The sequence below is a fragment of the Luteimonas sp. TWI662 genome (assembly GCF_039673825.1).
Taxonomy (GTDB): domain Bacteria; phylum Pseudomonadota; class Gammaproteobacteria; order Xanthomonadales; family Xanthomonadaceae; genus Luteimonas.
The window spans coordinates 1-111,364 of the sequence record NZ_JBDJMI010000009.1 but is presented as its reverse complement, the minus strand read 5'-3'; the positions used below and the strand labels follow the sequence as shown (position 1 = coordinate 111,364).

Annotated in this window: 98 protein-coding genes, 2 tRNA genes and 2 pseudogenes (1 of these 102 cut by a window edge); 59 read left to right on the top strand and 43 right to left on the bottom strand. The window is 69.7% G+C overall.

Going from position 1 to position 111,364, the window contains the following annotated elements:
- A protein-coding gene (locus ABE488_RS08580) for an OsmC family protein (protein WP_346443387.1) crosses the window boundary here: on the top strand, positions 1 to 95 show its final stretch. 340 nt of this gene lie to the left of the window's left edge; only the last 95 of its 435 coding nucleotides appear in the window; its start codon lies beyond the left edge, outside the window; its stop codon occupies positions 93 to 95.
- 78 nt (positions 96 to 173) lie between these two features.
- On the opposite strand, the gene ABE488_RS08575 is transcribed toward ABE488_RS08580, so the two are convergent.
- Positions 174 to 1,055 carry a PhzF family phenazine biosynthesis protein gene (locus ABE488_RS08575; RefSeq protein WP_346447853.1) on the bottom strand — a complete coding sequence of 294 codons (882 nt, stop codon included), beginning with the start codon at positions 1,053 to 1,055 and terminating at the stop codon, positions 174 to 176.
- A gap of 188 nt (positions 1,056 to 1,243) precedes the next feature.
- Here ABE488_RS08575 and ABE488_RS08570 point away from each other — a divergent pair, with 188 nt between their 5' ends.
- The 4 genes from ABE488_RS08570 to ABE488_RS08555 all read left to right on the top strand — a co-directional run bounded on the left by ABE488_RS08570 (position 1,244) and on the right by ABE488_RS08555 (position 7,502).
- Entirely contained in the window at positions 1,244 to 3,832 is a 2,589-nt protein-coding gene (locus tag ABE488_RS08570; RefSeq protein ID WP_346447851.1) for a bifunctional aspartate kinase/diaminopimelate decarboxylase, read from the top strand.
- Positions 3,829 to 5,205, top strand: coding sequence for a UDP-N-acetyl-alpha-D-muramoyl-L-alanyl-L-glutamate epimerase (gene murL / locus ABE488_RS08565; RefSeq protein ID WP_346447850.1), 1,377 nt, complete (start codon positions 3,829 to 3,831; stop codon positions 5,203 to 5,205). Before ABE488_RS08570 ends, murL begins: the two co-directional genes overlap by 4 nt.
- On the top strand, positions 5,186 to 6,652 hold the full coding sequence (gene murD, locus ABE488_RS08560) for a UDP-N-acetylmuramoyl-L-alanine--D-glutamate ligase (RefSeq protein WP_346447848.1): 1,467 nt from the start codon (positions 5,186 to 5,188) through the stop codon (positions 6,650 to 6,652). Before murL ends, murD begins: the two co-directional genes overlap by 20 nt.
- Positions 6,653 to 6,719: 67 nt before the next feature.
- Positions 6,720 to 7,502 carry a dienelactone hydrolase family protein gene (locus ABE488_RS08555; protein ID WP_346447846.1) on the top strand — a complete coding sequence of 261 codons (783 nt, stop codon included), beginning with the start codon at positions 6,720 to 6,722 and terminating at the stop codon, positions 7,500 to 7,502.
- Between the two features lie 42 nt (positions 7,503 to 7,544).
- On the opposite strand, the gene ABE488_RS08550 is transcribed toward ABE488_RS08555, so the two are convergent.
- Positions 7,545 to 8,543: a polyprenyl synthetase family protein gene (locus ABE488_RS08550; RefSeq protein WP_346447844.1), complete on the bottom strand. Its 999-nt coding sequence runs from the start codon at positions 8,541 to 8,543 to the stop codon at positions 7,545 to 7,547.
- Between the two features lie 178 nt (positions 8,544 to 8,721).
- On the opposite strand from ABE488_RS08550, the gene ssb reads away from it, so the two are divergent.
- A complete protein-coding gene (gene ssb / locus ABE488_RS08545) occupies positions 8,722 to 9,228 on the top strand; it encodes a single-stranded DNA-binding protein (RefSeq protein ID WP_346443399.1) in 507 nt (168 codons plus the stop codon).
- A 178-nt stretch (positions 9,229 to 9,406) separates the two neighbouring features.
- Here ssb and ABE488_RS08540 read toward each other — a convergent pair whose 3' ends face one another.
- Genes ABE488_RS08540 through ABE488_RS08530 form a run of 3 tightly spaced genes read right to left on the bottom strand, consistent with a single transcriptional unit; the run spans position 9,407 to position 11,871 of the window.
- Positions 9,407 to 9,799 carry a diacylglycerol kinase gene (locus ABE488_RS08540; RefSeq protein WP_346443401.1) on the bottom strand — a complete coding sequence of 131 codons (393 nt, stop codon included), beginning with the start codon at positions 9,797 to 9,799 and terminating at the stop codon, positions 9,407 to 9,409.
- 22 nt (positions 9,800 to 9,821) lie between these two features.
- Positions 9,822 to 11,156, bottom strand: a complete 1,335-nt coding sequence (locus tag ABE488_RS08535; RefSeq protein ID WP_346443530.1) for a HAMP domain-containing sensor histidine kinase — start codon at positions 11,154 to 11,156, stop codon at positions 9,822 to 9,824.
- A gap of 19 nt (positions 11,157 to 11,175) precedes the next feature.
- Positions 11,176 to 11,871: a response regulator transcription factor gene (locus ABE488_RS08530; RefSeq protein ID WP_346447843.1), complete on the bottom strand. Its 696-nt coding sequence runs from the start codon at positions 11,869 to 11,871 to the stop codon at positions 11,176 to 11,178.
- A 75-nt stretch (positions 11,872 to 11,946) separates the two neighbouring features.
- Here ABE488_RS08530 and ABE488_RS08525 point away from each other — a divergent pair, with 75 nt between their 5' ends.
- Positions 11,947 to 13,614, top strand: a complete 1,668-nt coding sequence (locus tag ABE488_RS08525) for a phosphoethanolamine--lipid A transferase (protein WP_346447841.1) — start codon at positions 11,947 to 11,949, stop codon at positions 13,612 to 13,614.
- A gap of 85 nt (positions 13,615 to 13,699) precedes the next feature.
- Here the strand turns inward: ABE488_RS08525 and ABE488_RS08520 are convergent, their stop codons facing one another.
- The 3 genes from ABE488_RS08520 to ABE488_RS08510 form a co-directional block, all read right to left on the bottom strand.
- Positions 13,700 to 13,990, bottom strand: coding sequence for a DUF6522 family protein (locus ABE488_RS08520; protein WP_346443406.1), 291 nt, complete (start codon positions 13,988 to 13,990; stop codon positions 13,700 to 13,702).
- A complete protein-coding gene (locus ABE488_RS08515; RefSeq protein WP_346443408.1) occupies positions 13,987 to 14,139 on the bottom strand; it encodes a hypothetical protein in 153 nt (50 codons plus the stop codon). The genes ABE488_RS08520 and ABE488_RS08515 overlap by 4 nt, the downstream gene beginning before the upstream one ends.
- Positions 14,140 to 14,290: 151 nt before the next feature.
- Positions 14,291 to 16,018: an oligopeptide:H+ symporter gene (locus ABE488_RS08510; protein WP_346443410.1), complete on the bottom strand. Its 1,728-nt coding sequence runs from the start codon at positions 16,016 to 16,018 to the stop codon at positions 14,291 to 14,293.
- 146 nt (positions 16,019 to 16,164) lie between these two features.
- Between ABE488_RS08510 and ABE488_RS08505 the strand changes: the two genes are divergently transcribed.
- From ABE488_RS08505 to ABE488_RS08495, 3 genes and pseudogenes are all read left to right on the top strand, one after another.
- Positions 16,165 to 18,129, top strand: a complete 1,965-nt coding sequence (locus ABE488_RS08505; RefSeq protein ID WP_346447840.1) for a S9 family peptidase — start codon at positions 16,165 to 16,167, stop codon at positions 18,127 to 18,129.
- A 125-nt stretch (positions 18,130 to 18,254) separates the two neighbouring features.
- Positions 18,255 to 20,327: pseudogene (locus ABE488_RS08500) on the top strand (S9 family peptidase); the annotation flags it as partial.
- Positions 20,328 to 20,458: 131 nt separating this feature from the next.
- Positions 20,459 to 21,718, top strand: a complete 1,260-nt coding sequence (locus tag ABE488_RS08495) for a DUF819 family protein (protein WP_346447839.1) — start codon at positions 20,459 to 20,461, stop codon at positions 21,716 to 21,718.
- Between the two features lie 73 nt (positions 21,719 to 21,791).
- On the opposite strand, the gene ABE488_RS08490 is transcribed toward ABE488_RS08495, so the two are convergent.
- Both ABE488_RS08490 and ABE488_RS08485 read right to left on the bottom strand, forming a co-directional pair.
- Positions 21,792 to 22,016: a CstA-like transporter-associated (seleno)protein gene (locus ABE488_RS08490; protein WP_346443417.1), complete on the bottom strand. Its 225-nt coding sequence runs from the start codon at positions 22,014 to 22,016 to the stop codon at positions 21,792 to 21,794.
- A gap of 28 nt (positions 22,017 to 22,044) precedes the next feature.
- Positions 22,045 to 24,138: a carbon starvation CstA family protein gene (locus ABE488_RS08485; RefSeq protein ID WP_346443419.1), complete on the bottom strand. Its 2,094-nt coding sequence runs from the start codon at positions 24,136 to 24,138 to the stop codon at positions 22,045 to 22,047.
- Positions 24,139 to 24,381: 243 nt separating this feature from the next.
- Here ABE488_RS08485 and ABE488_RS08480 point away from each other — a divergent pair, with 243 nt between their 5' ends.
- Entirely contained in the window at positions 24,382 to 25,017 is a 636-nt protein-coding gene (locus ABE488_RS08480; protein WP_346447837.1) for an exopolysaccharide biosynthesis protein, read from the top strand.
- Positions 25,018 to 25,059: 42 nt separating this feature from the next.
- Here the strand turns inward: ABE488_RS08480 and ABE488_RS08475 are convergent, their stop codons facing one another.
- The 4 genes from ABE488_RS08475 to ABE488_RS08460 all read right to left on the bottom strand — a co-directional run bounded on the left by ABE488_RS08475 (position 25,060) and on the right by ABE488_RS08460 (position 30,416).
- Positions 25,060 to 26,055: a magnesium and cobalt transport protein CorA gene (locus tag ABE488_RS08475; RefSeq protein WP_346447836.1), complete on the bottom strand. Its 996-nt coding sequence runs from the start codon at positions 26,053 to 26,055 to the stop codon at positions 25,060 to 25,062.
- Between the two features lie 81 nt (positions 26,056 to 26,136).
- Positions 26,137 to 28,170, bottom strand: a complete 2,034-nt coding sequence (locus ABE488_RS08470) for a glycoside hydrolase family 97 protein (protein WP_346447834.1) — start codon at positions 28,168 to 28,170, stop codon at positions 26,137 to 26,139.
- A 166-nt stretch (positions 28,171 to 28,336) separates the two neighbouring features.
- A complete protein-coding gene (locus ABE488_RS08465) occupies positions 28,337 to 29,563 on the bottom strand; it encodes a DUF4105 domain-containing protein (RefSeq protein WP_346447832.1) in 1,227 nt (408 codons plus the stop codon).
- A complete protein-coding gene (locus ABE488_RS08460) occupies positions 29,550 to 30,416 on the bottom strand; it encodes a transporter associated domain-containing protein (protein WP_346443429.1) in 867 nt (288 codons plus the stop codon). Before ABE488_RS08460 ends, ABE488_RS08465 begins: the two co-directional genes overlap by 14 nt.
- 214 nt (positions 30,417 to 30,630) lie before the next feature.
- Between ABE488_RS08460 and ABE488_RS08455 the strand changes: the two genes are divergently transcribed.
- A complete protein-coding gene (locus ABE488_RS08455) occupies positions 30,631 to 31,131 on the top strand; it encodes a hypothetical protein (protein WP_346443431.1) in 501 nt (166 codons plus the stop codon).
- A gap of 22 nt (positions 31,132 to 31,153) precedes the next feature.
- On the opposite strand, the gene ybeY is transcribed toward ABE488_RS08455, so the two are convergent.
- The 3 genes from ybeY to ABE488_RS08440 all read right to left on the bottom strand — a co-directional run bounded on the left by ybeY (position 31,154) and on the right by ABE488_RS08440 (position 33,248).
- Positions 31,154 to 31,639 (bottom strand): rRNA maturation RNase YbeY, encoded by a 486-nt coding sequence (ybeY, locus tag ABE488_RS08450; protein ID WP_346447830.1) that lies wholly within the window; start codon positions 31,637 to 31,639, stop codon positions 31,154 to 31,156.
- 40 nt (positions 31,640 to 31,679) lie between these two features.
- A complete protein-coding gene (locus ABE488_RS08445; protein ID WP_346447828.1) occupies positions 31,680 to 32,183 on the bottom strand; it encodes a hypothetical protein in 504 nt (167 codons plus the stop codon).
- Between the two features lie 84 nt (positions 32,184 to 32,267).
- Positions 32,268 to 33,248, bottom strand: a complete 981-nt coding sequence (locus ABE488_RS08440; RefSeq protein WP_346447827.1) for a PhoH family protein — start codon at positions 33,246 to 33,248, stop codon at positions 32,268 to 32,270.
- A gap of 100 nt (positions 33,249 to 33,348) precedes the next feature.
- Here ABE488_RS08440 and ABE488_RS08435 point away from each other — a divergent pair, with 100 nt between their 5' ends.
- From ABE488_RS08435 to ABE488_RS08420, 4 genes are read left to right on the top strand one after another with little or no spacing between them, the layout of a single operon-like run.
- On the top strand, positions 33,349 to 34,008 hold the full coding sequence (locus tag ABE488_RS08435; protein WP_346447825.1) for a TetR/AcrR family transcriptional regulator: 660 nt from the start codon (positions 33,349 to 33,351) through the stop codon (positions 34,006 to 34,008).
- Complete coding sequence (locus tag ABE488_RS08430; protein WP_346447823.1) at positions 34,005 to 34,952, top strand: HlyD family efflux transporter periplasmic adaptor subunit; 948 nt, start codon at positions 34,005 to 34,007, stop codon at positions 34,950 to 34,952. The genes ABE488_RS08435 and ABE488_RS08430 overlap by 4 nt, the downstream gene beginning before the upstream one ends.
- A 29-nt stretch (positions 34,953 to 34,981) precedes the next feature.
- Entirely contained in the window at positions 34,982 to 35,935 is a 954-nt protein-coding gene (locus tag ABE488_RS08425) for an ABC transporter ATP-binding protein (protein WP_346446175.1), read from the top strand.
- Positions 35,932 to 37,029 (top strand): ABC transporter permease, encoded by a 1,098-nt coding sequence (locus ABE488_RS08420; protein WP_346443443.1) that lies wholly within the window; start codon positions 35,932 to 35,934, stop codon positions 37,027 to 37,029. Before ABE488_RS08425 ends, ABE488_RS08420 begins: the two co-directional genes overlap by 4 nt.
- Positions 37,030 to 37,056: 27 nt before the next feature.
- Here the strand turns inward: ABE488_RS08420 and miaB are convergent, their stop codons facing one another.
- Positions 37,057 to 38,499, bottom strand: coding sequence for a tRNA (N6-isopentenyl adenosine(37)-C2)-methylthiotransferase MiaB (gene miaB, locus ABE488_RS08415; protein WP_346447821.1), 1,443 nt, complete (start codon positions 38,497 to 38,499; stop codon positions 37,057 to 37,059).
- Positions 38,500 to 38,666: 167 nt separating this feature from the next.
- On the opposite strand from miaB, the gene ABE488_RS08410 reads away from it, so the two are divergent.
- The 6 genes from ABE488_RS08410 to ABE488_RS08385 all read left to right on the top strand — a co-directional run bounded on the left by ABE488_RS08410 (position 38,667) and on the right by ABE488_RS08385 (position 43,714).
- A complete protein-coding gene (locus tag ABE488_RS08410) occupies positions 38,667 to 39,551 on the top strand; it encodes a lytic transglycosylase domain-containing protein (protein ID WP_346447820.1) in 885 nt (294 codons plus the stop codon).
- Between the two features lie 145 nt (positions 39,552 to 39,696).
- On the top strand, positions 39,697 to 40,335 hold the full coding sequence (petA, locus tag ABE488_RS08405; protein WP_346443449.1) for a ubiquinol-cytochrome c reductase iron-sulfur subunit: 639 nt from the start codon (positions 39,697 to 39,699) through the stop codon (positions 40,333 to 40,335).
- A complete protein-coding gene (locus ABE488_RS08400; protein ID WP_346443451.1) occupies positions 40,335 to 41,594 on the top strand; it encodes a cytochrome bc complex cytochrome b subunit in 1,260 nt (419 codons plus the stop codon). The genes petA and ABE488_RS08400 overlap by 1 nt, the downstream gene beginning before the upstream one ends.
- Positions 41,587 to 42,330: a cytochrome c1 gene (locus ABE488_RS08395; protein WP_346443453.1), complete on the top strand. Its 744-nt coding sequence runs from the start codon at positions 41,587 to 41,589 to the stop codon at positions 42,328 to 42,330. Before ABE488_RS08400 ends, ABE488_RS08395 begins: the two co-directional genes overlap by 8 nt.
- 177 nt (positions 42,331 to 42,507) lie before the next feature.
- Positions 42,508 to 43,128, top strand: a complete 621-nt coding sequence (locus ABE488_RS08390) for a glutathione S-transferase N-terminal domain-containing protein (RefSeq protein WP_241943943.1) — start codon at positions 42,508 to 42,510, stop codon at positions 43,126 to 43,128.
- Positions 43,129 to 43,204: 76 nt separating this feature from the next.
- Positions 43,205 to 43,714 (top strand): ClpXP protease specificity-enhancing factor, encoded by a 510-nt coding sequence (locus ABE488_RS08385; RefSeq protein ID WP_346447819.1) that lies wholly within the window; start codon positions 43,205 to 43,207, stop codon positions 43,712 to 43,714.
- A 45-nt stretch (positions 43,715 to 43,759) separates the two neighbouring features.
- Here ABE488_RS08385 and ABE488_RS08380 read toward each other — a convergent pair whose 3' ends face one another.
- The 3 genes from ABE488_RS08380 to ABE488_RS08370 all read right to left on the bottom strand — a co-directional run bounded on the left by ABE488_RS08380 (position 43,760) and on the right by ABE488_RS08370 (position 45,470).
- Entirely contained in the window at positions 43,760 to 44,092 is a 333-nt protein-coding gene (locus ABE488_RS08380) for a DUF3301 domain-containing protein (protein ID WP_346447817.1), read from the bottom strand.
- A gap of 112 nt (positions 44,093 to 44,204) precedes the next feature.
- On the bottom strand, positions 44,205 to 45,083 hold the full coding sequence (nadC, locus tag ABE488_RS08375; protein ID WP_346447815.1) for a carboxylating nicotinate-nucleotide diphosphorylase: 879 nt from the start codon (positions 45,081 to 45,083) through the stop codon (positions 44,205 to 44,207).
- Positions 45,084 to 45,188: 105 nt separating this feature from the next.
- Positions 45,189 to 45,470, bottom strand: coding sequence for a Trm112 family protein (locus ABE488_RS08370; RefSeq protein WP_346443461.1), 282 nt, complete (start codon positions 45,468 to 45,470; stop codon positions 45,189 to 45,191).
- A gap of 356 nt (positions 45,471 to 45,826) precedes the next feature.
- On the opposite strand from ABE488_RS08370, the gene purE reads away from it, so the two are divergent.
- A complete protein-coding gene (gene purE, locus ABE488_RS08365; RefSeq protein ID WP_346447889.1) occupies positions 45,827 to 46,291 on the top strand; it encodes a 5-(carboxyamino)imidazole ribonucleotide mutase in 465 nt (154 codons plus the stop codon).
- A gap of 31 nt (positions 46,292 to 46,322) precedes the next feature.
- A complete protein-coding gene (locus tag ABE488_RS08360) occupies positions 46,323 to 47,483 on the top strand; it encodes a 5-(carboxyamino)imidazole ribonucleotide synthase (protein ID WP_346447814.1) in 1,161 nt (386 codons plus the stop codon).
- 174 nt (positions 47,484 to 47,657) lie between these two features.
- Here the strand turns inward: ABE488_RS08360 and ABE488_RS08355 are convergent, their stop codons facing one another.
- The 7 genes from ABE488_RS08355 to ABE488_RS08325 form a co-directional block, all read right to left on the bottom strand.
- Entirely contained in the window at positions 47,658 to 48,446 is a 789-nt protein-coding gene (locus tag ABE488_RS08355; RefSeq protein WP_346447812.1) for a heme ABC transporter ATP-binding protein, read from the bottom strand.
- Positions 48,443 to 49,435 (bottom strand): iron ABC transporter permease, encoded by a 993-nt coding sequence (locus ABE488_RS08350; RefSeq protein ID WP_346443533.1) that lies wholly within the window; start codon positions 49,433 to 49,435, stop codon positions 48,443 to 48,445. Before ABE488_RS08350 ends, ABE488_RS08355 begins: the two co-directional genes overlap by 4 nt.
- 74 nt (positions 49,436 to 49,509) lie before the next feature.
- Positions 49,510 to 50,568, bottom strand: a complete 1,059-nt coding sequence (locus ABE488_RS08345) for an ABC transporter substrate-binding protein (protein ID WP_346447810.1) — start codon at positions 50,566 to 50,568, stop codon at positions 49,510 to 49,512.
- A 171-nt stretch (positions 50,569 to 50,739) separates the two neighbouring features.
- Entirely contained in the window at positions 50,740 to 52,113 is a 1,374-nt protein-coding gene (locus ABE488_RS08340; protein WP_346447808.1) for a YncE family protein, read from the bottom strand.
- A gap of 151 nt (positions 52,114 to 52,264) precedes the next feature.
- Positions 52,265 to 53,302, bottom strand: a complete 1,038-nt coding sequence (locus ABE488_RS08335) for an alpha/beta hydrolase-fold protein (RefSeq protein ID WP_346443470.1) — start codon at positions 53,300 to 53,302, stop codon at positions 52,265 to 52,267.
- Positions 53,303 to 53,321: 19 nt separating this feature from the next.
- Positions 53,322 to 55,553: a FepA family TonB-dependent siderophore receptor gene (locus ABE488_RS08330; RefSeq protein WP_346447807.1), complete on the bottom strand. Its 2,232-nt coding sequence runs from the start codon at positions 55,551 to 55,553 to the stop codon at positions 53,322 to 53,324.
- Between the two features lie 130 nt (positions 55,554 to 55,683).
- Positions 55,684 to 57,744 (bottom strand): TonB-dependent receptor, encoded by a 2,061-nt coding sequence (locus ABE488_RS08325; RefSeq protein ID WP_346443474.1) that lies wholly within the window; start codon positions 57,742 to 57,744, stop codon positions 55,684 to 55,686.
- A 258-nt stretch (positions 57,745 to 58,002) separates the two neighbouring features.
- On the opposite strand from ABE488_RS08325, the gene ABE488_RS08320 reads away from it, so the two are divergent.
- From ABE488_RS08320 to ABE488_RS08290, 7 genes are all read left to right on the top strand, one after another.
- On the top strand, positions 58,003 to 59,214 hold the full coding sequence (locus tag ABE488_RS08320) for an MFS transporter (protein WP_346443476.1): 1,212 nt from the start codon (positions 58,003 to 58,005) through the stop codon (positions 59,212 to 59,214).
- A complete protein-coding gene (locus tag ABE488_RS08315; RefSeq protein WP_346443478.1) occupies positions 59,211 to 60,395 on the top strand; it encodes an isochorismate synthase in 1,185 nt (394 codons plus the stop codon). The genes ABE488_RS08320 and ABE488_RS08315 overlap by 4 nt, the downstream gene beginning before the upstream one ends.
- Positions 60,396 to 60,411: 16 nt before the next feature.
- Positions 60,412 to 62,058, top strand: coding sequence for an AMP-binding protein (locus tag ABE488_RS08310; protein ID WP_346447806.1), 1,647 nt, complete (start codon positions 60,412 to 60,414; stop codon positions 62,056 to 62,058).
- Positions 62,059 to 62,881: 823 nt separating this feature from the next.
- Positions 62,882 to 63,517: an isochorismatase family protein gene (locus ABE488_RS08305; RefSeq protein WP_346443482.1), complete on the top strand. Its 636-nt coding sequence runs from the start codon at positions 62,882 to 62,884 to the stop codon at positions 63,515 to 63,517.
- The gene (locus ABE488_RS08300) at positions 63,514 to 63,759 is read left to right on the top strand and encodes a phosphopantetheine-binding protein (RefSeq protein ID WP_346443484.1); all 246 of its coding nucleotides are present in this window, start codon (positions 63,514 to 63,516) and stop codon (positions 63,757 to 63,759) included. The genes ABE488_RS08305 and ABE488_RS08300 overlap by 4 nt, the downstream gene beginning before the upstream one ends.
- Positions 63,759 to 67,940, top strand: coding sequence for an amino acid adenylation domain-containing protein (locus tag ABE488_RS08295; protein WP_346447804.1), 4,182 nt, complete (start codon positions 63,759 to 63,761; stop codon positions 67,938 to 67,940). The genes ABE488_RS08300 and ABE488_RS08295 overlap by 1 nt, the downstream gene beginning before the upstream one ends.
- A 90-nt stretch (positions 67,941 to 68,030) precedes the next feature.
- Positions 68,031 to 68,801: a 2,3-dihydro-2,3-dihydroxybenzoate dehydrogenase gene (locus tag ABE488_RS08290; protein WP_346443487.1), complete on the top strand. Its 771-nt coding sequence runs from the start codon at positions 68,031 to 68,033 to the stop codon at positions 68,799 to 68,801.
- A gap of 24 nt (positions 68,802 to 68,825) precedes the next feature.
- Here the strand turns inward: ABE488_RS08290 and ABE488_RS08285 are convergent, their stop codons facing one another.
- A complete protein-coding gene (locus ABE488_RS08285) occupies positions 68,826 to 71,564 on the bottom strand; it encodes an alpha-1,6-glucosidase domain-containing protein (protein WP_346443488.1) in 2,739 nt (912 codons plus the stop codon).
- A gap of 4 nt (positions 71,565 to 71,568) precedes the next feature.
- Entirely contained in the window at positions 71,569 to 73,188 is a 1,620-nt protein-coding gene (locus ABE488_RS08280) for an alpha-glucosidase (RefSeq protein WP_346447802.1), read from the bottom strand.
- 195 nt (positions 73,189 to 73,383) lie between these two features.
- Between ABE488_RS08280 and ABE488_RS08275 the strand changes: the two genes are divergently transcribed.
- From ABE488_RS08275 to ABE488_RS08250, 6 genes are all read left to right on the top strand, one after another.
- Positions 73,384 to 74,862: an MFS transporter gene (locus ABE488_RS08275; RefSeq protein ID WP_346443492.1), complete on the top strand. Its 1,479-nt coding sequence runs from the start codon at positions 73,384 to 73,386 to the stop codon at positions 74,860 to 74,862.
- Between the two features lie 56 nt (positions 74,863 to 74,918).
- Positions 74,919 to 76,643 carry an alpha-amylase family glycosyl hydrolase gene (locus ABE488_RS08270; RefSeq protein WP_346443493.1) on the top strand — a complete coding sequence of 575 codons (1,725 nt, stop codon included), beginning with the start codon at positions 74,919 to 74,921 and terminating at the stop codon, positions 76,641 to 76,643.
- Between the two features lie 176 nt (positions 76,644 to 76,819).
- On the top strand, positions 76,820 to 78,232 hold the full coding sequence (gene hemN / locus ABE488_RS08265; protein ID WP_346443495.1) for an oxygen-independent coproporphyrinogen III oxidase: 1,413 nt from the start codon (positions 76,820 to 76,822) through the stop codon (positions 78,230 to 78,232).
- A gap of 23 nt (positions 78,233 to 78,255) precedes the next feature.
- Positions 78,256 to 79,005 (top strand): helix-turn-helix domain-containing protein, encoded by a 750-nt coding sequence (locus tag ABE488_RS08260; RefSeq protein WP_346443496.1) that lies wholly within the window; start codon positions 78,256 to 78,258, stop codon positions 79,003 to 79,005.
- A gap of 305 nt (positions 79,006 to 79,310) precedes the next feature.
- Positions 79,311 to 80,534, top strand: coding sequence for an NnrS family protein (locus ABE488_RS08255; protein WP_346447801.1), 1,224 nt, complete (start codon positions 79,311 to 79,313; stop codon positions 80,532 to 80,534).
- 94 nt (positions 80,535 to 80,628) lie between these two features.
- Positions 80,629 to 81,024, top strand: coding sequence for a SirB2 family protein (locus tag ABE488_RS08250; RefSeq protein ID WP_346447800.1), 396 nt, complete (start codon positions 80,629 to 80,631; stop codon positions 81,022 to 81,024).
- A 461-nt stretch (positions 81,025 to 81,485) separates the two neighbouring features.
- Here the strand turns inward: ABE488_RS08250 and nirK are convergent, their stop codons facing one another.
- Together nirK and azu are read right to left on the bottom strand one after the other, a co-directional pair.
- A complete protein-coding gene (gene nirK, locus ABE488_RS08245) occupies positions 81,486 to 82,655 on the bottom strand; it encodes a copper-containing nitrite reductase (protein WP_346443501.1) in 1,170 nt (389 codons plus the stop codon).
- A 472-nt stretch (positions 82,656 to 83,127) separates the two neighbouring features.
- A complete protein-coding gene (azu, locus tag ABE488_RS08240) occupies positions 83,128 to 83,583 on the bottom strand; it encodes an azurin (protein WP_346443503.1) in 456 nt (151 codons plus the stop codon).
- Positions 83,584 to 83,745: 162 nt separating this feature from the next.
- On the opposite strand from azu, the gene ABE488_RS08235 reads away from it, so the two are divergent.
- The gene (locus tag ABE488_RS08235; protein ID WP_346443505.1) at positions 83,746 to 84,138 is read left to right on the top strand and encodes a group III truncated hemoglobin; all 393 of its coding nucleotides are present in this window, start codon (positions 83,746 to 83,748) and stop codon (positions 84,136 to 84,138) included.
- Here the strand turns inward: ABE488_RS08235 and ABE488_RS08230 are convergent.
- Positions 84,117 to 85,169, bottom strand: a complete 1,053-nt coding sequence (locus tag ABE488_RS08230) for a LacI family DNA-binding transcriptional regulator (RefSeq protein ID WP_346443507.1) — start codon at positions 85,167 to 85,169, stop codon at positions 84,117 to 84,119. The genes ABE488_RS08235 and ABE488_RS08230 overlap by 22 nt on opposite strands.
- Positions 85,170 to 85,476: 307 nt before the next feature.
- Here ABE488_RS08230 and thrS point away from each other — a divergent pair, with 307 nt between their 5' ends.
- The 10 genes from thrS (at position 85,477) to ABE488_RS08180 (ending at position 94,608) form a co-directional block, all read left to right on the top strand.
- On the top strand, positions 85,477 to 87,384 hold the full coding sequence (gene thrS, locus ABE488_RS08225) for a threonine--tRNA ligase (protein WP_346447798.1): 1,908 nt from the start codon (positions 85,477 to 85,479) through the stop codon (positions 87,382 to 87,384).
- Between the two features lie 66 nt (positions 87,385 to 87,450).
- Entirely contained in the window at positions 87,451 to 87,996 is a 546-nt protein-coding gene (infC, locus tag ABE488_RS08220) for a translation initiation factor IF-3 (protein ID WP_241943914.1), read from the top strand.
- A 379-nt stretch (positions 87,997 to 88,375) separates the two neighbouring features.
- Positions 88,376 to 88,573 carry a 50S ribosomal protein L35 gene (gene rpmI, locus ABE488_RS08215; RefSeq protein WP_047136497.1) on the top strand — a complete coding sequence of 66 codons (198 nt, stop codon included), beginning with the start codon at positions 88,376 to 88,378 and terminating at the stop codon, positions 88,571 to 88,573.
- Between the two features lie 13 nt (positions 88,574 to 88,586).
- Positions 88,587 to 88,946: a 50S ribosomal protein L20 gene (gene rplT / locus ABE488_RS08210; protein WP_047136498.1), complete on the top strand. Its 360-nt coding sequence runs from the start codon at positions 88,587 to 88,589 to the stop codon at positions 88,944 to 88,946.
- Between the two features lie 166 nt (positions 88,947 to 89,112).
- Positions 89,113 to 90,123: a phenylalanine--tRNA ligase subunit alpha gene (gene pheS / locus ABE488_RS08205; protein ID WP_346443511.1), complete on the top strand. Its 1,011-nt coding sequence runs from the start codon at positions 89,113 to 89,115 to the stop codon at positions 90,121 to 90,123.
- A 120-nt stretch (positions 90,124 to 90,243) separates the two neighbouring features.
- Positions 90,244 to 92,631, top strand: coding sequence for a phenylalanine--tRNA ligase subunit beta (gene pheT, locus ABE488_RS08200; RefSeq protein WP_346447796.1), 2,388 nt, complete (start codon positions 90,244 to 90,246; stop codon positions 92,629 to 92,631).
- A 21-nt stretch (positions 92,632 to 92,652) separates the two neighbouring features.
- Positions 92,653 to 92,970: an integration host factor subunit alpha gene (locus ABE488_RS08195; RefSeq protein ID WP_047136501.1), complete on the top strand. Its 318-nt coding sequence runs from the start codon at positions 92,653 to 92,655 to the stop codon at positions 92,968 to 92,970.
- Positions 92,963 to 93,319 (top strand): MerR family transcriptional regulator, encoded by a 357-nt coding sequence (locus ABE488_RS08190; protein ID WP_047136502.1) that lies wholly within the window; start codon positions 92,963 to 92,965, stop codon positions 93,317 to 93,319. Before ABE488_RS08195 ends, ABE488_RS08190 begins: the two co-directional genes overlap by 8 nt.
- 48 nt (positions 93,320 to 93,367) lie before the next feature.
- Positions 93,368 to 93,444 (top strand) — tRNA-Pro (locus tag ABE488_RS08185).
- 168 nt (positions 93,445 to 93,612) lie between these two features.
- Positions 93,613 to 94,608 (top strand): TraB/GumN family protein, encoded by a 996-nt coding sequence (locus tag ABE488_RS08180; RefSeq protein ID WP_346447794.1) that lies wholly within the window; start codon positions 93,613 to 93,615, stop codon positions 94,606 to 94,608.
- Positions 94,609 to 94,664: 56 nt separating this feature from the next.
- Here ABE488_RS08180 and ABE488_RS08175 read toward each other — a convergent pair whose 3' ends face one another.
- Both ABE488_RS08175 and ABE488_RS08170 read right to left on the bottom strand, forming a co-directional pair.
- Entirely contained in the window at positions 94,665 to 95,039 is a 375-nt protein-coding gene (locus tag ABE488_RS08175; RefSeq protein ID WP_346447888.1) for a DUF1428 domain-containing protein, read from the bottom strand.
- Positions 95,025 to 95,375, bottom strand: a pseudogene (locus ABE488_RS08170) (DUF1428 domain-containing protein); the annotation flags it as partial. The pseudogene ABE488_RS08170 and the gene ABE488_RS08175, both read right to left, overlap by 15 nt.
- Positions 95,376 to 95,492: 117 nt before the next feature.
- On the opposite strand from ABE488_RS08170, the gene ABE488_RS08165 reads away from it, so the two are divergent.
- Positions 95,493 to 96,161, top strand: a complete 669-nt coding sequence (locus tag ABE488_RS08165; RefSeq protein ID WP_346443519.1) for a winged helix-turn-helix transcriptional regulator — start codon at positions 95,493 to 95,495, stop codon at positions 96,159 to 96,161.
- 88 nt (positions 96,162 to 96,249) lie between these two features.
- Here ABE488_RS08165 and dxs read toward each other — a convergent pair whose 3' ends face one another.
- The 4 genes from dxs to ABE488_RS08145 all read right to left on the bottom strand — a co-directional run bounded on the left by dxs (position 96,250) and on the right by ABE488_RS08145 (position 101,442).
- Complete coding sequence (dxs, locus tag ABE488_RS08160) at positions 96,250 to 98,163, bottom strand: 1-deoxy-D-xylulose-5-phosphate synthase (protein WP_346447792.1); 1,914 nt, start codon at positions 98,161 to 98,163, stop codon at positions 96,250 to 96,252.
- Positions 98,164 to 98,312: 149 nt separating this feature from the next.
- Positions 98,313 to 98,981: an HNH endonuclease gene (locus ABE488_RS08155; protein WP_346447790.1), complete on the bottom strand. Its 669-nt coding sequence runs from the start codon at positions 98,979 to 98,981 to the stop codon at positions 98,313 to 98,315.
- 132 nt (positions 98,982 to 99,113) lie between these two features.
- Positions 99,114 to 100,904: an acyl-CoA dehydrogenase C-terminal domain-containing protein gene (locus ABE488_RS08150; RefSeq protein ID WP_346447788.1), complete on the bottom strand. Its 1,791-nt coding sequence runs from the start codon at positions 100,902 to 100,904 to the stop codon at positions 99,114 to 99,116.
- A 64-nt stretch (positions 100,905 to 100,968) separates the two neighbouring features.
- Positions 100,969 to 101,442: an LEA type 2 family protein gene (locus ABE488_RS08145; protein ID WP_346447786.1), complete on the bottom strand. Its 474-nt coding sequence runs from the start codon at positions 101,440 to 101,442 to the stop codon at positions 100,969 to 100,971.
- A 143-nt stretch (positions 101,443 to 101,585) separates the two neighbouring features.
- On the opposite strand from ABE488_RS08145, the gene ABE488_RS08140 reads away from it, so the two are divergent.
- The 5 genes from ABE488_RS08140 to ABE488_RS08120 all read left to right on the top strand — a co-directional run bounded on the left by ABE488_RS08140 (position 101,586) and on the right by ABE488_RS08120 (position 104,644).
- Positions 101,586 to 101,661 (top strand) — tRNA-Phe (locus tag ABE488_RS08140).
- A 488-nt stretch (positions 101,662 to 102,149) separates the two neighbouring features.
- The gene (locus ABE488_RS08135; protein ID WP_346443825.1) at positions 102,150 to 102,419 is read left to right on the top strand and encodes a type II toxin-antitoxin system ParD family antitoxin; all 270 of its coding nucleotides are present in this window, start codon (positions 102,150 to 102,152) and stop codon (positions 102,417 to 102,419) included.
- The gene (locus ABE488_RS08130) at positions 102,416 to 102,730 is read left to right on the top strand and encodes a type II toxin-antitoxin system RelE/ParE family toxin (protein WP_346447784.1); all 315 of its coding nucleotides are present in this window, start codon (positions 102,416 to 102,418) and stop codon (positions 102,728 to 102,730) included. Before ABE488_RS08135 ends, ABE488_RS08130 begins: the two co-directional genes overlap by 4 nt.
- 101 nt (positions 102,731 to 102,831) lie before the next feature.
- Positions 102,832 to 104,028 carry a cation:proton antiporter gene (locus ABE488_RS08125; RefSeq protein WP_346447782.1) on the top strand — a complete coding sequence of 399 codons (1,197 nt, stop codon included), beginning with the start codon at positions 102,832 to 102,834 and terminating at the stop codon, positions 104,026 to 104,028.
- A gap of 124 nt (positions 104,029 to 104,152) precedes the next feature.
- Positions 104,153 to 104,644 carry a DUF6491 family protein gene (locus ABE488_RS08120; RefSeq protein ID WP_346443821.1) on the top strand — a complete coding sequence of 164 codons (492 nt, stop codon included), beginning with the start codon at positions 104,153 to 104,155 and terminating at the stop codon, positions 104,642 to 104,644.
- Here the strand turns inward: ABE488_RS08120 and ABE488_RS08115 are convergent.
- From ABE488_RS08115 to ftsY, 4 genes are read right to left on the bottom strand one after another with little or no spacing between them, the layout of a single operon-like run.
- On the bottom strand, positions 104,620 to 104,895 hold the full coding sequence (locus ABE488_RS08115; RefSeq protein ID WP_346443819.1) for an oxidative damage protection protein: 276 nt from the start codon (positions 104,893 to 104,895) through the stop codon (positions 104,620 to 104,622). The two genes, ABE488_RS08120 and ABE488_RS08115, sit on opposite strands and share 25 nt — an antisense overlap.
- A gap of 1 nt (position 104,896) precedes the next feature.
- Positions 104,897 to 105,970 carry an A/G-specific adenine glycosylase gene (gene mutY / locus ABE488_RS08110; RefSeq protein ID WP_346447780.1) on the bottom strand — a complete coding sequence of 358 codons (1,074 nt, stop codon included), beginning with the start codon at positions 105,968 to 105,970 and terminating at the stop codon, positions 104,897 to 104,899.
- Positions 105,967 to 107,250 carry a hypothetical protein gene (locus tag ABE488_RS08105; RefSeq protein ID WP_346447779.1) on the bottom strand — a complete coding sequence of 428 codons (1,284 nt, stop codon included), beginning with the start codon at positions 107,248 to 107,250 and terminating at the stop codon, positions 105,967 to 105,969. The genes mutY and ABE488_RS08105 overlap by 4 nt, the downstream gene beginning before the upstream one ends.
- A complete protein-coding gene (ftsY, locus tag ABE488_RS08100) occupies positions 107,247 to 108,572 on the bottom strand; it encodes a signal recognition particle-docking protein FtsY (RefSeq protein ID WP_346447886.1) in 1,326 nt (441 codons plus the stop codon). Before ftsY ends, ABE488_RS08105 begins: the two co-directional genes overlap by 4 nt.
- Positions 108,573 to 108,653: 81 nt before the next feature.
- Here ftsY and rsmD point away from each other — a divergent pair, with 81 nt between their 5' ends.
- The 5 genes from rsmD to ABE488_RS08075 form a co-directional block, all read left to right on the top strand.
- On the top strand, positions 108,654 to 109,214 hold the full coding sequence (gene rsmD, locus ABE488_RS08095; RefSeq protein ID WP_346447777.1) for a 16S rRNA (guanine(966)-N(2))-methyltransferase RsmD: 561 nt from the start codon (positions 108,654 to 108,656) through the stop codon (positions 109,212 to 109,214).
- A 73-nt stretch (positions 109,215 to 109,287) separates the two neighbouring features.
- Positions 109,288 to 109,782, top strand: a complete 495-nt coding sequence (coaD, locus tag ABE488_RS08090; RefSeq protein ID WP_346443814.1) for a pantetheine-phosphate adenylyltransferase — start codon at positions 109,288 to 109,290, stop codon at positions 109,780 to 109,782.
- A 40-nt stretch (positions 109,783 to 109,822) separates the two neighbouring features.
- Positions 109,823 to 110,380: a hypothetical protein gene (locus ABE488_RS08085; protein WP_346447775.1), complete on the top strand. Its 558-nt coding sequence runs from the start codon at positions 109,823 to 109,825 to the stop codon at positions 110,378 to 110,380.
- Between the two features lie 169 nt (positions 110,381 to 110,549).
- A complete protein-coding gene (locus ABE488_RS08080) occupies positions 110,550 to 110,804 on the top strand; it encodes a YfhL family 4Fe-4S dicluster ferredoxin (RefSeq protein WP_183425916.1) in 255 nt (84 codons plus the stop codon).
- Positions 110,801 to 111,364: gamma-glutamyltransferase (locus ABE488_RS08075; protein WP_346447774.1), on the top strand; the 564-nt coding region annotated here is incomplete at its 3' end. The genes ABE488_RS08080 and ABE488_RS08075, both read left to right, overlap by 4 nt.

The window sequence follows — 111,364 nt, the reverse complement described above, 5'->3', positions numbered from 1 at the left end:
TCCGCGAGATCGCCGACGACGCCAAGCAGAACTGCCCGGTCTCCAAGGCCCTGTCGGCGGTGCCGCTGTCGCTGGAGGCCGAACTCGACGGCTGATGGACCATGCCCTGCCGTGCCGCAATGGCGGTGCGGCAGGGGCCTAGCGGCGTGGAATGGCGGCGGGCCGCGCTCAGCTCAGCGCCAGTCGATCGTGCCGCGCACCACGCTCTGGACGCGCCCGCCCGACCAGACCTCGCCCTCGGCGTCCACGCGCAGGTCGAGGATCGCATCGTGGCCGACCTCGCGGCCCTGGCTGACGCGGTAGCGACCTTCTGTCCCAGGCAGTGCGTCGCGCGCCGCCAGCCAGGCGGCCAGCGTCGCATTGGCCGCGCCCGAGGCGGCGTCCTCGAAACACGCGGTGGCGCCGACGAACGCGCGCACCGCCAGGTCGTAGTCGCGACTGCCCGCGCTGCGCGCAAAAGCGCAGACGCCCATGCTGCCGGTGGCCTCGGCCAGGGCGGCGATCGCCTCCCACTGCGGGGCGGCGGCGCGCAGCGCCGCCTCGTCGGCCACCTCGGCCAACCACCAGCGACGCCCGCCGTCCATCAGCACCGGCGGTAGCGCCCCCGGCGGTAGCGACCCCAGCGCTGCGCGCAGTCGCGGGTCCTCGTTGCGCGCGACGTCGACGATCCGTGCGCGCGGCGTGCGTACGGCGATCGTCCGGTCCGCCCCTGCGCCGACCACCGCCAGCGGCAGGCTGCCGGCGATGCCCTCCTGCACCAGCACGCCGTCGCGCGGGCGCGCCAGGCCGGCGTCGAGCACGACATGCGCGGTACCGACGCTCGGGTGTCCGGCGAACGGCACTTCGCGGCGGGGCGAGAACATACGGATGCGGTAGCTGGCCGCGTCGCTGGCGGGCGGGAACACGAATGTGGTCTCGGGCAGCCGGGTCCAGCGGGCGATGGCCTGCATCGTCTCGTCGGTCAGCCCGTCGGCATCGAGCACCACCGCCAGCGGATTGCCGGCACCGGGCCGGTCGGCGAACACGTCCACCTGGACGAAACGTCGGGAAGTCATGCGCGGGCGGGCGTCGTGCGGCGCGACAGCTTACCCAAACTGTCGCCCGAATCGAGCGGTTCGATTCCCTCCGCCTCCGCCAGCGCTAGAATCGGCGGTCCGCCGCGCTTGGCCTTGTGTCGGCGACGTGTCCGCTGCAGCGCCTGCGCGGTGCTGTTCTCTTTCTTCCGTCCGAGACCCCACCTCCGATGTCCTCACCCTCCGACGATCGCTGGATCGTGCTCAAGTTCGGCGGCACTTCGGTGTCGCGCCGCCACCGCTGGGACACCATCGGCCAGCTGGCGAAACGCCGGGCCCAGGAGCACGACGCGCGCGTACTGGTGGTGGTGTCGGCGCTGTCGGGGGTGACCAACGCACTGACCGCGATTGCCGATGGCGATGCGGCCGACGGGATCGTCGATGCGCTGGTCGAGCGCCATCGCGCGTTCGTCGCCGAGTTGGGACTCGACGCCGACACGGTGCTCGGCGCCCGGCTCGCCGCGCTGCAGGCCCTGGTGCGCGATGCGCGTGCGCCCACGCGGGCGCTGGACTGGCAGGCCGAGGTGCTGGGGCAGGGCGAACTGCTGTCCTCGACGATCGGCGCGGCGTACCTGGCTGCGCAGGGCCTGGATTTTGGTTGGTGCGATGCGCGTGACTGGCTCGACGCGGTGGCGTTGCCCAACCAGAGCGGCTGGGCGTCGCGGCTGTCGGTGAACTGCCGGCGCGAGTCCGACGGCGATTGGCGTGCGCGTTTCTGCGCGCAGCCGGCACGCATGCTGCTGACCCAGGGCTTCATCGCCCGGCATGGCGACGGCGGCACTGCGATCCTCGGCCGCGGCGGCTCGGACACCTCGGCGGCGTATTTCGGGGCGTTGCTGGGCGCGCGCCGCGTGGAAATCTGGACCGACGTGCCGGGCATGTTCAGCGCCAACCCGCGCGACGTGCCCGATGCGCGCCTGCTTGCGCGGCTCGACTACGCCGAGGCGCAGGAGATCGCGACCACCGGTGCGAAGGTGCTGCACCCGCGCTCGATCAAGCCCTGCCGCGACGGCGGCGTGCCGATGGCGATCCTCGACACCGAGCGTCCGGACCTGCCGGGCACGGCGATCGACGGCAGCGCCGAGCCGGTGCCGGGGGTCAAGGCGATCAGTCGGCGCAACGGCATCGTGCTGGTGTCGATGGAAGGCATCGGCATGTGGCAGCAGGTAGGCTTCTTAGCCGACGTGTTCGAGCGCTTCAAGCGCCACGGCCTGTCGGTCGACCTGATCGGCTCGTCGGAAACCAACGTCACCGTGTCGCTCGACCCGAGCGAGAACCTGGTCAGCACCGATGTGCTGGCGCGATTGAGCGACGACCTGGCCGAGGTGTGCCGGGTCAAGGTCATCGCGCCGTGCGCGGCGATCACCCTGGTCGGGCGCGGCATGCGCTCGCTGCTGCACAAGCTCTCCGACGTCTGGGCGACGATGGGGCGCGAGCGCGTGCATCTGATCTCGCAGTCGTCCAACGACCTCAACCTGACCTTCGTCATCGACGAGGCCGACGCCGACGGCCTGCTGCCGGTGCTGCATGCCGAGCTGATCGGCAGCGGCGCGATGCCGGTCCACGACAGCGCGGTGTTCGGCCCGAGCTGGCGCGAAATCGCCCACGGCCGCCGCGAACGCCCGACGCCGTGGTGGCAGCGCGCGCGCGCGCGCCTGCTCGCACTGGCGACGCCTGGGACGCCGCGCTACGTCTACCACCTGGCCACGGTGCGCGAGCGGGCGCAGTCGCTGTCGGACGTCGCCGCGGTCGACCGGCGGTTCTACGCGATCAAGGCCAATTCGCATCCGGCCGTGCTGCGCACATTGGTCGAGGCCGGGTTCGGCCTGGAATGCGTCTCGCGGGGCGAGCTCGAGCACGTGTTCGCGACGTTGCCGGACCTCGACCCGGCACGCGTGCTGTTCACGCCGAGCTTCGCACCGCGCGACGAGTACGCCGCCGCCTTCGCGCTCGGCGTCACGGTGACCCTCGACAACGTCGAGGCGCTGCAGCGCTGGCCCGAGGTGTTCCGCGGCCGCGACCTGTGGCTGCGGCTCGATCTGGGCCGCGGCGACGGCCACCATGCCAAGGTCGTCACCGGCGGCGCGGCCTCGAAGTTCGGGTTGGCGCTGCCGGCCTTCGACGCCTTCGTCCATGCCGCCACTGATCTCGACGTACGCATCACCGGGCTCCACGCCCATCTGGGCAGCGGCATCGAAACCGTCGCCCACTGGCGCGAGGTCTACGCCGAGCTGGCAGCGTTTGCCGATGCGGTGGGCACCATCGACACCATCGACATCGGCGGCGGACTGCCGATTCCCTACCGCCCCGACGACGCCCCGTTCGACCTTGCGGCCTGGGGCGTGGGCCTGGCCAGCATCAAGGCCGAGTACCCACGCTATCGCCTGGCGATCGAGCCCGGGCGCTTCCTCGTCGCCGAGGCCGGCGTGTTGCTGGCGACGGTGACCCAGGTCGTCGACAAGCTCGGCACGCGCCGCGTCGGCCTCGATGCCGGCATGCACAGCCTGATGCGACCGGCGATGTACGACGCCTGGCACGGCATCCACAACCTGTCGCGGATCGACGACGAGCGCCAAGTCGTCTGCGATGTGGTCGGCCCGATCTGCGAATCGAGCGACGTCTTCGGCACCCGGCGCCTGCTGCCCGCGGCGACCGCCGAGGGCGACACCGTGCTGCTTGCCGACGCCGGCGCCTACGGTTTCGCGATGGCCAACACCTACAACCTGCGGTCGCTGCCGCAGCAGGATGTGATCGAATGACTTCCGGATTCGACCGCAGCGCCATCCGCTGCTTCCGCTTCGTCGACTGCGACCTCGACGCCGCGACCGGCGTGGCGCGGTTGCGCTACGCGTTCGACGATGGCCCGGAGCTGGTCGAGACCGTGACCGTGCCGGGCGCCCCGTTCGAACTCGACGGCGCGCGCGCGCAGGCCGCGACCCATGCGCTGCGCCTGCTGCACCTGCTCGCCGGCGTGAGTTACTACAAGGCCGCCGTGCCGCCGCAGATCCGCATCGACGGCTATACGATCGACGCTGCCACGGCGGCCCTGCTCGAGGATGCCTATGTGCATGGGCTGGGCGAATTCGCCTACCGCAACGGGCTCGACCTGCACGGCAAGATCCGCTTCCCGGCCGACGCCGCGGCCGATGAGGTCACGGCACCGGCGCTGGATCTGCGTGCCCATGCGCTGGTCGCGATCGGCGGCGGCAAGGATTCGCTGGTCTCGATCGAGGCGCTGCGCGCGCTGGACGTGGCGCAGACCGTGGCATGGATCGGCGGCTCGCAGCTGATCCGGGTCTGCGCCGAGCGCACCGGGCTGCCGACGCTCAACATCGGCCGCCAACTGGCGCCGCAGTTGTTCGAGTACAACCGCCATGGCGCACTCAACGGTCACATCCCGGTCACCGCGATCAACTCGGCGATCCTGGTGCTGGCCGCGGTGCTGCATGGTGTCGACCAGGTGGTGTTCTCCAACGAACGCTCGGCCAGCTACGGCAGCCTGATCCAGGCCGCCGATGGCAGCACCACCAACGAGGTCAATCACCAGTGGTCGAAGGGCTGGGCGTTCGAGCGCGCGTTCGGTGAGCACGTGCAGCGCCACGTCGCCGCCGATCTGCACTACTACTCGCTGCTGCGGCCGCTGTCGGAGCTGGCGGTCGCGCGCCAGTTCGCCAGGACCGACCGCTATGACGCGCATTTCTCCAGCTGCAACCGCAACTTCCACCTGCTCGGCGAGCGGCCGGTCAACCGCTGGTGCGGCATCTGCCCCAAATGCCATTTCGTGTTTCTCGCGCTGGCCCCGTTCATGCCCAAGCCGCGGCTGGTAGCGATCTTCGGCCGCAATCTGCTCGACGACGCGGCCCAGGTGGCCGGCTTCGACGCGCTGCTCGAGTACCGCGACCACAAGCCGTTCGAATGCGTCGGCGAGGGCCGCGAATCGCGTGCGGCGATGGCAGCGCTGGCGCAGCGCCCGGAATGGCGCGAGGACGCGGTGGCCGCCCGCTTTGCGCGCGAGATTGCGCCGCGGCTCGACGCGGGCGAGCTGGACATCGCGCCGCTGCTGGTGGTCGACGAGGAACATCGCGTGCCCCCGGCCTTGTGGGAACGCCTGCGTGCGCATCTCGCCGCTTGACGCGCTCGCCGCCGACGGCGGTCGCATCGCGCTGTGGGGCTGGGGACGCGAAGGCCGGGCTGCGTATGCCGCGCTGCGCACCGCGCATCGGGCAGGCTCCGCTCTGTCCGCGCTGTCGTCCGGCCAGCGCTTGGCGTCGACGGCGGCGCTGCCGCTGACCGTGTTCTGCACGCCCGCCGAGGCCGACGCGGTGGGCGGGTTGGGCGATCCGGCGCTGTTGGTCGAGACCGAGGCGAGCGCCGAACGCCTGGCGCGCTTTGCCGTGGTGATCAAGTCGCCGGGCATCAGCCCGTATCGGCCCGAGGCCTTGGCCGCGGCGGCGCAGGGCACGCGCTTCATCGGCGGCACCGCGCTGTGGTTCGCGCAGCGCGCGGCGCCGGGCGAGATCGCGGTCGGCACGGTCTGCGTCACCGGCACCAAGGGCAAGAGCACCACGACGGCCCTGCTCGCCCATCTGCTGCGCAGCGCCGGCCGGCGCACCGCGCTTGCCGGCAACATCGGCCTGCCGTTGCTGGAACTGCCCGATGCGCAGGCCGACGCCTGGGCGATCGAACTGTCGAGCTACCAGACCGGTGATGTCGCCGCGAGCGGCGTGCGGCCGGACGTGGCGGTGGTCACCAATATTTTTCCCGAACATCTGGACTGGCACGGCAGCGAGCAGCGCTATATCGAGGACAAGCTCGCGCTGGTGACCCGGGCCCGGCCACGGATCGCGGTGCTCAACGCCGCCGATCCGCGTCTGGCCGCGCTGACGCTGCCAGACAGCGAGGTGCGCTGGTTCGCGCGCGCCGATGGCTGGCACCTGCGCGGCGACGTGCTGTATCGCGGTGATGCCAGTGTGCTCGACACCGCCGGCCTGCCGCTGCCCGGGCGCCACAACCGCGGCAACCTGTGTGCGGTGCTGACCGCGATCGAGGCGCTCGGTATCGACGCCGCGCCACTGGCCGCTGCGGCCGCCGGGTTTGTGCCGCTGCCGCACCGGTTGCAGTCGCTGGGCACCCGCGACAGTGTGACCTGGGTCAACGATTCGATCAGCACCACGCCGCACGCCACGCTGGCCGCGCTCGACGTGTTTGCCGGCCGCCGGGTCGCGCTGCTGGTCGGCGGCCATGACCGCGGCCTCGACTGGCAGGCCTTCGCCGATGCGATGCAGGTGCGCGCGCCGCACGCGATCGTGACCATGGGCGCCAACGGCCCGCGGATCCATGCGCTGCTTGCGCCGGTCGCGCGCACGCGGGGCTTCGCGCTGGCCGAGGCGGCGGATCTCGCCTCGGCGGTGCGGCAGGCGCGCGCTGCACTCGGCGGCGATGGGGTGCTGCTGCTCTCGCCCGGCGCCCCGAGCTTCGGTGCCTATCGCGACTACACCGCGCGCGGCCGCCATTTCGCCGAACTCGGCGGGTTCGATCCCGATGCGATCACCGCGATCCCGGGCCTGGGGATCGCCTGACGGCGCACGCCCGGCCGCGCGTCGGGCGGAGTAGGCTGGACCGGTCCCCGTCGCCCGGAGCCGTCCGATGAAACGCCTGTCGCTGTTCGTGTTGTCGCTGGCCTGCGCCACGTCCGCGCTCGCCGCCCCGAAGGCCGACCCGGTCGAATGGACGCTCGATGGCGAGACCTTCGCCGGTGTGCTGGTCTACGACGATGCCGTCCCGGGTCCCCGGCCAGGCCTGGTGATGGTGCCCAACTGGAAGGGCGTCAACGACGCGGCGATCGAAAAGGCGCGGCAGGCCGCCGGCGACCGCTACGTGGTGCTGGTCGCCGACGTCTACGGCAAGCAGGTCCGGCCCACGACCGATGCCGAGGCCGGCCCGGTCGCCAAGGCGCTGCGCGACGACCGGCCGACGCTGCGCGCACGCGCACGCAAGGCGGTGGAGGTGCTCAAAGCGCAGCCCCAGGTCGATGCGGGCCGGATCGCCGCATTCGGTTTTTGTTTCGGTGGGACCACCGTGCTCGAACTGGTCCGCGCCGGCGAGGCGCTCGCTGGCGTCGTGAGCCTGCACGGCGGCCTGACGACGCCGTTGCCGGCGGCGGCCGATGCGGTGAAGGCGTCGGTGCTGGTGCTCAACGGCGCCGCCGATCGCAGCGTGAGCGCCGAGGACATCGCCGGTTTCGAGCGTGAGATGGACGCGGCCGGCGCCGACTGGCAGTTCGTCAACTACAGCGGCGCGGTGCATTGCTTTGCCGAGGTCGATGCCGCGAGTCCGCCGGGTTGCATCTACGACGAACGCGCCGCCAGGCGTGCGTGGCGGCAGATGGGCGACTTCTTCGCCGAGGTGCTGGCGTCGCCGAGTCGCTGAGACGGGCTTGTGGCGTGATCCCGGCGTGCGTCCGGCCGCGGGTCAGTGCCCGCGTTCGACCGCGTAGCGGGCCAAGCCGCGCAGTGCGGCCACTGCCTCGTTGTCCGGCAGGCCGTCGAGCACGCGTTCGGCGGCGTCGGCGTACTCCACGGCGCGGGCGCGGCTGTAGGCGAGGCTGCCGGCATCGGCGATCGCGGCGAGCACCTCGGGCAGCGCCGTGGTGTCGCCTTGCTCGACGATCGTGCGCAGCCGCGCGCGGCGCTCGGGCGTGGCCTGGGCCATCGCGTGGATCAGCGGCAGCGTCGCCTTGCCCTCGGCCAGATCGTCGCCGAGGTTCTTGCCCAGCGCCGTGGCGTCGCCCGAGTAGTCGAGCACGTCGTCGGCGATCTGGAATGCGTAGCCCAACTGCATGCCGTAGTCGTAGAGCGCCTGCTGGACGGTCTCGTCGGCGTTGGACGCCATCGCGCCCAGGCGGGTGCCGGCGGCGAACAGCACCGCGGTCTTGCGTTCGATCACGCGCAGGTAGGCGGCCTCGTCGGTGTCGGGGTTGCGCACGTGCAGCAGCTGCAACACCTCGCCTTCGGCAATGCGGTTGGTGGTGTCGGCGAGCAGGCGCATGACTGCCATGCTGTCGAGCTCGACCATCAGCTGGAAGCTGCGCGAATACAGGAAATCGCCGACCAGCACGCTGGCGGCGTTGCCCCAGATTGCGTTGGCCGTGCTGCGGCCGCGGCGCAGGTCGGACTCGTCGACGACATCGTCGTGGAGCAGGGTCGAGGTGTGGATGAACTCGACGATCGCCGCAAGCTGGTGGTGGTCGCCGCGCACCTGCCCGGTGGCCTGGCCGGCCAGCATCACCAGCATCGGCCGCAGCCGCTTGCCGCCCGCCGAGACGATATGCTCGGCCACCTGGTTGATCAGCAGCACATCCGACGCCAGCCGGCGCCGGATCAGCGCATCGACCTGGGCCATGTCCGCGGCGGCGAGCGACTGGATCGCCGGCAGGTCGAGCCTGGCGGCCGGGGCGGCGGCGTTGTTCATGCGGGATCCGGGACGGGCAGACCCGGAATTATAGGAGAGCCCCGACGGCGGCGGGGGCGCTTTCCCGGCCCCACGCCAGGGGGTTGCCGGATCGCACCCCGGCGACCGGTATAATTCACTGTCCGCGCCCCCTCTTCATTCCCGGACACCCGCGCCGGCGCAATTCCAAGGACTCCTCATGGCCCGTGGCATCAACAAAGTGATCCTGGTCGGCAACCTCGGCAACGATCCCGACACCAAGTACACCCAGGGCGGCATGGCCGTGACCCGCATCAGCCTGGCCACCACCAGCGTGCGCAACGACCGCGACGGCAACAAGCAGGAGCGCACCGAATGGCACCGCGTGGTGTTCTTCGGCAAGCTCGGCGAGATTGCCGGCGAGTACCTGCGCAAGGGCAGCCAGGTCTATGTCGAAGGCGAGATCCGCTACGACAAGTACACCGGCCAGGATGGCGTGGAAAAGTACTCGACCGATATCGTCGCCAACGAGATGCAGATGCTCGGTGGCCGCGGCGAGGGCGGTGGCGGCGGTGGCGGCGGCGGTTACGAGCGCGCCAGCCGTCCGCAGCGCGGCCCGGGCAACGACGGCCCGCCGCAGCGCAGCGCCCCCGCGCAGCGCCAGGCCCCCCAGCAGCAGCGTCCGGCCCCGATGGACGACTTCTCCGACGACGACATCCCGTTCTGATCGCGGGCAACACCGCGTCGACGACGAACCCCAGCGGGCCCATGCACGCTGGGGTTTTTGTTTGGTCGGATGCCTGGGGCCTTGCGGCACCGCGATCGCGCTGCCGACCACCCGGGGCCGCGAGCGGCCGCCTGGTGCCGTGGCCGGACCTGCAGGACCGCGGCACTTGCGATGGCGGCTATCCCAGCAGGATCGAGGCCCAGACTGTGCCGACCATCAGCAGCGCAATGCTCTGGGCGGCGCTGCCCATGTCCTTGGCGCGCTTGGACAGCGGATGGCGTTCGAGCGAGATGCGATCGACCACTGCTTCGATCGCCGAGTTGAGCAGTTCGGTCAGCAGGCTGATGAAGCAGACCGCCAGCATCAGGGCGCGTGCGAGCGGCCCCACGTCCAGCACGCAGGCTGCGACGATGAGCACGCCGTGCAGGCCCAGCAGTTGGCGGAACGCGGCCTCGCTGCGAACGGCGGCGAGGAAGCCGTCGCGCGAGTAGAGCAAGGTGTGCGCGATCCGGCTCAGGCCGGTCTTGCCGTGTGGGTACTTGCCGGTCTCGGCGGGGCCTGGCGATGGCATCTGCATATCCTGCGACGTTGGATCAGCACGAGCGTGGCGCGGGGCCCGTCAGATCTTCGTCAGCCGCGGCGCCTTGGGATCCGGGCGGGCGGTCGACGCGGAGCGACCGGCCATTGGGTCGGGCATCGTCCCGCATGTCGAGCGTGAACCGGCATCCGTCCTCCGAGCTGTCGACCGTCATGCGCCAGTTCAGGTGCTCCACGATGCGCTGCACGATCGACAGGCCCAAGCCTTCACCGCTCTGCCGTGCGCTGGGCTGGAAGCGCTGGAACTGCTGTGGGTCGATGCTGGGCGGCAGGCCGGGGCCGGTGTCGGCGATCACCAGGGTCGTGCCATGCAGGGCGATGCGCACCTCGCCTTCGTCGGTGTACTGGCAGGCGTTGCGCAGCAGGTTCCAGATCACGCTGCGGGCTAGCTCCGGGTTGGTGTGCAGGTGGGCATCCTGCGGCGCGTCCAGGAGCAGGGCCACAGGCTTGCCTGCAAGCCATGGCCGGCAGCGCACCATGCTCTCCTCGATCAGCGGCTGCAGTGCGACGTCGGTGCGGGTCAGGCTCTGCGGGTCGCGCGAGAGCAGCAGCATGCACGCGAGCTGCCGCTGCATCTCCTGGGTGGTGCGCACGATCCGTTCGGCACTGCCGATCAGGCGGCTGTCGGCAGGCAGCTGGTGCGCGATCGTCTCCGCAGCGCCGGCGATGATGGCCAGCGGCGTGCGCAGTTCGTGGCTGGCGTCGCCGACGAAGCAGCGCTCGCGCTGCAGGAACTGTTCCGCTTCGTCGCTGTGCTGGGCGAATGCGCGGGCCAGGATGCCGATCTCGTCGCGCGCCTCCTGAAACGGAAAGGGTTTTTGCTTGCGCTCCACCGCCTCGGCCAGGCGGGTGATCGGCGCGATGACCCGGGTCGCGGTGGCGCGCCCGATCCAGAATGCGCACAGGATGCACAACAGGATGATGAACAGCGCGTAGATGTTGATCGCAAGCTCGAGATACGCGAAGTGCGCATCGGCCTGCTGCAGGTAGTAGCGTTCGCCATCGCGCTCGAAGACCAACAGGTGCCAGTCGCCCGGCCGCTCGGCGCCGTGGTAACCGAGCGGATACCAGTGCAGTGTCTCGGGCACGCTCTGCGCGTCGTAGAGCCGGGTGTCCTGGGCAAGCGTGGGTGCGACGCCTTGCGCGAGGTCGGCCTCCAGACGCTGCGCCGTGCGGATCAGGCTGTGGGAGATCACATTCTCCCGGAGTTCGTCGTAATCGAGCTGCTCGGCCAGCACCACGAGCGTCATCGCCGCCACCATCGCAAGCACGAACGACACCGTGATGCGGGTCTTGAGCGTCATCTGGCGGAGGGTGGTGCGCAGGATCATCACGTCGGAGCGTCCTCGATCAGTCCGGCATCGTGGATGCGGGCGCCAGCAGGCGCCAGCCCACGCCGTGCACCGTCTCGATCAACGCCGGCTCGAAGCCCTTGTCGATCTGCTGCCGCAGTTCGTGGATATGGGTGCGCAAGGCGCCGCTGTCGGGTGGGTCGTCGCCCCAGAGCAGGTACTCCATTTCCTGCTTCCGGACCACGGCGGGGGCGGCGCGCATCAGACACAGCAGGAGCTTGTGGGTGCTGGGCGTCAGTCCGATGGGCTGGTGTTGCCGCCAGGCCTGCGGGGCGCGGGTGTCCACCTGCAAATCCTCCCAGCGCAGCATGCCCTGCACCTGACGGCCCTGTGCGCGGCGCACCAGGGCCTTGATGCGTGCGTCCAGTTCCTTGAGCGAGAACGGCTTGACCAGGTAGTCGTCCGCGCCCAGCGCGAAGCCCTGCACGCGATCGTCGACCGGATCGCGTGCGGTCAGCATCAATATCGGCACCGGGTTCTGGAACTCCTCGCGCAACTTGCGGCACAGCGTCATGCCGTCGAGTCGCGGCAGCATCAGATCCAACAGGATGGCGTCGTAATCGTTCTGGGTGGCCATGTACAGGCCGGTGACGCCATCGCGGGCGTCGTCGAGAACGTAGCCCAACGGCTCGAAATAGCCGTACAGGTTGGCCACCAGTTCCGGGTTGTCCTCGATGATGAGCAGTCGGGTCATGGGGCGTGTGCTCTAACAACTTCCTGACGATAGGTTTCAAAGACTGCGCGCACTTTCCCCGGCTGGATCCTGCGCATGTCACCGCCTTCGACGCCCCTGCGGCTCAATCCCGTGCAGCTGACCTGGGTGGCGGCGTTGTTCTTCGCCACCATCGGCAACGTGGTGCTCTGGCGGACGTTGTGGCTGGAGGTGGAGATCGACGGCCTGCGCAGCCTGTCGTTCTTCCTCAGCCTGCCGGTCTTTCTGTTCTGCATCATCAACCTGCTGCTCACGCCGGTCGTGGCGCTGCCGTACATCAGAAAACCCCTGCTGGCCACCCTGGTGGTGATCAGCGCCGGATGCAGTTACTTCATGTTGCATTATAACGTGCTGATCGACCGCAGCATGGTGCAGAACTTTTTCGAGACCAATCAGGCCGAAATGGCCTCCTATTTCTCCCTTCCGCTGTTGCTCACCATTCTCGGGCTCGGGATCGTGCCGGCAGTGGCCACGCTGCTCCTGCAGACCAAATCGGTCGGCACGCCGATGCGGACGCTGGCCTGGTGGCTGGGCAATGTGGTGGTCACTTCGATCGTACTGATCGCGGTCACGATGGGGTTCTACAAGGACTATGCGTCGTTGCTGCGCAACAACGGGCATATTCGCGATCAGCTGCTGCCGTTCAATTTCGTGCGCAATACCAATGGGTATCTCAAGCGCAAGTACAGCGCGACTTCGCAGCCGCTGCGGACCGTTGCCGAAGACGCCACGCGCCCAGCGCCGGTTGCGGGTGCGCGGCCGAAACTGGTGATCGCAGTCGTGGGGGAAACCGCGCGTGCGCAGAATTTCCAGCTCAATGGTTATCCGCGTCCGACCAACCCGGTGTTGTCCAAGCGCGCGGACATCATCAGTTTCTCGGATGTGTCGTCCTGCGGCACCGCCACTGCGATCTCGTTGCCGTGCATGTTTTCGCGCATGACCCGCCCGCAGTACGACGAGGTGCGGGCGGCGACGGAAGAAAATCTGCTCGACATTCTGCAGCGCGCCGGAATCGAGATCCTCTGGCGCAACAACAACAATGGCGGTTGCAAGGGCGTGTGCGCGCGCGTGCCTACCGACGACATGCCCAAGCTGCGGGTTGCTGAGCACTGCGTCAACAAGGACGGCACCTGTTACGACGATGTGCTGCTGCACCAGCTTGAGGCGCGGATCGACACGATGCACGGTGACGCATTGATCGTTCTGCATCAGCTGGGCAGCCATGGGCCGACTTACTTCGAGCGCTATCCGCCCCAGGCGCGCGCCTTCACCCCCACCTGCGACAGCAATCAGATCCAGAAGTGCAGCAGCGAGGCGCTGACCAACACTTACGACAACACGCTGGTCTACACCGACCGGATGCTCGCCAACACCCTCGATTTGCTGCAGCGCTACGCCGACCGGCGCGATGTGGCCATGATCTACCTGTCCGATCACGGCGAATCGTTGGGCGAGCGCGGCATGTACCTGCACGGCACGCCCTACATGATCGCGCCCGACGAGCAGAAGAAGGTGCCGATGCTGATGTGGTTCTCGCCGGGGTTCGCGCAGCATGCTCGGCTCGACCTCGCCTGCCTGCGCGGCGCTGCCGCACGCCGGGCATACAGCCACGACAACTTCTATCACGCCATGCTCGGCCTGTTCGATGTGCGCAGTAGCGTGTATGCGCCGGGCCTGGATCTGTTCGCCGCCTGCCGTACGCCGCCGCCGCGATCCGCCAACTGAGCGTCGATGCGGCACCTGCGTGCCGGGCTTCGATCGGCTGATCTCAGGGGCACGGGTTGGGATGAGTGGGCAGGGGACGCGTCGGTCAGGACGCCGCGGGCCCGGGGCGCGCGAGCGCTTCGCCGGTGGCCTCGAGCAGGCGTCCGGACGCGTCGAGCAGCAGCCGCGCGCGACGGCCGGCGTAGTAGAACGTCGCGCGGTAACGGCCGGCATCCTCGCCGATGCCGCGTTCGCACAGCACGCTGACCTTGCCGTCGGTCATCAGCTGGCGGAACGCGTCGCCAGCCAGGCCCAGGCGGGCGGCGACCAGTGCGCCGTCGACTTCCAGCGCCGGCTGCCGCCTGCGCGGCGCGGCGATCGTCAACGCCTCGCTCATAGCGAGAGGCCGGCCAGCGACTCCGCATCCAGCGCACCGAAGTCGCTGGCGGTCGCGGCGAAGCGCTCGATCAACGCGCCGCGTGCGGTGTCGTGGTCCGGCGGGGACACCGGCAGCTGGTCGCCCGCAAGATCCTGATATCCGTGCATGAGAGGCCTCCTGGTTCACGGGTATCCTCGCCCGCTCGCGCACGCCACGCCTTGATCTGGATCAGAGCAACCGTTCGACCGGCCGTGGGGCGTGCCGTGGCTGTGACCGGTGCGCGGGCCGCCGCGACCGAAAGGCAGCGCGCACCGCCGTTCAGCGCAGGCCGTGCATCCAGCGCCGCACCAGTGGCGAGAGTACGAAGTAGGCCAGGCCCGAGCCGACCCCGATCCACAGCATGATCTGGAACAGTTCGGCGTACTTGGCTGCGGCCACGGCCATGTCGATCGCCTCGCCCTCGGCAACCTCGAGCGCGGTGAGCTTGCCGAACTGTGCGGCCAGGACTTCCGAGTACGCGGTCGCCAGCCAGAAGGCGCCCATCATCAGGCCGACCACGCGTGCGACCGACAACTGGGTGACCGCCGACAGCCCGATCGGCGACAGGCACATCTCGCCGATTTCCAGCAGGAAGTACGCCAGCACCAGCCACCACACACTGGCCAGCACGCCGTTGCCCGCCGCCTGCGCGGCCAGCAGCAGCGGCACGAACGCCAGCCCCGCGAACACCAGGCCGATCGCCATCTTCGTCGGCTTGCCGGGGTTGAGCCCGCGGCGGTCGAGCCAGGGCCACAGCCAGGAGAACACCGGGGCGAGCACGACGATGAAGAACGCGCCGAGGAAGGTCAGTGAGCCGGCCGTCTGGGGGACCAGCACGACGTCGTGCACCAGTGCGATCGCCAGCGCCACGACCATCGCGATCGCCGCCGCGCGCGCGGTGCCGGTGCGGCCGCGATCGCTGGCGCGCAGCGCAAGCACCATCAGCAGCGGGCTCGCGCCCAGTGCGAAGATCGCCCACGGCACGCCCGGCGTGTAGCCGCCCGGGGTCAGACCGAACAGGTCCTTGGTCAGCATCCGGTCGGTGAAGGTGACCCAGGAGCCGTAGGTCTGCTCGTAGAGCGTGAAGAAGATCAGCACGCCGAAGATCAGCAGCACCAGCGCCAGCATCTGCTCGCGCTCGACCCGGCTGCAGTGCCGGATCAGGAACCAGACGAACCAGACCACCAGCGCGGCGGCGATCAGGTGCATCGCGCCGTGCACGGTCCACGTGCGCTGGATCAGCTGCCACACCACCAGCGCGCCGCCGAAGCTGCCGGCGTAGATCCACCACTCGCGGCTCAACGGCCCGAGCTTCTCGGTCAACTTCGCCGGATCGTTCGGCTCGGCGTGGCCGCCGAGGTATTTCTGTCCCCATAAAAACACGATCAGGCCGGCGACCATGCCGATGCCCGCGGCGCCGAAGCCGTACTTCCAGCCATAGGTCTCGCCGAGGAACGCGCAGACCAGGCTGGCGAACAAGGCACCGACGTTGATGCCGGCATAGAACAGCGTGAAGCCCGAATCGCGACGCGGATCCTCGGGGGCGTAGAGCTTGCCGACGATCGTCGAGATGTTCGGCTTGAGAAAGCCCACGCCCATGATGATCAGTGCAAGCGACAGGTAGAACACCTGCAGCGCGGTGTCGTCGCGCACGACCGTACCGTCGACGATGCGCGCCTGTTCGCCTTCGAAAGCCATGCCCAGATGGCCGAGCACCAGCAGCACGCCGCCCAGCACCACTGCCTTGCGCATGCCCAGGTAGCGGTCGGCGAGCAGGCCGCCGAGCACCGGCATGGCGTAGACCAGGCCGCCATAGGCGCCGAGCAGATCGAAGCCGGCGTCGTCGCCGAACAGGTGGTACTTGAGGATGTACAGCAGCAACAGCGCTTTCATGCCGTAGAAGGAGAAGCGCTCCCACATCTCGGTGAAGAAGCAGACGAAAACCCCCTTGGGGTGGCCGAGGAAGTCGTCGGTGCCGCTCCGGGCGGTGATGGGGGCTGCGGCCATGGGCGCGTCGTCGTGAAATGGCGGAAGGCGCGAGTATAGGCGGCATCCGCGGGCGCCTGCCGCGCGCTACACTAAGCGGCACGCGCGGGGAGCGCGTCATCGGCCGGCCCTCTGGCGGCGGCCGCCCATCAAAAGGAGTCGGAAGGATGGTCCGCAAGGGACTGCAATGGATGCTTGCGTTCGTCGTGGCGGCCGCGTGCGCGGGCGCGTATGCGCAGGTCGACCTGGCGCCGTTCGTCGAGGACGACGGTTTCCGTGACATCAAGATCTCGCCGACCGGCGAGTACTTCGCCGCGACGATGCCGTACGGCGACAGCACCGCAATCGGCGTGGTCCGCTGGGCCGACCGCAGCATCGTCGGCAGCTACCGGCTGCCGCGCAACACCCACATCGCCGAGTTCTGGTGGGCCAAGGACGACCGCCTGGTCTTCGCATTGGCCGAGCGCTTCGGCGCGCGCGACTATCCCAACCCGACCGGCGAGCTGTACGCGATGAATGCCGACGGCTCGCGCGCGCAGTTGCTCGTGGGCTGGCGCGTGCGCGGCACGCCGACCGGCACCCGGATCCCCGCCGGTGGCAAGGCCGAACTGGTCCAGGCGTGGCCGATCGACCTGCTGGCCGGCGATGCGCGCAATATCCTGGTATCGGTGGCGCCCTTGACCCGCGATCCGCTGACCCGGGTCGATCGGTTGGACGTCTATACCGGTCGGCGTACCACCGAGGCCACGGTGCCGGTCGGGCGCGCAACGTTCACCACCGACCATGCCGGCGAGGTGCGCTTCGCAGTCGGCGCGCGGTCCGACAACCTCAGCCAGCTCTACTACCGCGTCGGCCGCGGAGAAGGCTGGCGGCTGATCAACGACGAACGCCAGAGTGGACGCCAGGAGTTCCCGATCGGATTTTCCGATGACGACCGCATCGCCTATCTGCGCGTTTCCCAGCCCACCGGGCCCGACGCGATCGTCGCCTGGGACATCGCCGCGGACACGCGGCGCGAGGTGCTGCGCGACGCCGTCGTCGATCCCGAGATCATCTATCGGCCGGGCACGGAGACGCCGGTCGGCGCGCGGTTCCTGGGCGCGACGCCGCGGCAGGCGTTCTTCGACGACACCTCGGCCGACGCCAGGCTCGGGCGCATGTTCGAACAGGCGTTCCCTGGCCAGGTCGTGCGGATCGCTTCGGCCACGCGCGATGCCTCGACCAAGCTGTTGCTGGCGACCAGCGACGTCGACCCGGGCACGTTCTACACCTATGACGCGGCCACCAAGCAGGCGGATTTCGCGCTCGCGCGGCGCGCCGGCGTCGACCCGACGCGCATGGCCCCGATGCGCGCAGTCTCGTTGCCGGCCCGCGACGGGCTGGTGCTCCATGGCTATCTCACGCGGCCGGCCGGGCACGAAGACGGCCCGCTGCCGCTTGTGGTGCTGCCGCACGGTGGGCCTTTCGGCATCTTTGACGATTGGGCATTCGATCCCGACGTGCAGGTGCTGGCGCAGGCCGGCTACGCGGTGCTGCAGATCAACTATCGCGGCTCGGGCAACCAGGGGCGCAGCTTCCGCCAGGCCGGTGCACGCGGCTGGGGCACGACGATGCAGGACGACCTGACCGATGCGACCCGCTGGGCGGTCGCGCAGGGCATCGCCGACGCCGAGCGTATCTGCCTCTACGGCGGTAGTTATGGCGGTTACGCGTCGTTGATGGGGGTGGCGCGCGAGCCGGATCTGTATCGCTGCGCGGTGGGCTATGTCGGCGTCTACGACTTGCCGTTGATGCGGGCGGAAAACCGGCGATCCGCGGCCTGGGCGGGAACCTGGACCGACGAATGGGTCGGTGACGATACCGCGCAACTGGCGGCGCGTTCGCCCACGCGTCTGGCGACGCAGATCCGCGTGCCGGTGCTGTTGGTGGCTGGCGGCGAGGACGAGGTCGCGCCGGTCGAACACACGCGCCGGATGGAGCGTGCGCTGCGGGCAGCCAAGGTGCCGGTCGAGACCTTGTATGTCGCCAAAGAGGGACACGGCTTCTACAAGCCCGAGAACAAACGCGCGTTCTACACCCAATTGCTCGCGTTCCTGTCCACCCATTTAGGCGGCGCCACCGCGAAGGAATGAATACGGGCCGGCGCCGGCAGGACGCCCGGTCATGCAGCGCCCTGCACATGCGGGGCGCCGTCCGGCGCTTTGCCAGCCCGGCGGCACCGGCCTACCATGCGGACTCTTTGCCCGGAGCCCGTCCCATGCCATTGCGTCCCGCCCTGCTGTCGTTGTGTCTGCTCGCCGTATTGCCGGCTGCCGCCCAGGAGCGCGGGCTCGACGTCCGTGATCTGGTCAAGCTCGACCGTGTGTCCTCGCCGTTGCTGACCACCGATGGCCGCCAACTGGTCTTTGCCCAGCGCACGCTGGATTTCGATTCGGGCAAGGCGACCACGGCGCTTTACGCGCGCAACCTGGTGACTCGTGACCTGGCGCCGCCGAAGCGGATCACGCCAGATGGCTGGAACGTCAACTCGCCTGCGTTGTCGGCCGATGGTCAGACGGTCTACTTCCTCAGCGGTAAGCACGGCAGCTCACAGGTCTACGCGATGCCGCTGGGCGGCGGCGCCCCGCGCCAGTTGACCGACGTCGCAGTGGACATCGGCAGCTTCCAGGTGTCGCCCGATGGCCGTCGCGTGGCCTTCAGCGCCGACACCTTCGGTGATTGCGCGGCCGATCTGGCGTGCACCCAGCGCAAGCTCGGCGAGCAGAAGGACGCCAAGGCCAGCGGCGTGGTCTACGACCAACTGTTCGTGCGCCACTGGGACACCTGGAAGGACGGCACGATGAGCCGCCTGTTCGTCGCCGATCTGCCGGCCGCAGGTGCGCGCCCGGTCGCCACCGTGCGTGCGCTGGGGCATGCACTGCAAGGCGATATCCCGTCCAAGCCCTTCGGCGGCGCGGAGGATTACACTTGGGCCCCGGACGGCCGCTCGGTCGTGGCCAGCGTCAAGGTCGCGGGTCGTGAGGCGCCGTGGTCGACTAACTTCGATCTCTACCGCATCGACGCTGCCGGCGATGCCGCGCCGGTCAATCTGACCGCATCGAACCCGGCCTGGGATGCCGGCCCGGTGTTCAGCGCCGATGGCCGCACGCTGTTCTACCGCGCGATGAAGCGACCGGGCTTCGAGGCCGACCGCTACGCGCTGATGGCGCTGGATGTCGCCAGCGGCCAGGCGCGCGAGATCGCGCCGCAGTGGGACCGCTCGCCGAGCAGCCTGCAGCCGTCGGCCGATGGCCGCACGCTGTATGTCGCTGCGCAGGACACCGGCGAATACCCGCTGTTCCGCGTCGATGTCGCCACCGGCGAGGTCACCAAGCTCATCGCCGATGGTTCGATCTCCGCGTTCGCGATTGCGGGCGACACCATCGCGCTGAGCCGCAATTCGATCCGCAGTGGCGATACCCTCTACACCGGTTCGCTGCAGTCGCTGGGCGCCGATACGCAACTGCGCCAGATCACCCCCACCGCCGCCGAGCGCCTGCCCGATGTTGCCTTCGGCGACTACGAGCAGTTCTCGTTCAAGGGCGCAGGCAACGAGACCGTCTATGGCTATGTGGTCAAGCCCTGGAACTATCAGGAGGGGAAGACCTATCCGGTCGCGTTCCTGATCCACGGCGGCCCGCAGGGCAGCTTCGGCAACGGCTGGAGCTACCGCTGGAACCCGCAGACCTATGCGGGGCAGGGCTATGCGGTGGTGATGATCGACTTCCACGGCTCCACCGGCTACGGCCAGGCGTTCACCGACGCGATCAGCGGCGACTGGGGCGGCAAGCCGCTCGAGGATCTGCAAAAAGGCTGGGCGGCGGCGCAGCACAAGTACGCCTTCCTCGACGGGGACCGCGCCTGCGCGCTGGGTGCCAGCTATGGCGGCTACATGATCAACTGGATCGCCGGCAACTGGTTCGACCGCAGCGGCAATTCGCCTTGGAAGTGCCTGGTCAACCACGACGGCGTGTTCGACACCCGCTCGATGGGTTACGTGACCGAGGAGCTGTGGTTCACCGAATGGGAGAACCAGGGCACGCCGTTCGACCAGCCCAAGAACTACGAGCGCTTCAACCCGGTCAACCACGTCGCCAACTGGAAGGTGCCGATGCTGGTGGTGCAGGGCGAAAAGGACTATCGCGTGCCGGTGGACCAGGGCCTGTCGACGTTCACCGCGCTGCAGCGCAAGGGCATCGAATCGAAGCTGCTGTACTTCCCCGACGAGAACCACTGGGTGCTCAAGCCGCACAACAGCGTGCTGTGGCACGACACCGTCACCGCCTGGCTCACGCTCCCCCGCGCCCGTGCGCCCTGGGCGTCCCCCTTTGCGCTACCGCCCGCCCGCCTCGCACCGCGCCGGGCCCGCCGCGGGGCGCGATGCCGTTTCTCCCGCCTCCTTTTGTCTGAAGGTCCGACCGCATGGCGATCGACTCCGCTGCACCTTCCACCGCGCTGATCACCAGCGACATCGTCATGTTCGGCCTGATCGCTGCGACGCTGGGGCTGATCTTCTGGCTGGCCAGCGGACCGACGCCGTTCTGGAAGAAGTTCTTCACCTGGGTGCCGGCGCTGCTGCTGTGCTACTTCGTCCCGGCGTTCTACAACACGGTCGGCTTGATCGACGGTGAGCACAACAGCCTCTACAACCCGGTCGCCAGCCGCGTGCTGCTGCCTGCGGCGCTGGTGCTGCTGACGCTGTCGATCGACCTCAAAGGCATTCTCAAGCTCGGGCCCCGGCTGCTGTTCGTGTTCGTGGCCGGCACCGTCGGTCTGGTGCTGGGCGCGATCGTGTCGTTCCAGATCATGGAGTGGGTGCATCCGCCGGCCGTCGCCGGCGACACCTGGAAAGGCATGGCGGCGCTGGCCGGCAGCTGGGTGGGCGGCGGCGCGAACATGGTCGCGATGCGCGAGGTCTATCAGGTCGATGCGACGTTGTTCGGTCAGTTCGCGGTGGTCGACGTCGCGATGGCCAGCGCGCTGATGGCGACGCTGCTGTTCCTGGCCAATCGCTCGGCCCAGATCGACGCGCGCTCGGGCGCCGACACGCGCGCGATCGACGAGATGAAGGCGAAGATGGCGGCATTCGAGGCCGCCAATGCGCGGATCCCGACGCTCACCGACCTGATGGTCATTATCGGGGTGGCGTTCGGCATCGTCGGTGTGGCGCACGCGATCGCCACACCGCTGGCGGCGTGGTTCGCCGCCAATGTCGAGAACGCCGCGCAGTACAGCCTCGATTCGGCTTTCGTGTGGGTGATCCTCATCGCCACCGGCGCTGGCCTGAGCCTGAGCTTCACGCGCGCCCGTAACCTCGAAAGCGCCGGCGCCTCGCGGCTGGGCACGGTGCTGCTCTATTTCCTCATCGCCTGCATCGGCATGCAGATGGACTTCACCAAGTTGTTCGACCGACTCGAACTGCTCGCGATCGGCGCGATCTGGATGGTGGTCCACGTGCTGGTGATCTGGGGGGCGGCCCGCCTGGTCAAGGCCCCGATGTTCTACATCGGCGTCGGCTCGATGGGCAATGTCGGCGCGGCTGCCTCGGCGCCCGTCATCGCCGCAGCCTTCCACCCCACGCTCGCGCCCGTTGGCGTCCTCCTGGGCACCGTCGGCTACGCCACCGGTACGGTGATCGCCTACTTCGTCGGCCAGATCCTGCGCGTCATGGCCGGTCAATAACCGGAGTAGTAACCGGGGTCAGAGTGCATTTCGCTCACGAAATTGCACTCTGACCCCGGTTTGCAGGGTGGGGTCAGCAGCAGCGGAAACCGCTGCGCCCGCCGAAGCGGGCTTCCTGGCGTTCGCGAAAGAAGGTCTTGTAGTCCATCGGTTCGCGATCGGGATGCTTCTCGAGCATGTGGCGGACGTAGTTGTCGTAGTCGGGCACGCCGCAGCACAGCCGCGCGGTCTGCACCACTCTTCGCCACACACGTTTGTGTGTGGCGAAGTAGTCGACCGGGACCAGGGTGCCGGCCATCAGCGCATCGCTCCGGCGACGGCCCGCATCACAGCCAGGCCTTCTGCTGGTCGGGCGAGAGCTCGACGTACGGGGTCTCGCGCGCGGTCGGCGTGGCCACGCGGCGGGCACGTACGATCGCGCGGATCGCGAAGAACAGCGTGCTGAACACCACGAACAGGAACAGTGCCGTCAGGCCCGCGTTGACGTAGGCGTTGACGACCACCTGCTGCATCTGGCCGGCGGTCTTGGCCGCGCCCAGCAGCTCGCCGTTGGCCAGCGCCGCCTTGTAGTGGCTGGCCTGGGCGAGGAAGCCGACGGCCGGCTTGGGGTCGAACAGCTTGATCAGGCCCGCCGCGGTGGTGCAGATCAGCAACCACACCGCCGGCACGACCGTCACCCACGCATAGCGGTCCTTCTTCATCTTGAACAACACCACCGTGCACAGCATCAGCGCGATACCGGCCAGCATCTGGTTGGCGATGCCAAACAGCGGCCACAAGGTGTTGATGCCGCCCAGCGGATCGACCACGCCCTGATAGAGGAAGTAGCCCCACAGCGCCACGCAGCCGGCCGTGCCCAGGGCATTGGCGCCCCAGTTGTCGGTCTTGCGCAGCACCGGCACGAAGTTGCCGAGCAGGTCCTGCAGCATGAACCGGCCCGCACGCGTGCCCGCGTCCACCGCGGTCAGGATGAACAGCGCCTCGAACAGGATCGCAAAGTGGTACCAGAACGCCATCGCCGCCTCGCCGGTGAAGGGCAGGGCGTCGTGCAGGATCACCGCGATGCCCACCGCCAGCGTCGGCGCGCCGCCGGCGCGCGAGATGATGGTGTGCTCACCGATCTGCTGGGCCTTGAGTTCCAGCGCCTCGGGGGTGATCACAAAGCCCATCTGGCTCACCGCCGCCGCCGCGCTGTGCACGTCGGTGCCGACGATCGCCGCGGGGCTGTTCATCGCAAAGTAGATGCCCGGATCGAGGATCGAGGCCGCGACCAGCGCCATGATCGCCACGAACGATTCCATCAGCATGCCGCCGTAGCCGATGTAACGGGCGTGGGTCTCGTTGGCGAGCAGCTTCGGCGTGGTGCCCGAGGAGATCAGCGCGTGGAAGCCCGACACCGCGCCGCAGGCGATGGTGATGAACAGGAACGGGAACAGGCCGCCCTTCCAGACCGGGCCGTCGCCGGTGGACGCGAACTCGGTCAACGCCGGCATCTTCAGCGAGGTGACCTCGGGGCTGGCGATGACGATGCCGATCGCCAGCGCAACGATCACGCCGATCTTGAGGAACGTCGACAGGTAGTCGCGCGGCGCCAGCAGCAGCCACACCGGCAGCGTCGCGGCGACGAAGCCGTAGCCGATCAGCATCCAGGTGATCTGGGTGCCGGTGAAGGTGAACGCCGGGCCCCAGGTCGGGTGGGCGCCGACCTTGCCGCCCAGCCAGATCGCGCCCAGCAGCAGCACGATGCCGACCACCGAGATCTCGCCGATCTTGCCGGGTCGGATGTAGCGCATGTACAGACCCATGAAGATCGCGATGGGCATCGTCGCGATCACCGTGAACATGCCCCATGGGCTCTCGGCCAGCGCCTTGACGACGATCATCGCCAGCACCGCCAGGATGATGATCATGATCATGAAGGCGCCGAACAGCGCGATGGTGCCGGCCACCTGGCCCATCTCCTCGCGCACCAGGTCGCCGAGCGAGCGGCCGTTGCGGCGGGTGGACACGAACAGGACCATGAAGTCCTGCACCGCGCCGGCCAGCACCACGCCGACGATCAGCCACAGCATGCCGGGCAGGTAGCCCATCTGCGCCGCCAGCACCGGGCCGACCAGCGGACCAGCACCCGCGATCGCAGCGAAGTGGTGCCCGAACAGCACGTGCTTGTTGGTCGGTACGTAATCCAGACCGTCGTTGTTGACGTGCGCGGGCGTTGCGCGGCGCACGTCCAGCCCCATCACGTTCTTGGCGATGTACAGGCTGTAGTAGCGATAGGCGACCAGATAGATCGAGACCGCCGCGACCACAATCCACAACGCGCTGATCTGTTCGCCTTGGCGCAGGGCGACGACGCCCATGCAGGCGGCGCCCAGCAGCGCGACCGCGCCCCAGACGACGTGGTTGACGACACCCTTCATAGCGATTCCCCGGAAAGACCGCGCACAGGGTCGCGCCGGGGGACGGCGCGGTCAATGCGGATCGACGCCGATCGCGGCGCGAAGGCTTACGACTTTCGTCTTAGACGGCGCGCCCGAAGGGTGAATGGGGCCGGGCGAAGCGCCTGCTAGGATGACGCGCCTTCCGAGCCGGACCTCCCCAGTGCCCCCGATTCTGCCGCCCGCCCCGCGCACGCCCCAGGGGCGCCGACCGGTCGCCCGACGATGAACGCACCGATGGAGGCGTCGCTGCGCGAGCAGTTGCAGTCGCTGATCGCGGGGCTGCCCGACGGCGATGTACAGGTCGGCCCCCTGGTCGACGAACTTGGCGCGCAGGGCATGCTGCTGCTGGTGATCCTGCTGACCCTGGTCTTCCTGATCCCGGTCTCGATTCCGGGCGTCAGCACAGTGTTCGGCGCGGTCATCGTCCTGGTCGGCGTGGCCCGGATGATGGGGCGGCCCTTGTGGCTGCCGGCCGCGGTGCGTCGCCGCTCGGTGCCGGCCGGGCGCATGCGCGGCGCGCTCGACGCCGGATTGCGGTGGGTGCGCCGGCTGGAGCGCATCACCCGGCCCGGCCGTCTGGCCGGCCTGACCCACGGCCGCGGCATCGGGCTGTTCAACGACGCGGCGCTGATCCTGGGCGCGGTGCTGCTGATGGCCCCGTTCGGCTTCATCCCCTTCAGCAACACCGTGCCCGGCGTGGCGCTGATGTGCCTGGCGATCGGCCTGCTGCAGCGCGACGGCATGATGGTGCTGCTGGGCCACCTGGCCAATGTGCTGACGATCGTCTACTTCGCGGTGCTGATCGGCGGCGGCGGGCTGGCGATCCGAGAGGCGCTCACGCGCTTGTGGCCGGCGTAGCGCCGGCCGCGGGCGGCCTTTGGCGCTGCCCAAGCGTCGGCGCTACAGCCAGCCCGCCCGTTTGAACATCCGGTAGAGCAGGCCCATGACCACGGCCGTGCCGCCGATCAACAGCGGGTAGGCGTAGCGCTCGTCGAGCTCGGGCATGTTGTGGAAATTCATGCCGTACCAGCTGGTGATCAGCGTCGGTGCGGCGAGCAGCGCGGCCCAGGCGCCGAGCTTTTTGACGATCTCGCCCTGGGTCAGCGTGACGAGCGCCTGGTTCACCGCCAGCGCAGTGCCGAGCATGTCGCGCAAGGCGTCGACGGTTTCGTTGATGCGGGCGGAGTGGTCGAGCACGTCGCGGATGTAGGGCTTCATGTCGGCGGGGACCAGCGGCCCGGTGTTGCGCATCAGTTGCGAGAGCACGTCCTGCAGCGGCGTGGCCGCGACCCGCATCCAGGTCAGCTCGCGCTTGAGCTCGTAGAGGCGGATCAGGATGCGGCGATGGAACTGCGCGCTGACGATGTGGCGCTCGAGCGCGTCGAGCGTGGTGCGGAACTCCTCGACCACCGGCAAGTAGTTGTCGACGATCGCATCGAGCACCGCGTACAGCGCCGACGACGGCCCCATCGCCAGCAGCGCCGGTTCGCGCTCCAGGCGACGGCGGGCCGGCGCATACGACAACGAGGCGCCGTGGCGCACGGTCACCAGGTAGCGGGCGCCGAGGAACAGGTGGGTCTCGCCGTAGGCGATGCGCTCGTCGACCGCCTGCGCGGTGTTGGCGACGATGAACAGCGAATCGCCGTAGGCCTCGATCTTCGGGCGTTGGTGCGCCTTGCCGGCATCCTCGATCGCCAGGTCGTGCAGGTCGAACTCGGCCTGCAACTGCGCCAGCACGCTCTGGTCGGGTTCGTAGAGACCAATCCAGGCAAAGCACGACGGGTCGTCAACCAGCGCCTCCCCAACATCGGCCAACGCGACGTCGCGCTTGCCGCCGGGGCCGTAGACCGCGCAGTTCACCACGCTCGGCGGATTGGTCGCAGGAGAATCGCTCATCGACGCATCCTCCGCGAAACCGGGGTCAGAGTGCAATTTCCCGCCGCGTGGCGAGACATTGCACTCTGACCCCGGTTTTGTTTAGAGGGCGACGAGGCGGACGGCCAGGCCGCCGGCAGGGGCCAGTCGGACCGACAGGGTGTCGCCGGCATCGACACTGCGCGTTTCGATCACCAGGTCGTGGGGGTCGTCGCGCCAGCCGGCGTTGTCGCCGTCGCGGTAGATCTGCGCGGTGTAGCGTCGGCCGGCGGCCAGGAAGTCCAGCGGGACTTCGATGGTGCGCGCGGCGTCGTCGGTGACCGCACCCAGGTACCAGTCGTCGCCATCGCGGGCGCGACGCGCGATCACCGCATACTCGCCGACCTCGCCGGCGACCGCGCGGGTGTCCTCCCAGTCGACCGGCACGTCGCGGATGAACTGGAAGGCCTCGGGACGCGCCTCGTAATGCTCGAGCAGGTCGGCCGCCATCTGCAGCGGGCTGTAGATCACCACGTACAGCGCCAGTTGCTTGGCCAGCGTGCTGGCCATCGGCTCGCCGGACTTGGCGTCCATGCCGAACACGCCGGGCGTGAAGTCCATCGGCCCGGCCAGCAGTCGCGTAAACACCAGCGTGGCCTCGTGTGCGGGCGGGTTGCCGGGATTGCCCCAGGCGTTGAACTCCATCCCGCGCGCGCCCTCGCGCGTGATCAGGTTGGGATACGTGCGGCGCAGTCCGGTGTCCTTGACCGGCTCGTGGGGATTGACCGCGATATGGCGCTTGGCGGCAGCATCGACCACCCGCTGGTGGTGGCGCACCATCGCCTGGCCCTCGTGCCAGGCGTAGCGGAGCCGGCCCTGGGCATCGCGCACCTTGGCCTGTCCTGCGTCGGCGACATAGCCGGTCTTGACCGCGTGCACGCCCAGGCGCGCGTACAGGTCGAACGCGTCGTCGAGCTGCTGTTCGTAATGCGCGGCATTGCCCGAGGTCTCGTGATGGCCGATCAGCATCACGCCCTTTTCGCGCGCATAGCGGGTGACTTCTTCGAGGTCGAAGTCGGGGTAGGCGCGGGTGAAGCTGAAGGTCTCGCCGTTGCCGAACCACTCGCCATCCCAACCGACGTTCCAGCCTTCGACCAGCACGCCGCCCAGGCCGTTGGCGGCGGCGAAGTCGATGTGGCGCTTGGCGTGGGCGGTGGTCGCGCCGTGCTTGGGGCCCGAGGCCCAGGTCTTGCGGTCGAGGTGCATCTCCCACCAGATGCCGACGTACTTCATCGGCTGGATCCAGGAGACGTCGCCGAGTGCGTTGGGCGCGTTGAGGTTGAGGATCAGTCCCGACTCGACCAGGCCACCGGCGCGATCGGCGATCTGGATGGTGCGCCACGGCGTTGCGAACGGCGCGGCGACTTCGACCTTGGCCTCGCCGATGCCCGGCGTCAGTGCAGCTTTGAGCTTGCGGCCGTCGACGCGGGTCAGGTTCATGCCCGAGTAGTCGACCAGCGCCGCCTCGTGGATCGACAGATGCAGGCCGGCATCGGTGCGCAGCGTGATCGGCGTCTGCGCGTCGCCGACCTGCTCGATCGGGGTGCGGTGGTAGAGGTACTCCTCGCGGTTCCACTCGAAGGCCGGGATCCACCAGGCCGTCGCCGCATCGGCGACGACGAATTCGGTCAGCTCTTCGCTGATCGCCAGGCGGCGCAGCCCTGGCTGGTCGGGAAAGTCGTAGCGGAAACCGACGCCATCGTCGAACACGCGGAACACCACGTCGAAACGGCGCTTGGCGCCGCTGGTCTCGGCGAAGGTGACGCGCAGTTCGTTGTGGTGGTCGCGCATGTGCCGGCGCTCGCCCCACGGCAACTCCCAGGCCTCGTCATGGCTGCGCGTGCGCTGGTCGACGATGGCGAGATTGCGTTCGAACTTCGGCGCGTCGGCGAACAGCATGCCCAGGCGCGAATCAGCGATCACCGGTCGACCGGCCCGACTGATGCGGTAGCTGGCGCGGCCTTCGTTGTCGGTCGTGACTTCGACGGCGATCGTCGCGTCGGGCGAGGTGACGCGGGCGGCCGATCCGGACGAAGGATTCGCAAACGCCGACAGCGGCAGCAGCAGGGCGAGACAGAGCGTGAACCGGTTCGACATGTGCAGCGCCCTCCCAAGCGCATTCGCGTGCGGTCGTCCCGATTCTGTCACGCAGGTCCCAGGCGCCGTGGCTGCATACGTATGCGGCGCAGCGGGCGCGGCATCCGGGATGCGGTAGCGAACAGGGCTGCGAGCCGCAGCCGTCCGGTCGCGGGTGCGGGCGGGCCTAGGGGAGGGCGGGCGGCTGCTTGGCGCGCAGCGCCGCAAGCAGGGCGACATGCACCGGCAGCACCAGCGACAGCCAGGCCGCGTTGCGCTGCGGCAGCACCGGTAGCCAGTGCAGGAACAAGGCGACGATGCCGAGCGCGGCGACCATCGGCAGCACCACCGCGAACAGACGCCCAGGCGCGCGGCCGCGCGCGAGCCGCCAGCCGCCCGGCAGCAACAGCAGGCACAGCGGGTTGAACAGCAGCAGGTTGTGGTTGCGCCAGCCGAACACGTGCTCGGTGCCGAGCCACAGGAACAGCATCACCGCGCCCAGCAACGCGCAGAGCATCCAGAACCCGAGCGCGCTTGCGGCCAGCGCGCGCGGTGCGCGCCGCCCCAGCCCGAAGGCAGCGGCGCCCAGCAGCAGGCCCGCCAGCAGCCACGGCCACCATTGGCGCGCGCGCTCGGGCGGTTCGGCTGGCTGGCGGTGCGGCAGCACCTCGACTTCCTCGGCGACCAGCGGCCGGCCGTCGGCATGGCGGATGCCGCGCAGCGCTTCGGCCAGCCGCATCGGCACGAACATGTCCTGCCACAACGCGTTCGGCCGGTCGGCGGCCGGGCCCAGGCCGATATCGAAGCCCAGCCACATCCATGGTGCCGGCGAGGCCAGTCGGACCGCATCGCCGCGGAAGGTGTTGCCCCGCGAACGCCCCTGCAGTTGCCGGTGCAGCAATCCGCCCAAGGCGTCGTCGAGCGCGTCGCGCACGCGCGTCGAGCAGTTGTCGGTGAAGTAGTCGTAGCGGTAATGCGCGTTCTCGGGACGCGCATTCCAGGCCAGAGCTGTCGCCAGATGCCGGGCCTGGGCCGGATCGAGGTCCAGCCACTGGATCGACACCCCGCGCCCGACATCTCGGTAGTAGGCCAGGTCGTCGGCCAGCGGCAGCGCGGCGAGCTGATAGCGCATGTCGCCACGCACGAAGCGCGCGACGAAGTCGGGCTCCGACGGGTCGAAGAAACCGAAGTTGTAGGACACCGGGCCGGGGGCGGCCGGGTCGTCGATCACGATCGCGTTGTGGCCGAAGCGTTCGAAGAACACTTCGCCCGGTTGCATCGTCGCCACACCGACCCGCGGGGCGTCGCTCCCGACCTGGGCCAATGCCGGCCAGGCGATCAGCGCGAGCAGCAGCGCGAACGCCCGTCGCCACGCGCGTGCGACGGACGTGTGCGGCGCCTCAGTCCTGGGCATGCACGCTGACGTGCAGCGCATGCAGCCGGCGCGAGTCGGCATCGGTGACGCGGAAGGCGAACCGGCCCAGTGCCAGCTCCTCGCCGACCTCGGGCAGGTGGCCGATCGCGCCGATGATCACCCCGCCGATGGTGTCGTACTCGTCGTCGTCGAAGTCGGCGCCGAAGCGCTCGTTGAAGTCGGCGATCGGGGTCAGTGCGCTGACCGCGAACTGGCCATCGGCCTGGGCGGCGATCAGCGCATTCGGGTCCTCGGCGTCGTCGTGTTCGTCGTCGATCTCGCCGACGATCTCTTCGAGCACGTCCTCGATCGTCACCAGCCCGGCGACACCGCCGTACTCGTCGATGACGATCGCCATGTGATTGCGCGAGAGCCGGAACTCGCGCAGCAGCACATTGAGTTTCTTGGACTCGGGGATCAGCACCGCCGGGCGCAGCAGCTCGTGGATCGAACCGGGGCCGTTGTCGGCGACCACGCCGCGCAGCAGGTCCTTGGCGAGCAGGATGCCGAGCACCTCGTCCTTGTCGTCACCGTGCACCGGAAAGCGCGAATGGCCCGATTCGACCACCTGCTTCATCAGGTCCAGAAACTTGGCGTCGGCCGGCAGCGCGACCATCTGCGCACGCGGCACCATGACATCGCCGACCGTCTTGCTGGAGATGCTCAGCGCGCCTTCGAACATGCGCAGCGTGTCGGCGTCGATCAGGCCGTCGGCATGCGTGTCCCGCAGCAACTCCACCAGGTCCTCGCGGTTGGTGGGCTCGCCGGAGATCGCCGAACTGATCCGGTCCAGCCAGCTGCGGCGTTTTTCGTGAGGCTCGGTGGCGGTTTGACTACTGTCGTCTTCTGACATTGCGTTGGTATGGGCGCCCCAGGGGGGAGGGGCGATGGTGGGGCGTGCGGCGAAAGTCTAGCGCGTCCGCCGCCGCCGATGTCCAGGCGGCCGTCACGGCCGGAACTCCGGCGCCGGGTGCGGCGATGTCCGACGCCGCGCCGCGACGATGCCCGATCGCGGCGGTACGCGGCTGGCTGCGATGCTGGCCACACATCCATTCAGGAGCACCGACATGCCTGCTGCAATCCGTCCCGCCCGCCTGGCCGCCCTTGCGCTGGCCGCCGTGCTCGTCCTGCCTGGCTTGGCCAGCGCCCAGGCGCGCCTGGACGGGCCGTATATCGACGCCGCGACCTACGCCCGCGGCGACGACGCGCTGGTCGAAGCCTGGTACGCGATGACCTACCAATTGCCGCGGCAGTTCGACCAGGTCTGCGGCGACACCTTCTGCGAGGGCGAATACACCAACATTCAGCCACTGCGCTTCGAATGCTCGGTGCGCCGGGACGACGGGCGGATCGGCATGTGCGTGTGGAGCTTCGCGGCCAGCGACGAGTTTCTGGTGGCGCGCACGGGCCGGATCGTCGTGCAGCCGAAGGCCTGGCACTGCCACACCCCGCTGGCGGCCGGCGCCACGCTGCCGGCGATGCTCGACGCGGTGGCCGCTGGGGACGCGCTGCACGCCGTGCTCCCGGGCGGGCACTCGATCTTCGACGGGCTGGTCGACTGCCTCTGAGCGCCGCGCACGGGCCGGCTGCTCAGCCGGGCAGCCGGTAGGGGTCGTCGATGCCGAGCGAGGCGAGGACCTCGCGCTCGAGCTGTTCCATCGCCTCGGCGTCCTTGTCGTTCTCGTGGTCCCAGCCCAGCAGATGCAGCACGCCGTGCACGGTCAGGTGGGCGTAGTGGTCGTTGGGGCGCTTGCGCTGTTCGTCGGCCTCGCGCGCCACCACCGGCGCGCAGATCACCAGATCGCCCAGCAGCGGCAAACGCACGCCTTCGGGCAACCCCTCGGGAAGCTCGGCCGGGAAACTCAGCACGTTGGTCGCGTAGTCCTTGCCGCGGTAGTGGCGGTTGAGCGCACGGCCCTCGTCCGCGTCGACCACGCGAATGGCCAGGTCCGCTTCGCGGATCCTGCCGTCGAGGGCGGCGCTCGCCCAGCGGCGGAAGCTGGCGGCCGAGGGGATGCCCTTGCGCGGCAGCGCATAGCCGACGGCGATGTCGAGATGGGGCGCGGCCTTGGTCATGGCAGGTCTCGTGCAGGCAGGAAAATCGAGGGGCGGGCGGTCAGGCGATCCATTCGACCAGCATCAGGAACGGGCGTTCGCCCTCGTCCAGCCGATAGAGCACGGCCCCCATGGGGCCCCGTTCCGGACAGTAATCGGTGCGTGTGACCAAGACCGCATCGCGCAGGCTAGCCTCGCCGGAATGCCACACCGCGGCGTCGCCGCTCTCGAGCATCGCACTGATCAAGTAGCGCGCATCGCCCGGTACGTCGTCCAGCGCCACGCGCAGGCAGCCGTAGCGGTCGTATCCTGGCAGCCGGGACGAGGCCAGAAGCTCGGCCGCGCGATTGCCTCGGATCAGTGCGAGGCGTTCGGACTCGTCGCGCCACAGTGGGGCCTCGAGGTCGGCCACGCGATCGCTTTCGTCCTGCGGGAGCTGCGGTCGCGCCGCGACCGCATGTTCGAGCGCCGCCAGCGGCAGGCTCACCCGGGCCGTCTCGATTTCGATCGACAGGCAAGGGGGGGTGATGCGGCTGGCCGTGGCGATCCGCCTTTCGGGGTGCATGTCGGTGACGTGCGGTTGCGCTGCGCCGGCCCAGGGCAGCGCGGATGCCAAGACGAGTGCACAGGCGCGCCGCAGGGGCATGGCTCAGGCCGGTCCGGTCGCCGCGTCACTGGCATCGCGACGCTCATAGGCGCCGACGATGCGCGCAACCAGCGGGTGGCGCACGACGTCGCGCGCCTCGAAGAACGTGAAGCTCACCCCCTCGACCTCGCGCAGCACGTCCAGCGCGTCGCGCAAGCCGGACTTCACGTGCTTGGGCAGATCGATCTGGGTCAGATCGCCGGTGACCACGGCCGTCGAGCCGAAGCCCAGGCGGGTCAGGAACATCTTCATCTGCTCGATCGTGGTGTTCTGCGCCTCGTCGAGGATCACGAACGCATCGTTGAGCGTGCGCCCGCGCATGTAGGCCAGCGGCGCGATCTCGATGACGTTGCGTTCCAGCAGCTTGGCGACCTTCTCCACGCCGAGCATCTCGTACAGCGCGTCGTAGAGCGGGCGCAGGTACGGATCGACCTTCTGGCTCAGGTCGCCGGGCAGAAAGCCCAGCTTCTCGCCGGCCTCGACCGCCGGGCGCACCAGCACCAGCCGCTGGACCTTGGATTCGTTGAGCGCCTCGACCGCCATCGCCACCGCGAGGAAGGTCTTGCCGGTGCCTGCCGGGCCGATCCCGAAGTTGATGTCGTGGGTGGCGATGCGGTGCAGGTAGCGAGCCTGGTTGGCGCCGCGCCCGCGGACCGTGCCGCGCTTGACCCGGACGGCCACCTCCTGCGGCACGACGTCCTCGTCGCGCGCCACGTTGGCGTCCGACAGCCGCATCGCCACGGCCTGGCTGTCGAGCGTCTCGGTCTCGGTCTCGTCATAGAGCGCGCGCACAAAAGCTTCGGCGCGTGCGACCACATCGCGGTCGCGGCCGGTGATCCGGAACACGTGGCCGCGGTTGGCGATCTCCACGCCCAGGCGCAATTCGATCTGGCGCAAGTGGCCGTCGAACGGGCCGGCAAGGTTGGCGAGGCGCTCGGTGTCGTCCGGTTCGAGGACGAAGTCGGTCTGGGGGCTGGTCTGCATAGGGCGCGCAGGGTAGCGCATCGCCATGCCGGGTGCCGTCGCAGCGCGGGATTCAGCGCGCATTCGAGCATTAATTGATTAGTCAATTAATATCGCCGGCATGGCCAGATCCCGCTCCTCCGATCCCGCCCGGACGCCAGGGCGTCCGCCCGCCGGCGACACCGACCGGCGCGGCAGCGCGCTCGACGCCGCGCTCGCCTGCTACGTGCGCCGCGGCATCGCGGCGACTTCGCTGCGCGACATCGCCACCGAGGCGGGGGTGACGCCGGCGCTGCTGCATTACTACTTTCGCGATGCCGCCGGCCTGCGCGATGCGGTGATCGCCGAACGGCTGATGCCGGTGTTCGACGAAGTCCGCGGCACCCTGCTGGGCATGGCGGACGCGTCGTTGCGCACGGTGCTGGTCGCGTTCGTCGAGCTGCTGTGCGCACTGGTCGCGCGGCACCCGTGGATGCCGGCGCTGTGGATCCGCGAAGTGGTCAGCGAGGGCGGCGACCTGCGCGACCTGCTGGTTACTCGGCTGGCACCGGAGATCAGCGCGTTCATGGCCGCGCGCTTCGCCCAGGAGCAGCAGGCCGGCCGGCTCAATCCTGCGCTCGATCCGCGGCTGCTGATGGTCTCGCTGGTCGGGCTGACGCTGTTTCCCGCCGCCGGCACGCCGATCTGGCGGCAATTGTTCGCCAGCGACGAGCTGGGGATCGACGACATCCGACGGCACGCGCTCGCCTTGCTCGATCGCGGCCTGGAGCTGCCCGCATGACCCGTCTCGCCCCGATCCCGATTCTCATCTTCGTGGTCCTGCTGGTCGCCGGCTGCCGCCGGGAGCCGCCGCATGCGCTCGGCACTCTGGAGTACGACCGCATCACGCTGCCGGCCCCGGCCGCCGAGCGCATCGCCGAGATCGCGGTACGCGAGGGCCAGCGCGTGGAGGCCGGCGAGCGCATCCTGACGCTGGAGCGGACCCGTGGCGATGCCCAGCTCGCGGCTGCCCAGGCCGAGGTCGCACGCCAGCGCGAGGCGCTGGACGAACTGCGCAACGGCGCCCGTCGCGAGGACATCGACCAGGCGCGGGCCAATCTCGCCGCTGCCCAGGCGCAGGCGCGCGACGCGCGCGCCTACTACGAACGGTTGCAGCCGCTGGGCGGCCGGCAACTGGTCTCGGCCGCCGATGTGGATCGCGCGCGCGCGGCGGCCGGTAACGCCCAGGCGCAGGTCGCCGGCGCCCAGGCCGCGTTGGCCGAGCTGCAGAACGGCGCCCGCCCCGAGCAGATCGCGCAGGCCCAGGCCGCGCTCGAGGCCGCGCAGGCCCAGGCACGGACGCAGTCGGTCAGCACCGGGCGGTTGGATGTCGTCGCGCCACGCGCGGGGCGGGTGGACAGCCTGCCGTACCGGCTCGGCGACGAGGCCCCGGTCGGCGCACCGCTGGCGGTGCTGCTGGTCGGTGCGCAGCCCTATGCGCGGGTCTACGTGCCCGAGCCGCTGCGGCCCGGTGTGCAAGTCGGCGATCGCGCCACCGTGCGCGTCGGTGCGGCAGGGGAGCGCGTCTACGCCGGGCGCGTGCGCATGGTGCGCAGCGAGCCGACGTTCACGCCTTACTACGCGCTCAGCGGCAAGGACGCCGCACGCCTGAGCTATCTGGCCGAGGTCGAGCTCGAAGACGCCGACGACCTCCCGGCGGGCCTGCCGCTGTGGGTGGAGTTCTGACGATGGGCGATGGACCTTCGACGGGCGCAATGCCATCTGCGGCAGCCAGCGATGCCGCGGTCCACGCCCGTGGCCTGGTCAAGCGCTTCGGCGGGCTGGTCGCAGTCGACCATGTCGATCTGACCGTGCCGCGCGCCAGCGTCTACGGGTTCCTCGGGCCGAACGGCTCGGGCAAGTCGACCACGATCCGCATGCTCTGCGGCCTGTTGACCCCGAGCGAGGGCGACATCGAGGTGCTCGGCCTGCGCATTCCCGACCAGGCCGACGCGCTGCGCCTGCGCATCGGGTACATGACCCAGAAATTTTCGCTGTTCGAGGACCTGACGGTGCGCGAGAACCTGGAGTTTCTCGCGGCGGTCTACGGCCTGCCGCGTGCGCAGGCGCGCGCCCGGGTCGACGAACTGGTCGAGCTCTACCATTTCGCCGACCGCCAGGGCCAACTCGCCGGCACGATGAGCGGTGGCCAGAAGCAGCGCCTGGCGCTGGCCGGCGCGGTGATCCACCGGCCGGAGTTGTTGTTTCTCGACGAGCCGACCAGCGCGGTCGATCCCGAGTCGCGGCGCGACTTCTGGGACAAGCTTTTCGAGCTGGCCGACAGCGGCACCACGCTGCTGGTCTCCACGCATTACATGGACGAGGCCGAGCGCTGCCACCGCATTGCGATTCTCGACCGCGGTGTGCTGGTCGCCGACGGTGCGCCGGGCGACCTGGCGGCGGAACTGTCGGGTCGCAGTGTCGAGGTGCGCGCCGCGCAGCCGCGGCGTGCGCAGCAGGTGCTCGCCCGTCTGCCCAACGTGCTCAGCGTCGCGCAGATCGGCAACAGCCTGCGCGTGCTCGCGCGCGACCGCGCAGGTGGAGACGGGGGCTTGGCCGAGGCGCTGCGTGGCGCCGGGCTCGAGGCCGAGGTGGGGCCGGCGACGCCGAACCTGGAGGACGTGTTCGTCGCCGCGACCCGCCGTGACGGGACGGAGGACGCGGCATGAACGCCCTGCGCCGGCTGTGGGCGGTGGTGATCAAGGAGCTGCGGCAGATCCGCCGGGACCGGATCAGCCTGGTGATGATCGTGATGATTCCGGTCGTCGACCTGCTGCTGTTCGGCTACGCGATCAACTACAACCCGCGCGGACTCGACGCGGCGATCGCCGACCAGGCGGTGACCGCGACCTCGCGCGCGGCGGTCATGGATCTCCAGGCGACCGGCGTCGTCGACACCATCGCGGTTGTCGACAGCCCGCAGCAACTGGTCGAGATGCTGCGGCGGGGCGAGATCAGCGTCGGGATCACCATCCCGCCGGATTTCGAGCGCCGCATCCTCGACGGCCGGCCGGCGATGCAGGTCATGGTCGACGGCACCGACACCGTCGTGCAGGCGGCCGCGAACCAGATCGCACAGCTGCCGCTCGAAGACCCTGGCGGCCATCGGGCCACGCGCGCTGCGCCGCCGATCGAGGTCGTGAGTTTCTACAACCCCGAGCGGCGCTCGGCGGTGAGCATCGTGCCCGGGCTGATCGGCATCATCCTCACGATGACCATGACCATGTTCACCGCGATGGCGATCGTGCGCGAGCGCGAGCGCGGCAACATGGAACTGCTAATCGCCACCCCGCTGGCGCGCGGCGAGCTGATGGTGGGCAAGGTGCTGCCGTATGCGGCGATCGGGCTGATCCAGACCACGCTGATCCTGGTGCTGGGCATCTGGTTCTTCGACGTGCCGCTGCGCGGCAGCCTGCTCGACGTCTATCTGGCCTCGCTGCTGTTGATCTTCGCCAACCTGGCGATGGGCCTGCTGATCTCCACGCATGCGCGCACCCAGTTCCAGGCGATCCAGGTGGCGATGCTGGTGTTCCTGCCGTCGATCCTGATCTCGGGCTTCATGTTCCCGTTCGCCGGCATGCCGGACGTGGTGCAGTGGGGCGCCGAGGCGTTGCCGATGACCCAGTTCCTGCGCCTGGTGCGCGGCATCATGCTGCGTGGTGCGAGCATCTGGGAGTTGTGGCCGTCGATCCTGGTGCTGTGCGCGTTCACCGCGGTCACGATGGCGCTGGCGATCGCGCGATTCCGCAAGCGCCTCGACTGACCCGCCGCCGCGGCGCAACAAGACGCACTACGCGGCTGCGGCGTCCTCGCTCAGTCGCACGCGGCCGCGCAGCGAGTTGCTGAGCGCGGCGGTGATCTCGACATCGACGAATTGGCCGATCAGGCGCGCCGGGGCGGGGAAGTTCACCGAGCGCATGTTCTCGGTCTTGCCGGTCAGTTCGTTGGGGTCCTTGCGCGACGGGCCCTCGACCAGCACGCGCTGCACGCTGCCGACCATCCGCTGCGAGATCCCGGCTGCGTACGCATTGATGTGCGCCTGCAGGCGCGTGAGCCGGGCATGCTTCTCGGCCTGGGTCGCCGTGTCTTCCAGATCGGCGGCCGGGGTGCCCGGGCGGCGCGAGTAGATGAAGGAGAACGACTGGTCGAAACCGACGTCCTCGATCAGCTTCATCGTCTTCTCGAAGTCCGCCTCGGTCTCGCCCGGGAAGCCGACGATGAAGTCCGAGGAGATCGAGATGTCCGGGCGCACGGCGCGCAGCTTGCGGATCTTCTGCTTGAACTCCAGCGCGGTATAGCCGCGTTTCATCGCCGACAGGATGCGGTCGCTGCCGGCCTGCACCGGCAGGTGCAGGTAGTTGGCCAACTGCGGCACGTCGCGATAGGCCTCGATCAGCGAGTCGGAGAACTCCAGCGGGTGCGAGGTCGTGAAGCGGATGCGCTCGATGCCGTCGATCTGCGCGATCGTGCGGATCAGCAGGCCGAGGTCGGCCACCTCGTCGTCGCCCATCGGCCCGCGGTAGGCGTTGACGTTCTGCCCCAGCAGGTTGATCTCGCGCACGCCCTGGCCGGCCAGTTGCACGACCTCGACCAGCACGTCCTCGAACGGCCGGCTGACCTCTTCGCCGCGGGTGTAGGGCACCACGCAGAACGAGCAGTACTTCGAGCAGCCTTCCATGATCGAGACGAATGCGCTCGGGCCTTCGGCGCGCGGCTCGGGCAGGCGGTCGAACTTCTCGATCTCCGGAAAGCTGATGTCCACCTGCGGCTGGCCGGTCGCGCGCTTGGCGCGGATCAGCTCGGGCAGGCGGTGCAGCGTCTGCGGGCCGAACACCAGGTCCACGTACGGCGCGCGTTTGACGATCGCCTCGCCCTCCTGGGACGCGACGCAGCCGCCGACGCCGATCAGCACCGGTTTGCCGCCCTGCTTGAGGGCCTTCCAGCGCCCGAGCTGGCTGAACACCTTCTCCTGCGCCTTCTCGCGGATCGAGCAGGTATTGACCAGCACCACGTCGGCTTCCTCGACATCGTCGGTGAGTTCCAGGCCCTCGGCAGCGGCGAGCACGTCGGCCATCTTGGCCGAGTCGTACTCGTTCATCTGGCACCCGTGGCTCTGGATGTAGAGCTTGCCGCGTGCAGGCAGCACCGCACCGGGCGCGGGTGCGCCGTCGGCGGGCAGGACGGGAAGGTCGAGGGTCGGCGCGACGGGCGCCTGGGATGCGGGCTGGGTCATGGCGTGTCCGGGGCGACGGCGCTGAGTCCGGGCCGGATGGCGGGTGGGGCGCAAAGTGTACCGGGCGCGTCGGGCGCTCGGGCCGCCCGTTCACAATCAAGCACTTGGCAACGCTGCCCGAAGACGCGACACTCCGCCGCGTGAAACGGGGATGGGGACGCATCGCGATGCTTGGTCTGCTGGTGGCCTGCCCGGCCGCCGGTAGCACGCTGTATCGCTGCGACAGCGGCGACGGCATCCCCCAGTACGTCAGCAAGCGGGTCTCGGGTGCGAGCTGCCGCGCGGTCGCCAGTGCGCCGGCCGCGCCGCGCCGGGCCGCCACGGCCAAGCCCCAGCCCGGACCTGCACCGGCCAGCGCCGATCGCGGCGCGCCGGCGACCTTCATGGGCGGTGCGACGCCCAAGCCGGTCGCCGCGGCCAGCCCGGCCCCGGCGCCCTCGGCGCCCCCGTTCCGTAGCGGGGGCCAGCGGCGGCTGCAGCAGGGCCAGGTCTATTCCTATGTCCGCGACGGCGTGCGCCATTACAGCAGCACCCGGCCGGCCGGCGGTGCGCAGGTGGCGTCGGTGCGCACCATCCGCTACAGCTTCTTCGAGACCTGCTACGCCTGCGGCGCGGCGCCGGGGGTCAACTTCGGCACTGTGCGGCTCAACCGCGAGGCCTATCGTGACGAGGTCGCGCGTGCGGCCAGCGAGTTCGGCGTCGAGGAAGCGATCGTGCGCGCGATCATGCATGCCGAGTCGGCGTTCAACCCCAATGCGCTCTCGCGCGCCGGTGCGCAGGGCCTGATGCAGCTCATGCCCGCGACCGCACGGCGCTTTGGCGTGGTCAATGCCTTCGACCCGGAGCAGAACATCCGCGGCGGCGTCGCGTACCTGGCCTGGCTGCTGCGGCGCTTCGATGGCGACCTGACCCTGGCCGCGGCCGGTTACAACGCCGGCGAAGGCGCGGTCGACCGCCACAAGGGCGTGCCGCCCTACAGCGAAACCCAGCGCTACGTGCAGCGTGTGGGCACGCTCGCAGAGCGCTATCGCGGGCAGGTCGCCAGCCGCTGAGTGCGGCGCGGGTGCGACATTTCGACCCAATTGTCGCTCGATTCAGGGTTCAGCTACACTGGCACACATCGATGCGGCCGCCCGCGGAACGGGGTGGTCCGTGGCAGCCAGCGCACAGTAGCTACCGAAGTTTTGCGGAGTACCGATGGTCGACGAAGCGGTGATCGGACCTGGCGGCGGGGATGAGCCAGTCAATGTGGGGCGGCGCAGGTTTCTGACCGCGAGCACCCTGGTCGTGGGCGCGGTGGGGGCGGGCATCACGGCCATTCCCTTCATCAAGTCCTGGAATCCCAGCGCACGTGCGCAGCTCGCCGGCGCGCCGGTGACTGTCGACATCAGCGCCCTCGAAGAAGGGCAGCGCCTGATCGCCGAATGGCGCGGCCAGCCGATCTGGATCGTCAAGCGCTCCAAGGCGATTCTCGACGCGCTGCCCACGCTCGACGACAGGCTCAAGGATCCCGAGTCGAGCAACGTCGACCAGCAGCCGGCGTACGTGCGCGAGGCGAACCCGGAACTGCGCTCGATCAAGCCCGACATCTCGGTGCTCGTCGGCCTGTGCACGCATCTGGGCTGCTCGCCGGAGATGGTCGCCGAGATCCGTCCGGCGCCGTTCGACGCCGACTGGAAGGGCGGCTACTTCTGCCCCTGTCACAAGTCGAAGTTCGACATGGCCGGCCGGGTCTACGACGGCGTGCCTGCGCCGACCAACCTGTTGGTGCCGCCGCACCACTACGTCGACGACAGCACGCTGGTCATCGGCGTCGATCCGAAGGGAGCCGCGTGATGGCCAATGTCCTCGTCCGCGGCGCCACCGGCGTCTTCAACTGGGTCAACGAGCGTGCACCGGCACTGATGCCGATGTACCGCAAGCACATGACCGAGTACTACGCGCCGAAGAACTTCAACATCTGGTACATCTTCGGCGTGCTGTCGCTGGTCGTGCTGGTCAACCAGATCCTGACTGGCATCTTCCTGACGATGCACTACAAGCCGAGCGCGGCGGAAGCCTTCGCCTCGGTCGAGTACATCATGCGCGACGTGGAGTGGGGCTGGCTGATCCGCTACATGCACAGCACCGGCGCCTCGCTGTTCTTCATCGTCGTCTACATCCACATGTTCCGCGGTCTGATGTACGGCTCCTACCAGAAGCCGCGCGAACTGGTGTGGATCCTGGGCATGCTGATCTACCTGGTGCTGATGGCCGAGGCGTTCCTGGGCTACGTGCTGCCGTGGGGCCAGATGTCGTTCTGGGGCGCGAAGGTGATCATCTCGCTGTTCGGCGCGATCCCGGTCATCGGCAACGGCCTGACCGAGTGGATTATGGGCGACTATCTGCCCAGCGACGCCACCCTCAACCGCTTCTTCGCGCTGCACGTGATCGCGCTGCCGCTGGTGCTGCTGTTGCTGGTCGTGCTGCACCTGGGCGCGCTGCACGAGGTGGGGTCCAACAACCCCGACGGCGTGGAGATCAAGAAGGGCCCCAAGGGCAACCGCTGGTCGAAGAGCGCGCCGGCCGACGGCATCCCGTTCCATCCGTACTACTCGGTCAAGGACGGCTTCTACGTCTGCTTCTTCCTGATCATCGCGGCGTTCATCATCTTCTTCGCCCCGGCGTTCGGCGGCTGGTTCCTCGAGCACGACAACTTCACCGCGGCCAACCACCTGGTCACGCCCGAGCACATCAAGCCGGTGTGGTACTACACGCCGTACTACGCGATGTTGCGGGTGGTGCCGCACAAGCTCAGTGGCGTGATCGTGATGTTCGCCGCGATCGCGATCCTGTTCCTGATCCCGTGGCTGGACCGCTGCAAGGTCAAGTCGCACCGCTACCGCGGCCCGCTGACCAAGATCATGCTGGCGCTGCTGGCCGTGTGCTTCGTCTGGCTGGGCAAGATCGGCGCCGGCCCGGGCACCGACCCGGTCGAGACGATCATCGGTCGCGTGCTGACGTTCCTCTACTTCGCTTTCTTCATCACGATGCCCCTGTGGACCAAGCTCGACAGGACCAAGGCCGTGCCCGATCGGGTGACGATGCATGACTAACCGACTCATTGCCCGCATCGCCGTCGCGGCGGCCGGCCTGCTGCTGTCGTTCGGCGCGCTGGCCGCGGCCGGCGGACCGGTCCAGCATGCCGGCACGGACCTGGGGGACCGCGCCTCGCTGCAGCGCGGCGCGCAGGCCTACATGAACTACTGCGCGGGCTGCCACTCGCTCAAGTTCATGCGCTACTCGCGCATGGCCCAGGATCTGGGGCTGACCGAGGACGAGGTGATGAACAACCTCAACCTCACCGGCGCGGCCTACGGCGAGCACATCCTGTCGTCGATGCCGGCCGAGCACGCGGCCAAGTGGTTCGGCCAGACCCCGCCGGACCTGAGCCTGATCGCCCGCGTGCGCGGTGCCGACTGGATCTTCACGTATCTCAAGTCGTTCTATCTCGACGAGACCCGGCCGCTGGGCTGGAACAACGCGTTGTTCCCCAACGCCTCAATGCCCAACCCGCTGTGGGAGATGCAAGGCCTGCAGCGTCCGGTCTACGCCGAGGCGACCGAGGGCGCCGATCCGGTGGTCGAGCATCTGGAGATCGCCACCCCGGGCACCCAGGACGCGCAGCAGTTCGACCAGACGGTCCGCGACATCACCACGTTCCTGGAATACGTCGGCGAGCCGGCCGCGCTCAAGCGTCAGCAGATGGGCGTCTGGGTCTTGCTGTTCCTGGTGTTTCTGACCTTCCTGGCCTGGTTGCTGAAGAAGGAATACTGGCGCGACGTCCACTGACGGCTGCCGGCCGGGTGGGTGCCGCCCGGCCCGGCATCGACCCGGTGCCATTGCCGGGCGGCTCACGGAAATGCGAGACTCGGGCACCGCGACAATCGTCTGCGAGGGGCAGGCGGCATCGCGAGGGCTGGCGGAGCCAGTCTTACGGACAGGCCGATGCAGGCCACGGGTGCATCCATGCGAAACGTGCTGACACTGTTTTCCTCGGTCGATGATGTGCTGTGCCATCGGGCACGCCTGGTGCTCGCGGCCAAGGGCGTTACCTACGACATGGTCGTGGTGGACCCGCGCAATCCGTCCGAGGACCTGATCGACCTCAATCCCTACCACTCGGTGCCGACCCTGGTCGAGCGCGAGCTGGTGCTCTACGCGGCCAGTGTGGTCAGCGAGTATCTCGACGAACGCTATCCGCATCCGCCGCTGATGCCGGTCGATCCGCTGTCGCGCGCGCGCCTGCGCCTGGCGATGCTGCGCATCGAGCACGACTGGGTGCCGCAGGTCCAGGCGATCCAGATGGGCAACAAGGCCCAGGCCGAAGCCGGTCGCAAGCGGCTCAAGGAACTGCTGACCGCGTCGGTGCCGCTGTTCAAGGCCAGCAAGTTCTTTCTCAATCCGGAAATGAGCCTGGCCGACTGCGCGATGGCGCCGATCGTCTGGCGCCTGCAGGCACTGGAGATCCCGCTGCCCAAGGATGGCGTCAAGGCGATCGAGGACTACGGCAACCGAATCTTCCGCAGCCCCGGCTTTGTCCGCAGCCTGACTCCGCAGGAACGCGCGCTGCGCGCACTGCCCGAGTAGACGCGTGCCCGGCGCCGGCCACCTGCCGGTGCCGCATCTGTGCCCCCAGCCTGCACGAGCCGTTAGACTGTCGCGCATGACGGACCAAGCGCCTGCGATGACCAGCCACCGCCCGTACCTGCTGCGTGCGCTGTACGAGTGGATCGCCGACAACGGCATGACCCCCCATATCCTGGTCGATGCGCGCCGCGCCGGCGTGCGCGTGCCTGCGCATGCGGTGCAGGACGGGCGCATCGTGCTCAACATCGCCGACCGTGCGGTGGCGCGGCTGGAGATGGACAACGACAGCGTGCGCTTCTCCGCGCGCTTTGGCGGCGTCAGCCAGTCGGTCGTGGTGCCGATCGCCGCGGTGCTTGCGGTCTACGCCCGCGAGACCGGGCAGGGCATGGCATTGCCCGAGGACATCGTCGCGTCCGGCGACGCGCACGAGGCGCAGGCCGAGGACGCCCCCGCACCGGCGCCCGCGCGGCCGACCTTCGCGTCGGTGGACGGCGGCGCGCCGGATCATGACGACGAAAGCGATGGTCCGCCGGACGACGACACCCCGCCCGAGCCGCGGCGTGGGCATTTGCGGGTCATCAAGTAGGTTTCGAGCACGCCCGGCGTTGCTGGTCGGGCCGCGGCAACGCGTTCAGGGCAGCGCTGCGGCGTCGCGGCGGGTCGGTCCACTGAACGCGACCAGCCGCTCGCCGCGCAGCACCAGTTGGCCGACATGGCGCTCGATGCCGTCCTCGGAGTACTCGAAGCGGAAACTGCGCTCCACGCGCAGGCGCCCGCTGTCGTCGCGGCGCAGACGCATCGCATAGGCGTGCACGCTCTGGTCGAGCCACTGCACGCCAGCGCGCTCGCAGGCCTCGCGGCCGAGTTGGCCGGCGCGTTCGGCGGCGCCGCGTGCCGCGCTCCACCACAGGAACGCCGCGAAGGCGGCCAGCATCGCGAAGATCATCGTCGGGAAATCGGGCATGCGCGCAATGTGACGGCGCCGGGCGGCGCTTGCAAGCCGCGTGCACGCGGACGTCCGGCAGGGCGGATGGGGCGTGCTCGGGGCCGGCCGGAACAGGCCGGGCCGCTGGGAATCAGGCGTTCTGGAGCTTGAGCGACAGGTCGATCGCCTGCACGTGCTTGGTCAGCGCACCGACCGAGACATAGTCCACGCCGTCGGCGGCGATGGTGCGCAGGGCGTCGAGGTCGACGCTGCCCGATACCTCCAGCGGGATGCGGCCCTCGAATGGCGCAGCGTGTGCGATGGCGACGGCCGCGCGCCGCGTCGCGGCGTCGAAGTCATCGATCAGGATGCGCGTGCAGCCGGCGGCGAGCGCCTCGCGCAATTCGTCGAGCGTTTCGACCTCGACCACCAGCGGCAGGCCGGGGGCCCGGGCATGGGCATCGGCGATCGCGGCGGCGATGCCGCCGGCGGCGCGGATGTGGTTCTCCTTGAGCATCACCGTGTCGTAGAGCCCGATGCGGTGGTTTTGGCCACCGCCCACGCGCACCGCGTACTTCTGTGCCAGGCGCAGGCCCGGCAGCGTCTTGCGGGTGTCGAGCAGGCGCGTGCGGGTGCCGGCGAGTGCGGCGACATGGTGCGCGGTGGCGGTGGCCGTCGCGCTCAAGGTCTGCAGGAAGTTCAGCGAGGTGCGCTCGGCGGACACCAGTGCCCGGCTGCGCCCGGCGAGTGTGGCGAGCACGGTGCCTGCGACGACGTGGTCGCCCTCGGCGACGTGCCAGTCGATGCGCACGTCCGGGTCCAGCGCACGATGGCAGGCGTCGAACCACGGCCGGCCGCAGATCACCGCCTCCTGCTTGCACAACAGCCTGGCGGTGGCCGCGCGGTCGGGCAGCAGGGCCGCGGTCACATCGCCCGTGCCCAGGTCCTCGGCCAGCGCCGCGGCGACGTTGGCGGCGACCGTGTCCGGATCCGGCGGGGCGATGCGGTGCGAGGTGGTGGGCGGGGTCATGGGTCCTGTCCGATGGCGACGGTGGCCGGTCGTGGCGGGGGCGCGGCACCTGCGGCCGGGCCGGTCGTGGCCGGGCGCGCGATCACATGCGAACGCCCGCATCCATCAGGCGCGTGCGCCGTCCTTCGGGAAGTCGGCGATCTGTCCGGTCGCGATGCCGTCCTCGACCAGCAGCACCGGAATGCCGTCGTCGACGCGGTAGACGCGCTTGCGATCGTGGGTGATCAGCGCCTCGCGCAGCGGCGCGTTCTGCGCCGTGCCGTCCTCGCGCTGCACCGTGCCGGCGGCGATCGCCGCATTGAGCGCATCCAGGCCGGCGCGGTCGAGCAGCGACAGCGGCTGGCGGCTGGCGGGGCAGACGAGGATGTCGAGCAACTTGCGGTCCATGGTGCGGGGGTTCCGGGCATGTCGGGAATCGCGGAAGCGTACCACCTCGCATCGCCGACGCCGGCGCAAGCCCCACGCACGACGCCTTCAGGCGGCGCCGTCTTTCGAACTGCGATCCCGCGGCTGCGGAAAGGCCGGGACCCTGACCCCGGATTGTTGTCTTGCGAAACTGCACCCTGACCCCGGTTTGTTGGGGGGCTTTGAAGCGCCGTTCCCGCCCATAGGGAAGAACCTCTAAAATGCCGGTTTGAGGCCGGAGCCCGCGCATGTCAGCCAACGTCCAGAGCAGCACGACCGCCCTCGCCGCGTCCGGCGAGCGGAGCACCTCGGGCAGAGCCCCGCTTGTGGGGATCGTGATGGGGTCGCGTTCGGACTGGGAGACGATGCAGCACGCCGCGCAGAAGCTCGAACAGCTCGGTGTCCCGCACGAAGTCCGCGTGGTCTCCGCGCATCGCACGCCGGATGTGCTGTTCGACTACGCCGCCTCGGCGCGCACGCGGGGCCTGCGCGCGATCATTGCCGGCGCCGGCGGCGCCGCGCATCTGCCGGGCATGCTCGCCGCCAAGACCGCGGTGCCCGTGCTCGGTGTGCCGGTGCAGTCCAAAGCTCTCAGCGGGCTCGATTCGCTGCTGTCGATCGTGCAGATGCCGGCGGGGGTGCCGGTCGCCACCTTCGCGATCGGCAATGCCGGCGCGGCCAACGCCGCGCTGTTCGCCGCGGCGATGCTGGCCGCTGGCGACGAGGCGGTGGCGGGCGCACTGGACGAGTTCCGGCAGCGGCAGACCGAGGAGGTCGCCGCCAATGACGATCCGCGTCGATGAGCGCGCTTGTAGCGTCGGAGCGCGCGCGGGCATGACGACGGTCGGGATTCTGGGCGGCGGCCAGCTGGCACGCATGCTGGCACTGGCGGGCCATCCGCTGGGAGTCAATGTCCTCGTTCTCGACGGCGCCGCAGACGCCTGCGCCGGACAGTGTGCGCCGCTGCTGCTGGGCGGCTACGACGATCCGGCGGCATTGGCCGACCTGGCCGCGCGGGTGGACGTGGCGACGTTCGATTTCGAGAACGTGCCCGCCGATGGTGCGCGCCGGCTCGCCACGGACGTGCCGGTGTTCCCCAATCCCGATGCGCTGGCGCTGACCCAGGACCGGCTCGCCGAGAAGACGCTGTTCCGCGAACTCGGCATCCCGGTGCCCGAGTTCGTCGACATCGTCACCCGCGCCGATCTCGACGCCGCGGTCGCGCGGCTGGGCATGCCCTGCATCCTCAAGACACGGCGGCTGGGCTACGACGGCAAGGGCCAATTCCGCATCCGCGAGGCGGCCGACATCGACGCCGCCTGGGACGCGCTCGGCGCCCAGGTGCAGGCGACCGGCCTGATCCTCGAGGGCTTCGTGGCGTTCGAGCGGGAGCTCAGCGTGGTCGCGGTACGCGGGCGCGACGGCACGTTCCGCACCTGGCCGCTGACCGAGAACCGCCACGTCGATGGCGTGCTGTCGACGAGCCTGGCGCCGGCGGCCGCGGATGCGGCGACGGCGCGCACCGCGACTGCGCATGCCCGCGCGATCGCCGAACGGCTGGACTACGTCGGCGTGTTCGCGCTGGAACTGTTCTGCCGCGGCGATGAGCTGCTCGCCAACGAGCTGGCGCCGCGTGTGCACAACTCCGGGCACTGGACCATCGAAGGCGCCGAGACGTCGCAGTTCGAGAACCACCTGCGCGCCGTGCTCGGCCTGCGGCTGGGCGACACCGCGCCGCGCGGCCTGTCGTGCATGCTCAACTGGCTCGGCGCGATGCCCGACGCCGCGGCCGCACTGGCCGTGCCCGGCGTGCACTGGCACGACTACGGCAAGCAACCGCGCGACGGCCGCAAGGTCGGTCATGCGACGGTCCGTGCCGACGATGCGCAGACGCTGGCTCAGCGCCTGTCCGAGCTCGGCGAGGCCCTGGGGCGGCAATCACAGGTCGCGCCGGTCGTCGCGCGGCTGGGCGCACGGGCACACGCCGCCGGCTGAGCGCGCCCGCCACCTGCGGGCGAGACAACACGGGGCGACGCGATCGTGTGGTCGAGGGCGCCCCACGACGTCGCCTTGGCGGCTGCCGACGCACCGCTCCGGTGCGCATGACATGCGGTGCGTATCAGATGGGGTGATGGCCCCGGCAGGCGCGCGCGCCCGGCGCGCGTCTGCTCATCTGGGATCGTCGCTGACCACCAGCGGCACGCCGCGGGTCGGGTGTTCGAGCACCAGCACTGGCTGCCGGTACACCCGCTCGATGGTCTCGCGGGTCAGCACTTCGCGCGGGCTGCCGTCGGCGGCGACGCGGCCATGCTGCAGCATGATGATGCGATCGGTATGGCCGGCGGCGAGGTTGAGGTCGTGCAGCACGACGATCACGCAGGCGCCGTCGTCGGCCAACTGGCGTGCGGTCCGCAGCACGGCCTCCTGGTGCTGCAGGTCGAGCGCAGCGGTGGGTTCGTCGAGGAACACCACCGGCGTGGTCTGCGCGAGCACCCGCGCGAACGCGGTACGCGAGGCTTCGCCGCCGGACAGCGTTTGCACGTCGCGACCGGCGAGGTGGACGATGTCAGCGGTCGCCATCGCCGCCTCGGCGATGCGCGCGTCCTCGGCCGGGGCCGGCGGGTGCGGCAGCCGGCCCATCGCGACGACTTCGCGGACACTGAAGGCAAAGCGCACTGCATGGTCCTGGGGCAGCACGCTGCGCTCGCGCGCCAGCGCGCGCGCTTTCCATTCGCGCAGCGGTGCGCCCGCAAGCCGGACATGACCGGCAACGGGTACGAGGTCGCCGGAGGCGACGGCGAGCAGGGTCGACTTGCCCGCGCCGTTCGGGCCGACCAGCGCGGTCAGCGTGCCGCGCGCGAAGCGCAGATCGACGTCATCGAGGATCGCGCGGCCGTCGATGCGCACGCTCGCGCGCTCGATCGCCAGCACGTCGTCGGCGGCATCGGCTGCGCTCACGCGCCGCCCCGCTTGCGGCTGCGCAGTACCAACCACAGGAAGAACGGCGCACCGAGTGCGGCGGAGAACAGGCCCAACGGGATTTCAGAGGGCGGATCGAGGCTGCGCGCAGCGGTGTCGGCCAGCACCACCAGCAGGCCGCCGGTCGCGCCCGACAGCGGCAGCAGCCAGCGGTGGCCCGGGCCGGCGAGCAGGCGCACGAAATGCGGTACGACCAGGCCGACGAAGCCGACCACGCCGGCGAACGCGACCGCCGAGCCGACCAGCAGCGCGCAGACCGCAACCAGCAGCGCGCGCGTACGCCGCACGTCCAGGCCGATGTGCTGGGCCTGGCGTTCGCCCAGCGCGAGCATGTCCAGTGGCGTGGCCAGGCTCGCCAGCGCGACCGCGCCGATCGCGAACGCGGGCACCGCGGCCAGCAGGTCGCCCCAGTCGGCCATCGCCAGCGAGCCCATCTGCCAGAACACCAGCGACTGCAGTTCGTCGCTGCGCGCGATATAGGTGAAGAAGCCGATCGCCGCCGAGCAGCCTGCGGCGATCGCGATGCCCACCAGCAGCAACGTCGCGGTGCCGCCGCCGCGGTCGGGGCGGGCGAGCAAATAGATCAGCGTGGTCGTCACCGCGCCGCCAGCGAACGCCGCGACCGGGATCGTCCAGGCGCCGAGCACCGTCGCACCGAGCACGATCGCCGCCACTGCGCCGAGCGCCGCGCCGTGGGTCACGCCGACGATGCCCGGGTCGGCCAGTGGGTTGCCGAACAGGCCCTGCAGCCCGGCGCCGGCCATCGCCAGCGAGGCGCCGACGATGACCGCCAGCAGCGCACGCGGTACGCGCAGGTTCCAGACCACCGAGATGTCGCGCTGGCTCAGCGTGCCGGCATCGGCCAGGCCCAGCTGGTGCGCGATCACGTGCACCACGTCGCCGGGCGGAATCCGCAGCGGGCCGACGCCGAACGACAGTACGATCACCAGCGCCAGCAGCGCGAGCATGCCGACGAACAACAGGCCGCCGGGCGGCCGCCGGACCTGGCCGGTGCGCCGCGGACGCGCGCGGCCTTCGGCACTCATGCGCCGGGCTGGGCGTCGAGCTCGGCGGCCAGCTCGGACAGCGCGGTCGCCAGTGCCAGGGCGCCGGTGCCGCTGGCGACGCTGGTCGCCTTGAGCTGCAGGTCGGGCATCACCCAGACGCGGTGGGCGATGCCCGCCGGCGTCTGGCGCAGGCTCGGGTAGGCCTTCCACAGGCCGTCGGGTCCGCCGAACACGCGCAGGTCGTCCTCGCTGACCAGGATCACCTCCGGATCGGCGGCGATGATGCCCTCGTTGCTCAGCTGCGAATAATTGGCCACGCGGGCCTCGTCACCGACGTTGATGCCGCCGGCCAGGCGGATGACCTCGGCCGCCGCGGTGTCGGCGCCGCCGACCGTGGGCGCGCCACCGCCGCCGGTGGCCGAGACATGGATCACCCGCGGGCGGCGGGTGTGGCGCGCGGCGATGCCGGCGGCCTCGTCGAGCTGGGCCTGCACGCGCGCGGCCAGGTGTTCGCCCTCGTCGGCGTGGCCGAATGCGGCGGCGATCTTGCGCACTTTGTCCGGCGCGGGCTGCAGTTCGTCGACGATGATCATCGCGTGGCCGGCATCGCGCAGCGGTTGTGCGAGCTTGCCGTGCCGACGCAGGCTGTTGCCGACGAACAAGGTGCCGTCGAGGCTCAACACGCCTTCGACCCCGGTGGTGCGGTTGAACAGGAAATGGTGCGGCGCCTTGCGCCCGGTCTCGGTGACGCTGTTGACCGGCGCGGCGAACACCTGGTCCGACAGGCCGAGCGCGTCCATGACCATGACGATGTCGTCGTTGCCGACGATCGTGCGGCTGGTGTCGGTGATGGTGACCTCGACGCCGTCGTCGGAGCGAACGGTCGCCGGCAGGTCCTGGGTCGAACGCGGCACCTGCGGAATGTCGGTGCCGGCGACGCGGCGCCAGCCGTCGGGCAGTGCCGTGTCCGCGACATCGGGGGCGGCCTGCGGGGAGGCGGCGCCGTCGTCGCCGTTGCGGGCGCAGCCGGCGAGGGCACAGGCCAGGCTGGCGGCGAGCAGGGCCGCATGGCGGATCGTGAGGCGCTGGAACATCGGCCTGTCACCTTGTCGAATCGGATGAAGACGCAGCGGCCGGCGGGAGGCCGGCCGCTGCAAGACGACGATTTTAGCCCCTATCGTCCGTCGGGGACGTCGCGCACTGGCCGCAACGCCTGCGCCACGGAGCGCAGCGCGGACGTGGCGGTGGGCGACGGCGCGCTGCGATCAGCGAGCCTTGGGTGCGATCCGGCGGATGTGGTCGCCCTTCGGATCCTCGGCGCCGCGCGCCTTGTTGACCGAGTAGACGACGCCGTCTGCGCCCTTGCTGACGTGGTTGGGGAAGCTGCCGCCGTCGAAGTTCGCCACGACCTGGCCGTTGTCGTCGACAACAGTGATCGTGTCGGCGCCGCGATTGACGACGTAGGCCAGGCGCTGGCTCGGTTCGTAGGACACGTTCAACGCGCCGGCGCCGACGTAGACGTCATGGTCGATCGTGCCGGTCTTGGGGTCGACGATGAGCAAATTGTCGCTGCCCTGCGACACCACCAGCAGGCGCTGGCCGACCGGATTCCAGGCCACGCCGATCGCGCTGCGGGCATTGACCAGCGGGACCACCTTGTCCACGGTGTTGGTGGCGGTATCGATGACCGCAGCTTCCGGCGTGGACATGCTCGCGGTGTAGAGCTTGCCGGTCGCAATGTCCAGATCGAGGCTGGTCGGCGCGAAGGATTCGCCGCGCACGCCGGACTCGATGACGATGTTGTCGAGCTGGGTCAGGCGCTTGGCGTCGAACACCGAGATGAAGTTCTCGCCCGATGCCGTGGCGTAGACGCGGCCACGCTGGGTGTCGACGACGACGTCGCGCGCGTGCGGTACGGCGCCGACCGGGAACTGCTTGACCAGCGACAGGTCGGACTGCCGGTAGACGGCGACCGTGTCCTGGCGGGTGTTGGTGACCCAGACGTTGCCGTTGGCATCGTCGACGCCCACGCCATACACGGCGAACACGCCCCCTGCCGGTGCCGCGCCGGGCGTGGCGCTCGCCACGACCTGCAGCGACTGCGGGTCGACCTTCTGCAGCGCCGACACCGTGACCGGCGGGCGGCCGACTGCGCTGGTCACGAACAGGGCGTCGTTCTTCGCGCTGTAGGCGACCTGGTACAGGCCCTGGGCGAGCTTGGCGCTGCGCACGTCGAAGCGCGCCTCGCCCGACACCGGCAACTGCTGGGAGACCTTCAGCTCGAGGATCGAGGCTGCGTCCGGGCCGCTGGTGCGTACGAGCACCGGGTGCACGCCGACGGCGGCATCGGCCGGGATCGCGACCCGGCCCTTGAAGGCGCCCTGGGCGTCGGCGACGAACGGCTGCGCGTTGAGGACGGTCTCGCCGCGCTGCAGCGTGACCTGCTGGCCGGGCTTGAAGCCGCTGCCGGTGAGCTCGACTTCGCTGCCGGGCAGCACGACCGGGCCGGCGGCGCGGACGGTGCCCTTGAAATCGACGTCGGGCTGGCTGAAGACCTGGGCGCCGGCGAGGCCGGTCACGGCCGACAGGGCGAGGGCGAGGGCGGCCAGCCGCAGGCGGCGGGAAGGCGAGGTTGTCATGACGGACTCCTGGAGCACTGAAAGGACCGGCGGGATGCGGGGCCGGAGGAGGGAAAACACGATGGCTGGGACGCCGGGCGTCGTGGCGATGGCGGACGCCAGCAGTGCCGGCGTCCGGGTCGGGCGGGGCGGGGGCACGGCCACGCCGGAATCATCGGCCGGGGTCCACGCCATCTGCGTGGCTCGGGGTGTCGCTGTGGTCGGCGATGCCGGTGACGACGTGCAGCGTCCACATCAGCGAGGCCCGGAACATCGGGCCGTGGGTCAGTTCGGGGAACTCGCGATAGGTCACCTGCAAGCCGTCGACGGCGGACAGGCGGTCGGCGAGGTTGCGCGCCGAATCCGGCGGTGCGGCTTCGATGCGGCGCAGGTGGACCTGCACGCGCGGGTCCGACAGATCGCGGTGCGCCACCTGCCGTGTGCGCTCGCCTTCGCCCAGGCCGATCAGCACGCGCGCCCGGCGCCCGGCGTTGTTGGCCACGAACCGCTGTTCGGGCGCACCGAGCAGCGCGCCGTCGCCCCACCACAGCGACGGGCTGCCGGCAGCATAGGTGTCGAAGGCGCCGGTGCGCGTGTACAGCGTATGCAGCGCGAACAGGCCGGCCAACGAATGGCCCCACAGCGTCTGCCGCGCCGGATCGGTCTGCACCCGGCGCGCGACCTCGGGCCGGATCGTGCGCTCGAGGGTCTCGAGCATCGCATCGGCACCGCCGCCGCCGACGATCGTGCCGCCGCCGCGCACCGGCCGTTCGCCTTCGAACGGGGTGTAGTCGCGCGTGCGCGACTGCGAATCGATGCGCAGGTCGTTGGGATAGCCGACGAACACCAGTGCGTGCGGGACCGGCTGCGCGGCGAGTTCGGCCAGCAGCGCATCGTCGAACTCGATCAGCGCAGCGTTGCCATCGAGCATCCACAGTGCCGGATAGCCGGCCGCCGGTGCCGGCGCCTTCGGCACCGCGACATGCACGCGCCACGTGCGCTGGCCGTCGCGGCTGGTGATGTCGAAGCGTTCGAAGATGTAGTGCCGCGAGACATGGTCGGCGACGGTCTGGCCGATCGCGCGCGTGGGATCGCGCTGCTGCGCGGCCGCGGTCGACGGCACAGCCTGCAGTGCCAGCAGCAGGCCGGCAGCTGCGGCCAGCGTCGCCAGGCGGATCGGGCGGTGAGCGGGGGGGCGACGGGTGTGCATGGGTGTACGCATCGAGGGCTCAGAACCCGATGTTGGTGCTGACGAACCAGGCGCGTCCAGGCTCGTTGTAGGTGTAGGCGCCCGCGCCGTGGATCTCGTTGGGCGTGCCGAGGTTGACGCCCGAGGCGTTGCCGCGGCGGAAGATGCGCTTGTCGAGCAGGTTGTCGACGCCCAGCGTGACGCTGACCCGGTCGGTGATGCGGTAGCGCCCGCTCAGGCCCACGATCGCGTAGGGCGGCATGCGGTCGGCGGCGCTGCCGGTGACCGGCCGGCCCTGGTAATCGAGACGCTGCGGCACCTGCTCGCCGTAGAACGTCGCCTTGGCCAGCAGCGACAGGCGCGCGCTGGCGCGCCAGTCGAACGCGGTGTTGATCGTGTACTCGGGAATCGTCGACAGCGCATCGCCGGTGCTGCGGTTCTTCGACTCGAGCATCCAGGTCACATTGGTGTTCCAGCGCAACGTGTCGGCCAGCGGCAGCTCCACGCTGCCCTCCAGGCCCTCGATCACCGCCTTGGGAATGTTGTCCCAGCGGAACACGTCGACGTTGCCGACGCGATCGATCGCGACGTGGCCGGCCTCGACCTTGTCGCGGTAGTCGTTGCGGAACCAGGTCAGGCCGGCCTGCACGCGGCCGTCGGCGAACTGCACGCCCAGCTCCTTGTTGACGCTGGTCTCGGCGTCGAGCGCGTCGTTGCCGACCAGAAAGCACGGGCCGCTACCGCCCCAACAGCCGATGCCCGCGCTGTAGAGCGAATAGCCGGCATTGCTCTGATAGAGGTTGGGCGCCTTGTAGGCGCGGGCGATGCCGGCGCGCAGGGTCCAGGACGGCAGGAATTCGAGCGCGGCGCTGACCGCCGGGCTGAGGTTGCCGCCCAGCCGGTCATGGTGGTCGTAGCGCAGCGTCGGGGTCACGGTCAGCGCGTCGCCGATGTAGATGTTGTCCTCGACGAACACCGAGGCGATGCGCGCATCGGTGCGGCCGCTCCACTGGGTCGGCGGCACCGGCACGTTCGGCTGCGGATTGCGGTCCTTCAGCCCGGATGCACCGTCCTCGAGCCGGCTATCGACCCATTCGGCGCCGACCGTCAGCACGTGATCGATGGTGTCGCCGGCCACGGTGTGGTTGACCTCGCCATGCAGGGTGAGCGTGCGCAGGTCGATGTCGCCGAAGCCGCCGTCGACGATGAAGATGCCTTCGGTGCCACCAGCCAGGCCTTCGAGCAGGCGGGTGTTGCGGGTCTTCTCGACGGCGGCGTAGGCCAGCGAGCGGGTGGCCTGACCGTACTCGCCGCGATGGCTGACGTCGAAGGTCCGGCGGTAGAGCCGATTGGTCTCCGCGCCGATCCACTTGAGCACTTCGGGATTGCGGTTGGTGTTCTGGGTGTCGCCGGCGTAGAGGTTGCCCTGGCGGCTGAAGCCGGCGCCCACATCGATCCGGTGGCCGGGCAACACGTCCCACAGCAGTTTGGCCGAGGCGTTGCGATTGCGCACGCCTTCGCGTCCGGCGGGAAAGGTGCCGGCATTGCTGCCGCTGCGTGCCGAGGCGTGATCGCGGTTGATGGCGAAGTCGTCGGATTCGGCCTTGCCGGCGCTGCCCGACAGGCGGAACGACAGCCGGTCGGTCAGCGGCCCGCTCATCTGCAAGCCGGCGCGCTGGCTGCCGCCGTCGACGCCGTGGGTGGGCACCAGTCCGTAGACATTCAGCGAACCGCCGAACTGCGGGCCCGGCGCACGGGTGACGATGTTGACCACGCCGCCGGCCGCGCCGCTGCCGTAGCGTGCCGCCGCCGGACCGCGCAGCACTTCGATGCGCTCGATCTGCTCGGGCGGCACCCAGCCGGTGTCGCCGCGCGAGTCGCGCTCGCCGCGCCAGCCGTAGCGCACCGCGTTGCGGCTCGACACCGGGATGCCGTCGACCAGGATCAGGGTGTTCTCCGGGCCCATGCCGCGGATGTCGATCTGGCGGTTGTTGCCGCGCTGGCCACTGGTCGAATTGCCGGTCAGGTTGACGCCCGGCAGCGTGCGCAGGAACTCGGCGATGTCGTTGCGCGGCGGCTGGCGCTCGATGTCGTCGGCGAGCACGACCGAAGCGCCCAGCGCCTGGCGGGCGATCTGCTCGGCGGTGACCCGCACGGTGTCGAGCGTCGTCGCGTCCCTCGGGGTCTGCGACAGTGCCGTGAGCGGCAGCAGCGCGGCGATGGCGCAGGCCAGCAGGGCAGGACGGACGGGCGGATGGGGGCGGGCGGGCATGGGGGATCCGGGAGACGGCGCAGGCGAGGCGCGTGAAGGTCTCGTTATTTTAGGGTTTATGAGATTGATTCTCAATCGTGACGTCCGGTGCATGGGGCGGACAGGCCGCCCCACGCACGGCGATGGCCGCTCAGAAGCGCGCGGTGGCGCCGACGAACCACGTGCGGCCGCCGCCGTCGTAGTTGCTGCCGTCTTCCAGCGTCGATACGTCGGTGACGTTGCGCACGCCTGCGCGCAGCGTCAGATGGGCGTTGACGTCGAAGCCACCGACCAGGTCCCAGGTGGTGTAAGCCTTGGCGAAGGTCGGGCTGGTGGCCGAGATCAATTGCTCGCCGACATGCTGGGCGCTCAGCGACAGCACCCAGGCGTCGTCGATGCGCCAGTCCAGCGAGGTGTTGGCAGTGAGCTTGGGCACCACCAGCAGGTTGGCGCCGGTGGTGCGGTTCTTCGACTCGAGCATCCGGGTGGCATTGGTGGACCAGGTCAGGCGCTCGTGCAGCGGCACCACGATGCTGGCCTCGACGCCGCGGGTGCGCGCCTCTTGCAGGTTCTGCGCGACCGTCCACCAGAACCCGTTGACATAGCTGCTGTCGAAGCCGGGCAGGGCGCTGAGCGGCATCTGCTCGATCTTGTCCTCGAAGTCGGTGTGGAAGTAGGTCGCCGCCAGCGACCAGCCATTGCGGTCGAAGCCGGCGCCGATCTCGTAGTTGGTGCTCGTCTCCGGCTCGAGATTCGGATTGCCGGCCATGTAGCAGCCGCGGGTGCCGTCGGCGTTGGGGCGGTAGGTCGGTGAGGAGGTGTCGGTCGTCCAGCCCTCGGGCGAGAGGCTGCGGCAGCCGTTGCCGCCGGACTGGGTCGCCGCGCCGGCCGAGCCCTGCTTGAGGTTGGGCGCGCGGAAGCCGCGCGATACACCGCCGCGCACCGTCCAGTCGCGCGACGGATGCCAGACCGCATAGACGCGCGGGCTCAGGTTGTCGTCGTAGTTCTCGGTGTTGTCCCAGCGCAGGCCCAGGGTCAGCGTGAGGTTCTCGCGCAGCGACAGGTGGTCTTCGACGAACAGCGCCCAGGCGTCGGCCTCGTTCTTCGGGCTGATCCGGCCGCTGCCGGTCCAGGTCACCGGCACGGTGCCGATCGTGTTGACGTTCTGCAGGACCTCCCGCTTCCATTGGCCGCCGACGTTGAGGGCATGCGGCACGCCCCAGTCGAAGCCGGTATTGAAGACGGCATCGAGCACGGTCTCCTTGGCGTGGTTGCCCACCGCGCTGCCTTTGTCTTCGTAGTCGTTCTGGACCAGGGTCGCCTTGGAGGTCGAGGCGTCGCCGTAGCGACCGTCATGGCTGAGCACGTAGCCGGTGTGCACCAGTTTCGACAGGCCGAAGGCGTTCAGCGCTTCGCCGCCCACGTTGCGCTGCACGCCGCGCGAGGCCTCGAATCCGATGGCGTGGTCGTCGTTGACGCGCCACTGGAGCAGCGCATTGGCGGTCTCGGCGCGCGTGCCGGGGGTCCGCCCGATGCCGGTCCCGGTGTCGGAATCGCGATCGGTCAGGTTGGCGCCGACCCGCAGGCCCAGGCGCTCGGTCAGCGGGCCGCTGAACCGGGCGCCAAGCTGGATCGTGTCGCCGCGGTCGGAGGCATCGGGCCGGCTGTAGTTGTAGGTGGCGGTGCCGCCCCAGGTGGGCGCGATCTTGCGGGTGATGATGTTGATCACGCCACCCATGGCGTCGGAGCCGTACAGCGACGACATCGGGCCGCGAACCACCTCGATGCGTTCGATCATGTCTGGCGACAGCCAGTCGAGATCCTGTGCGCCCAGATTGTCGCGGTAGTTGACGCCGGACGAATTGCCCTGGCGGCGGCCGTCGATGAGGATCAGCGTGTACTGCTCGGGCAGACCGCGCAGCCGGATCTTGGCTTGCGCGCCCGACAGGGCATAGCCGCCGGTCACGCCGGGGATCGTGCTCAGCAACTGCCCGAGGCTGCCGACCGGCTTGCGTTCGATCTCCTCACGGGTGATCACGCTGATGCTCGCCGGTGCGTCCCGGATCCACTGCTGCACGCCGGTCGCGGTGACCACGACGGTGTCGAAGTCGGTCGCCGCCGGAGCCGTCGCGGGGGACTGGGCGGCGGCGGGCTGCGCCAGGACGAGCGCGACCACGGCCGCGAGCGGGGAGAGGGCGAGACGGTGTGACATCGGAACTCCGAAGGGCGTCAGTACTGAATAGGCGGGTCTTGCCGGCGCGCCAGCGGCGTCGCGCGCTGGCATGAATATGAATGATACCTGTTTGCGAACGATTCTCAATAACCGTGGCGGCTATGGGTCGTAAATGAGAGTTGGTATCATTTAAGGGCGTCGCGTCGCCCGCTTCTGGTGGTGCCTGCCGGCGCGAGGCGACGGATCCGTCGTCTCCGTCCCCTGTCGCCGGCCCCGCCGGCGGATCGAGATCTGTGCATGTCCGCTGTCCCCGCGTCGTCCCCCCGCGTGCCCGGCCTGTCGGCGCTGGTGTTCACCGCGTTCGCCGGGACGATGGCGATGATGGCCTTCGTTGCCGTCGTCGGACCGGTGGTGCGACTGCTGGGGCTGGCGGAGTGGCATGCCGGTCTGTCGGTGACCGCCGCCGGCGTGCTGTGGATGCTGTCCGCGCGGCGCTGGGGCGCGCTGAGCGACCGTATCGGACGCCGGCGCGTCCTGCTCGCCGGCCTGGTCGGCTATGCCCTGGTCTACATCGCGATGGCCGTCTTCGTCGACCTGGCGCTGCGGCATCCGCCGGCAGTGTTGTTGTCGGTGGTCGCACTGGTGGCGACGCGGGCGCTGGTCGGACTGTTCTATGCCGCGGTGCCGCCGACCGCCGCGGCGCTGGTCGCCGACGCAGTGCCGCCGGGCGGCCGCGGTGCGGTGATGGCGCGGCTGGGCAGCGCGAACGCGGTCGGCATGGTGCTGGGCCCGGCGGCGGCCGGCTGGATCGCCTACCGGAGCATCGCGCTGGCGCTGTACCTGGCGGCGGCGTTGCCGCTGCTGTCGCTGCTGGTGCTGTGGTGGCGGCTGCCCGCGACGCCGGTCGCATCGACGCCGCGGTCCGGCCCGCGTCCGGCGATGTCGGTCGCCGATCGCCGCCTGCGCCTGCCGGTCTACGCGGTGTTCGCGGCGATGGTCTCGGTGACGATCGCGCAGGTCGTCGTCGGCTTTTTCGCGATCGATCGGCTGGGCCTGTCGCCGACCGACGGCGCGCGCGCGGCCGGGCTGTCGTTGACTGCGGTCGGCCTGGGGCTGATGTGTGCCCAGGCGCTGGTGATGCGGCTGCGCGCGGTGCCGCCGGCGCGCTGGATCACGGTCGGCGCGCTGATTTCGGCGGCGGGCTTCGCCTCATCGGCGCTGGTGGCCGTGCAATGGCAGTTGCTGCTGGCCTACAGCGTGGCGGCCTTCGGCATGGGCATGGTGTTTCCGTCGTTCCAGGCGCTGGCGGCCGATTCGGTCGAGGCGCACGAGCAGGGCGCGGCCGCCGGCACGATTGCCTCGGTCCAAGGCCTGGGCATGGTCGTCGGCCCGTTGCTGGGCACGCTGTTCTACCGCGTCTCGCCCAGTGCGCCTTATCTGCTGATCGGTGCCGTGCTGCTGGTGCTGTCGGCGGCTGCGGCGTTGCACCCGCGTGAGGCGGCGCGATGACCGAGGCGGCATACACCGCCGGGCCCGAGGCGATCGTCGGCGATGGCGATCAGACTGCGGCATCGACCTGGTTTCGCCTGCTCGGCCCAGCGCGGCGAATGGCCGCCGAAGGCCGGCTGGCATCGCTGCCTGCGGGGCCGACGTCGACGCTCGGCGCCCGGGTGGCTGCGTTCTTCGCCGACGATCGTGCCGGGCCGGCGCTGCTGGTCGGGGCGTTGCCGTTCGACCCGCACGGCGACGATGCGCTGTACCAGCCTGCACGCCTGTCGACGTCCGATGATGCGGTGGCGGCTGTGGCCTGGCCGCCACTGCTGTGCGGCCATGTGGCCGAGCCGGCCGCCGAGGCCTACGCGACAGCGGTCGCGCGCTGTCTCGACCGCTTGCACGATGAGGACGCCGCTGCGCCGCTGCGCAAGGTCGTGCTCGCACGCAGCCTGCGCATCGATGCCGCATCAAAGATCGATCCCCTGGCCCTGGCGGCGCGCCTGGGCACCGATGCCAGCGTGACCGCGTATGTCGCGCCACTGCCGGTGGCGGTGGGCGAGGCGCCGGCCTGGCTGGTCGGGGCCACGCCCGAACTGCTGGTGTCGCGGCGCGGCCTGGAGGTGGTCTCGCATCCGTTGGCCGGCTCGGCGCGCCGCGTGCGCGACCCGGCGCAGGACACGCGCGCCGCGCAGGCGCTGCTGGATTCGGCCAAGGACCACGACGAGCATCGCCATGTCGTCGAGGCGATCGTCGATGCGCTCGCGCCGCTGTGCAGCCGGCTGCAGGCGCCGCCAAGGCCGGCGCTGCATGCGACCGCGACGATGTGGCACCTGGGCACACGCATCGTTGGCACCTTGAAGGACCCGTCGCTGTCCTCGGCCGCGCTCGCGGGTCTTTTGCATCCCACGCCGGCGGTCTGCGGCACGCCGCGCGAGAGCGCACTGGCGGCGATCCGTGCACTTGAGCCAGTGGGTCGCGGTTTCTATGCGGGCGCGGTGGGCTGGACCGATGCGCAGGGCGACGGCGACTGGTACGTGTCGATCCGCTGCGCGCGCGTGCAGGGCCGCACGATGCGCCTGTTCGCCGGTGCGGGTATCGTGGCCGGCTCGCAGCCGGCGCTCGAGGTCGACGAGACCGCGGCCAAGTTCCGCGCGCTGCTCGATGCGCTGGACATCGACGACGTGCGCGCTGCCTGATTCGATCGAGGATGCCATGAGCGACACTTCCGTCCCGCAGCGCCTGCCGCTGCGCCAGGTCTGGCCCGATGAGCGGGTTGCGCACTACCGCGCGGCCGGTTACTGGCGCGGCGAGACCTTTCCCGGCTTCCTGCGCGCGCGCGTCGCGGCGCATCCCGATGCGATCGCTGTAGTCGGCGGTGCGGTGCGCTGGACCTACGCGCAGCTGTGGGCCGAGGCCGAGCGCATCGCCGCCGGCTTGCTGGCGCAAGGCCTGACACCGGGCGATCGGGTGGTCGTGCAGTTGGGCAACGTGCCCGAGTTCATTGCGGTGGTCTGCGCGCTGTTCCGCGCGCAGCTGGTGCCGGTGTATGCGTTGCCGGCGCACCGGTTGACCGAGGTCGCGCATTTCGCGCGCAAGGCCGAGGCCAGCGGCTACATCGCTGCGGAGACGTACGAGCAGTTCGATTACCGCACGCTGGCCCGCGACCTGCAGCGCGAGGTGCCGGCGGTACGTCACGTGTGCGTGGTCGGCGATGGCGCGGAGTTCGCGTCGGTCGCCGCGCTCGATGGTGATCGCACCGCGTTGCCGGGCGATCCCGATCCGCAGTCGGTCGCGTTCCTGCAGATCTCCGGCGGCAGCACCGGGCTGTCGAAGCTGATCCCGCGCACGCAAGACGACTACATCTACAGCTTCCGCGCCAGCAACGCCATTTGCGGGATCGATCGTGGCAGCGTGTACCTGGTCGCGCTGCCAGCAGCGCACAATTTCCCGATGAGCTCGCCGGGCTTCTTCGGCGCGCTGTACGCAGGCGCACGCGTGGTGTTGAGTCCGGGGCCGGGGCCGGATGTGGCCTTCCCGTTGATCGCGCGCGAGCGCGTGACCTGCGTCGGTCTGGTGCCGCCGTTGGCGCTGCTGTGGGCCGATGCGGCCGGCAAGACGGCGCACGATCTTTCGAGCCTGCACGTGGTGCAGGTCGGCGGTGCCAAGCTGGTGCCCGAAGCGGCGCGGCGGGTGATCGCGGGGTTGGGCTGCACGCTGCAGCAGGTGTTCGGCATGGCCGAGGGCCTGGTCAACTACACCCGGCTCGACGATCCACACGAGGTCGTGATCCACACGCAGGGGCGGCCGATCAGTCCCGACGACGAGGTGTTGATCGTCGACGATCACGGCGCGCCGGTGCCTCAGGGCAGTACGGGGCATCTGCTCACGCGCGGTCCGTATACGATCCGCGCCTATCACAATGATCCGGCGGCGAATGCGCGCTCGTTCACCGACGATGGGTGGTACCGCACGGGCGACATGGTCCTGCGCACGGTCGAGGGCAATCTGGTGGTGCAGGGGCGGGCGACCGATCACATCAATCGGGCGGGCGAGAAGATTTCGGCCGAGGAGATCGAGGATCATCTGCTTGCGCATCCGCAGGTGTTCGATGCGGCGGTGGTGTCCATCCCGGACGATTTCCTCGGTGAGCGCAGCTGTGCGTTCGTGATTCCGGGGGAGGCGCGGCCGCGGCCTGCCGAGTTGAAGGCTTGGGTGCGTGGGCGGGGCTTGGCGGGGTTCAAGGTGCCCGATCAGATCGTGTTCGTGGATGCGTTCGGCACGACGGCGGTGGGCAAGGTGAGCCGCCGTGAGTTGCGTGCGCAGTTGCGCGCGCGGTTTCTTGCGGAGCAGGGTGCGTGATCAGGGCGCGTATCACCGATGGTGTGCTTGGCGTGGCCGCCCGTCATCCGTTCGTTGTTGCCGCGTTGGTTGGGCATCGGCCTGCTGGCCGGCAGCCGCTTGTCCCTCGGTCAGGGCACCGTGCCATGACTTGGGCGCACACCCGCTCCGCTTCGCGGATCGGTCCGGCCCGGCGCAGCACGCCGGGCGTTCGCCCGCTCGCGCGGCATGCGCCGCGCAGGCAGAGCGGGCTCACCCATGGCGCGCTCGGCGCGGCCACCGGCCATCAGTCCACTGCTGGCGACGTTTCGATCGTGCCTCCGGTGAGCGCGGCACTGTCTTGCGCTGCTGCATTGGATGGGCCTCGGCCTGCTGGCCGGCAGCCGCTTTCCCCTCGGTCAGGGCGTCGTGTCCTGACTTGGGTGCGCACCATCGGTCATCCGTTCGCGGTTGCCGCGTTGGTTGGGCATCGGCTTGCTGGCCGGCAGCCGCTTTCCCCTCGGTCAGGGCGTCGTGTCCTGACTTGGGTGCGCACCATCGGTCATCCGTTCGCGGTTGCCGCGTTGGTTGGGCATCGGCCTGCTGGCCGGCAGCCGCTTGTCCCTCGGTCAGGGCATCCTGCCCTGACTCGGGCGCGCACCATCCATGGCGCGCTTGGCGCGGCCACCGGCCATCAGTCCGCTGCCGGCGACGTGTCGATGGTGCCTTCGGTACGTGCTGATACCTGTGAAGCCGGAAGTGGCCTGACCGAACCGGCAAGCAGGTCCTTGGCCTGCGTGACACTGTCTTTCGAGGCGAATGTCGGGCGTGCACTGACGACTGCAGAAGGATTGAGCGAGTAGACATGGGCCTTCCGACGATTCCTGCGTACGCGTTGCCGACGGCGGCCGAGCTGCCGGACGCGCGTGGGCCATGGCAGCCCGAGACGGAGCGTCTTGCGTTGCTCGTGCATGACATGCAGCGTTACTTCCTGGCGGCCTACGAAGCGCAGGCGGCGCCGATCGCGCCGGCGATCGCCAACCTGGCGCGGTTGCTGGCGCATGCGCGCAGCCGGGGCATTCCGGTGTTCTACACCGCCCAGCGCGGCAATCAGGACCGGCGCGATCGCGGGCTGCAGGCTGATCTGTGGGGGCCGGGCATGCGTGCGACGCCCGAGCACGAGGCGATCGTCGACGCGCTCGCGCCGGTCGAGGGCGACCATGTGTTGGTCAAGCATCGCTACAGCGCGTTCCAGCGCAGCAATCTCGAGACGCTGATGCGGGCGCGCGGTCGCGACCAGGTGTTGATCGCGGGCGTCTACGCCCACATCGGTGTGCTTTCGACGGCGACCGAGGCGTTCCAGCGCGACATCCAGACGTTCGTCGCCGCCGATGCCGTCGCTGATTTCACCCGCGCCGACCACGATAGGGCGCTGCACTGGATCGCGCGCACCTGCGGCGTTCCGCTGACCACCGACCGGATTCTGGAGCTGTTGCCATGAGCGATCCGCTGACCCTGGCGCGCATGCGCGCCGACATCGCCCGGCAGTTGGGCGAGGCGCCGGAGGACATCGGCGATGACGACAATCTGATGGACCTGGGCCTGGACTCGATGCGCGTGCTCGGGTTGGTGATGAAGTGGGGCGAGTCCGGCCTGCCGCTGGAGTTCTCGCACCTGGCCGAGCACACCACACTGGCCGGTTGGTGGCGCGTGGTGCAGGGCCTGCAGCAGAAGACCGTCTGATGGCCGAGGCGGTGGAGGCGTCCGTGGTGTCGGTGTCCGGCGATTGGCCGCTGACCCAGGCGCAGTCGGGCCTGTGGTACGCGCAGCGGCTGGCGCCGGACAACCCGGCGTTCAACACTGCGCATGCGCTGTGGATCGACGGGGCGCTGGACGTGGCCGCATTCGTGCGCGCGGCCGAGCAGGCGGCGGCCGAGGCGCCGGCGCTGTCGCTGCGCATGCGCGATACCGCCGACGGTCCGCGGATGGGCGTCGATCCCGCGCATCTGCCGCCATTGGAGGTCGTCGATCTGTCGCACCTGGATGCGCCCGACCGCGCTGCGCGGGCGGCGATGGTGCGCGACCGCGATACGCCGGTCGACCCGACGCGCGACCGGCTGGCGCTGCAGCGGCTGTACGTGCTCGGCGACGCGCGTTTCGTCTGGTATCTGCGCGTGCACCATCTGGCGATCGACGGCTACGGCATGGCGTTGCTGACTGAGCGTGCGCTGGCGCTGTACGGCGCCGCGTGCGGCGGAGATGACGCGGGCGCGCCGTTCGCGCCGTTCGCGGGCGCGATCGCCGAGGACGCGGCCTATGCCGCTTCGGACAAGTGCGGCCAGGACGCGGCCTACTGGCGCCAGACGCTCGCTGGCATGTCGGCGGTCTCCGGCCTCGGCGCGGGGTTCGCGCCGGCCGCGCACGGCTGCCATCGTCTGAGCGTCGGGCTCGACGCCGACCTGCGCGCCGGCCTGCTTGCGCTCGCGCAGCGGCTCGAGCAGCCCTGGCCGGACGTGCTGACCGCGCTGGCGGCCGAGTATTGCCGACGCATGGCCGGGCAGGCCGAGGCGGTGATCGGGGTGCCGTACATGGGCCGGCTGGGCAGCGCGAGCGCGCGGGTGCCGGCGATGGTCATGAACGTGCTGCCGTTGCGCGTGCCGGCGATGCCCGGCGCCTCGCTGGCCGAGTTCGTGCAGGCGACTGCGCGTGCGCTGGTGCGCGGGCGACGCCACGGCCGCTACCGCGGCGAGCAGTTGCGCCGCGACCTCGGCCTGATCGGCGGCCAGCGCCGGCTGCACGGTCCGCTGGTCAACGTCCAGCCGTTCTACCGCCCGCCGCGGCTGCATGGCGCGCAGGTGCGACTGGAGATCCTGGGGACCGGGCCGATCGACGATGTGACGATCGGCTTCCGCGGCGATGGGGCGAGCGCGCTCGAGCTGGAGTTCGAGGCCAATCCGGACCTGTATCGCGCCGACGAGATCGCCGCGCACGCGCAGCGGCTGCAGGCGTTTCTCGCCGCGGCCTGCACGGCCGAGGGCATCGACGATATCCCGTTGGCGACGCCGGACGAGGCGCGACGCGCACTGGTGGATTTCAACGCGACCGCGCACCCGTTGCCCGACACGACGCTGGCCGCATTGCTCGAGGCGGCGATGGCGGCAACGCCGGACGCACCGGCGCTGGTCTTCGGCGACACGACGCTGACCTACGCCGAGCTCGATCGCCGGACCCGCGCCCTGGCGCGGGCACTGCGGGCGCGCGGGCTCGCACGGGACGGCGTCGTCGCCGTCGCGCTGCCGCGTTCGCTGGACCTCGTGATCGCCCTGGTCGCGGTGCTGCGCGCCGGCGGCGCCTACCTGCCGCTCGACCTCGCGCATCCGAACGACCGGCTCGCCCGCATCCTGCGCTCGGCGCAGCCGCTCTGCGTCCTGGCTGCGCGCGACACGGCGCCCCGGTGGCCCGGCGACGTGTCGCTGTTTGCACCGGACGACTGGCCTGTCCTCCGGGTGACCGAGACGGGAACCGAACCCTTCCCCGCAGGCGGGGGAGGTGGGGCTTCCCGGATGTTCGCAACGAACGCGGCGATCGAGCCCTCCCCCGCGGGGGGGGGGGGGGGGGGTGGGGCCCCCCGCCTCGGCGCGTCCGGCCCCCACTCGTCGCCTTCGGCGCCGACCTCCCCCGCAGGCGGGGGAGGTGGGGCTTCCCGGATGCTGGCGCCGACCGTGGCGATCGAGCCCTCCCCCGCAGGCGGGGGAGGTGGGGCGGCCGACGCGCCATTCGTGTCGCCTGCACAGCCCGGCGATGCGGCCTACGTGATCTACACCTCGGGCTCGACCGGCGAGCCGAAGGGCGTGGTCGTCGAGCATCGCGCGATCGTCAACCGCCTGGAGTGGATGCGCACGCACTATCGTATCGACGCGTCCGATCGCATCCTGCAGAAGACGCCGGCGACCTTCGATGTCTCGGTCTGGGAGTTCTTCCTGCCGTTGATCGCGGGCGCGGTGCTCGATGTCGCGCCGCCGGACGCGCATCGCGATCCGGTCGCGCTGGCCCGGCTCATCCGCGAGCGCGGCATCACCACGCTGCATTTCGTGCCGTCGATGCTGGCCGCATTCCTGGCGGCGCCCGAGGCCGATGGCTTGGCCGTGCGCCGGGTGTTCTGCAGCGGCGAAGCGCTGGATGCCGAGCTGCGCGATCGCTTCCACCGCTGCGTACGCGCTGAACTGCACAACCTCTACGGGCCGACCGAGGCCGCGGTCGACGTGAGTTTCTGGCCGGCCTCGCCCGACGACACGTCGCGCCCGGTGCCGATCGGCTTTCCGGTCTGGAACACGCAATTGGACGTGCTCGACGCGCGCATGCGTCCGCTGCCGCCCGGTGTGGTCGGCGACCTGTACCTGGGCGGCGTGCAGCTCGCGCGCGGCTATCTCGGCCGCGACGATCTGACCGCCGAGCGGTTCATCGCCGATCCGCATCGGCCCGGCGGGCGCCTGTACCGCACCGGCGATCTCGCGCGCTGGCGCGACGATGGCGCCATCGAGTTCCTCGGCCGCAGCGACCACCAGGTCAAGCTGCGCGGGCTGCGCATCGAACTGGGCGAGATCGAGGCGGCGATCGTCGCCAGCGGGCAGGCGGCGCAGACGGCGGTGATCGTGCGCGAAGACCGCGCCGGCGATCGACGCCTGGTGGGCTACCTGCAGCCGGTCGACGCCGGAGCGTTCGATGCGCAGGCGCTACGCACGGCTGTCGCCGCGCAGGTGCCCGACTACATGGTGCCGGCCGCTTTCGTCGCGCTGGACACCTGGCCGGTCACCGCCAACGGCAAGCTCGACCGCGATGCGCTACCGGCCCCGGCGTTCGACACCGGGGCGTTCGTGGCGCCGCGCACGCCGACCGAGGTCGCAGTCGCCGGGTTGTTCGCGCAGGCGCTGGGCGTCGCGCGTGTCGGCGGCGATGGCGACTTCTTCGCGCTGGGCGGCGATTCGTTGTCGGCCGTGCACCTGCTGCTGGCGATCCAGCACCAGTTCGGTCGCGATCCGGGCCTGGGCGCGCTGTTCGCGACGCCGACAGTGGCCGGCATCGCCGCGCTGCTCGATGCCGACGCCGCCACGCCCGACCACGGCCTCGGCCCGACGATCGCGCTGGCACGTGGCGACGGGGCGCCCGCGCACGCGCCCTTGTTCGTCGTGCATCCGGCCGGTGGCATCGCGTGGTGCTACCGGGAGCTGGCGCGCGCGCTGCGCCCGCGGCGCGACGTCCACGGCCTGCAGTCGCCGGCGCTGGACCTGGCGCAGCCGCTGCCGGGCAGCATCAACGCGCTGGCCGACGACTATGCCCACCGCGTGGCCGCGCTGCAGCCGGACGGTCCGCTGCACCTGCTTGGCTGGTCAGTCGGCGGCATCCTCGCCCAGGCGATGGCGGTGCGGCTGCAGGCGCTTGGTCGCAAGGTCGGTCTGCTCGCATTGCTCGACGCCTATCCCAGCGAGTGCTGGCGCGCCGAGCCCGAGCCCGACGCGGTCGATGCGCTGCGTGCGTTGCTGGCGATCGCCGGCTACGACCCGGACCGCCATCCCGACCTGCGCAGCCGCGAGGCGATCGTCGAGTTCCTGCGCCGCGGCGACAGCGCACTCGGCAACCTGCCGGGCGATGTGCTCGACGGCGTGGTGCGTGCGGTCGTCGACACCAACCGGCTCGTGCGCCTGCACCACCACACACGCTATGACGGCACACTGCTGCACGTGCGCGCCGGCCTGGACCATGTCGACCGGCCGCAGTTGCAGTCGGCGCTGTGGCAGGCGCACGCGGCGCGGGTCGAGGCGGTCGAGTTGCCGTTCCGGCACGGCGAACTGACCGGGCGCGATGCGACGGCGGCGATCGCACCGCTGCTCGACGCGCGGCTGGCGGCATTCGACCCACGCCCCTGAGCGCGGCGTGCGATGTCCTGGCGCGATCGAAAGGCCAGGACAAGGACATCGCACGCGCGCGTCCACGAACACTGATTGCGGAGACATCCCATGCAACTCACAGGATTCGAAGGCCGGATCGCGCTGGTGACCGGCGCGGCTGGTGGCATCGGCAAGGCGGTCGTGGCGCTGCTGCGCGCCAGCGGCGCGACGGTGATCGCGACCGACGTGCGCGCGCCCGAACGCACCGAGGCGCCCGGCGTCGCGCCGATGCATGCGTTCGCGCTGGACGTGACCGACGCGGCTGCAGTCGATGCGCTGGTCGCGCAGGTGGAGGCCGAGGTCGGGCCGATCGACCTCGCCGCGCATGTCGCCGGCGTGCTGTCGACGACCCCGGTGCTCGAAACCAGCGATGCGGAGTGGCGGCGCACGTTCGCGGTCAATGCCGACGGCGTGTTTCATGTCGGCCGCGCGCTCGCCCGGGTCATGGCGCCACGCCGCCGCGGCGCGCTGGTCGTCGTCGGGTCCAATGCCGCGGGCATTCCGCGCCATGCGATGGCGGCCTACGCCGCGTCGAAGGCCGCGGCGACGATGTTCGTGCGCTGTCTGGGGCTGGAGCTCGCGCCGCTGGGCATCCGCTGCAACCTTGTGGCGCCGGGTTCCACGCGCACGCCGATGCAGACCGGCATGTGGGCCGACGCCCACGGCGAGGCCAAGGTCATCGCCGGCAGCCTGGAGACGTTCAAGAGCGGCATCCCGCTCGGCAAGCTCGCCGAGCCGGTCGACATCGCGCATGCCGCGATGTTCCTGCTGTCCGAGCAGGCCGGCCACATCGCGATGCAGGACCTGTACGTCGACGGCGGCGCGACGCTGCGCGCCTGAGCCGATCGCGCCGGCGGCGTGGTGTCACTGCCCGCTGGTGGGCGGTCGGGCTGCGTCGGCGGGCACGACGAAGACGAGCGCTGTGCGCGGCGGCACGGTGAAGCGGCCGCGCGCGGCATCGATCCTGGCCCGCTCGCGCGGGCGCGGGTCGGCGGCCTCGGGTGCGCGGTGCACCGGGTGCAGCATCCACGCACGGCCGGCGAGTTCGGGCGCCTCGAGGGTGCGTGCCTCATCGGCGACGTTGATCGCGTAGAGCACGTCGGCAAAGCCGGCGTCGTCCAGGCCGTGGCCATCCAGATGCCCGGCGACGAGCGTCGGGTCGGCATCGGCGCCGGGGAAGCGCAGGCGGGCCTGGACCTGTGCGGCGTCGGGCAGCCGGAACAGCGGTGTACTGGCGCGGATGCGCAGCAGGTCCAGGCTCATGTCGCGCGTGCGCAGCACATCGCCCTGGCTGGGGCGGATGCGCATCGCATCGGCCAGCAGCGGGCGCATCAGCGGCCAGTTGGCGCGGTTGTCGGGGGCCGGCGGCAGGCCGGCGCCGAAGCCGTGGACGGCACCGGTCCAGTCGATGCGGTTGAACCAGTCGCCCGAGTCGAAGCTGTTGCGGTCCAGCGACTTGGAACGCAGCAGCTCGACGCCGGCGTGCAGGTAGGCGATGCCCTGGCTGAACGCGGTGGTGGCGATGGCCAGCACCTGCGCGTTGACGCGTGCCTCGATGTCGGCATCGGCCGGCAGGCGGAACACGTTGATGTCGAACAGCGTCTGGTTGTCGTGGTTCTCGACGTAGTTCACGACCTCGGTGGGCTGGGTCGCAAAGCCGGCCGGCTGGCCGGCATAGTCGACCTGCGCGAGCGTGCGGCCGTCGGGCAGGCGGTAGTCGCGCAGCGTACCGGCCAGACCGACGCGGACCAGCTCGGCCTGGCGCCGCAGCAGCGCAGCGTCGGCGTGACCGTGGATCCAGCCACGGTGGGCGTGCAAGGCCGCGCCGCTGTCCGAGGGCCCGCCGCCGCGTACCGCGTCGCGCGCCCGGTCGCTGAAACTGCCGATGCCGGTGCCGCCCAGCGACTGCTGCGAGGCCTGCACGAAGCGCGCGCCGTCGGCGACTTCGCCGAAGTTCCAGCCTTCGCCCAGCAACGGCACCGGGCGTCCGGCCGCGGCGTCCACGCGCGCCTGCAGCGCGAGCATCGCCGCACGCGGCTGGTGGCCCATCAGGTCGAAGCGGAACGAATCGATGCGGTAGTGGCGCACCCACAGTTCGGCCGAATCGATCATGAGCTTGGCCATCATCGCGTGCTCGGTCGCGGTGTTGGCGCAGCAGGTCGAGTGTGCGACGCGGCCGTCGGCATCGTAGCGGTGGTAGTAGCCGGGCACGATGCGGTCGAGCACCGAGTGCCGGTCCTGGCCCCAGGCGCTGGTGTGGTTGTAGACCACGTCCATGCCCACGCGCAGGCCCAGCGCATGCAGCGCCTGGACCATCTGCCGGAACTCGACGATACGCGTGGCCGGGTCCGCCGCGTCGCTGGCCAAGCTGCCTTCGGGCGCGTTGAAGTGCAGCGGGTCGTAGCCCCAGTTGAAGCAGTCGTGCGCCGCGAACGCCATCACCGCGGCCTGTTGCGCCTCGCTGTCGGGCGCAGCGTTGGGCACGTCGGGCGAGCGGCAGCCGACCTCCGGCACCGTGGCCAGGTCGAAGACCGGCAGCAGATGCACATCGGTCACGCCGGCTGCGCGCAGCCGGCGCAGGTGGCGCACGCCGTGCGAATCGGGCTGCGCGAACGCGGCGTAGCGCCCGCGCTGGGCGGCCGGCACGCTGCCGTCGTCGCGCGAGAAGTCGCGCACGTGCAGCTCGTAGACCACCTGGTCGGTCGCGGCGCGCAGCGCGGGCGCGGCATGCGTGTCCCAGCCTTCGGGCTTGAGCGCGGGCGCGTCCAGGTCGAACACGACGCTGCGCCGCGAGTCGGCCGTGAGCGCGACCGAGTAGGGATCGGTGACGCGGTTGCGGACGATGCCGGTGCCTGGCACGAACACGTCGACCAGCCACAGGTAGGACCGGCCCGACAGATCGCCCGGGGCCACTGTCGACCAACTGCCGGTCGCGGCATCGCGCTCGAGCGTGCGGACCGCGGCGGCCGGCGCGTCGGCATCGTCGTAGAGGCACAGTGCGACCGACTGCGCCGTGGGCGCCCACAGCCGGAACGCGGTTCCCGTGGGGCCGGGGTGCACGCCGAGGTCCGGCAGCGTGGTCGCGGCGGCGTAGAGGTCGTCGAGGGCGCCGGCATGCTGGAGTGCGGTCGCGTCGAGGACGCGGCCGTGCACGTCTTCGTGCACCAGCAGGAGCTGGCCGCGATGCAGCGTCGACAGCGCGGCGGCGTCCGCATCGGTCTCCAACGTGACGCCCTCGCCGACGAACGCGAAGCGGTCGATCAACGCCGCAGGCACCGGAGCGGTGCGGACCGCGAGTTCGAGCGCGCCATCGTGGCCCCGCACGGTCGCGCCCGTCAGTGCGGCCAGCGTGGCGCCGGCGGCGTGATACAGCCGGAAGCGGGTCCCCGATGCGGCGACGGTGCCGGGCCAGCGCAGCAGATGGCGATCGAGCCAGTGGGCGCGGGCGTGATCGGGCAGCGCGCGGGCCTGGACGGGGTGCAGCGTGCGCGCGAAGTCCGGCGTGTCGCAGTCGGCCAGTCCGGCCGGGGCGGCGAGGGCGCCGCCGCAGGCCAGCAGACCGGCGGCGAGCATGCCGTACCGCGCGATGCGCGATGGGCGCACGGCCTCAGTCCACCGCAGCGAACAGGGCCGCGTGCGGCGGCAGGCGCAGGTGGCCGGCATCGACTGCACCGGCCGGCAGGCCATGGCCGTCGAGCACACGCAGGTGTGCGAGCTCGGCGGGTAGCGTCCACTCGACCGTAGCGCCCGACAGGTTGAACACCGCCAGCATCCGGTCGTCGCCGTCGCCGCGCACGAAGGCCAGCATCGGCTCCGGCGCATCGACGAAGTGCTGGGCGCCGGCGACCAGCGCCGGCTGGCCGCGGCGCCAGTGCAGGAAGCGGCGCACGGTGGCGAGCACCGAGCCGTCGTCGCGCGACTGCGCCTCGACGCTGCGCGCGCGATGCGCATCGGGGATCGGCAACCACGGCTGTCCGGTGGTGAAGCCGGCACCGGCGTCGGCGGTCCACGGCATCGGCGTGCGGCAGCCGTCGCGGCCCTTGAAGTTCGGCCAGAACGCGATGCCGTAGGGGTCGCGCAGTTGCTCGAACGGCACCTCGGCCTCCGGCAGCCCCAGTTCCTCGCCCTGGTACAGACAGACCGAACCGCGCAGCGCGCAGACCAGGCCGACCAGCTGCCGGGCGAAATCGTCGCTGGGCTGGGCACCGCCCCAGCGCGTGACCGCGCGCTGCACGTCGTGGTTGGAGATCGCCCAGCACGGCCAGCCGTCGGTCATCGCCGCTTCCAGGCGTTCGACCGTGCCACGGATGTAGCCGGCGCTGAAATCGTCGACCAGCAGCTCGAAGCTGTAGCCCATGTGCAGGCGGCCGGGGCTGGTGTACTCGGCGGTGGTCGCCAACGAATCCTCGGCTGAGATCTCGCCCAGCGCAGCGACATCCCCGTACTCGTCCATCAGCGCACGCAGCCGCTCGAGGAAGCCGATGTTCTCCGGCTGGGTGTTGTTGTACCAGTGGTACTGGAAGGCGTACGGATTATCGGGTGCGAAGCCACGGCCCACGCGCAGCGCTTCGGGCTTGGCGGGGTTGTCGCGCAGCTGCGCGTCGTGGAAGCAGAAGTTGATCGAATCCAGGCGAAAGCCATCGACCCCGCGGTCGAGCCAGAACGTCACATAGTCCAGCGTGGCCTGCTGCACCTTGGGGTTGTGGAAGTTCAGGTCGGGCTGGCTCGACAGGAAGTTGTGCAGGTAGTACTGGCAGCGCCGCGGGTCCCAACGCCAGGCCGGGCCGCCGAAGATCGACAGCCAGTTGTTGGGCGGCGTGCCATCGGGTTTGGCATCGGCCCAGACGTACCAGTCGGCCTTGGGGTTGTCGCGCGATTGCCGGCTCTCCTCGAACCAGGCATGCGCATCGGACGTGTGGCTGAAGACCTGGTCGATCATGACCTTCAAGCCCAGCGCGTGCGCCTTGGTCAGCAACGCATCGAAGTCGACCAGGGTGCCGAACATCGGATCGACGTCGCACTGGTCGGCGATGTCGTAACCGTAGTCGGCCATCGGCGAACGGAAGAACGGCGAGATCCAGATCGCATCCACGCCCAGGCTGGCGACATGCTCCAGGCGGTCGATGATGCCGGGCAGATCGCCCACACCGTCGCCGTCGCTGTCCATGAAACTGCGCGGATAGATCTGGTAGATCACCGCGCCCCGCCACCACCTGCTGTCGCTCATCGCTCTCTGCCTTCTGTCGCCTTCTGTGGCGCGGTGGGACGGTAGACGATGCCGTGTCGCCTGCGAAAGCGCACGTCCCGAGCCTGCGCCGTGAATACGTATGCAGGTCGCCGCCGCTGAGCGCGCGCTCGCTACCATGGCTTGGCCTGCGCAGCCTGCGTCGGCGCAGCGGACCTTGGGAGGGGCCTGCCAGCGATGGGCAACCGCAAACCGTCACTGTCGTTCTGGCAGATCTGGAACATGTGCTTCGGCTTTCTGGGCATCCAGTTCGGATTCGCCCTGCAGAACGCCAACGTCAGCCGCATCTTCCAGACGCTCGGCGCCGACATCGAGCAGGTGCCCGGCCTGTGGATCGCCGCCCCGTTGACCGGCCTGCTGGTGCAGCCGGTGATCGGCTACTTCTCCGACCGTACCTGGACGCGGCTGGGCCGCCGTCGCCCGTACTTCCTGTGGGGCGCGCTGTTCTCGACCGCCGCCTTGGTGGTGATGCCGACCTCGCCCGAGCTGTGGATCGCCGCCGGCACGCTGTGGGTGCTCGACGCGTCGCTGAACGTGTCGATGGAACCGTTCCGCGCCTTCGTCGGCGACCAGTTGGCGCCGCGCCAGCGTCCGACCGGCTACGCGATGCAGAGCTTTTTCATCGGCGTCGGCTCGGTGATCGCCAGTGCGCTGCCGTTCGTGCTCGCCAAGGCGGGCGTCGCCAATACCGCCGCGGCGGGCGAGGTGCCCGATACGGTGCGCTATGCGTTCTGGTTCGGCGGTGCGGTGCTGCTGCTGGCCGTGTTGTGGACGGTGGTGCGCACGCGCGAGTACCCGCCCGACGTGTTGCGCACATTCGACGACGCGACGCCCGAAGGCGCGCTGCCGGCCGCCGACGCGTCGGTGCCGCCGGCCGGTGGCGGACTCGCCTGGCTGCTGGTCGGCGTGGCCGGCATCGTCGCGGTGGCCGCGCTCGGCCTGGACCGCATGCTCTATGTGCTGGCGGGCCTGCCGCTGGGCTACGGCCTGCTGCGGCTGGTCGCCGCGCGGCTCGCGCCGCAGCGGATGCTGACCACGATCGCTGCCGACCTGCATGCGATGCCCACGACGATGCGCCAGTTGGCGGTCGTGCAGTTCTTCTCGTGGTTCGGCCTGTTCGCGATGTGGATCTACACCACCGCGGCGGTGGCGCAGACCCACTACGGCAGCAGCGATCCGCAGTCGGCGGCCTATAACGATGGCGCCAACTGGGTCGGCGTGTTGTTCGCCGCCTACAACGGCTTCGCCGCGCTGGCCGCGATCGTGATCCCGTGGTTGGCACGTCGTGTGGGCCTGCGCGGCGCGCACCTGGTCAACCTGATGCTGGGTGCGCTGGGTCTGCTGTCGATCGCATTCGTCGACGATCCGCGCTGGTTGCTCGCCTCGATGGTCGGTGTCGGGTTTGCCTGGGCCTCGATCCTGTCGCTGCCCTATGCGCTGTTGTCCGACAGCCTGCCGGCCGAGAAGATGGGCGTGTACATGGGCATCTTCAATTTCTTCATCGTGATTCCGCAGCTGGTGGCGGTCAGTACGCTGGGCTTCCTGCTCGGGCGCGTGTTCGATGGCGAACCGATGCGGGTGCTGATGCTCGGCGGCGCCAGCCTAGCGCTCGCGGGGCTGTGCGTGCTGCGGGTCTCGCGCCCGCGTGGCGCGTGAGCCGCGCGGCCCGACCGGCCGATCTTTCCTCCCGTTCCCACGTCAGGAGCCGCGCGATGCCGCGAACGTCCCTCTTTCTGCTCGCCGCGCTGCTGTGCGCCGGCTGCAGCCATGTCGCGACGCGCGATGCACCCGGTGTCGCCGAGACGACAGGCGTCTACGGCACGCTTGAGCCGTTCGCCGAGCACGCGGTGTACTTCGTGGTCACCGACCGCTTCGTCAATGGCGATCCGAGCAACGACCGCCGCGAGCAGGGCGGGGCGCACCGCACGTTCGACATCCCGGTCCGGTGTCCGGACGGCATCGATGGCAACATCGGCTACCTGGGCGGCGACTTCCGCGGCGTGCTCGACAACGCCGGCTACATCCGCGCCATGGGCTTTGGCGCGGTGTGGATCACGCCGATCGTCGACAATCCCGACGAGGCGTTCACCGGCGGCGATCCGATCGCCTGCAACAGCACGCTGAGCGACCGCGGCAAGACCGGCTACCACGGCTACTGGGGCACGAACTTCTACAGGCTCGACGAACACCTGCCCAGCGCCGATCTCGATTTCCGCGGTTTCACCGACGGCATGCGCGCCGCGGGCCTGAAGACCGTGCTCGACATCGTCGGTAACCACGGCTCGCCGTCGTGGACGATGCCCAGCGCGCAGCCCGGGTTCGGCCAGATCTTCGATGCGCAGGGCAGGCTGGTCGCCGACCACCAGAATCTGCCGCCGCAGCAACTCGACCCGGCGGGCAACCCGCTGCACGCGTTCTACAGCAACGTCGGCCCGGTCGACGCGAAGACCGGTTCGATCTTCGACGGCAACCTCGCCCAGCTCGGCGATTTCGACGCCGCCAATCCTGCGGTCATGGACTATCTGGCTGGTGCCTACCTGCAGTGGATCGACCAGGGCGCGGATGCGTTCCGGGTCGACACCATCGCCTGGATGCCGCATGCGTTCTGGCGCGATTTCGCCGAGCGCATCCGCGCCCGGCATCCGGGCTTCTTCATGTTCGGCGAGGCGTTCGAGTTCGATGCCAACCGGATCGCCGAGCACACATGGCCCGGCAATGGCGGCATCAGCGTGCTGGATTTCCCGATGAAGCAGGCGATGGACGAGGTCTTCGCCAAAGGCGCGGGCTTCGAGCGTCTGGCATCGTCGCTGTATCTGGAAAACGGGCCGTACGCGAACCCGTACGAGCTGACGACGTTCTACGACAACCACGACATGCCGCGCATGGACGCCAGCGATGCCGGCTTCATCGACGCGCACAATTGGCTGTTCACGGCGCGCGGCATCCCGGTGATCTATTACGGCTCGGAGACCGGCTTCATGCGCGGCCGCGCCGAGCATGCCGGCAATCGCGCCTACTTCGGCCAGGCGCGCGTCGATGCCGCCGCCGCGCATCCGATCCACGTCGCGCTGACAAGGGTCGCGAACCTGCGCCGCACGACCCCGGCCTTGCAGCGCGGGCTGCAGCTCGATCTCGGGCTCGTCGGCGACCATGCTGCGTTCTACCGCGTGCTCGATGTCGACGGTCGTGCGCAGATCGCGCTGGTGCTGCTCAACAAGGGCGAAGCGCCGTGGCAGGCCGAAGTGACCCGCTGGCTCGAGCCAGGGGCCTGGCGCGACGCGCTCGACGGCGGCACGCGTGCGGTGACCGACCGGCTGCAGGCCACCGTGCCCGCGCACGGGCTGCGGGTGTTCGTGCTCGACGCGCCGCCGCGGCGCGCCGACCTGCGCGCCCGGCTTGCGCAGGCGATGGAGGGGCGGCTCGGACCTCGGCTCTGAGGCCTGTGCACGGGCGTCTTGCGTCCGCCCGGCACCGCAGCGGACACCGGTCCGAGTCTTCGCGTGTGCCGCGGCGCACGCGCCCCGCGACTCGTTGTACCTGAATGCGCGTATCCGGTTGATCGGATTGACTTCAGTCAAGGCGGGAGCGACACACTGTCGCGGATACTGGCCGCATGACCACCATCGCTTCCGCCTGTCCGCAGGACTGGCCCTTCGACCCGGACCTGCTGCGCCGCTACGACCGGCCCGGGCCCCGGTACACCTCGTACCCGACCGCGCCGCAGTTCCTGCCCGGTTTCGGCGAGGTCGACTTCCAGGCGCTCGCGAGGCGCGGCAACGACGACCCGATCCCACGCCAGCTGTCGCTGTACGTGCACGTGCCGTTCTGCCGCAGCCCCTGCTTCTACTGCGGCTGCAACCGCATCATCACCCGCGACGAGGCACGCGGGCAGGTCTACCTGGACCGCCTGCATCGCGAGATCGCGATGGTCGCGCCGCTGTTCGACGCCGATCGCGAGGTGGTGCAGCTGCACCTGGGCGGCGGCACACCGAACTTCCTCGGCCCCGACCAGATCGCCGAGCTGGTCGAAAGCCTCGGGTCGCACTTCCGCTTCAGCCAGGACCCGGCGCGCGATTTTTCGATCGAGCTCGACCCGCGCTTCGTCACCCCCGACGACATCGGCCGCCTGGCCGAGATCGGCTTCAACCGCGCGAGCCTCGGCGTGCAGGATTTCGACCCGGCCGTGCAGGCTGCGGTCAACCGCATCCAGAGCGTCGAGCAGACCTTGGAGATCATCGAGGCCAGCCGTCGCTACGGCATGCGCTCGCTCAACGTCGATCTGATCTACGGCCTGCCCAAGCAGACGCTCGAGGGCTTCGGCCGCACGCTCGACACCGTGATGCAGGTGCGTCCCGACCGGCTCGCGATCTATGGCTATGCGCACCTGCCGGATGTGTTCCGGCCGCAGCGCCAGATCGACGCCGCCACGCTGCCGGCACCCGAGGAGAAACTCGCGCTGCTGGGCCTGGCGGTCGAGAAACTGGCGGCGGCGGGCTACCGCTACGTCGGCATGGACCACTTCGCACTGCCCGACGACGAACTGGCGCGGGCCCAGCGCGAGGGCGGGCTGCACCGTAACTTCATGGGCTACACCACGCACGCGCAGACCGATCTGGTGGGGCTGGGCGTGAGTGCGATCAGCCATGTCGGCGACAGCTTCTCGCAGAACCACCGTGGCCTGAGCGAGTGGGAAGCGGCGATCGACGCCGGCACGCTGCCGATCTGGCGAGGCCTGGTGCTCGGCCACGACGACGTGCTGCGCGCCGACCTGATCCAGCGGCTGATGTGCCAGGGCGAGATCGACATCGGCGCGATCGAGCGCGCCTACGAACTCGACTTTGCAGCCTATTTCGCCGGTGAGCTGGCGGCGCTGGCGCCGTTGCAGGCCGATGCGCTGGTCGAGTGCACGCCCACGACGATCCGGGCCACGTCCAGAGGACGTCCGTTGCTGCGTATCATCGCGATGTGTTTCGACCGGTACCTGCAGAAGCCGAGTGAGCAGCCCCGCTATTCCCGCACGATCTGACGCCGCGCGTCCGGAGTTCGCCCATGGCCGGCCTTGAGCCGCGAGCGCGGCCCAGCCCGATGGCCGACGACGGCGACGAGATCCGCTTCTGCAGCACCTGTGCGTTCTCCTCGGCGTGCCTGGCCGAGGGCTACGACAAGTCCGATCTGCGCGACCTGCATGTGCTGGTCGAACACGTCGGCCCGTTCCGCGAGGGCGACTACGTGTTCCGGGAGGGGGCGCCGTTCAACGCGATCGCCGCGGTGCGCGCCGGGACCATCAAGACCTACGTCATCGACGGCAATGGCCGCGAGCAGGTGCTGGGCTTCTTTCTGCCCGGCGAGGTCATCGGCCTCAACGCCATTCACAGCGCCCGCTACCCCTGCAATGCGGTCGCGCTGGATACGGTGATGCTGTGCAGGTTCTCGTTCCCGATGATGGCCACGCTCGCCGGGCGCATGCCCGGGCTGCAGCGGCACCTGTTCAACCTGCTGAGCCAGGACATCGGCAAGGCCTCGCTGTTGACCGGCAACTTCAGCGCCGAGGAGCGGCTGGCCGCGTTCCTGGTCACGCTCTCGCGCCGCTTCGCGGCGCGCGGCTTTTCGGCCACGCGGCTGCGGTTGATGATGCCGCGCACCGATATCGCCAACTACCTGCGCCTGGCGCCGGAGACCGTCAGCCGCGTGCTGCGGCGGATGCAGGACGACGGCGTGCTGCGCGTGGACCGCCGCGACCTGGAGATCCTGCAGCCGGTGGCGCTGGAGGCCCTGGCCCACCACGTGCTGCGCGACTGAGCGCCGTTCGGCCGTGGATGCGGGCGCACAGGCAGCCCCCGGCGACGGGATGGTGTCCCCCGCTTCGTTGATGTGTACCAACCGCAGGTCGCGGTCGGGCTGATGCGGCCCCGGCCCTTTGTGCGTGCCGGGGTGAGGATGTCCCATCCACGACGCCTGCTGGTTCAGAGCGGTCGCGCTGCATGACGTTGGACGCGAGTGCGACCGTGGACCGGAACACCCGACGCGGACGTTCGAGGCGCCGTCGCGCGGTGGGTTGACCCATGTCAACGACGTTCCGGTGGCGCAGGGCCGAAGATGCCCGCATGAAAATACCTGCATTCCGTCTTTCCCCGCAGTGGTTGACCGTGGCGCCGCACCGACTGATGTTTTTCATCGGTGCGGGCAATCTGCTGCTGGCCATGCTGTGGTGGGCGGCCTGGCTCGTGTCCCAGCGCGGGTCGCTGGGCGCCGCGATGCCGCAGGCCGCGACCTATCCGGGCTGGCTGCATGCGTTCGTGATGCAGTACCAGGTGCTGCCGAGCTTCTTCTTCGGCTTCCTGCTGACCACGTTCCCTCGCTGGATGGGCCTGCGCGAGGTGCCGCGCTGGCAGTACCTGCCGGTCGGCATCGGGCTGATGGGCGGCCAGGGGCTGTTGCTGTGCGCGGCGATGGGGCTGGAGGTCGCGCTGACGATCGGCCTGCTCATGACACTGGCTGGCTGGGGCGCCGGGTTGTGGCTGCTGACGCGGCTGGTGCTGGCCGAGCGCGGTCGCACCTGGCATGCCTGGTCGTGCCTGGCCGCGTTGTGGTTGGGCATGGCCGGGCTGGTGTGCTTCGCCGGGTTCGTTGCGACCGGCTCGCCCTGGCTGGTGCTCGTCAGCATCAAGCTCGGTACCTTCGGCTTGCTGGCGCCTGTATACCTCACCGTCGCGCACCGGATGTTTCCGTTCTTCGCCGGCAATGCCGTGCCTGGTTACGTCGCTTGGCGGCCGATGTGGTGGCTCGGCGCGATATGGGCACTGCTGGCCGCGCATCTGGCGCTCGAACTCGTACACGCCTACGCCTGGTTGTGGCTGGTCGATCTGCCGATGCTCGCCCTGGCTCTGTATACCCTGTGGCGCTGGTGGCCGCGGGGCGCTGCGCCTGGGCTGCTGACGACACTGTTCTTCGGGCTGCTGTGGTGGCCGGTGACGTTCGTACTGCATGCCGCGCAGAGCCTGCTGTATCTGAAGAGCGGCACGTTCCTGCTCGGCCGTGCGCCGGCCCACGCCTTGTTCATCGGCCTGTTCGGCAGCGTGCTGGTCGCGATGGTGACGCGCGTCACCCAAGGCCATTCCGGGCGCCCGCTGCGCATGACCGGCACCGCGTGGTGGGCGTTCGTTGGCATCCAGGTCGTCGCCGCGCTGCGGATCTCGGCCGAGGTGCTGCCCGACACGATGCTGTGGCTGGCGGTGTCCGCGCTTGGATGGCTGGTCGTGCTCGGTCCGTGGGTCGCCCGTATCGGCGCCATCTATCTGTCGCCGCGCGCCGACGGCAAGCCCGGATGACGGTCGCAGGGGCGTCGGGCATGCTGCTGCTTTCATCGCCGGCCGTGTCGCGACCTTGGCGCGCTGGCCGGCTTCGCGTCGAGGGTCCGTTTCGATGATCGAGTTCTATCCCCAGATCAAGCACGCGCACATGGGGCTGGCGTTGACCAGCGGCGCGCTGTTCGCGCTGCGGGGTGCGGCGCTGCTTGCCGGCATGCGCTGGCCGAAGGCGGCCGTCGTGCGTTACGCCAGCTATACGATCGACACCGCGCTGCTGACCGCAGCGATGATGCTGTTGACCATCCTGCCTGGCGCGCTTTATGCCAACGGCTGGCTGGCGACCAAGCTGGTGCTGATCGTGGTCTACGTCGTGCTGGGCATTCTGGCCTTCGGCGACAAGCGGTCGCGGCGTACGCGCATCGTGCTCTATGTCGTCGCGTTGCTGACGTTCGGGCAGATCTATTGCATCGCCCGTGCGCATCACCCATTGGGGCTCTTCTACCTGCTCTGAGCGTGCGCCGCCACGGGCGAGACAGGAGCGCTCAAAATCGATGCCACGGCGATGGCCTGCGTGTCTTCGACGATACGCAGACGTCGAGGTCGTCGCGCAAGTCGAGCCATGGGTGGATCGCCGCACCGATGCGCGTGCGCTGTGTCACTGCCGCGCGCGCCTGTCGCGACGGTCAGCATGCGGTCGTGCACGCCCGGTGCGCATCGCCGGCAGAGCGCCTTCGGCAATGAATCCCCGGATTCCCGCGCGCTGCGCATGGGGTCGCGAGCCGGCCTCTTGTCTCACCTTCCCGGCGCGCGGGGAAGGGCGGGGCTATCGGCATGGGTGGGCATGCATTCGGGGCGTGTCGCTTCCGGTGTGTCCGGTCGTGCGGCCACGCCGCCGATCCGACGCAGGCCGCAACAAGACAGGCCACCCCTGCAATGCAGAGGTGGCCCAGGGCGCTGGAGAGAGCGCGTGACTTACTTGTCGGCAGGCAGCGCCAGGCTGGTGCTGGCCTTGATCGGGCCGGCCGGGGCCGGCGTGGTCATCAGGTCGTGATTCCACGTGTCGCCGTCGACCTTGATGTGTGCGGCCGCACCGAGCAGGACGGCCTCGATCAGGTTGTGGTTGAGGTACACATACAGGCCCGGCTGACGGAAGGTGTAGAGCGCGGCACCGGCCGAGCCGCCGCGGATGAACCAGGTCTCCAGGTCCTTGGCCGGCGCGTTGTTGAACTTGCCTTCTTCCCAGACGTAGTCGCCGTGGCCCCCGATCAGGTGCGGGCGGCTGTCGCGGTTGGCCTGGGAATGCACCAGCAGCACCGTTTCGCCGACTTTGCTGGTCATTGCGTGCTCACCCGTCAGTGCACCGACGGCACCGTTGAACACGATGTGCGAGGGCGTAAGGCTCTTCATCGTGGCCAACGTGTCGGGCAGCGCCTCGGCATGCGAGCCATAGGTCTTGAAGTTGCCGTCGGCATCGCGCGGGACGTAGAAGTCCGTCTCGCCGACGTAGTAGGCGCGGTCGTAGTGCAGCGGCTTGCCGTCACCGTCCTTCAGGCCGTCGCGGGGCAGCACCATTACCGTGCCTTGCATGCCCGAGACCACGTGCCAGGGCGTCATCGGGCCGCCGGGCGCGCAGTGGTAGACGAACGTGCCCGGACGCGTGGCCTTCCAGCGCAGCACCACTTCCTCACCGGGCTGGATGACCGTCAGGTCGCCGCCGCCCAGCGCGCCGGTGGCCGCATGGAAATCGATGTTGTGCACCATCGAGTTGGTGGCGGGGTTGACCAGCGTGAGTTCGACATAATCGCCTTCGTGCACGACCATCAGCGGACCCGGCACCGAGCCGCCGAACGTCATCGCATGCATCGTGGTGCCCTGGCCGTCGATGACGATTTCCTTCTCGACGATTGGCAGCGTGAACTGGATGACCTTGGGGCCGCCCTTGGCCACCTGGTCGTGGTCGTGGACGAACGGCGGGCGCTTGAGTTCGACATGCTGGCGCGGCAGGTTGGCCAGATCCGGCGCATCGCGCAGCGTCGCGTTGACGAGGTCCTTGGCGTCGACCGCCTGGGCCGGACTGGACAGCAGAGGGGAGGCTGCGAGTGCGATCGCGGCGGCGAGCAGGCTGGTCTTGAGGACATTCATCTGGGGTGTCTCCTTTGTTTCCGTTCGCTTGTTATTGGCGTGAAAACACTATGTGTCCTGGGATTATCTGCCGCCTTGATCGGGATCAAGAATATGTGAGCAAATAATCCATTGTTGATTGTTCAATTCGAATCAATTGATTTCGATCAGGGATGATGTTGATTCAAATCAATCGATTTGGAATGCCATGCTGAGAAATTGATCTTGGCCGGTCTGGAAGCCCAGTGATCGTGCGGTCCAGGTCTTCGAAGTCGCCGTCATCGAAGCGAAACAGCAAAGAAAGACCGGGGTCGAGAAACCGGGGGCAGAGTGCAATTTCGCCTCGCGAAATTGCACTCTGACCCCGGTTCTTGCGGGGGCGCAGCCATGCGACGTGGTGCCCAGTCCCGCATTGCGGCGGAGACCAAAAAAAGGCGCCACCCGAAGGTGGCGCCTGGTGTCGCGATTCGGGCCAGGGGCCCGGAGTGAGCGGTCAGGGCTGGACGACCAGCTTGCCGCGCATGATCGCCGAGTGGCCCGGGAACGAGCAGAAGTAGGTGTAGTCGCCACCGGCCTTGAGCGCCGAGCCGGGCAGGGTGATCGTGGCCGTCTGGCCGCCACCGATCAGCTTGGTGTGCGCCAGCACGCGCTTGTCGCCGGCCTGGATGTAGTCGGCGGCAGCGCCAGCCTTGATGCCATCGCGGGCGACTGCATCGGCGTCCGGGGTCGCGGTCAGGACCACGTTGTGGCCCATGGCCGTGACCGGCAGGTTGCCGACGTGGGCGAGTTCGATCGTGACCGTGCGGCAGCTCGCCGACACCGTGGCGGTCCTCTGGTCGAACTGCATCTGGTCATTGCCTTTCAGGCTGACCTTGCAGTTCGGGGTGGCGTGGGCCATGCCGGCGGCACCGAGGAGGGCGAGGCCGAGCAGCATCGTACGGGTGTTCATGGAGCGTCTCCGTTGGGGTCTGGTCTTCTTGCGTGGGGCATCTTCCCGCGTTGTCGACCGCCGCGCCTTGATCTGGATCATTCCTGGCCTTCCAGCTCGCGCCACGGGATGATGCGCTTTCCTGCCGTTCATCCCGGGCGCTTACGGCCCGGCGCACCGCCCATGCCCGACAGCTCGATAGCCGCACCCGGTCCTGCCCTGTGCACCGAGGAGGAGGTGGCCCGGCTGGTCCGCGCCTTTTACGCACGGGTCCGCGCGGACGCGCGGCTGGGGCCGGTGTTCGAGGCGCATGTCGAGGACTGGCCGGCCCACCTGGCGCTGCTGGTCGACTTCTGGTCGGCGATGTTGCGCGGGACGCGCCGGTTCCGCGGGGCGCCGGTCCAGCGGCACATGCGACTGGACGGGCTCGACGAGGCGATGTTTGCGCGCTGGCTGGCGTTGTTCCGCCAGACCACCGCCGAGTTGGGCAATGCGCCGATGCAGCAGTTGGCCGACGAGATGGCCGAGCGGGTCGCCGCGACGTTCCTGGCGCGCTACCGCGACGCACGCGGCTGAGCGGGCGGCGGCGCGCCGGTCGAGCCGCGCAGCACCAGCCGGCCGGGAATCGTCCGGCTTTCGACCGGCGCCCCTTCGATCTGCGCGATCAGCGTGTCGACCAGCAGCGTGCCGGCCTGGCGCGTGTCCTGCTGCACGGTTGACAGCCCCGGGGTCACGAACGCGGCCAGCGGAATGTCGTCGAAGCCGGCGACTGCGACATCGTCGGGCACCCGCAGGCCCTGCTCGTGCAGCGCCTTCATTGCGCCGATCGCGATCAGGTCGCTGCCGGCAAAGATCGCGTCGAACGGCGTGCCGCGGTCGAGCAGGGCGCGGGCGGCCTCGAAGCCGGACTGCTCGCTGGTGACCGCATCGACCTGCAAGGCATGCCCGGCGGTCAGCCCGGCCTCGGCCAGCGCCGCGACCAGGCCGCGATGGCGCTCCTGGAACTCCGGATAGCGCGCGGAGGCATCGCCGAGGAACGCGATGCGCCGGCGCCCCTGCGCGAGCAGGTGCTCGGCCATTGCCCGGCCGCCCTGGAAGTTGTCGCTGCCGATCGACACCCCCGGTTGGCCCGGCAGCGCCGCACCCCAGCGCACGAAGCGGGTGCCCTGTTCGACCAGTTGCTGCAGCCGGTCGCGGGCCTGGAGGTAATCGCCGTAGCCCAGCAGCAGCAGGCCATCGGCTTTGTGGGAGTCCTCGTAATCGGCGTGCCAGTCGCTGGACAGCTGCTGGAACGAGATCAGCAGGTCGTAGCCGCGCAGCGCGCAGGCCCGGGTGATCGCGCCGAGCATCGACAGGAAGAACGGATTGATCGCGTCGTCCGCCGGTTCTTCGAAGAACAGCAACGCCAGTGTGCCGGACTGCTGGCAGCGCAGGTTGGAGGCGTTTTTGTCGACCTTGTAGTTGAGCTCGCGGGCGATCGTGAGGATACGTTCGCGCGTGTCCCGGCTCACCGACGGGTGGCCGCGCAATGCGCGCGAGACGGTCGGCTGGGACACGCCGGCCAGGTGGGCGATATCGAGGGAGGTAGGCTTGCCTTTGATCGTCATCGCACGCGGTTGCGGCGCTGGGGCCGACCGCATGATGCCACGGCCGCCGCGCGCGCAGCGCCGGTCGGGCGTTCTGGGCTAGAATCGGCCACTGGCGTCCCTCCAGCCGACAGGTGGCCCGCGTTTGCGCCGGCCGAGCGTGCGACATGAGCACTACCCCCTTCCAGCACTGATCGTTCCCGCGGGTCCTTGACGGCGCCCTCGCGGCGCTTTTTTTGTGCGCCGCGCATCGCGTCGGGAACGGCGGTCGCCAGTCTGCGATCGGCCCGCTTTCGCCACCACCACCTCTCTTAGACCCTTTACGTCCATGATCACCATCACGCTTCCCGACGGCAGTCGCCGCGAGTTCGAACACCCCGTCACGGTCATGCAGGTCGCTCAGTCGATCGGCCCGGGCCTGGCCAAGGCCACGGTCGCCGGCAAGGTCGACGGCCGTCAGGTCGACGCGTCCGATCTGATCGACCACGACGCCTCGCTGCAGATCCTCACGCCCAAGGACCCGGAGGGCGTGGAGATCATCCGTCACTCCTGTGCGCACTTGGTCGGGCATGCGGTCAAGCAGCTCTACCCCGAGGTCAAGATGGTCATCGGCCCGGTGATCGACGAGGGCTTCTACTACGACGTCTACAGCGAGCGGCCGTTCACGCCCGAGGACCTGGCGGCGATCGAGAAGCGCATGGGCGAGCTGATCGACACCGAGTACGACGTGATCAAGAAGATGACCCCGCGTGCGGAGGTCATCGAGACGTTCCGGGCGCGCGGCGAGGACTACAAGCTGCGGCTGATCGACGACATGGGCCCGGACATCACCGAGATGGGGCTGTACTTCCACCAGGAGTACGTCGACATGTGCCGCGGCCCGCACGTGCCCAACACGCGCTTCCTCAAGGCGTTCAAGCTCACGCGCATCTCCGGCGCGTACTGGCGTGGCGACTCCAAGAACGAGCAGCTCCAGCGCATCTACGGCACCGCCTGGGCCGACGCCAAGCAGCTCAAGGCCTATATCCAGCGCATCGAGGAGGCCGAGAAGCGCGACCACCGTCGCATCGGCAAGGCGCAGGACCTGTTCCACCTGCAGGAAGAAGCGCCGGGCCTGGTGTTCTGGCACCCCAAGGGCTGGGCGCTGTGGCAGGTCGTCGAGCAGTACATGCGCCGCGTCTACCGCGACAGCGGCTACGGCGAGGTGCGGTGTCCGCAGATCCTCGATGTCTCGCTGTGGCAGAAGTCCGGCCACTGGGACAACTACAAGGACAACATGTTCTTCACCGAGTCCGAGAAGCGGACCTATGCGGTGAAGCCGATGAACTGTCCCGGCCACGTGCAGGTCTTCAACCAGGGCCTGCACAGCTACCGCGACCTGCCGATCCGCTACGGCGAGTTCGGCTCGTGCCATCGCAACGAACCGTCCGGCGCGCTGCACGGGATCCTGCGCGTGCGCGGCTTCACCCAGGACGACGGCCATGTGTTCTGCACCGAGGCGCAGATCGAGTCGGAGGTGACCGCATTCCATCAGCAGGCGCTGGCGGTCTACGCGCATTTCGGTTTCCAGGACATCCAGATCAAGATCGCGCTGCGGCCCGAGTCGCGGCTCGGCGATGACGCGACCTGGGACAAGGCCGAGGCCGCGCTGCGCAATGCGCTGTCGGCCTGCGGCGTGGCCTGGGAGGAACTGCCGGGCGAGGGCGCGTTCTACGGCCCGAAGATCGAGTACCACCTCAAGGACGCCATCGGCCGGACCTGGCAGCTGGGCACGATGCAGGTCGATTTCATGATGCCCGGGCGCCTGGGCGCGGAGTACGTCGATGAGCAGAGCCAGCGCCGCACCCCGGTCATGCTGCACCGGGCAATCGTCGGTTCGATGGAGCGTTTCATCGGCATCCTGATCGAGCACCATGCCGGGCAGTTCCCCGCCTGGCTGGCCCCGGTGCAGGCGGTGGTGATGAACATCACCGACGCCCAGGCCGACTTCGTCGAGGTGGTGCGGAAATCCCTTGCGAATCAAGGTGTCCGGGTCGAGGCGGATTTGCGGAACGAGAAAATCGGCTATAAGATCCGCGAGCACACGCTGCAGCGGGTGCCGTATCTGCTCGTGGTCGGAGACCGCGAGAAGGAAAACGGCGCAATCGCGGTTCGGACGCGGTCCGGGGAAGATCTGGGCACAATGCCGGTCGGCGATTTCGTTTCGCGCCTCCGCGCGGAGCCGGTGTCAGCATGAGTTCTTCACCGGCGCGGCGCCATCATCGGCCGCGCCGGTCGCCCCGTTGGTTGACGAGCCGGCGGCATGTTCCATTTCGGAGATTGCAGTATTAGCACCCCTGACAAGCAGAATCGGCGTAACCAGGATATCCGCGTACCCCGTGTGCGCGTGATCGGTTCGGACGGAGAAATGATCGGCGTGCTCTCGCGCGACGATGCATTGCGCGCCGCCGAGGAGGAGGGGCTCGACCTCGTCGAGATCCAGCCCAATGCGGACCCGCCGGTCTGCAAGATCATGGACTTCGGCAAGTTCAAGTTCGAAGCCCAGAAGAAGGCCAACGAGGCCAAGAAGAAGACCAAGCAGGTCGAGATCAAGGAACTGAAGTTCCGGCCGGTCACCGACGAGGGCGATTACCAGATCAAGCTGCGCAAGATGCGGGGCTTCCTGGAAGAAGGCGACAAGATCAAGGTCAACATCCGCTTCCGTGGCCGCGAGATGAGCCACCAGGAGCTGGGCCGCGAGATGGCGGCGCGGATCGAGGCCGACCTGGGCGAGGACATCGTCATCGAGTCGCGGCCGCGCCTGGAGGGCCGGCAGATGGTGATGATGATCGCGCCGAAGAAGCGCTGACCGGTCGCGCCCTCGGGCGCGATGCAGGATCCGGCTTGCCTGTCCCGGTCACGGGGCAGGCTCCGAAAGAGGCGCCGCAAGGCGCCTTTTTTGCGTCCCTGCAACGCCACCGCCCGGCCGCTCGGTCTCTGGGCGCTCTCATGTTCGTGGCCCAGGCGCGCGCGGGCGCCTGCTGCAGCAAGGCCAAGCCGATGATTTGCAAGCCAAAGCGGCGCGCGGCATAATGCGCGGCTCCCGGCCTGTCCGGGTGGTTTGAGCGGTATCAGGACCGGCCGGAATCCCGCGGGGATCGAGGCCTGAACACCGGCATGGGCATGGATGGAAAGCGTGGTGAAGGCCACCGCCCGGTCAGTACTCGTATCCCACAAGGACTCTCGCAATGCCCAAGATCAAGACGCACCGGGGCGCTTCCAAGCGTTTCCGGAAGACGGCTTCCGGCAAGTACAAGGCCGGCCACGCCAATCGCAGCCACATCCTCACCAAGAAGGCGACGAAGCGGAAGCGCAATCTCCGCCAGACGAACCACATTCCGGCGTGCGACAGCGGTCGTCTCGACCGCATGCTGCCGTATCTCTGAGGAGGACTGAACCATGGCACGAGTCAAGCGTGGCGTCCAAGCGCGTCGCCGTCACAAGAAGGTCCTCGGCCGCGCGAAGGGCTACTACAACGCCCGTCGCAAGGTCTTCCGCGTCGCCAAGCAGGCCGTCATCAAGGCCGGCCAGTACGCCTACATCGGTCGCAAGCAGAAGAAGCGCGACTACCGTTCGCTGTGGATCACGCGCATCAACGCGGCGGCCCGTCTGAACGGCATCAGCTACAGCCGCTTCATGAACGGCCTGCTCAAGGCCGGCATCACGCTGGACCGCAAGGTCCTGGCCGATATCGCGGTGCACGATGCCACTGGCTTTACCGCGCTCGCCGAGAAGGCGAAGGGCGCGCTGGCGGCCTAAAGGCCGTCGTCTCCACCGTAAAGCGGTACTGCCGCCGGATCCGTCCGGCGGCCACGTGGGGAAGGGCGCAAGTCCTTCCCCATCGTTTTTTGCGGCATCCGAACGTGCGCCGCCCGGTTCCGGGCGTCTGCGCGACGCGGACCTTTCATCAGTGACGGGCCTGTAGATGAGCGAAATCGAATCCCTGTCGAGCCAGGCGCTGGCCGACATCGACGCGGCGGCCACGCCCGAGGCGCTCGAAGCGCTGCGGGTGTCGCTGCTGGGCAAGAGCGGCAGCATCACCGCCCAGCTCAAGGCGCTCGGCGCGCTGCCCGGCGACCAGCGCAAGGCCGCCGGCGAGGCGATCAACCGCGCGCGCGATGCGATCGGCGCGGCGCTGGCCCGGCGCAAGACCGCGCTCGAGGACGCTGCGCTCGATGCGCGCCTGGCCTCGCAGACGATCGACGTGACCCTGCCCGGACGCGACGCCGGTCGCGGCGGCGTGCATCCGATCAGCCGCACCCTCGAGCGCATCGCCGACATCTTCGGCCGGCTGGGCTACGAACTGGCCGACGGTCCGGAGATCGAGGACGACTGGCACAACTTCGAGGCGCTGAACTTCCCGCCGCACCATCCGGCGCGCGCGATGCACGATACGTTCTACTTCGCGCCTGACGCGGCCGGCGTCGCGCGCCTGCTGCGCACGCACACCTCCGGCGTGCAGGTGCGCTACATGGGCGAGCACCGCCCGCCGCTGCGGATGATCGCCGCCGGCAAGGTCTATCGCTCCGATAGCGACCAGACCCACTCGCCGATGTTCCATCAGGTCGAAGGCCTGCTGGTCGACGAGCACGCGACGTTCGCCGACCTCAAGGGCACGCTCAGCGAATTCGTGCGCGCCTTCTTCGAGCGCGATTTCGAAATGCGCTTCCGCCCCAGTTACTTCCCGTTCGTCGAGCCCGGCGCCGAGGTCGACATCGCCTGGCAGCAGGCCGACGGCAGCACCCGCTGGCTGGAGGTGCTGGGCTGCGGCATGGTCCACCCCAATGTGCTCAAGGCCGTCGGCATCGACCCCGAGCGCTATACCGGGTTCGCGTTCGGGATGGGCGTGGAGCGCTTCGCCATGCTGCGCTACGGCGTCGACGACCTGCGCGCGTTCTTCGAAAACGACGTGCGGTTTCTCAGGCAGTTCGCCTGAGGGCCGGGATCGGCGATGCGTGATCCGTGATCGACACAGACGGATCACGCACGCCGCGCCATCGGGCCACGCCACCTTTTCGAATCACGACTCACTTATGACGAATCACGGAATTTCAGCATGAAATTTTCCGAAAGCTGGCTTCGCCAGCACGTGCGCACCGAGGCATCGCGCGAGGATCTGGCCGCGACGCTGACCGCGATCGGCCTGGAGGTCGAGGACATCGTGCCCTTGGGCGGCGCGCTCGAGGGCGTGGTCGTGGCGCGCATCGTCTCGGCCGACAAGCACCCCGAAGCCGACCGGCTGCAGGTGTGCCAGGTCGACGTCGGCGGCGCGGCGCCGCTGCAGATCGTCTGCGGTGCGCCGAATGCGCGCCCGGGCCTGGTTGCGCCGCTGGCGACGATCGGCACGCGTGTAGGCGAACTGACGATCCAGGCGGCGAAGCTGCGCGGCGTCGCGTCCAACGGCATGCTGTGCTCGGCCAAGGAACTGGGGCTCGATGCGGATGCCTCGGGGCTGCTCGAACTGCCTGACGACGCGCCGGTCGGCCGTCCGCTGGCCGACTATCTCGGCCTGCCGGACGCCACGATCGAGCTCAAACTGACCCCCAACCGCGCCGACTGCTTCAGCGTGCGCGGCATCGCGTTCGACGTCGCCGCCGCCTTCGGCAGCCAGGTCGCGCGGTTGCAGGCGCCGCCCGTGGACATCGCATCGGACGCCGCGTTGCCGGTGACCCTCGATGCCGGCAGCGACGCGCCACGGTACCTGGGCCGGGTGATCGAGGGCGTCGACGCGACGCGTCCGACCCCGGTGTGGATGGCCGAGCGATTGCGCCGCAGCGGCATCCGCCCGGTCAGCTTCCTCGTCGACGTCACCCAGTACGTGATGCTCGAACTCGGCCAGCCGATGCACGCCTTCGACCGCGACCTGCTGGCCGGTCCGGTCGGCGTGCGCCGTGCGCGCCAGGGCGAGACGCTCAAGCTCCTCGACGGCCGCGACGCGACGCTCGACCCGCAGTTTCTGGCGATCACCGACAACGACCGCGTCGTCGCGCTCGCCGGCCTGATGGGCGGCTTCGATACGCGGGTGACCGATGCCACGCGCAACGTGTTCCTGGAATCGGCGCACTTCGCCCCCGACGCGATCATCGGTCGCAGCCGACGCCTGGGCCTGCACACCGATGCCGCGCATCGCTTCGAACGCGGTGTGGACCCCGAGCTGCCGCGCACCGCACTCGAGTACGCGACGCGGCTGATCCTGGATGTCGCCGGTGGCCGGGCGGGCCCGGTGACGGCCGCCGAGCTCGATGCGCATCTCGCGCAGCCGCGCACGATCGCGCTGCGCCGCGCACGGCTGGCGCGCGTCCTCGGGCTGACCGTCGACGACGCCGAGGTCGAGCGCATCCTGCGCGCGCTCGGGCTGGCGGTCGTCGCCGATGCCGAGGGCTGGCAGGTCACTGCGCCGACGCGGCGCTTCGACCTGGCGATCGAGGAGGACCTGATCGAAGAGGTCGTGCGCATCCACGGCTACGACCGCGTGCCCACGACGTTGCCCGGCGGCGCGACACGCATCGCCGCCCCCAGCGAGACCCAGGTCGCCGAGGCCGAACTGCGTCGCCAACTGGTGGCCCGTGACTGCCTGGAGACGGTCAATTTCGCCTTCGTCGACGCCGCACTGCTTGCGGCCTGGCAGGCCGAAGACGGCGCCGTGCCGCTGGCCAACCCGCTCAGCGCGGAACTGGGCGTCATGCGGACCGCGCTGCTGCCGGGGCTGGTCGCGACGCTGGCGCGCAACCTCGCCCGCCAGCAGACGCGCGTGCGGCTGTTCGAACTCGGCAAGGTGTTCGAAAGCGCGGATCGGGCATCGGGAACGGCGGGCGCGCCGGTGGAGACGCTCCGGGTCGCAGCGGCCGTGGCCGGCGATGCGCAGGCCGAGCAGTGGGGCCAACCGGCGCGGCCGGTCGATTACTTCGACCTCAAGGGCGACCTCGAGGCGCTGGCCACGGTCGCGGGCGCGCACTTGACGTTCAGGCGCTCGACCGCGGCGCATGGCCACCCCGGCCGCTCGGCGGACGTGCTGCGCGATGGCGTGCAGGTCGGTTGGATCGGCGAGCTGCATCCGCGCCTGCTGCGCGCGCTGGATATCGACGTGTCGGTCGTGGCGTTCGAGCTCGATGCCGCGGCGCTGCAGGCCCGCGCGCTGCCGCGTGTGGCGCCGCTCTCGCGCTTTCCGTCGGTGCGTCGCGACCTGGCCATCGTCGCCCCCGACGCAGTCGACTGGGCCGCGCTGGAGGCCACCGCACGCGCGGCCGCCGGTCCGCTGCTGACCGGGATCCGGCTGTTCGACCGCTATGCCGGGCAGGGCGTCGAATCGGGTTTCAGGAGTCTCGCCATGGGCTTGATTCTGCAGGAAACTTCACGCACTCTGACCGATCGCGATGTCGAAACAGTGGTCGCGAACGTGGTCGAAGCGCTGGCGCGCGACCACGGCGCGAAGATCCGAGGCTGAGGTGCACAAGGGGATGCGGGCGTGGCGTTGACGAAGGCGGACATGGCCGAGAAGCTCTACGAAGAAGTCGGGCTGAACAAGCGCGAGGCCAAGGAGTTCGTCGATGCGTTCTTCGACGTCCTGCGCGAAGCGCTGCAGCACGGCCGCCAGGTCAAGTTGTCGGGCTTCGGCAACTTCGACCTGCGGCGCAAGAACGAGCGCCCCGGCCGCAACCCCAAGACCGGCGAGGAGATTCCGATCTCCGCGCGCACGGTGGTCACCTTCCGCCCAGGGCAGAAGCTCAAGGAGCGGGTCGAGGCCTACACCGGCACCGTCGGCGCGGGAGCTGCTCATGCTTGATCCGGGCAGCAACCGCGAACTGCCGCCGATCCCGGCCAAGCGCTACTTCACGATCGGCGAGGTCAGCGAGCTGTGCGACGTCAAGCCGCACGTGCTGCGCTACTGGGAGACCGAGTTCCCCAGCCTGAGCCCGGTCAAGCGCCGCGGCAACCGCCGCTACTACCAGCGCCACGACGTGCTGATGGTGCGCCAGATCCGCGGCCTGCTCTACGAGCAGGGCTACACGATCGGCGGCGCGCGCCTGCGGCTGGAAGGCGAGGGCGCCAAGCAGGAGTCGGCGCTCAGCAGCCAGATCGTGCGCCAGGTGCGCATGGAGCTCGAGGACGTGCTGCAACTGCTCAAGCGTTGACGCAGGCATGGGCGAAACGCCCGCCAACGGGTATACTGCCCAGCTTTCCGGGGTATAGCGCAGCCTGGTAGCGCACTTGTCTGGGGGACAAGTGGTCGTCGGTTCGAATCCGGCTACCCCGACCAAATATTGAGGCCCGCCTTGCGCGGGTCTTTTTTTGGCGCGCCCACCTGACTGCGGCCTGGTGGCTGGATCGCCGTAGGCTTGCCCGGCGGGCCAGGCCGGCCTCCAATCGCGGCTTCGGATCTGGGACGCCATCGATGCGCGGGCGAATCGTCGGAATCGTGATGGGCATGGCGCTGATCGCAGGCGCGGCCCCGGCGTGGGCGCAGGCGCCCGCTGCGGGCGCGGTGCCGCCGCCGTCCGGTGAGGCGGGCATCGTCGACATGGGGCCGGTCGTGGTCTCGGGCGTCCAGCCGGGCCCGGGGCTCTGGCAGGTGCGCCGCGGTGATCACACACTCTATGTGCTCGGCGAGGTGTCGCCGTTGCCGCGCGACATCGACTGGAGCACCGATGAGCTCGAGGCGGTCATCGCGCGCGCGCAGACGGTGATCGCCGCGCCGCAGATCGAACTGCGCGCCGATGTCGGCCGGTTCCGGACGCTGCTGATGGTGCCGGCGCTGCTGCGGGCCCGGCGCAATCCCGACGGTAAGCAGTTGCAGGATGTCGTGCCGCCCGCGCTCTACGCGCGCTGGGCGCCATTGAAGGCGCGATGGATCGGGCGCAGCGATCGCGTCGAGCGCTGGCGGCCAGTGTTCGCGGCCGGCGAGCTCTATGCCTCGGCGATCGCGCGCATGCGCCTGCGCCAGGACGGCATCGTCGAGCCGCTGGTCACGCGCGTGGCGAAGGCGCATCGAGTGCCCATCGTCCGGACCGACCTCGAGATCCGGGTTGCGGACACGAAGGCGGCGCTGCGCGAGTTCGGCGGCGCGCCACTCGACGATCTGCCCTGTTTCGAGCGCATGCTCGCGCGGATCGAGCGCGACTTGCAGCACATGGGCGAGCGCGCCAATGCCTGGGCCGTCGGCGACATCGATGCGCTGCGCGCGCTGCAGGGCGAGAACGCCTACACCGTCTGCATGCGGACCTTCACCCAGGGCGCGCTGGCGAAGCGACTCGGTGTCGAAGACGTCGACCGGCGCGTCGAGGCGCGCTGGCTCGAAGCTGCCGAGACCGCGCTCGCGCAGAACCGGACGACGTTCGCGGTGCTGCCGATGTCGCTCGTGCTCGGCGAGCATGGCTATCTCGCCAAGCTGGCGGCGAAGGGCTACGAGGTCCAAGCGCCTTAGCGGAGGTCCGCCGGCACCCACGGCGCGACGGACGCGCGCGTTCGGCGTGCGCGGGCTCAGGCCTCCACGAGCAGTGCGAAGCCGCCATAGATCATGCGCTTGCCATCGAACGGCATTTCGCCGTCGGGGCGCATCCGCGGGTCCTCCATCAGCTTCGGCCACGCCGCATTGCGCAGCTCCCAACTGGGCCATTCGATCCACGAGAACACGACCTGCTCGTCGTCCTTGCGCAGAACTGCGCGCTGGAAATCGGTGTGCTTGCCTTCGGGCAGGTCATCGCCCCAGGCCTCGACCACGCGGACCGCGCCGTATTCCAGGAAGACCTCGGCGGTCTTGCGCGCCATCGCGGTGTACGCATCGCGTGCGCGCGCCGGGACCGGCAGCACGATGCCGTCGACATAGTCGCCGCGGCCGGTGCCGACGTCGACCAAGGGCGCAAAGCCGCCCAGGATCATGCGCTTGCCGTCGAAGGGCATCTCCGGCATCTGCTGCATGCGCGGGTCGGCCATCATCTTCTCGTGGGCTTGGTCGCGGGCGGCGCGGTCGGGATACTCCATCCAGCTGAACACCACGGTCTCCGCGTCGGTCGCCTGCACAGCGCCCTGGAAATCGTTGCATTTGCCGCGTGGCACCTCGTCGCCCCAGGCCTCTACGCACCGGACGTGTCCATACGTCTTGAACACCTTGAACGCATCGCGGGCATGCTGTGCATACGCGTCCTTGTTGGCGGTCGGGACCGCAACCACGAAACCCTGGACATAGGTCATGCGTCATCTCCTGTCGAATGGAACGAGGCGTCCTGGAGGACGCGTTGCCGATCCTGCGCTATGAAGTTATAAAAAACAACTATGAAGTTAGAAAAAGAAACTGAAATAACCCAGGCGATGGCGGGCCGCTGGTACGACGACGCCTGCGGCGCGGCGCTCGCGCTGGAACTCGTCGGCGAGCGTTGGGCGCTGCTGGTGATCCGTGAACTGATGTTCGGCCCGCGCCGCTTTTCCGATCTCAAGGCCGACCTCACCGGGATTAGCGCGAACGTGCTGACGCAGCGGCTGGCGGGGTTGGAACGCATCGGCGTGCTGCGCAAATGCCAGCTGCCGCCGCCGGCTCGGGTGCAGGCCTACGAACTGACGGCCTGGGGCTACGAGGCCGAGCCGATCTTCCAGGTGCTGGGCCGTTGGGCGGTACGTTCGCCGCTGCACGACCCGACGCGGCCGCTGTCGGCGGTCTCGACGATGCTGTCGCTGCGGACGATGCTGCGGCCCGATCGTGCGCCGCTGACGATGTCGGTGGCCTTCCGCTTTCCCGGCAGTGCCTTCATCGGCCGGCTGACTTCAGCGGGGCTGGCGATCGAGCGCGGCGACTCCGATAGCGTGGATGTCGTATTCGAGACCGAGACGACCACGGCCTTCGCCGGTCTGGTCTATGGCGGCCTGTCGTTCGACGAGGCCGAAGCCGCGGGCGCGCTGCGCCTGAGCGGTGACCGCGCGCTGGCCGCGCAGTTCATCGGCTGCTTCGCGCTGCCCGACAAGATCGAGGCACGCGCCCGGTAGCGCGGGCGTCAGTCAACGCTTGTTGGTCCGTTGGTCCGCCCGGTGCGCGGGTCACCACCGGCGGTGGGGGCCAGGACGCGCCGCAGGCTCAGCCTGCGGCGCTGCCCACAGCCGGTGTGGCAGCCACCGCCAGATCCGACCAGCGTGCCAGCACGGCGGCACGAATGCCGGCGACATCGAGTCCGGCCTCGGCCAGCAGATCCTCGCGGCTGGCGTGGTGCTGGAACGCATCGGGCAGGCCCAGGTGCAGGACCGGCAGCGCGATGCCCTCGGCGTTGAGCAGTTCGGCCACGCCCGAACCGGCGCCCCCGGCCACGACGTTGTCCTCCAGTGTCACGAAGCCGTCGTGCGACCGCGCGAGCTCGAGTACGAGCGCACGATCGAGCGGGCGAACGAAACGCATGTTGACGATCGTCAGGTCCAACTCGGTGGCGACGACCTCGGCGGCCGGCACGATGGCGCCGAAGGCGAGCAGGGCGATGCGGCGGCCTTGCCGGCGGATCTGCGCCTGCCCGATCGGCAGCGTCTCCAGGCCGGGCGCGATCTCGGCGCCGGGGCCGGTGCCGCGCGGGTAGCGCACCGCGGCCGGGCCCTCATAGCGGAATCCTGTGGTGAGCATGCGCCGGGCCTCGTCCTCGTCGGCGGGCGCCATGACGACCATGTTCGGCACACAGCGCAGGAAGCTCAGGTCGAGATTGCCCGCATGCGTGGCGCCGTCCGGTCCGACGACACCGCCGCGATCGATCGCGAACAGCACGTCGAGGTTCTGCACCGCGACGTCGTGCACCAGCTGGTCGTAGGCGCGCTGCAGGAAGGTCGAGTAGATCGCCACGACCGGCTTGGCGCCTTCGCAGGCCATGCCCGCGGCCAGCGTCACCGCGTGCTGCTCGGCGATCGCGGTGTCGAAATAGCGCTCGGGATATTCCTTCGAGAACCGCACCAGGCCCGAGCCCTCGCGCATCGCCGGGGTGATGCCCAGCAGGCGGTCGTCGGCGGCCGCCATGTCGCACAGCCAGTCGCTGAAGACATCGGTGTAGGCCGGCTTCTTCGCACCGCCCTTGGCGACCACGCCTGTGCTCGGGTCGAACGGCGACACGGCGTGGTAGCCGATCTGGTCGCCCTCGGCGAGCTCATAGCCCTTGCCCTTGGTCGTGATCACGTGCAGCAGCTGCGGCCCCTTGAGACCGCGCAGCGTCTTGAGCGCGCCCACCAACGCTTTCACGTCATGGCCGTCAATGGGTCCGGTGTAGTGGAAGCCCATCTCCTCGAACAGCGTGGACGGCACGAACATGCCCTTCCAGTGTTCTTCCCAGCGGCGCACGAACTTCGCCGTCGGGTTGTTCTTGTCGCCAAGCAGCTTCTTGCCGCCTTCGCGCAGGGCATTGAGCGTGCGGCTGCCGGTCATGCGGCCGAGCATCTGGGTCAGGCCACCGACCGCCTCGCTGATCGACATGCGGTTGTCGTTGAGCACCACCAGCAGGTCGGGCTCGGGCTCCATGCCGCCGGCGTGGTTGAGCGCCTCGTAAGCCATGCCGGCGGTCATCGCGCCGTCGCCGATCACCGCGACCACGCGGCGCTCGTTGCCGGCGTGCGCGTTGGCGATGGCCATGCCCAGCGCGGCCGAGATCGACGTGCTCGAGTGGCCCACCCCGAAGGTGTCGAACTCCGATTCCTCGCGCTTGGGGAACGGCGCCACGCCATCCTTCTGCTTGACCGTATGGATGCGGTCGCGGCGGCCGGTGAGGATCTTGTGCGGGTAGGTCTGGTGGCCGACGTCCCAGACGATGCGGTCTTCGGGCGTCTCGTACAGGTAGTGCAGCGCGGTCGTGAGCTCGATCACGCCCAGCCCGGCGCCGAAGTGGCCCCCGCTGCGGCCGACGGACTCGATCAGGTAGGCGCGCAGCTCGTCGGCGATCGCCGGCAGTTCGCTCTCGTCGAACTGGCGCAGGTCGGACGGCGCGTCGATGCGCGCAAGGCGCGGGTAGCGCGAGGAATCGATCATTTGCGCATTGTAAGGCCTGGCCCCGTCCGGGCGTCATGCCGCAGTCACGCACGCGCCGGGCGACGCCCCGCGTATTGTGGGGTCACCCGGTGGACAGGCCGATGCGACACGCGGGGCGTCAACGCGCCGCGCCGATGCCCGTGTCCCCTTCAGATGACGGCGCGCGGGCCGCGGCGGGGCAGGTGGGCGCTCAGAAAGCTCATCTGGTCGGCAAGAATGTTGCGGTTGCTCAGGATCAGGTGCTCGATCCAGCTCGGCCGGAAAGGCACTGCCAGCAGCGGCATGCCGGCCTGTTGCGGCGTGCGCCCGCCCTTGCGGGAATTGCAGGCCACGCAGGCCGAGACCACGTTCTCCCAGATGTCGAGCCCGCCCTGGGACAGCGGGGCGACATGGTCGCGGGTCAGCGACTGGCGCCCGACCTGGCGGCCGCAGTACAGGCACAGGTGATGGTCGCGGGCGAACAGCGCGGGATTGGTCAAGGTCGGGGTCGGATCGATCGCGCTGGCGCGGGCATGGCTGCGGCCGGCGATGATCGGGTGCAGGTCCAGCCGGCTGCGGTGGCCGGTCGCCCGGCACAGCCCGCCCAGCACCGTGATGCACGGATCGCCGAGCGTCCAGGCCACCGCGTCGCGCGCGTAAAGACACGCCGCATCCTGCCAGCTGATCCAGTTCAATGCCCGGCCATGCGCGTCGAGGGCAAGCAGACGCACGCCGGCAGTGTGGGGGCGGGGGGCGGAATCGAACGCCGATGCTTCGGCGACCGGCGCCGGATCGGAACCGGTGGGGACGAGGCGAGGGCGCGCGCAGTCGGTCTCCATCGGGAATCGAGCATATACCCGAACTGTGACGGTTTGTGCAAGGCGCGCGCCGGCTGGATCGTGGAGGCGCCGCAGGTCAACGGGCCGGGCGCGCCACTGGCTGTATCAGCGCAGTGGCGCGCCCGGCCTGGGTCAGCTGTCGAAGGCCTCGTCGGCCAGCGACAACAGCGGTGCCGGGCCGCTTTCGATCGCCGCGGCGTGCGCCAGCGTGCGCGGCAGCAGACGCGCGAAATAGAACCGCGCGGTCTCGCGCTTGCCGGCCTTGAACGTCTCCGACCGCGACGAGGCGTCGGCGACGGCCACGCTGCGCGCCCACCAGTACGCCAGGGCGACGTAGCCGGAGAAGAACAGGTAATCGTGCGCGGCGGCGCCGATCTCCTCGGGGTCGGCCGCTGCGCGCTCGGCGATGGCGCGGGTGAGCGCCTGCCATTGCGCGGCCTTCTCGCGCAGCGGCCCGACGAACTCGGCCAGTTGCGCATCGCCTTCGTGCTCGCTGCAGAAAGCCTCGATCATGCCCAGGAACACACGCAGCCCTGCGCCCTGCAACTGCAGCACCTTGCGGCCCACCAGGTCCAGCGCCTGGATGCCGGTGGTGCCCTCGTAGAGCGTGGTGATGCGCGCATCGCGCGCCAGTTGCTCCATGCCGTGCTCGGCGATATAGCCGTGGCCGCCGAAGCACTGCAGCGCGTGATAGGTGCACTCGTTGCCCCACTCGGTGAGGCAGGCCTTGACGATCGGGGTCAGGAAGCCGAGCAGGTCGTCGGCCTGGCGGCGCGCGGTCTCGTCGCCGGCGCCGTGCGCCGCATCGACCAGCGAGCCGGCGTGGTAGGCGAGTAGGCGGCCGCCCTCGGTCAGCGCCTTGCAGGTCAGCAACATGCGGCGCACGTCGGGCTGCACCAGGATCGGGTCGGCTGGCTTGCTGGGCAACTTGGGGCCGGACAGCGACCGCGACTGCAGGCGCTCGCGTGCATAGCGCAATGCGTTCTCGTAAGCGCGCGTCGCCAGGCCCAGGCCCTGCACGCCGACGCCCAGGCGCGCGGTATTCATCATGGTGAACATCGCCAGCAGACCCTTGTGCGGCTGGCCGACCAGCCAGCCCTCGGCGCCGTCGAAGTTCATCACGCACGTTGCCGAGCCGTGGATGCCCATCTTGTGCTCGACCGCGCCGCAGCGCACCGCGTTGCGCGCGCCGAGCGTGCCGTCGCGCCCGACCTTGACCTTGGGCACGACGAACAGCGAGATCCCCTTGCTGCCGGCCGGCGCATCAGGCAGGCGCGCCAACACCAGGTGGATGATGTTGTCGGTCAGGTCGTGCTCGCCGGCGGTGATGAAGATCTTCGTGCCGGTGATCGCATAGGCGCCGTCGGCCGCAGGCTCGGCGCGCGTCTTGAGCAGGCCGAGGTCGGTGCCGCAGTGCGGCTCGGTCAGGCACATCGTGCCGGTCCAGGTGCCGGCGATCAGCGGCTTGAGGAAGACTTCCTTCTGCCACGCCTCGCCGTGGTGGTGCAAGGCGTTGACCGCGCCGTGCGAGAGCAACGGGAAATTGCTCCAGGCCAAGTTGGCCGCATCGATCATCTCCTCCAGGCAGATGCCGACCGTGTGCGGCATGTTCATGCCGCCGAACTCGGCCGGTGCACTCATGCCGGTCCAGCCGCCTTGCGCGAACTGGTCGTAGGCGTCCTTGAACCCGTCGGGCGTGGTCACCGCACCGGTGGCCTTGTCGTAGCGCACGCCCTGCTCGTCGCCGATGCGGTTGAGCGGTGCGAGCACGGTCTCGCACAGCCGGGCGCACTCGTCGAGCACCGCATCGACCGTCTCGCGGTTGGCGTCCTCGAAGCCCAGGGCGGCGAACAGGGACTCGACCTGCAGCACATCGTGCAGCGCGAAGCGGATATCGGTCAGCGGGGCGTGGTAGGTGCTCATGGCATCGGCTCTTGCAAAAGGAGGGCGGGCACGCGATGCGTGCGCGGCTGGACGTGCGCCGGGATCAGCGCAGCACGCCGGGCAGGCCCGGCACGGGGCTGAGCGCGCTGTCGCGGCGGACGGTGTAGTCGCGGGCGGCGCCGCGGTCGTTGGGGGCGGCGCGCAGCGTGCCGTCGATGCGATAGGGCAGGCCGCGTCCGGCAGCCAGCGCATCGGCCGTCTGCAGCCGCGCCTGCGCGCTGGGCGCGAACGCCAGCGTGAGCACATCGGCCGCCTCCGGCCCGATCGTGATCGGCGTCGAGGACGCCAGCGTGCCGGCCGCGTCGCCGCCGACCGTCAGGTCGAGCCGGATCGACTCGAAGCGCATCGGCACGCTGCTGTAGTTCTGCACCCGCAGGTCCACCGACCAACTGCCATCGGCCGCAACGCTCAGCTGCTGGATGCTCGCCGCCGGCTCGGAGACCCGGCGCGGCGTGGTGGCGCAGGCCGCGACCACGCAGGTCGCCAGCAGGATCGTCAGCAACTTCCACGGCTTCATCGCAGCGCTCCGTCGAGGGTGGGCCCACGATGTTAACGCGTCGCCGCACCCGGCCGATGCCTGGTCGAGCCGCCGTCGAAAAGGGACGGTCACGAAACGGTTGCCGTTCTGCGGCGCGCCCCGTATCATGCGCGTCCCGCAGTGGCCGGGTAGCTCAGTTGGTAGAGCAGGGGATTGAAAATCCCCGTGTCGGGGGTTCGATTCCCTCCCCGGCCACCATTGCGTCACGGAAAAGCCCGCAGAAATGCGGGCTTTCTCGTTTCTGGACTTGGCCGCTCAGGACCTGGCGCTGCCGCCGTGCTTCAAGCACACCTGATTGCAGGCGTGGCGACTCTAGAGTTGCACATCGATACAGGGAAGCGCCTGCGCTGATGTTGAAGGCGACTCGAAGGGGGTGCGTTCGACCGGATTGCTGACGCGCCTGCGCGTCTTGCACCGAGGCGTTGCGACATTCGGTGGCGCAATTCCTTCAGGATCGGCCGATGGCGCTGCAAGATTGCGCGCCTCCTTGATTCTTCAGGGAGGCGGATAGACGCAGTGTCAGCTTAATCGGCAGAAGGCGGCGCTCGATACAGTTTCTTTATGTTCCTACCTAAGCGGGTGCCTGGCCGCGCGACCTCGCAGGGTTTGCTTCCTGAAGCCGGGCGTGGCAATGGCCCTGCGCCGAGAGTAGGATTGAATCCTATTCGATAGTTCAGGTGGTCGCCATGCGTTCGACCCAGCAGTTCAGCATCACGCTCCCCAATGAGATGGCCGACTTGGTCAAGGCCAAGGTCGCTGCCGGCGAGTACGCGACGGAGAGCGAGGTGATCCGGGATGGCTTGCGCACGCTGCTGGCCCGCGATCGGGCGATGGAGGCGTGGTTGCGCGAGCAGGTGGTGCCGGTGGCCCAAGCCTTGAAGGACGCCCCGGGACGCGCGTTGTCAGTTGGCCAGGCCCGTGAGCACCTAACAGAGAAGCGCCGGCGCCGCGCATGAGCCACCGGGTCGAGTTCGCTCCGGAGGCGGTGGCCCAACTCGCTGCGATCGAGGAGTACATCATCAATGCCGGGGCACCTGCTTCGGCCGTCCGCTACGTCGACGCCATCGTCGCCTACTGCGAGAGCTTGGAGACGTTTCCGGAGCGGGGAACAAAGCGAGACGACCTGTTTCCGGGCCTTCGGATCACGAGCTACCGTGGCGCAGCTGTGATTGCGTTCCTTGTAGATGCCGAACGGGAAGTGGTCTCGATCCTCGGCGTGTTCTACGGCGGTCAGGATTATGAGGGGATGTGGCTGCTCGACGGCTAACGGCGGCAGTGTCATAGCAGCCCTGCGACCCAATGACACGGCCTGAGCGTCACCCGATAATCCGCGCTTCGCTGCCGCCCGGCGGCTGAAGGACAATGCGCATGCACGCAGTCACCACCATGGAAGTGTTCCTGATCGCGATGGCGATCATCTTCTGTGCGCCGTTCCTGATCTGGCGCCTGGGGCGCACGGACTACTTCGCGCCGCTGGTGGTGGTGCAGATCCTGACCGGCATCGTGCTTGGACCGGGGATTCTGGGCGCCGCATTTCCGGGCTACTACACCTTCGTGTTCCGGCCGGAGGTGGTGCAGATCCTCAACGGGCTGGGCGCCTGGGCGGTGATGCTGTTCGTGCTCATCGCGGGGATCGAGCTCGATCTGAGCAAGGCGTGGGTCAACCGCCGCGAGAGCGGCATCACCGCGGGCCTGGCGCTGGGCGTGCCGCTGGTGTTCGGCGTGCTGGCGGCCTTCGGGCTGCTGCGTTTTCCGGGCTGGATTGGCGCTGAGGGCGCGGACTGGCAGTTCGTCGTCGGCGTGGGCATGGCCTGCGCGGTGACGGCGTTGCCGATCCTGATCCTGCTGATGGAGAAGCTCGCCATCCTGCGCCAGCCGGTCGGGCAACGCATCCTGCGCTACGCCAGCCTCGACGACATCGCCATCTGGGGCGTGCTGGCCCTGGTGCTGCTCGACTGGGAGCGCATCGGGCGCCAGGTCGGGTTCCTGCTGGCGTTCGCGGTCGCCTGCGTGGTGTTCCGGCGCCTGATGCGGGCGATTCCCGAACGCGACCGCTGGTACGTAATGCTGATCTGGCTGGCTGTGTGCGCGTTCGGCGCCGACTGGTCGGGCCTGCACTACATGGTCGGCGCGTTCCTGGCGGGCGTGGTGATCGATGCGGACTGGTTCGATCAGCAGGACATGGATCGGCTGCGGCACAACGTGCTGCTGGTGATGATGCCCGTGTTCTTTCTCAGCACCGGCCTGCGCACCGAATGGAGCGTCGGCGGCGCCACGGTCTTCGTCGCCGCGTTGGTCCTGCTGGTGGCCTCGGTGGCGGGCAAGCTCGCTGGCGTGCATCTGGCCGGCCGCTTGCTCAAGTGGGCGCCCGGCGAAGCCTCGTTGATCGGCTGGCTGCTGCAGACCAAGGCGCTGATCATGATCATCTTCGCCAACATCCTGCTCGACAAGGCCATCATCTCGAGTGCGACGTTCACCGCGCTGCTGCTGATGGCGGTGATGAGCACGATGCTCACGATCCCGATGGCCACGCCGCGCCTGCGCGCGCTGGGGATGGGCAGGTAGGTGCCGAGGACCTCAGGCCGGCAGCCCGCCGGCCGCTGAACGCCGCCCCGCCGGGGTCTGGATTGCCGCACAGGCGGGCGCATGATCGGTGACCGATACCGCGCGAGATCGAAGGAGGTTACGTATGCGCCGCCATTCCGCCCCATTCGCTGCCGCGCTGGTCGCCGCGCTGACGCTCGGTGCCTGCGCCAGTCCCGGGCTCCGCGACACCGAGAAGTACGCGCTCTACGACGCGCATGCCGGTGCGCCGGTCGACCATTTCCGCTACCTGGGCCAGATCAACGGTTGGACGCCGTTGGGCGACAGCGCGCTCGCGGTCTGGACGCGTCCGGGCGAGGCCTTTCTGCTCGACCTGTCGGGGCCGTGCCAGGATCTGGACTACACGCCGGCGATCGGGTTGACCAGCACCATGAGCCGGGTCGATGCGCGGTTCGACAAGGTGCTGGTGTACAGCCGCAGTGCGATCAGCATGCCCTGTCATATTCGGCAGATCCGGCCGCTCGACGTCAAGGCGGTGCGTGCGGCCGAAAAGCACAACCGCGAGGGTGGGCCCTCGCTCGACCGGCCGTCCGATACGTCGACGCCGGCCGCTCAGCCTTCCGATTCGGGCACGTAGCCCATCGGGCGGTCGGTCTGCCGCTCGAACAGATACTTGCGCATCTCGCCTTCGAGGAAGGCGCGGTGCTTGGGGTCGAGCGGCGAGAGCCGGTTTTCGTTGATCAGCATGGTCTGGTGCGCCAGCCAGCGCGCCCAGGCCGGCTTGCCGATGCTGGCGAAGACCTGCTTGCCCAGTTCGCCAGGCCAGGGGATGAAATCCAGGCCCTCGGTCTCGGTCTGGTCGTGGACGCAGTGGACGCGTCGGCTCATGTCAGTCCTCCAGCGCAACGCGCGGCGACAGCAGCAGCGTGCGGATCGGTGCGGGAATGCCGAGCGTCGCGAGTTCGTCGCGGGCCACCCAGCGCAGGTCGTCATTGTCGCGCACGGCGCGGCGCGGGGCGAGGCCGGCCCAGTGCAGCGGATGCAGTTGCAACCGGTAATGGGTGAAGCCGTGATGCACGGTCTGCAGCCTGCGCGGCGCGTCGCGGTCGCCGGCGTCGATCACGTCCGGCGCATGCGCATCCAGCCAGGCCAGTGCGGCGTCGGCATCCTCGCCCTGCGGCAACGACCACAGCGCGGCCCACACCCCGGTCGGCGGCCGGCGGTGCAGCAGCACGCGGCCATCGCGGTCCTCGAGCAGCAGCACGGTCGCTTCGCGCTCAGGCAGTGTCTTGGTCGGCTTGGGTGTGGGCAGTTCCTCGACCCGGCCCTGGGCGAACGCCACGCAGTCGTCGTTGATCGGGCACAGCAGACAGGCCGGCGAATGGCGCGTGCACAGGGTGGCGCCGAAATCCATCTGCGCCTGGGTGTAATCGGCCATTCGCGCCTGCGGCAGCAGTGTGTCGGCGATCGCCCACAGCGTCTTCTCGACCTTGGGCAGGCCGGGCCAGCCGGAAACGCCATGGTGACGCGCGAGCACGCGCTTGACGTTGCCGTCGAGAATCGCGAAGCGGTCGCCCCAGGCCTGCGACAGGATTGCCGCCGCAGTGCTGCGGCCGATGCCGGGCAGTGCGAGCAGCGCGTCGAAGTCGCGCGGCAGCTCGCCGTCGTGCCGTTCGACGCAGGTCTGGGCGGCGGCCTGCAGGTTGCGCGCGCGGGCGTAGTAGCCCAGCCCCGACCACAGCGCGAGGACATCGTCGCGCGGGGCGGCGGCCAGCGCGCGCACGTCGGGCAGTGCGGCGACGAACCGCTCGAAGTACGGAATCACCACCCGCACCTGGGTCTGCTGCAGCATGATCTCCGACAGCCACACCCGGTACGGCGTGCGCGGATGCTGCCAGGGCAGGTCGTGGCGGCCGTGGACGTCGAACCAGGCCAGCAGGCGGGCGGCGTAGGACGTCGTCATCGCGCGTCGCCGTCATCGACGTCGATTTCGACGCCCTCGAGCGTCGCACCGGGCACCTCGAGGCAATCGATCCGCAGTTGCCCGCGCAGCGGCGGCAGCGGCGTGCCGCTGTCGAGCGCATCGAGCCAGCGCAGCACCTCGGGCACCCTTGCGCTGCCGTCAAAACGCGCGCCGGCATGGGCCACGCGCAGCGACAGCGGCGCGCCCAGCGTCGCAGGTCCGGTATAGCGGATCGAGAACGGCAGCGGGCCGTCGGCCTGCGACAACGGGGCCGGCAACGCGGGCCAGCCCGCCGGCCAATGCGCGATGCGGCCGTCGAGTGCGATCTCCAGCACGTCGTCGTGTGCGATGCGGCCACCGGCGGAGAAAGTCGGAACGACGCCGTCGGCGCGGGTCGCCAGCCCGATCGGCGCCAAGACCAGGCGTCCGTCCGCCAACGCCATCCGACCTTGCAGGCCGAACGCGAACGGCAGGTCGGTGCCTTCGGCACGCCAGCGCGCGTCCATCGCCACGCGCAGCGGCGCGAGCGTCAGGCCGGGCGCATCGGGCTCGACGCGCGTTGCGTCGAGCGCGAGCCGGGTGTCGAGCCGCCCGTCGCCGCCGTCGACCGACAGCGTGCCGCGCGCCTCGATGCGGGAGAAGTCGAGCGGACGGTCGGTGCGCAGCCGCAGGCGGAACGGGATACGCAACGCATCGACGATCGCGGTGCCCGCAACCTGACCGGCCAACGCGCGCTCGGCGTGCAGCGACGGGACATCGAGGGTCAGCCCCTCGATACGCCAGCCCTCGGCGTCGAGCCTGCCGTCGCGCACGTGCAGGCCGTCGGTGAACGGGGGCAGGGCACCGTCGCCCGGCGGCCGCGTGTCGAGCCAGTGCAGCAGCATCGGCAGTTGCAGCTGTGGCCCGTCGAGTTCGACGCGTGCGATCTCCAGATCGGCGCCGCGGCTGCGGATGGTCTTCCACGGCAGCGCCAGCAGCACGCGTCGGGCCTGCAGCATCGGCGCCTGGGTGCCGGGGACGCGCACGGTCACGTCGTGGACCACCAGTTGCGGGGTGCCGCGCAGGCGGTAATCGACGGCGCCGTCGAAACGGATCGACAGGCCCAGCGCGGGCTCCAGCCGTGCGAGCGCCAGACGCAATGCGCGCTCGGGCGGCAGCAGCAGCCAGATCGCGGCAATGCCGGCCGCGAGCAGAACCGCGATGCCCATCAGCCATTTCAGCCCGCGCCGACGGCGGCGCGGCGGCACCGGCGCGGCCGGCGCCTGCCCCGAGGCGCTCACGTCCCGAGCGTCTCCGGCAGCATCGCGTCGACGAAGGCCTGGGCATCGAACACGCGCAGGTCCTCGGGGCGTTCGCCGATGCCGGCGAAGCGGATCGGGATGCCGAACTCGCGTGCCAGCGCGAACAGCACGCCGCCCTTGGCGGTACCGTCGAGCTTGGTCACGACCAGGCCGGTGACCTGGACCGCGGCATTGAACTGCCGCAACTGCGACAGCGCGTTCTGGCCGGTGGTGCCGTCGATGACCATCAGCACCTCATGCGGCGCGGCGGCATCGATCTTGCCGAGCACGCGGCGGATCTTGCCCAGCTCGCCCATCAGGCCTTGTTGGGTGTGCAGGCGGCCGGCGGTGTCGGCGATGAGGACATCGATGCCGCGCGACTTGGCGGCCTGCAGCGCATCGAACGCGACCGCGGCCGGGTCGGCGTCCTGGCCCTGGGCGACCACGGCGACGTTGTTGCGCTCGCCCCAGGCCTTGAGCTGGGCGACCGCGGCGGCGCGGAAGGTGTCGCCGGCGGCCAGCATCAGGCCGTGGCCCTCGTCCTTGAAACGCTTGGCGAGCTTGCCGATGGTCGTGGTCTTGCCCACGCCGTTGACGCCGACGGTAAGGATCACGAACGGCTTGGCGGCCCGGTCGATCGTCAGCGGCGTGGCGACCGGGGTCAGCATTGCGACCAGATCGGCGCGCAGTGCCTGCAGCAGCGCATTGGCGTCGGCGAACGCGCGCGCCTTCATGCGCTTGCGCAGGGATTCGACCAGCTCGGTGCTCGCCGCCACGCCGACATCGGCGGTCAGCAGTGCGGTTTCGATCTCGTCGAGCAGATCGTCGTCGAGCTTGGGATTGCGCGAGAACAGGCCGCCGAAACTGCGGGCGAAGGTGCTGCCGCTCAGCCGCTCGCGCCAGCCCGACTTGCCGGCCGCGGCGGCGGGCTTGGTCGCGAACACGACCTCGGCCATCGCTGCGGCCGGGTCGTAGATCGCAGGGCGTGGCGGCGGTGGCGGTGCCACCGGCGCGGGCATCGGCGCGAGCGCATCGGCGGCAGCAGGCGAGGCGGTCGGCGCGATCGGCGTCGCGGTCGCGGCAATCGATGTGTCAGGTGCAGGCGTCGGCGCGGCAGGCGTGGCCGGGATGGGCGCCGACGGAGCCGCAGGCACTGCCAAGGGCGCTGCCGCCGGCGCGGGCGCGACATCCGTGGAGGGCGTCGGGGCTTCGACCGGTGGCGTGGCCGTCGGCGCGCCGAACGCAGCGGCGATCTCCTCGTCGGTGAGGCGGCGCCGGCCGCCCTCGGATTGGGGTTTGTCGCGCTTGAACCAGCTGACCATGCGGCCGTCGGAGCCTGGATGGGGGAGAATGGCGCGCATGGTATCACCCGTATTTTCCACGCCCCGTTCAGCGGGGCGCCGATGAAACCGTCCTCCGGCAGGGTCCGCATCGTCGGCGGTCGCTGGCGCGGCACGCGGCTGGACGTGCCCGACGCGCCCGGCCTGCGTCCGACCGGCGACCGCGTGCGCGAGACCCTGTTCAACTGGCTGCAGCCGGCATTGCCGGGCGCGCGCGTGGTCGATGCGTTCGCCGGCACCGGTGCGCTCGGGCTGGAGGCGGTTTCGCGTGGGGCGCACTCGGCGCTGTTGATCGAGCGCGACCCGGCCCTGGCCACCGCGTTGTCGGCGGTCGCCGCCCGGTTGCCCGGCGGCGACGCGGTCGAGGTCCGCCGTGGCGACGCGTTGCCGCTGCTTGCGGCACTGCCGGTGGCGGGCTTCGATATCGCCTTCGTCGATCCGCCGTTCGCCGCCGACCTGTGGGCGCCCGCGCTGGACGCGCTCGATGCCGCGCTCGCGCCTCAGGCCTGGCTGTATGTCGAGTCGCCGGTGGCACGGCCGGCGCAGCCGCCCGCCGGCTGGCGCCTGCATCGGGAACTGGCGACCCGCGAGGCGCATTGCGCGCTCTGGCGCCGCGGCGGCTGAACCGCGCTCGGCGCTGCTACACTTTGCGCCCGCGCCACGCCGCACCCCTGCCTCCCGACAGCGAACGTCAGCCATGAGTGCGAGTCGCAAACGCATCGCGGTGTATCCGGGCACCTTCGACCCGATCACCAACGGCCATGTCGACCTGGTCGACCGGGCGGCGCCGTTGTTCGAACGCCTGATCGTGGGCGTGGCCGAAAGCCCGGCTAAGCGCCCGGCGATGTCGCTCGACGAGCGCGTGTCGCTGGCGCGCGAGGCGCTGGCCCACCACGACAATATCGAAGTGCTCGGCTTCGACTCGCTGCTTGCGCATTTCGTCGCGCAGGTCGAGGCCGGCGTGCTGCTGCGCGGCTTGCGCGCGGTGTCGGACTTCGAGTACGAGTTCCAGCTGGCGAGCATGAACCGGCACCTCATTCCCGAGGTCGAGACGCTGTTCCTTACGCCGGCCGAGCAGTACGGCTTCATCTCCTCCACGCTGGTGCGCGAGATCTCGCGCCTCGGCGGCGACGTGTCGGGGTTCGTGCCCGCCGCGGTCGATCGCGCACTGCGCAACCACTCGCAACGCTGACGTTGCCCATCCAAACGCAAGAGAAACAAGAGGGAATGCCATGAAGTCCATCACCCGCGCGCTGCTGATCGCCTGCCTGGTCCTGCCAGTCATGGCCTGTGGCAAGAAGGAAGAACCCCAGCAGGCGCAGGCCGCGCCGGCCGCGGCCCCGACCACCGAGGACAAGGCGGCGTGGAATGCCTACCTCAACGAGGTCGCCAGCCGCCACATGGAAGGCATCAACAACTCGCCCTACGTCTACCTGGTGCCGCCGCCGCCGGCCAACATGACCGAGGCGCCGCCCGCCGACGCCCAGGCCCCGGCCGACGGCGAGGCCTCGGACCTGTCCACCCCGGTCGACGGCAACTACGAGCGCCTGCTCGACAAGGCCAAGCTGGACGTGGCCCGCGGCATCGTGCGCGGCAACCTGCTGATCTACGCCGGGCTGAACTCGGCGCGCACCGCCGACCTGACCGTCGCCTCGTTCGAGGAAGTCGAGCCGGGCACGATGAAGGGCGTGCGCGTGCTGTTCATCGGCGAGGAAGCCGACAACGCCCGCGTCAAGGCCGCCGTCGAGCCGGCTGGCGTTGAGTACGTGTTCGTCGACACCGCCAAGTAAGCATCGGGGCGCCGGCCCGGCCGGCGGTCCCGCGCCACACGACGCCGTCGTTGCCTTCCCGGCACGGCGGCGTCGCTGCTTCCGGGCCTGGCGAACACGCCACGCCCGTTGGGCGACCCGGTTCCAGCGATGGAACGCTGCGCGCCGCCGCACTCATTACAATGTGCGGATGTCCCTGAAGATCAATGCGCTCTGCGTCAACTGCGACGTCTGCGAGCCGGCGTGTCCGAACCAGGCGATTTCGCAGGGCGAAGAGATCTACGTGATCGATCCGGCGCGCTGCACCGAGTGCGTCGGACATTTCGACGAGCCGCAGTGCGTGGTCGTGTGCCCGGTGGAGTGCATCGATCCCGACCCCGACCTTCCCGAAACCCAGGCCGAGTTGCTGGCCAAGCTCGCGCGCCTGCAGCAGGAGTCGTCATGAGCCGTTTCCGTGTCTCCGCTGCCGGCCTGCCGGTGCTGCTGCTCTCGCTGCTGCTGTTGGCCGTCGCGCCGTCGTGCGCGCGCGACGTCCGCCCGCAGTCCGCACCGGTCGCGGCGCAGTCGCAGGCGACCCCGCCGGGCAACGCGGTCGCTTCGGCGCATGCGCTGGCCACCGAGGCCGGCCTGCAGGTGATGCGCGAAGGCGGTAACGCGTTCGACGCCGCGATCGCGACCTCGGCCGTGCTGTCGGTCGTCGAGCCGATCTCCTCGGGCCTGGGCGGCGGTGGTTTCTTCCTGCTGCACGATGCCGCCTCCGGGCGCGACGTGTTCATCGACGCGCGCGAGACCGCGCCGGCCAGCGCCCACCCCGATCGCTATCGGACCGCGGATGGCCAGTTCGACCGCGATCGTGCCGAGAACGGCCCCTGGTCGGCCGGCATTCCCGGTCTGCCGGCCGCGTTCGTGCACATTGCCGAGCGCTACGGCCGGCTGCCGCTGGCGCAGTCGCTGGCCCCCGCGCGCCCGCTAGCCCCCGCCGGCATACCCGGGAAATACCCGGTC

What these genes read in the sequence shown, in the direction of transcription:
- ABE488_RS08575 (WP_346447853.1), bottom strand. Translation starts at nt 1,055, where the DNA reads ATGACTTCCCGACGTTTCGTCCAGGTGGACGTGTTCGCCGACCGGCCC.
- ABE488_RS08570 (WP_346447851.1), top strand. Translation starts at nt 1,244, where the DNA reads ATGTCCTCACCCTCCGACGATCGCTGGATCGTGCTCAAGTTCGGCGGC.
- murL (WP_346447850.1), top strand. Translation starts at nt 3,829, where the DNA reads ATGACTTCCGGATTCGACCGCAGCGCCATCCGCTGCTTCCGCTTCGTC.
- ABE488_RS08555 (WP_346447846.1), top strand. Translation starts at nt 6,720, where the DNA reads ATGAAACGCCTGTCGCTGTTCGTGTTGTCGCTGGCCTGCGCCACGTCC.
- ABE488_RS08550 (WP_346447844.1), bottom strand. Translation starts at nt 8,543, where the DNA reads ATGAACAACGCCGCCGCCCCGGCCGCCAGGCTCGACCTGCCGGCGATC.
- ssb (WP_346443399.1), top strand. Translation starts at nt 8,722, where the DNA reads ATGGCCCGTGGCATCAACAAAGTGATCCTGGTCGGCAACCTCGGCAAC.
- ABE488_RS08540 (WP_346443401.1), bottom strand. Translation starts at nt 9,799, where the DNA reads ATGCCATCGCCAGGCCCCGCCGAGACCGGCAAGTACCCACACGGCAAG.
- ABE488_RS08535 (WP_346443530.1), bottom strand. Translation starts at nt 11,156, where the DNA reads ATGATCCTGCGCACCACCCTCCGCCAGATGACGCTCAAGACCCGCATC.
- ABE488_RS08530 (WP_346447843.1), bottom strand. Translation starts at nt 11,871, where the DNA reads ATGACCCGACTGCTCATCATCGAGGACAACCCGGAACTGGTGGCCAAC.
- ABE488_RS08525 (WP_346447841.1), top strand. Translation starts at nt 11,947, where the DNA reads ATGTCACCGCCTTCGACGCCCCTGCGGCTCAATCCCGTGCAGCTGACC.
- ABE488_RS08520 (WP_346443406.1), bottom strand. Translation starts at nt 13,990, where the DNA reads ATGAGCGAGGCGTTGACGATCGCCGCGCCGCGCAGGCGGCAGCCGGCG.
- ABE488_RS08515 (WP_346443408.1), bottom strand. Translation starts at nt 14,139, where the DNA reads ATGCACGGATATCAGGATCTTGCGGGCGACCAGCTGCCGGTGTCCCCG.
- ABE488_RS08510 (WP_346443410.1), bottom strand. Translation starts at nt 16,018, where the DNA reads ATGGCCGCAGCCCCCATCACCGCCCGGAGCGGCACCGACGACTTCCTC.
- ABE488_RS08505 (WP_346447840.1), top strand. Translation starts at nt 16,165, where the DNA reads ATGGTCCGCAAGGGACTGCAATGGATGCTTGCGTTCGTCGTGGCGGCC.
- ABE488_RS08495 (WP_346447839.1), top strand. Translation starts at nt 20,459, where the DNA reads ATGGCGATCGACTCCGCTGCACCTTCCACCGCGCTGATCACCAGCGAC.
- ABE488_RS08490 (WP_346443417.1), bottom strand. Translation starts at nt 22,016, where the DNA reads ATGGCCGGCACCCTGGTCCCGGTCGACTACTTCGCCACACACAAACGT.
- ABE488_RS08485 (WP_346443419.1), bottom strand. Translation starts at nt 24,138, where the DNA reads ATGAAGGGTGTCGTCAACCACGTCGTCTGGGGCGCGGTCGCGCTGCTG.
- ABE488_RS08480 (WP_346447837.1), top strand. Translation starts at nt 24,382, where the DNA reads ATGAACGCACCGATGGAGGCGTCGCTGCGCGAGCAGTTGCAGTCGCTG.
- ABE488_RS08475 (WP_346447836.1), bottom strand. Translation starts at nt 26,055, where the DNA reads ATGAGCGATTCTCCTGCGACCAATCCGCCGAGCGTGGTGAACTGCGCG.
- ABE488_RS08470 (WP_346447834.1), bottom strand. Translation starts at nt 28,170, where the DNA reads ATGTCGAACCGGTTCACGCTCTGTCTCGCCCTGCTGCTGCCGCTGTCG.
- ABE488_RS08465 (WP_346447832.1), bottom strand. Translation starts at nt 29,563, where the DNA reads ATGCCCAGGACTGAGGCGCCGCACACGTCCGTCGCACGCGCGTGGCGA.
- ABE488_RS08460 (WP_346443429.1), bottom strand. Translation starts at nt 30,416, where the DNA reads ATGTCAGAAGACGACAGTAGTCAAACCGCCACCGAGCCTCACGAAAAA.
- ABE488_RS08455 (WP_346443431.1), top strand. Translation starts at nt 30,631, where the DNA reads ATGCCTGCTGCAATCCGTCCCGCCCGCCTGGCCGCCCTTGCGCTGGCC.
- ybeY (WP_346447830.1), bottom strand. Translation starts at nt 31,639, where the DNA reads ATGACCAAGGCCGCGCCCCATCTCGACATCGCCGTCGGCTATGCGCTG.
- ABE488_RS08445 (WP_346447828.1), bottom strand. Translation starts at nt 32,183, where the DNA reads ATGCACCCCGAAAGGCGGATCGCCACGGCCAGCCGCATCACCCCCCCT.
- ABE488_RS08440 (WP_346447827.1), bottom strand. Translation starts at nt 33,248, where the DNA reads ATGCAGACCAGCCCCCAGACCGACTTCGTCCTCGAACCGGACGACACC.
- ABE488_RS08435 (WP_346447825.1), top strand. Translation starts at nt 33,349, where the DNA reads ATGGCCAGATCCCGCTCCTCCGATCCCGCCCGGACGCCAGGGCGTCCG.
- ABE488_RS08430 (WP_346447823.1), top strand. Translation starts at nt 34,005, where the DNA reads ATGACCCGTCTCGCCCCGATCCCGATTCTCATCTTCGTGGTCCTGCTG.
- ABE488_RS08425 (WP_346446175.1), top strand. Translation starts at nt 34,982, where the DNA reads ATGCCATCTGCGGCAGCCAGCGATGCCGCGGTCCACGCCCGTGGCCTG.
- ABE488_RS08420 (WP_346443443.1), top strand. Translation starts at nt 35,932, where the DNA reads ATGAACGCCCTGCGCCGGCTGTGGGCGGTGGTGATCAAGGAGCTGCGG.
- miaB (WP_346447821.1), bottom strand. Translation starts at nt 38,499, where the DNA reads ATGACCCAGCCCGCATCCCAGGCGCCCGTCGCGCCGACCCTCGACCTT.
- ABE488_RS08410 (WP_346447820.1), top strand. Translation starts at nt 38,667, where the DNA reads ATGCTTGGTCTGCTGGTGGCCTGCCCGGCCGCCGGTAGCACGCTGTAT.
- petA (WP_346443449.1), top strand. Translation starts at nt 39,697, where the DNA reads ATGGTCGACGAAGCGGTGATCGGACCTGGCGGCGGGGATGAGCCAGTC.
- ABE488_RS08400 (WP_346443451.1), top strand. Translation starts at nt 40,335, where the DNA reads ATGGCCAATGTCCTCGTCCGCGGCGCCACCGGCGTCTTCAACTGGGTC.
- ABE488_RS08395 (WP_346443453.1), top strand. Translation starts at nt 41,587, where the DNA reads ATGACTAACCGACTCATTGCCCGCATCGCCGTCGCGGCGGCCGGCCTG.
- ABE488_RS08390 (WP_241943943.1), top strand. Translation starts at nt 42,508, where the DNA reads ATGCGAAACGTGCTGACACTGTTTTCCTCGGTCGATGATGTGCTGTGC.
- ABE488_RS08385 (WP_346447819.1), top strand. Translation starts at nt 43,205, where the DNA reads ATGACGGACCAAGCGCCTGCGATGACCAGCCACCGCCCGTACCTGCTG.
- ABE488_RS08380 (WP_346447817.1), bottom strand. Translation starts at nt 44,092, where the DNA reads ATGCCCGATTTCCCGACGATGATCTTCGCGATGCTGGCCGCCTTCGCG.
- nadC (WP_346447815.1), bottom strand. Translation starts at nt 45,083, where the DNA reads ATGACCCCGCCCACCACCTCGCACCGCATCGCCCCGCCGGATCCGGAC.
- ABE488_RS08370 (WP_346443461.1), bottom strand. Translation starts at nt 45,470, where the DNA reads ATGGACCGCAAGTTGCTCGACATCCTCGTCTGCCCCGCCAGCCGCCAG.
- purE (WP_346447889.1), top strand. Translation starts at nt 45,827, where the DNA reads ATGGGGTCGCGTTCGGACTGGGAGACGATGCAGCACGCCGCGCAGAAG.
- ABE488_RS08360 (WP_346447814.1), top strand. Translation starts at nt 46,323, where the DNA reads ATGACGACGGTCGGGATTCTGGGCGGCGGCCAGCTGGCACGCATGCTG.
- ABE488_RS08350 (WP_346443533.1), bottom strand. Translation starts at nt 49,435, where the DNA reads ATGCTCGCGCTGCTGGCGCTGGTGATCGTACTGTCGTTCGGCGTCGGC.
- ABE488_RS08345 (WP_346447810.1), bottom strand. Translation starts at nt 50,568, where the DNA reads ATGTTCCAGCGCCTCACGATCCGCCATGCGGCCCTGCTCGCCGCCAGC.
- ABE488_RS08340 (WP_346447808.1), bottom strand. Translation starts at nt 52,113, where the DNA reads ATGACAACCTCGCCTTCCCGCCGCCTGCGGCTGGCCGCCCTCGCCCTC.
- ABE488_RS08335 (WP_346443470.1), bottom strand. Translation starts at nt 53,302, where the DNA reads ATGCACACCCGTCGCCCCCCCGCTCACCGCCCGATCCGCCTGGCGACG.
- ABE488_RS08330 (WP_346447807.1), bottom strand. Translation starts at nt 55,553, where the DNA reads ATGCCCGCCCGCCCCCATCCGCCCGTCCGTCCTGCCCTGCTGGCCTGC.
- ABE488_RS08325 (WP_346443474.1), bottom strand. Translation starts at nt 57,744, where the DNA reads ATGTCACACCGTCTCGCCCTCTCCCCGCTCGCGGCCGTGGTCGCGCTC.
- ABE488_RS08320 (WP_346443476.1), top strand. Translation starts at nt 58,003, where the DNA reads ATGTCCGCTGTCCCCGCGTCGTCCCCCCGCGTGCCCGGCCTGTCGGCG.
- ABE488_RS08315 (WP_346443478.1), top strand. Translation starts at nt 59,211, where the DNA reads ATGACCGAGGCGGCATACACCGCCGGGCCCGAGGCGATCGTCGGCGAT.
- ABE488_RS08310 (WP_346447806.1), top strand. Translation starts at nt 60,412, where the DNA reads ATGAGCGACACTTCCGTCCCGCAGCGCCTGCCGCTGCGCCAGGTCTGG.
- ABE488_RS08305 (WP_346443482.1), top strand. Translation starts at nt 62,882, where the DNA reads ATGGGCCTTCCGACGATTCCTGCGTACGCGTTGCCGACGGCGGCCGAG.
- ABE488_RS08300 (WP_346443484.1), top strand. Translation starts at nt 63,514, where the DNA reads ATGAGCGATCCGCTGACCCTGGCGCGCATGCGCGCCGACATCGCCCGG.
- ABE488_RS08295 (WP_346447804.1), top strand. Translation starts at nt 63,759, where the DNA reads ATGGCCGAGGCGGTGGAGGCGTCCGTGGTGTCGGTGTCCGGCGATTGG.
- ABE488_RS08290 (WP_346443487.1), top strand. Translation starts at nt 68,031, where the DNA reads ATGCAACTCACAGGATTCGAAGGCCGGATCGCGCTGGTGACCGGCGCG.
- ABE488_RS08280 (WP_346447802.1), bottom strand. Translation starts at nt 73,188, where the DNA reads ATGAGCGACAGCAGGTGGTGGCGGGGCGCGGTGATCTACCAGATCTAT.
- ABE488_RS08275 (WP_346443492.1), top strand. Translation starts at nt 73,384, where the DNA reads ATGGGCAACCGCAAACCGTCACTGTCGTTCTGGCAGATCTGGAACATG.
- ABE488_RS08270 (WP_346443493.1), top strand. Translation starts at nt 74,919, where the DNA reads ATGCCGCGAACGTCCCTCTTTCTGCTCGCCGCGCTGCTGTGCGCCGGC.
- hemN (WP_346443495.1), top strand. Translation starts at nt 76,820, where the DNA reads ATGACCACCATCGCTTCCGCCTGTCCGCAGGACTGGCCCTTCGACCCG.
- ABE488_RS08260 (WP_346443496.1), top strand. Translation starts at nt 78,256, where the DNA reads ATGGCCGGCCTTGAGCCGCGAGCGCGGCCCAGCCCGATGGCCGACGAC.
- ABE488_RS08255 (WP_346447801.1), top strand. Translation starts at nt 79,311, where the DNA reads ATGAAAATACCTGCATTCCGTCTTTCCCCGCAGTGGTTGACCGTGGCG.
- ABE488_RS08250 (WP_346447800.1), top strand. Translation starts at nt 80,629, where the DNA reads ATGATCGAGTTCTATCCCCAGATCAAGCACGCGCACATGGGGCTGGCG.
- nirK (WP_346443501.1), bottom strand. Translation starts at nt 82,655, where the DNA reads ATGAATGTCCTCAAGACCAGCCTGCTCGCCGCCGCGATCGCACTCGCA.
- azu (WP_346443503.1), bottom strand. Translation starts at nt 83,583, where the DNA reads ATGAACACCCGTACGATGCTGCTCGGCCTCGCCCTCCTCGGTGCCGCC.
- ABE488_RS08235 (WP_346443505.1), top strand. Translation starts at nt 83,746, where the DNA reads ATGCCCGACAGCTCGATAGCCGCACCCGGTCCTGCCCTGTGCACCGAG.
- ABE488_RS08230 (WP_346443507.1), bottom strand. Translation starts at nt 85,169, where the DNA reads ATGACGATCAAAGGCAAGCCTACCTCCCTCGATATCGCCCACCTGGCC.
- thrS (WP_346447798.1), top strand. Translation starts at nt 85,477, where the DNA reads ATGATCACCATCACGCTTCCCGACGGCAGTCGCCGCGAGTTCGAACAC.
- infC (WP_241943914.1), top strand. Translation starts at nt 87,451, where the DNA reads ATGTTCCATTTCGGAGATTGCAGTATTAGCACCCCTGACAAGCAGAAT.
- rpmI (WP_047136497.1), top strand. Translation starts at nt 88,376, where the DNA reads ATGCCCAAGATCAAGACGCACCGGGGCGCTTCCAAGCGTTTCCGGAAG.
- rplT (WP_047136498.1), top strand. Translation starts at nt 88,587, where the DNA reads ATGGCACGAGTCAAGCGTGGCGTCCAAGCGCGTCGCCGTCACAAGAAG.
- pheS (WP_346443511.1), top strand. Translation starts at nt 89,113, where the DNA reads ATGAGCGAAATCGAATCCCTGTCGAGCCAGGCGCTGGCCGACATCGAC.
- pheT (WP_346447796.1), top strand. Translation starts at nt 90,244, where the DNA reads ATGAAATTTTCCGAAAGCTGGCTTCGCCAGCACGTGCGCACCGAGGCA.
- ABE488_RS08190 (WP_047136502.1), top strand. Translation starts at nt 92,963, where the DNA reads ATGCTTGATCCGGGCAGCAACCGCGAACTGCCGCCGATCCCGGCCAAG.
- ABE488_RS08180 (WP_346447794.1), top strand. Translation starts at nt 93,613, where the DNA reads ATGGCGCTGATCGCAGGCGCGGCCCCGGCGTGGGCGCAGGCGCCCGCT.
- ABE488_RS08165 (WP_346443519.1), top strand. Translation starts at nt 95,493, where the DNA reads ATGGCGGGCCGCTGGTACGACGACGCCTGCGGCGCGGCGCTCGCGCTG.
- dxs (WP_346447792.1), bottom strand. Translation starts at nt 98,163, where the DNA reads ATGATCGATTCCTCGCGCTACCCGCGCCTTGCGCGCATCGACGCGCCG.
- ABE488_RS08155 (WP_346447790.1), bottom strand. Translation starts at nt 98,981, where the DNA reads ATGGAGACCGACTGCGCGCGCCCTCGCCTCGTCCCCACCGGTTCCGAT.
- ABE488_RS08150 (WP_346447788.1), bottom strand. Translation starts at nt 100,904, where the DNA reads ATGAGCACCTACCACGCCCCGCTGACCGATATCCGCTTCGCGCTGCAC.
- ABE488_RS08145 (WP_346447786.1), bottom strand. Translation starts at nt 101,442, where the DNA reads ATGAAGCCGTGGAAGTTGCTGACGATCCTGCTGGCGACCTGCGTGGTC.
- ABE488_RS08135 (WP_346443825.1), top strand. Translation starts at nt 102,150, where the DNA reads ATGCGTTCGACCCAGCAGTTCAGCATCACGCTCCCCAATGAGATGGCC.
- ABE488_RS08130 (WP_346447784.1), top strand. Translation starts at nt 102,416, where the DNA reads ATGAGCCACCGGGTCGAGTTCGCTCCGGAGGCGGTGGCCCAACTCGCT.
- ABE488_RS08125 (WP_346447782.1), top strand. Translation starts at nt 102,832, where the DNA reads ATGCACGCAGTCACCACCATGGAAGTGTTCCTGATCGCGATGGCGATC.
- ABE488_RS08120 (WP_346443821.1), top strand. Translation starts at nt 104,153, where the DNA reads ATGCGCCGCCATTCCGCCCCATTCGCTGCCGCGCTGGTCGCCGCGCTG.
- ABE488_RS08115 (WP_346443819.1), bottom strand. Translation starts at nt 104,895, where the DNA reads ATGAGCCGACGCGTCCACTGCGTCCACGACCAGACCGAGACCGAGGGC.
- mutY (WP_346447780.1), bottom strand. Translation starts at nt 105,970, where the DNA reads ATGACGACGTCCTACGCCGCCCGCCTGCTGGCCTGGTTCGACGTCCAC.
- ftsY (WP_346447886.1), bottom strand. Translation starts at nt 108,572, where the DNA reads ATGGTCAGCTGGTTCAAGCGCGACAAACCCCAATCCGAGGGCGGCCGG.
- rsmD (WP_346447777.1), top strand. Translation starts at nt 108,654, where the DNA reads ATGAAACCGTCCTCCGGCAGGGTCCGCATCGTCGGCGGTCGCTGGCGC.
- coaD (WP_346443814.1), top strand. Translation starts at nt 109,288, where the DNA reads ATGAGTGCGAGTCGCAAACGCATCGCGGTGTATCCGGGCACCTTCGAC.
- ABE488_RS08085 (WP_346447775.1), top strand. Translation starts at nt 109,823, where the DNA reads ATGAAGTCCATCACCCGCGCGCTGCTGATCGCCTGCCTGGTCCTGCCA.
- ABE488_RS08080 (WP_183425916.1), top strand. Translation starts at nt 110,550, where the DNA reads ATGTCCCTGAAGATCAATGCGCTCTGCGTCAACTGCGACGTCTGCGAG.